This window comes from Spirosoma montaniterrae (assembly GCF_001988955.1).
GTDB classification, from domain to species: Bacteria; Bacteroidota; Bacteroidia; order Cytophagales; family Spirosomataceae; genus Spirosoma; species Spirosoma montaniterrae.
Genome location: NZ_CP014263.1, coordinates 3,299,692 through 3,415,034 on the forward strand (window position 1 = coordinate 3,299,692; position 115,343 = coordinate 3,415,034).

The following is a 115,343-nucleotide window of genomic DNA, read 5'->3' on the forward strand; positions in this document are numbered from 1 at the left end:
TGGGGGCAGAGATGCCCGGCATGAACGGTATCGACATTGTTCGGCACATCGAAGACCATCATATGCCGATAAAGTGCATTATTTACGCCAAAAGCAGACGCCCCGACTACTTAGCCGAAGCGTTAAAATTAAACGTGAAAGGCTACCTGTTCGTTAATTCGGGCTTTGCTGAGCTATTTTATTGTGTGCAGGAAGTGCTCGATGATCGTTCGTACATAACACCACTGGCACATCAGGTCGTTGACGAATTAATTGCCAAACTTCCGCCCAAGCCCACCGATACTACCGATTTGTCGCGGTTAACAACTCGTGAGCGGGAGATTCTTTGCCTGATCGCGCAGTGTTTTACGAATAACCAGATTGCAGATCGTATATGCCGGAGCGTTGCTACAGTAAACAACCACCGGCACAACATTATGAAGAAGCTAAACTTGCAGGGTCATCATCAGCTTTTGCCCTATGCCCTATCAGTTTATCAGGCACTGAGTTGATAAACACGACCCGGCTTAGTTGGCAGCCAGTCCGCGCAGATTATGAAAAGCCCGCTCCAGCAGCCGCATATCGTCGGTAATAATTTCGGCAGAGCCAGTCATTTCGGGTTTAAACCGTAGCGTTTTAGCATAACTGCTCACTAAACCATTCGGCAGGCTTACCTGTAATCGGTAAGTGCGCGGTGTGGTAGTAGGCGCAATTTTCATGACGCGCCCGCGTAAAACACCGTATTCCCGATACGGAAAGTCATTTAATTTGATCACTACCCACTGCCCAACGCGCACTTTCCCGGCTCCCTGAGCCGGAACTGTCACGAAGCCAACATAAGGTTGTCGACTGGCCGGTAACACGGCAAACAACGTGTCGGCTATGCGAACAGGCTGGTTTTTAACGAGCTGACTTAAATAAATCAATTTGCCATCGGTAGGGGCTGTCAACACGTAAGTATACTGCCAGACCTGAAGTGCGTTCTCGATGTCGCGGACGTGCAGTTCGATGTTATCGCGGTGTGAGCGCGTTTTTTGTAGCAGTTGATAGCTCATTTCTGACAATTGTCGGCGTTTGTCGGCCAGAATCAGCCGATTTTCAACAATCACCTTCCGGAAGGTTTCACGCTCTTTCTTCTTTTGCAGGAAGTTATTTTCCATGTCAAGAAACTCCAGCCGCGAATGCACTTTCTGACGGTAGAGCGATGCGTTTGTCTGGTACTTTTGCTCGGCGTTGCCGTACTCCTGTTCGGTAAGAACCAACTGTCGTTCGTTTAAGTCGATAAGTTGTTGATAATCTGTAATCTGCTGCTGCAACATGGCCGCCTGCTGACCGTGATAGGAATCCGTCAGCAACCGTTTGTGTTCGCGATAACTTTTTACAATGTGATTATAATCATCCTGAGCGTCGCCGAGGGCAATACCTTCGGGCAGCAAGGGTAACGTATAAGTCGGATCGGCAAGTAAACGTCGGGCGTCGGTAATAAACCGGTGTAGTTTGGGTATATTTTCGAGTCGGGTGGTGTTGTCGATTTCGGCCAGCAGCGTACCGCGTTTTACAAATGTGTTGTCGTCTACCAAAAGCGACGTTAGCCGTCCGTTAGCTCTGGCTAATAACTTTAGCGGAGGTTGTTCGGTAGTAATGAGCGCGTTACCCGGAATAACGTCGGGATATCGAATAAACCATGCCCCGGCCAGCAATAACAGCAATGCCCCAAACAGCACAGTTGTACCCCACCGCACAATCGACGCGGGCGGTTGCGACAATACTTCGCTTACCGCTTCCGATTGCCCGGCTGCGTCGTACAAGACCGGAGGTGCTTCCACAGGGGGACGAGCCTGGGCTTTCTTTCGGGAACGCGTTGAAACCGTTGTCATAACAAAGCCATCAATTACCTAATTCGAGTTGGTTCTTCACTAAGTTGAAATAGCCTGCCCGGCGGGCGGTGAGTTCGGCATGAGTGCCCACTTCAGCAATGCTGCCCTTCTCCATTACAATGATCTGATCGGCGTGTTTAACCGTGCTGAGCCGGTGCGCGACCACAATGACGGTTCGCCCCCGGAAAAACTCACTTAGGTTTTTCTGGATAATCCGCTCATTATTAGCATCGAGCGCATTGGTAGCTTCGTCCAGAAAGATGTACTGCGGGTCTTTATAAACAGCCCGCGCAATCAGAATCCGTTGCTTTTGGCCCTGACTCAGGCCGTTTCCTTCGGCACCTATTTTGGTACGCAAACCCAGCGGCAGCGTATCAATAAAGTCCTGTAAATTAGCAATCTGTAACGCGCGACCTACTTTGCTCAGGTCGGGGTGTTCATCGCCAACAGCAATGTTGCGCAGAATGGTGTCCGAGAAAATAAACCCATCCTGCATAACCACGCCACACTGACCGCGCCATAGCCGGTGGCTAACCTGACTTAGCCGTAGACCGGTATTGCCAACCGGTTGCGCATCGAGCGTATGCAGAGCCGACCGCCGACGCGGACGATTCACGTAATTCATCTGTTCGCCAACCAGAATATCGCCCGCAGCCGGATCATACGCTTTGAGCAACAGTTTGAGCAGGGTAGTTTTTCCACTGCCGCTCGACCCTACAATGGCCGTTACTTTTCCTGGCGGTATCAGCGCGTTAATGTGCTCAAGCACTGGCATTCCGCCCGTACCAGGGTAGCTATACGATAAGTCGCGGATCGTAATGCCTCGTCCGGCGGGCAGCGTCGTTGCCAGCGGTTTATCGGCAGGTTCTTCATCGGACAGTTCATGAATTTCGTTGAGCCGCTCTAAGCTAATCTGTGCTTCCTGCCACGACTTAATAAACTGAATCAGTTGCTCGATGGGACTGTTAAGTTGCCCAATAATGTATTGCACCGACAACATGCCACCCAACGTCAGGTTGCCTTCAATGACGGCCTGAGCTGCCAGAAACGTGATGAATATATTTTTACCTTCGTTGATGAAAAAAGCACCTGCCTGTTGATACTGACTCAAGGCCAGCGTTTTCATTTGCACCCGAAACTGCTTTACCTGAAGCTGCTCCCATTCCCAGCGTTTTGGCTTTTCGCAGTTGTGAAGCTTAATCTCCTGCATTCCCTGAATTAGCTGTACCAACGCCCCCTGACTCCGGGCCGACACGTCGAACATACGGTAATCAATCTTGCGTAGCCGCTTCATAAACAGCTTTACCCAAACCGCATACAACCCACTCCCAATTAAAAAAACAAAGAATATCGACGAATTATACACCGCCAGCAGAATACCAAATACGACCAGATTCAGCATTGAAAACAGCGTAGACAGGGTTTGGCCGGTCAGGAAATTTTCGATACGCTGATGGTCGCCAACGCGCTGCATAATGTCGCCCATCATTTTAACGTCGAAATACGACATGGGCAGTTTCATCAGCTTGATAAAAAAGTCGGACAACAGTTGCAGGTTGATCCGCGTGCTGACGTGGAGCAGAATCCAGCTTCGGATAAATTCGACCGTAGTTCGCCCGGCAAACAGAGCGAGTTGAGCAATCAGCACTAAATGTACGAAACCGATATTCTGCGTATTGATACCAACATCGACAATAGATTGAGTAAGGAACGGTAAAATAAGCTGCAACCCACTTCCTACCAGCATACCCAGCACCAACTGCACCAGCAGTTTACGATATCGCCATAGGTATCCGTATAACCGATTGAAGCCAACGGTTCCGCCTTTAGACTCGTCTTCGTCGTCGTCATGCAGAGCGGGTGTTGGCTCAATGAGCAGCGCAATCCCGGTTGATTTATCGGTGCGGTCGGTGCCAATCCAGCCATCGAGGAATTCCTCTTCCGTTAGTTTTAGCAATTCGCGGGCGGGGTCGGCCACGTAAACATAGCGAGTACCATCCGGCCAGTTAAACCGATTTTTCTCGGCCCGGTACACTACAACAAAGTGGTTGTGTTCCCAGTGTATAACACAGGGTAGCGTTGCTTTGTAAAATAGCTGGTCGAACGTAATCTTCACCGCCATAGTTCGAAAGCCAAGTGCTTCGGCGGTGTCGCTGATACCCAGAAGCGACACGCCTTCGCGGTTCATACCAACCTTCTCTCGCAATGATTGCAGGCTATACTGCCGACCGTAGTGCCGCGCAATCATACGCAGGCACGTTGGGCCGCAGTCCATTTGATCGTATTGCTGATAAAAGGGGAAAGCCATGAGTGTAGGCGTTTAGTCGGCTAAGGCATGCGTTGCTTCCTGTCGGCTGATGACATGCCGCAGATGCACCAGCAAATCATTGATGGTAAACAAATCGGGCAACAATCGTCCATTGATGAATACGGAGGGCGTGTATTCTACTTTCACGGCATCGCACCATACCATATGCTGATGATGAACGGTTGTGGCATCAATAGCCGGGTTGGCCGGGTAGCGGGCTTGCAGACGGGCGAAATCTTTGTGCGTGTACCAATCGTGAAGAGCCTCGGGCAGAATCGCCTGACCACTCAAACCAATCAAATGGCGGGCTACATAGTTTGTTTCCGACGATTCGTCGCGACTGTTACCGGCAAACCGCTCAATAACGCGCACGTCTTCAGGGTAAACGGCGAGTATCTTCTCTACAACGTTATGCGCATCGGCGCAGGGGCCACAAAACGGATTACTAACCACCGTAAGTGTGATGGGTGCGTCTCGATTGCCGGCAATCAGTTCGGCAGGCAATTCGTCAATGGCTACAACGGGCTGATTTTCTAATAAATTAACAAACAGTAATTCATTACGCTTGAAGCGGGCCAGCGCACTTTCGACCTGCCGAACTACCGGCGCATTCGTCAACAGGGGTTTTAAAAACACCCAGATCGCGCCAACCAGCGCAAAAGCAGCTATAATAGGCAGAATACTTTCTGCTGTCAGTTGGGTGGTCATAAATCCGCCAGTGGCCCCTATATGAAGGCCAAACGTAATCCAGAGCGTGGCCTGAACAATAAGGCAGAGTGTACACCACTTGCGCAAGACAAACGCCTGATAGCCAACCGAAAAAATCGTATATGGCAACGCGGCAGCCGTCAACCACAGCAAGGCATGTTGTGCTGCGAGGCCACCCCAGGCCAGTGCCAGTACGCTGCTGCCAAAATATACCAGACCAATATCGGCCATGCCAATCCAACCAAATAGTTTGCCCGCCGGTGAATTAACCACCTGATGACAGTCTGTTTTGGGTGAAAGGCCACAGAGTTTTTTCAAATACGTAAATGCCCCCTGATTGGCCTCTTCCGACCACAAGGCCACACACACCAACAGGCCCGCCATATTGGCAATCAGTAATGCCAGCCACGACCACGAAGGTGCCTGAAGCACTACCGCCAGCCCTAACACAGTCAGGCTCGCCAGTAAAAAAGGTTTACGATACGACGCTCTCACTTCAGCCTGTCGTTTGGCGGCATACTGGTATTCGCCCGAAGCTTCGTTTGCTTCGGTCAGCAAACCGATACCCTGCCATTGCTTTCTGAATACGGTTAGCGGCTCCTGCACTACCCCCCTGACCGGATGAAAATAGGATATCGTATCGTGCTGTACGCGTTCAACTACCACGTAATCAGTGTCGTCGCCCGTTCCTGTATGTGCCAGAAAAGGATAGCTCACCTCCATCAGATGATGATCCGACAACCGAACGGCCATTGTCTCAACGCCCCATTCACTCAGGGCATCGGTCAGGCTCGACAGGCTGGGAAGCGTAGGATGCGTTTCGAGCGTCCGGCGAATAGTTTGGCGCGTCACCGGTACGCGCAACCCCTGCAACAGGCGTTCGACCGTTGCGTAGAGCTGCAATTGAGTAGTTTCCATGTTGATGAAGAAGTAGAACGTGCGGCTTACGCATGTCGGCACACCCCGAATACATGTCCCGTGAGCGGGTAATTGTTGGCAGCTACACAACCGACCTGACACACGCTTTGAGAGACGTATCGGGCATTGTTGAGTGAGCATTTCCAATGGCGGGCGGTCATATCGCCCCCCCGAACCGTTGCCTGCTGTTCAACGGTCAATAGCTCCAGACTGCCTATGGCAAGCCCGGCAAATTTTTGCGCTTTCATACGACGATGGAGATTGAACCAGTTTCTCCCCACTATAAGCAGCGTAGGGAGAAACCGATCTGGTTAGCAGTACGTGCAGCGGGGCAATCCACCTGTGCAGTAAGTCTGATTTCCAACCTGATTACAGAGGCATGAGCATCCTCCGCCCCCCGGCGGTGGCCCTGGCGTACCACCGCCGGGCCGATACCCACCTTTCACATCGCTGATTTGCTCTTTCGACAGAAGCGCGTCGGCCAATTGCGTTAATTTCTTTTTCATTGATAAAGAAGTTTGTTGATGAAGAAGTTATGTACACACGTCAACAGACACGTATTCACCACTACGAAGAAAAAGTAGGCACTTCCTGATTTGTCAGATGTTGGCCAGCCAACATCCGACAAACCAAGCAACTGTCAGGCTTTAGTGAATGGTACACCACGAGCAAGGTGGTAGTCCGCCGGAGCATGATACCATGTTACCAACGCGCATACAACCGCACGAACATCCACCACCGGTGCCACCGCCGTAGCCCCAGTTTCCGCCTTTCACTGCCTTTGCCTCTTCCCGCGAGAGAAGTGCATCGGCCAATTGGGCCAACTTTTTCTTCATTGTTTTAGAAAAGTGTTTGTGATGAAATGTAATAATATACTCAGCATCAGGTCATTCGTCCGTCTGCTTTGTATATACCAAAGGTAGAGAGTATCTAAAAAGGCTACAATGAGCGTGGTCGTTCAATTTTAGGATGGATGCATAGTAGGTATCTACTACTTTTCTGAGTGGCTCTACCCAGTTCCTCAAAAACTACCGCAACGCCAGCGGATAAATACGCTGATCGCCCGACCAGATGAGTCGCTCTTATTCCCGGCCAAAGCGAGGGTACGCGAACGTTAACTAAATGACCCCAGGCCATCGACATTAGACCCGGTTTTCAGTGTCAGTTTACGCACATTACCGAGCGTTTTGATTCTCGGCGATTGGTACTGCTTTTTACGAGGTATTGGCTGTATGGTACTAACTGGCTTTTTGGCTTCCATTGTGGGCATTGGACAAACTGATTTGTGAACAATTGTATTTAAAAACCTCAGCGCATTCCCGGCTGCTATCGAATTACCACTTTAAGAGTAACTACCTGATTGGCAACTTTCGAGCCAAGCAAATAAATACCCGGCGATAACCTTGACTGAGGAATGATTACGCTGTTGGTTATCGACTCTGGACGAATCTCACATGGAATAGTAACGCCTGTGGTTGTTTTTAGGGTTAAGGTTTGCGGATCGACATTCCGACAGGCTACCCGAATAGCCTCGCCCTCAGCAACGGGATTTCCAAGCAAGACTACAGAAGGCGCAGCTTCATCAAACCGAACAGCGATGATGGCGGAAGTAGTAGCCAATGTGGTTCCACCTTTGTCCATCTGCCTTAACCGATAATAATTTACTCCCCTTGATGGCGCATTATCGAGAAAGGTATACGCTTTTAGCTGATCGGAGTTGTAGGCGGCATCTACGCGGCCAATCGATACAAATTCTTTGGCATCCTGACTACGCTGCACCTCAAAGAAGTCGCTGTTGCGCTCCCAGGCCGTTTGCCAGCGTAACGCAACCGCACTACCAACCGCTTTACCGTCAAACAAGGCAAATGCAACCGGTAAAGATTGACTCCACGACAGGTCTTCAATGGTTATTGTTTGTGGACCGGGATTGGCAATGGTTTGCGCCGATACGTTGCAATATTGAATCGTGATTTCGGTGACGACCCCCGTGAATGAAACAACATTGCCGGGATCAGCCGATGCACCCGGCGCGTCGCCCGTTCCGGTAATTACATTGCCGGAAATAGACGAGTAGTTCCCCGCCGTTCCAGATGCGCTGATAGCGGGCGTTACGGTAGCTGCACCATTTTTGGCTGCTACTGTAACCTGATCTACAAAGTTATAAAGTGATCCGCTCGCCTGTCCTCTGTCAATATTGAGCAGCCGGAACGTTAACCCCTGTACGCCAGTACCAAAGCTTATGGTTGTCGTCAGGCAGTTGCTATTAGTGGTGAAATTGGAGCCTACCTGTAACCCACGGGCAAACGCCTGGGGCGAATTCGCCTGCAACTCCGACGTTGCTCCGCTAATGGCTACTGTGACACTTCGGGCGGGCGTTCCTATGCTTGTGTATGTCTTGGTCAAGGCTCCGGTTGTCCAGCCGCCTTGTGTCGACTGAAAGTCAAGGTCCGGTTGGCTCTGTACGCTAAAACTCAGGAGCATCAGCCAGCCAATAAGCAGGTGTTTCATAAAAGTGGGATAATGAACAGAATGGCTTCATTTACTTATTTGTTAGCAAAGGTATTAGAAGCATTAGTAGTATTATATTATTTTTCTATTTCTTTTTTAAGAAGTAAAATATTAAAATATATTTATATGTATCCTTGTCAATTTTATTTGCAGAGCATATCATCGCTACAAGAACAATTAACCACTCACTAAAAGCTATGTAGCAGCAGCCGTGGCAATGCCGTATCTTACGTACCTATCCCGTTAGTCACCCTTAACCTTTCCCAACTATGCCCGGTCAACCCCTGCCTCCTCGCATTGATCGTCAGGCAGTTGTACTAATTCATGGTATTGGCGAACAACGGCCTATGGACACGCTCCGCGAGTTTGCGCAATCTGTTGTGCCAGCCATTCCAAACAGCAGCACCCCGCTATTCTACAGTAAGCCCGACCAGTTGTCCGATAATTTTGAACTTCGGAGGCTGACCACCAACGAACAGCAGGCTTCGTTCAAAACCGACTATTACGAATTTTATTGGGCCAATTTGATGGAAGGCACCAAAGTAGCCGATGTCTGGAGTTGGATTCGCAGTCTGTTTATTCGCAGGCCGGGCCGCATTCCAAAACGGCTCCGGTGGCTTTATTACGCATTCTGGGGTACGCTCGCGGCTCTGTTCGCGCTTGTTGGCCTAACGTTAAGTTGGGTCGTTGCCGCCTGGAACGGTTTGGCCGACACGGGTTGGGTGCGCATCGTGGCGGGCTTTGTTGCCAGCGGTTTACTGGCGTATGTCAATAACCTGCTGACAGAATACCTCGGCGATGCGGTGCGGTACATGACACCCCGCCCACCAAACATAAACCAACGGCAAAAAATCAGGCAGGCCGGAATGCAACTGCTCCGTCGGCTGCACGAAACGGATGCCACTGGTACTAATCGCTACGACCGAATCGTGGTTGTAGGCCATAGTTTAGGCTCTGTTATTGCCTACGACCTGCTGAATCTGTTTTGGTGCGAACGCTCCGGCAAGTTGCCCCTTCTGCCCGTCGATGCGCTGAACACCGCCGAACAAAAAGCTATCGACCTCAGTGAGAAGCGTATCAGTCAGGAGCAGTATCGACAGGCGCAGTTCGATTTGTGGGCAGCGCAGGCAACTCTGCCCGGTTCGTGGCGCATCTCTGATCTGATTACGGTGGGCAGTCCGCTTGCCTTCGCCGATCTGTATCTGGCCGATGGCGTCTGGTCGTTGAAAAACAAAGCCGATCAGCGCGAATTTCCAACCTGCCCGCCAGTTATGGAAAAAAATAAGGATGGCGATGCGTTCTTTTCGTTTCCAACCAAACGCACCGATGCCCCCCGAACGCTGCATCATGCGGCTCTATTTGCCTTAACCCGCTGGACTAACCTGTACTTTTCCAGCGATTTTATTGGTGGACCGATTGAAGGCTTCGGGCCGGGCGTTGAGAACCATTCGCTGAAACCCCAAAGCACTAAGCTTCCCTTCAACTCGCATGTCACGTACTGGAAAATCAGCGAACCAGAAAGTTTGTCGCTGCTGCGAAAACGGCTCGAATTGCGGTTTCCCAAAAAGCACGAATAAACGACTCATACCGAACAGGCTGTCTTTCCCTCCGCCCAATCATGAATACACCGCCGAACACCCTTCCCGAAAACACCCCGGATAACCCACTGGCGCATTATCGCCGACTGCTCAAAGCCCGCGAACACCGGAAGGTTGATACGGAATCGCTCGAAAGTCTGGAGTCGACCGAACCTGATCTCTCCGACACAGCCATTCACGACCGGCTCAGCCAAACTGCTGTCGACTGGCAACAGATTGTGCGCCAGCACCTTGGCGATGCGTCTGAACTCCACCAGATTGCTCAAAAAATCGTTACGGATGCCGACGAGGCCCTGCGTGTGGTACGCGACGACGATCAGGAGGCTCTCCGCCGAAAACCCGACATCCTGCAAACGCTCGAAGCCATTGTTCGTACCGACGGCTCGCGGCCTACCTTTATGGTTCGCAATGGCCGCGTCGATAAATCGACCAGCCCACTCGGCGACTGGTCTGACTCGCTCGATGCCAGTGCCGATTTGCTTCAGGATGCCATTGCCTGCGTGGGCCGCATCAACGACCCGCAGGCTACGCAGGGTTTTCAGGGAACCGGCTTCTTAGTGGCCAACAACCTGATCGTAACCAACCGGCACGTGCTGCAAGTCATTGCCCGCAAACAGGCCGACCGAAGCTGGCAACTGCGGCCCGGCGTCAACATCGACTTCGGCCACGAATTTCGGGCACGCGATTCGGTCAACCGGCGGACATTCCGGCGGGTGGTCTTCGCCGGAGCGCAGTTCATTGACGGAGCCGCCATCGACCATAACAAATTAGATTTAGTGTTGATAGAACTGGAGCCAGCCGCGCCCGGCCAACTGCCGCGCCGAACGTTGGCGGTTGACGTCAGCACCGACTGGCCCCAGCCCGAACTCGGCGTGTACACCATTGGCTACCCGGCCACCCCACCCAACGCCCTCGCCACGGCCAGTTTGCTGGAACAACTGTTTCAGTCGACGTTTGGCTGCAAGCGGCTGGCACCGGGGCGGCTGATGACCTCGGAGTTTACGGCTCCTGCCCTGGCGGCCCACGATGCCACCACGCTGGGAGGCAACTCCGGCTCGGCAATCGTGGTGATTGGGCGCGAGTTGTCGGCGGCAGGGCTGCACTACGGCGGTCGGTCGAGAGAACCGCGTGAGAACTGGTCGCACGTGCTGGGGCGGGTGCTCGATGAGAGCGAAGGGCCAATGATTCCGGCAGGCCAGACACCCCGCACACTGCGCGAACGCCTGACCGATTTTGGCGTTGAATTTCGCGACCGGGCCACCAGCCCAGCCGTGTAGTATGTTGGTTTCCTCTAACTCTGCTCTGTTATGCCACCCATTGCTGTAATTCTGGCGGCTCTGCGTACACCCCGAACGGCCTTTGCTGAGCTGTTTCAGCAGGCGCAGGTTAGCTTCCCCGCTGCCAATCGGGTTTCGTTTGAGGTTGTTGCCGCTTCGCCCGACGATTCGACAGCTTTTACCAACGCGCTCGAATTTGCCAAAAGCAACGGCTTTCTGTCTGATCTGGTAGACGAGTTGATAGATGGACGCCTGGCCGATGGGAGTTTGGCGGAGGCCGTAACCCAGGCCCGTAATGACCCCGGCGGCACTGAGCTTCAGGCCATTGTCAATGAAGTGCGCGGATTTATCCAGCCCGATATTCTGTTTCGGGGTCTGTTCGATGGAATGCGCTGGACGGGTAAAATTCAGATTGATGGCAACACCAAAGGAACGGGCGTATTGATTGGCCCGCATCTGATATTAACGGCCTGGCACGTAGTCCGGCCTTTGTTCAGGCGTCATCAGCCAAACGGCCCCTGGCAACCTCAGCCAGATGCTGCCAGCCGATTACAGGTTGAGTTCGATGACTATCTGCGCTTTACGCGATTCAGCCGGGCACCGCAAAACGTAACGCCCACTCGTGTTCCGGCGCATAAAGACTGGTGCTTCACCTTCAGCAGTTGTACCGACGATGAACTGGACGATGGCTTTCCCGAAGACCGTAATCAACTCGACAACTTTCTGGACTATGCCATTCTGAAACTGAAGGGCGTTCCGGGCAAAGAACGTCGCTATGCCAGCCTTGATGCCAATGCTGTAGTACCCAGCAACGACGATACCTGTTTACTGTTTCAGTACCCAGCCGCTCAATCGCTCCGGCTCGACGTTGGCCCGGTTGGTAGCCTGCAACCTCCCCTACAGGCACGGTTTCTGCACCATGTCAACTCGCTGCCGTCATCGTCGGGCGGACCCTGTTTCGACCGGAGTTTCCTGCTGTTTGGGCTGCATCAGGGCCGGTATTCTGTTCAAAACGGGCAGAAACAAACCAATCGGGGTATTCCACTGCTGAAAATCCTTCGGCACATCAACGAAAACAATACCAACGGCCTGCCCCAGCCCGACCCTGCCGACGATCCGCTCTGGGAAATCGATCAGGCCAGCCAACGCGTTCCGGTGCTTAACTGCGATGCCTTTCAATCGATTGCCTGGCAATTGGCGGTTATTGGTGGCCCCAAAATTCTGGTCATAAAAGGGCCGGGGGGCATCCGGGGAATTGGCAAAACGTTTCGGGCAAATCTGGTGCTGGCTATGCTGCCCAACGGCGGACACCTGAAAATCGTACTTCATGCCGAAGCCATCGCCAAAATGAACGTCGAACAAGTGGTAGCTGTCATCTGCACGTCGGCGGGCGCACCCCTACCCGACCTGTCTAAACCCACCGACGCCCACTCGACCCAAACCGTATGGCTCCGCGATAAGGTTGTTCCGGCGGTTATGGCGGCACTGAATCAGGTGCGCGATGGCAAATTGGTCTGGTTATGCCTGCTGGAGCTAAACACGTTTAAAATAGAAGTCGACCAAACCTCCGAGTTTCTGTTTATGCTCTACGAACAAACGCTGGCCTTCGACTGGCTCCGGGTAGTGCTGGATGGTATGCGGGGCGATTTACCCGACTCGCTCCGGCTGCTGGTGAAAGACTATTCAGTGCCCGTTGACTTGCCATCCGACGAACCAATCAAAGCATATCTCCGGCGATTGGCGGCTAACACTCCTCAAGGCGATTTACAAGACATTGATGCGGTAGCTTTTGTGCTTTACGACAATTATGAGATGAAAAAAGCCGACGAGCTGGAAAAAGCGATGCCCTTTCTGGCAAGCATGACGAAGCGTCTGACAGAAAAAATCAGAGGCCAACGGGTATAAACGGTTGGCAAAACTGCCCATTGACATGAAAGAATTAGATAAACTGGCGAGTTGGTTATCTGATCAGATAAAACAGCAGGAAAATGAATCAGCAACGTCTATGATGTTGTCGATTGAGCCTGATTCTCAGGTCTCCAACCTGCTGTGGCAGGCCGAGGTGCAGGCCGCGCTATCGGGGCGATTTGCGCCGGAGGGGCTGCTGATGTCGTTTACCAGTACCATCGAACGTCAGCAAACGCTCAGCCAGTTGGTCGATAACTGCATTGTGGAAACCGTTGACGGACGTGTACAATGGCTGCTCACGCAGAACCGGCGTCTCGCTGTATTACAGCGTCTGAAAAACTCCGGCCAATTAGAATCGTCGCTCGGCCAACCGCTGCCGCCAACCGATAAATTCGGCCACATGCTCCGCAAACTGCTTCGGCAGGGGCAGGCGTTGTCGCTCGACAATTGCTCATCAGACGACCTGATGGCAATCAGTGCTGCTACTGAAGCGATAGCCCCACTGGGCCTATCCTTACCAGACACTCACGAGTTGCGCCGACAGTTGAATAAAAACACCCTACTGTCGAACTACGACTCACTCCTGACCAACCTGTTTGTTGGCCGACAGGCCGAATTGAGTGCGCTGGCTATTTTCGTAAAAGAGGGCAGTTCGCTGAGTCGGTATCTGTTCTGGGATGGCATGATTCTGACCGGTTCGGGCGGGGCGGGCAAATCGACTCTGCTGGCGAAGTTTGCCCAAACGGTTGTCAGTGAGCAGAATGCCACCATCGTGCTACTCGATTTCGACCGGCCCGGCATTGACCCCGCCGACCTGAACTGGCTTGAAATCGACATTACCCGGCAGGTTGGCATACAGTACCCCGAACTCTACGAACAGCTTCGGCAGGCGCGGGCCGCAACACGCCAGCAGCGAACCCAATCCGTAGCCTACGGCGTACCCGATGAGTCGCCTGAGTCGATGATTAAGGCCCGAAGTTTCCGCTCGATTATTGACGAGACAGGCACGCTGCTGCGGGAAATCGGTGCCGACCAGCGGCCCTTTTTGCTGATACTCGATACGTATGAAGAAGTGGTTCAGCGCGACATGACCGGCTCTGTGTTTGAGTGGCTGGCCGAACTGGGCGACGCGCTGCGATTGCCGGCACTGCGGGTTATCTTTTCGGGGCGGCTGTTCGACACGCAGTTGGAGAGTATCATGCAGCGAGGGATCATTAGTCAGTTGCGGGTCGATGAGTTGGACAAACAACAGGCCGAACACCTGCTTCGGCAGTTGGGCGTTACCGATTCGATGGCGAAACGGCTAACCCGGTCGGGCCTGTTTCCGCTCCGGCCTCTCGAACTCCGGTTGCTGGCAAAAGTAGCAACGCGTGAATCAGACACGTCGATCAACGAACTCGAGCAGGAACTGCGCCGGGGTGGCCCAGCCTCACAGGATATGTTTGCGGGCCTTGTGTATCAGCGGGTTCTCCAGCGTATCAAAGACCCGGCCATCAGCGCACTGGCGTATCCGGGGCTGGTGCTGCGCTACGTTACCGCCGATCTGATTCGGCAGGTGCTGGTTCCGGCCCTCAACCTGCCCGAACTGACCATCAGCGCGGCTGCTGCCACACTCGATAAATTAGCCGCCTACGAATGGTTGGTCGAACGGCGGATTACGGGAAATGTGCAGGCCGTCTGGCACCGACGCGACCTGCGCCGGTCGATGCTGCGGCTCATGATGACCAACGAAGAAGCCAGAGCCAGATGCGTGAGCGAGGAAGCCGTTCGGGTGCTTGGCAAAGGCACCGAAGAGCAACGCTGCGAAGCCATTTATCATCAGCTTTTGTGGATGAACAGCCCGGAAATGGGTAATCAGTTCGATCTGGCCGATCTGAAACGAGCGCATCAGTATATTGGCAACGACATCGGCGATTTGCCCAAACCGGCTGCGGTATTGCTTCGGTTTGCGGCTCAGGGGCGCGTGCAGGCAACCGAGGTGAGCAACCTGCCAAGCGTGTATCTGGCGAAAGCCTACTACCGCACCGGGCGCAGGCTGATGCGCAGCCGCGAGTTTGGCAAAGCCCTCGAACTGCTCCGGCGGGGCCAACAGGAGGGCATTGCCTTCTCCAGCGCACCCCAAACCGACCGCTGGGAAATTGAAACGCTCTTTGCCACTGCCTGCTGGGATGAACTGCTGACGGTGCTCCGGCAAATGCCTGCTCCATCGGCCAATAGTTCATTGCCCGACTTTGTGCAGTGGCTCTATCCAATGGCCCTTATTTCGCCTGATAGCGAGCCTGCCCAATCAGTTGTGAAGCAGTTGAGCCAGGCAACGAAGGCCGATAAACTACCCCTCGGCAAACTCATCGACCCCGATGTTAACAAACTGCTGACAAGTTTATCGACGGGTTTGGTGCGCTGGCACGCAGTCACGTCGCTGAGTGCTGCCAATCGGCGCGCGCTGGCTTCCATCGTCAGAACGGCTCGTAAGCAGGCGTTCAAATCGGCCCGTTTGCAGCGAAAACTTACGCTCCTGAGTTTTCTAAGCCAGCAATCCATCATCAAAACGTTTAGTCTGGCCCCGTCTACGCTCCGGCTAAATCTGAACTGGATGAACGATTTGCTCCAGACAGCCCGAGCGGCCAGTCTGAAGCCTGAAGCACTGGCCGTGGTCGAAGAAGCCCGCGACGTACTGAGTACACTTCCAACCGGACGCCAGCGGACAGTCAGGGGCGTGTTGCGCACGATGGATGCCCTCTATAAAGACCGCCCACAGTGGGAACAGGTGCAGTTTCCGTTTTCGCATTTCCCCTCACTCGAATCGCTGATTCACCTGTTTCGGGGGCCAGACTCCGAATTCCGCGACCCGGCGCGGTTTGCCTTGCTCGATGCCTACACTACCCCCGCCGACCACCGGCAGCTTGCGACGCTGATTAGCACCACAACAGGCATGGACCTGGACGACCTCACTCCCGATGCGTTTGCCAACGCCCTGACCGCCGACGCCGAACACGCGCTGGAAAGCTACATTGAACTCGTAGATCGCACCTGGCAGTTGGGCAACCTGCTCGAACAGGCCCACGCCGAACGCCCCGACGCAGCCAAACTGCGTTCTGTACTGGACGCGTACCGGCGTTGGAACAACGCCGTGACCGCCTTAATCGCTTCGCATTTTCAGTCTATCCAGTCAATCTAAACCCTTTCACACGTATGATTACCACCGAATTCACGAAAGCAGACTTAACCAGAACGGCCACCCTCGAAGGCATGTTTCGCCTGAACAGCACCGCCAACGGGCTAACAGGCGACGGTCTGGAAGCTCCCGGCAGCGAACCAACCACGCCTGCCGAACAATTTGAGGGTCGTAATGGCTACGATGCCTCGTTTTTGCCCGGCTGGGAAATCGACCTGCCCTTAGCCACCGGAGCAGCCGCACAGGACATGCGCCAACTGCGCGACGGCAGCGGCAGTGTTGAGCTGACCTACCAGAACTTCTCCGTTGTGATGTCGGCATCGCGCCGGTTGTCTATGATTACGGCGGTCAACATCAACGGGCAGGAATCGCGCCGGATGAGCCGCATCGACAAGTGGAGTTTCGATGGGCGGTTGGACAAGACCGATCAGTGGGGCGACGAACTTTACTTCCGCAACGACCTCGACCGGGGCCACATGGTTCGGCGCGAAGACCCTATCTGGGGTACGTTTGAGGAAGCCCGCACGGCCAACGTCGATACGTTTCATTTCACCAATAGCTGCCCACAGATGGCAGGCGTCAACCAGCGGACATGGCTGGGGTTGGAAGATCACATCCTGAAACACGCCCGCGCCGATGGCATGCTGGTAACGGTGTTTACAGGGCCGTTTTTCAGCGACCACGACCTGCCCTACCGGGGCGCATTAGTGCCGCTGGCATTCTGGAAAGTAGTTGCCATTGTTACGGAAGATGGCCGCCCGTCGGCCACGGCCTACAAAGTCAGTCAGGCGCGGGAACTGGAAGAACTGGAGTTTGTATTTGCTGGCTACAAAACGTTCCAGATTAGCATTCAGCAAGTGATGGATGCTACTAATCTCGATTTCAGCGCGTTATTACCCTTCGATGGCTTTACGGCCCACGAACGGGCCACGGGCGAACCGCTCGTTGAATTGATTGACCGACTCGAAAATATCCGGATTTAACTGTGTAGCGGGGGCGGCTCAGAACCCACCGCCCCCGCTATGTGTTGTGTCTGTGCGAACGGCGGCAACCGTTAACTGCCTGCTGTTGACTGTTCACTGATCAATGCTTTACCCCAAGACATTAGACTATAAATTAGGGTTCGATACCATTCGGGAGCGGCTGAAAGACGCCTGCATCAGTCCGCTGGGGCAGGATTATGTCGACAAAATCCGCTTCACCGACAACCTGCAACTCATTGACAAACTGCTCCGCCAAACCGACGAGTTTCGGCAAATTGTGCAGTTTGAACCCGACTTTCCGAGCAGCAACTACATCGATGTGCGGCCCCACCTCAGCCGCGCCCGCGTAGAAGGGTTGGCCCTGACCGAAGCCGAATTCTTCGACCTTAAATTAGCCCTGCGCACCGTTCAGGGATGTTTGGCGTTTCTGAGCAAACGCGAACAAGACAACGGCTTCCCGTTTCTGCGCGAACTGGCTGGCCCGGTGGCCGTCAACAAAGCCCTGACCGACGCCCTCGAACGCGTAATCGACGACCGGGGTCTGGTGCGCGACTCGGCCTCGCCCGAACTCGCCAGCATTCGTCGGCGAATCATTGCCGAACAGGCCAACCTGCGAAAACGACTCGACAGCATTCTGCGGCAGGCCCGGCAAAACGGCTGGATTCCCGACGACCTTAGTCTGACCGTGCGTGGGGGGCGACTTGTGATTCCAATTGCCGCCGAACACAAACGCAAAATCAAGGGCTTCGTACACGATGAGTCGCAGACGGGGCAGACGGTATTTCTGGAACCCGCCGAAGTATTCGATGCCAACAACGAAATCCGCGAACTCGAATACGAAGAACGGCGCGAAATCTATCGAATTCTGATGGCTCTGACCGATCAGATTCGCCCGCACCTCGAAGACCTTCGCAGAGCCGTTAATTTCCTGGCACAGATCGACTTTATCCGGGCCAAAGCCAAATTAGCCATACAGTTGGACGCAAGTTTGCCCAAACTCATTGACCGACCGTTTGTGAACTGGACCAACGCCCGGCATCCGCTGTTGCATCTGTCCTTTCAGAAACAGGGCAAGAGTGTGGTGCCGCTGAGCGTTCGGCTCGATGAAAAAGCACGCATTCTGATTATCTCCGGCCCCAACGCAGGCGGTAAGTCGGTGGCTCTGAAAACCATCGGATTAGTGCAGTATATGCTGCAATGCGGCCTGCTGGTGCCAATGGCCGACTTTTCGGAGATGGGCGTGTTTGAGAATCTGTTTATCGACATCGGTGATGAGCAATCGCTTGAGAACGACCTGAGTACATACTCATCGCACCTCACGGCCATGAAACAGTTTGTAATCGGAGCCAACAAACGAACGCTGTTTCTGATCGATGAATTTGGCACCGGCACCGAACCGGGTCTCGGCGGAGCCATTGCCGAATCGATTCTGGAAGACCTCAACAAATCGGGCGCGTATGGCGTCATCAACACCCACTACACCAACCTGAAAGTCTTTGCCGACAAAACGCCGGGCCTGATCAATGGGGCCATGCGCTTCGACGGCGAACACCTCGAACCGCTGTATCAGTTGGAGATTGGACGCCCCGGCTCGTCGTTTGCGTTCGAGATTGCCCAGAAAATCGGTTTGCCGAAAGGCATCATCGAGCGGGCCAAAGATAAACTCGGTAATCAGCAGGTGAGCTTCGAGAAGTTACTGAAAGAGTTAGACATCGAGAAGCGCGTTTTTTCGGAGAAGAACCTCGAAATCAGCATTAATCAGCGCAAAGCAGCACAACAATTGGCCGAATACACGGCCCTGAAAACGCGGTTGGATAACGAGCAGAGGCAGTTGCTCAACGACGCTAAACAGAAGGCCAAAGCACTGGTGCAGGAAGCTAATCAGCGCATCGAAAACACGATTCGCGAGATCAAGGAAAATAAAGCCGAGCGCGACACCACAAAGCAGGTTCGGCAGGAACTGGAGCGGTTTGAACAGAAAGAACTAAAACCCGATATTATCATTGTCGACACGCCCAAAACCGACGACGACGAGTTCGAAAGCGATAACGGCGTTATCTCGGTAGGCAGTTACGTCAGAATTCAGGGGCAAAACGCCATTGGTGAGGTGATGGCCCTGCGCGGCAAAGACGCCGAAGTACGCATCGGCGATCTGAAATCGAACATAAAACTGAACCGGCTCGAAAAGGTTAGTAAGAAGACCTTTAAGCAGGCTACCGAAACTCGCGACGACCGCCCCCGCAGTCGGGGGGTAGACATGAACGAGAAGATGCAGAATTTCAGCTTCAACCTCGACATTCGGGGCAAGCGGGGCGAAGAAGCCCTCGGCGAAGTAGACCGTTTCTTCGACGACGCCCTCATGCTCGGCTACCCTGAGTTACGCATTGTGCATGGCAAAGGCGACGGTATTCTCAGGACGCTGGTGCGCAATCACCTGCGTGGCTACAAGCAGGTAGCTCGTATGGAAGACGAACACGCCGACCGGGGTGGAGCGGGGGTGACGATTGTAAAAATGAAATAAAGAGTTTTAAACGCAGAGTTTGAAGAGTCTTTCGCAGAGAACACGGAGAAACTCAGCGAACTCTGCGAAAAACTCTACAACCTCTGCGTTTGAGCATGAATGCAGTTATTTTTAATATGATGTGATTCAGGATTTTACGGAGATGACCATTTCGCGGGCTGGTCGGTTGGTTAAGGAATTTTAACGAATTTCGATACGGTAAATACTGTAGTTTTGTTCATTCGTTTCAAACAGCCGGGGGCTGTCTGGGTCTGTTACACGTATGCGACATCTTCTAATCATAGCACTCTTTCTCAGCACAATAGCCTTACCCAGCCGGGTACGGGCGCAGGGGAAGTATGTAATTGGCAGTGTAATTGACCAGACTACCGGTAAGGGCGTCGACAAAGCAACCGTAATTAACCAGCGAACGCGGCAACGTGCCCGTACCAATGCCAGCGGTAAGTTTTTCCTAACGGTACAGCAGGGCGATTCGCTCATTTTAAGCAGCCAGCTTTATAACCGCGTTGGCATAGTATATGACGGCTCTGAAAACCCGCAACTGATTGCGAAGGCACTGCCGCCCCTGCCCTACCGCGTGATTGATCTGGCCGAAGTGACCGTGACGGGCAAACGCTATGAAGAAGTGAAGCGCGAGATTCAGCAGATTCTCGATGAGCCGGTAGCGTCGAAAAAAGTAACGGGCGAACAGGCATTTGACCGCGTGGCCGACGGAGCAGGCATCACGCTCCTCTACGAGATGTTCGGCAAACGGCCCAAATCTGACCGCAAGGCGTATTACATCATGCAGCAGGATCGGCGGCACGCGCTGGCCCTGGAGCGATTCCGGCTACTGACCGAGCAGGCTACTGACTTAAAAGCCGACGAAATCTATCGCTTTTTCGATTACTGCGGTTTAGACGACGATTTTTTGCTCAAAGCCGAAGACTACGACCTTATCAACACTATTCAGCAGCTTCGCAACCGGTATCGCTACGGTTTCAACCGCCCCACCGGCATCCAGCCCGATCCCGAGCAGGGAAAACAATAACCATCTGTTCAGCAGCATGTTGCTTATTTTTTCGGCAACGGCTTCGTCCGAACAACCGTCATGTACTATTCATTTTCTGGCATCACCCACGCGCATTATCCCGCCCCATGTCACTTTGGCGGTGATACACCGTGGCCGCGTAGAGCAAGCCGCCCAGCCCACAACGTTGGCTTTGTTAGTAACGAACAAAAAAGCGGTGCCTGCATCGCTGGCACCGCTTTCCGATAATCCTCATTCGATCTATTCGCTGACTCGCTTCTGCTACTCTTTCCGTAGCTGGCGAGCCGTTTGTTCTCTTGCTCGTAAGCCCTATTTAACCTTACGGATCTGTACAGGCAAACAAACAGGTGGTGGGCATCCGCATACGGTTGGCGGTACTACCACAACCACGTCGCGAACACAGCCCGTAACCGGATCGATCAGGCGAACCGTGTACATTTGCGCCTGACTGGGTGCTGGCAGTGTGCTTATCAGGATTCCGTTAGCCGGTACGCCCATTGCTGGAGCTAAAGCATTGGCAGCCGTGAAACCGTCACCTGGGCTGATCTGATACTGATAAGCCGTTAGCGACTGACTGACCACGTCGGTCAACACGATTCTGGCATTAGCCTGAGGTACTGTGTTAACACAGGTGGCTGCCACAGTCATTGCCGAAAAGGGTCGCACCTCATTTTCTTCAAGGATAAACGGACAGCAGGACCCGTCTGCACATTGCCCATCGGCCTGCCCAATGCTCACGCTATACGAACCAGGCTGATTGACAGCCAGCGTATGGCTGGTTGCATTGGTAATAAGCACGCCATCTTTATACCATTGATAACTGCTGCGACCGGCTTCAACCATAAGCCCATACAAGTAATCCGTTCCTTTGCAGACCTGATGAGGTACTGTAGTACAAACGCGCACTTCCTTTCCACCCAGCGTGGCTGCGTTGTAGCGAACCCCAGCCTGATGAACAGTAGCTGTTAAGACTAAAGTAGCCGACGAGTTAGCCGGGAGTGTCGGAATTGTCCAAATACCCACTGTTGGCGAACCAGAACTCACAGAACCCGGTACAAAAGAACCTGTAGACGGCGAGTTGCTGACGTAGGTTAACCCTTCGTCCATCCGGTCGTTGACGATGACATTAGCCGCCGGAACACTCGCCGTATTACTAACGACCACCGTATAACTGATCAGATCACCTACTTTAGCCAATGATTTGTTCACCATCTTGGCAATAGAAAGCGAAGGCTGGGCACACGAGACCGGCGCGGTATAGTTGGCCGTAGCTGGATTGCCACAACCGGGTAGCATGGCCGTGATGGTACGGTTGGCTCCGTCTGAGGTTAACCCGTTAAAGACGGCTGTGTATCTAAACACACTCAATCCAGCAGCTACGTTGGTGGTCAACGATTGAACACCATTGCTGACCGTGAGTACCCCAGCGGTCGTGTTGTTGAGCGTGACTACTGCCGTTACCGAATAGGTGTTGGTGGCTTCGGCACAAGGCCCAACCGTGACCATCGGCGGATTGACCGCACAGATGGGGGCGCAGGAGACTGGCGCGGTGTAGTTGGCCGAGGCTGGATTACCGCAACCGGGCAGCGTAGCCGTGATAGTGCGGTTGGCTCCGTCCGAAGTCAGTCCGTTGAAGACAGCCGTGTAGGTGAACATACCGATTCCAGCAGCTACGTTGGTAGTCAGCGACTGGGGGCCGTTGCTAACCGTGAGTACCCCGGCACTGGTGTTGTTGAGCGTTACCACCGCCGTCACCGAGTAGGTGTTGGTCGCTTCAGCGCAGGGACCAACCGTAATCACGGGTGTGCTAACCGAGCAGATAGGGGCTATCGTACACGAGACCGGCGCGGTATAGTTGGCCGAGGCTGGATTGCCGCAACCGGGCAGCGTAGCCGTGATGGTGCGGTTGGCTCCGTCCGAAGTCAGCCCGTTGAAGACAGCCGTGTAAGTGAACGTACCCAGCCCGGCAGCTACGTTGGTCGTCAGCGATTGAACACCGTTGCTGACGGTGAGTACACCAGCGGTCGTGTTGTTGAGCGTGACTACGGCTGTTACCGAATAGGTATTGGTCGCTTCAGCGCAAGGCCCAACCGTAATCACGGGTGGATTCACCGCACACACTGCATTGACTGTAATCAGTGCCACATCCTCATCGTCTTCGTCTGTGTTCGCGTTACCATCGCCGGGTGTGCCTGTACCATTACCATCAATAGCGTTGTCAGAGTCCGTATTTTCCTTGCCACCTGCATCATTAGTCGGGTTAGTATCGGGCGTTGAATCCTTATCGGATCCACCAGTCGAGCTACTAATTTCGGCTTTATTTACAATGCTGCCTGCGAAGTCGCTGTTCACTGTAAAAATGATATTACGCGTGGTTGAGCCGCTCGCACTCAGGCTGGCGATAGGTGTATTAAGCGTTGCGGTATTGCCGCTGGCAGTCCAGTTTGGATCATTCAGCGTAAGACCCGCCGGAATGTAATCAGTAATCTGAACGTTGGATGCCGTTACATTACCCTGGTTAAATACAGTTATCGTAAACGTAACACTGCTACCGGGCGTCACCGAGGCAGCCTGTCCATTAGCCAGCGTCTTACGCAGAGCCAGATCGAACTGCTGTGGCGAGAAACCAAAATCGTAACTATGGTTCGTGGCACCGGGTCCGCCCGTTGTCAGATAAATACCAGGCTGACCATTGATCAGGAATGCATCGTTATTAGCCAGCGTCGTTCCAGAATTAGGACTACCTATGGTTTCTCCAGGAGTTGGCGAAACGACCGAGAGACTCAGGCCCGAAGCTGCGGCACTAGCACCCAACGAAGTCACTTTTACGCAGTAGTTTGTATTATACGCCAAGGGTAAACCGTACCGGGCGTTAAGCGTCGATGTGCCGGTAGCCGACGAAAAATAGTAGGTTCCGTTCGCGTCTGTGGTAGCCGAAGCGATAACATTGCCTGTGCAGTTTTCCTGTATAGTAACAGTAGCACCCGCTAATGGAGGTTCGCCAGCATCCTGTATGCCGTTGCCGTTGGTATCTCGCCAAACGCGGTTACCGATCTCAACGGGTGCTTCAACCGCCGTTAACTCAAGGTCACCCAATCCATTAGCTTTGCCAAATGTTCCGATATCACCGTCCCTATAGAGTTCAAAGGGGTCTGATCTAACGCTATTTATGATCGAGTATTTAGCAGTACCACCCGTCCAGACTTCAAGAGGGTCCATAACGGTTGACATTACCCGACCATCGCCCTTAAGTACGGCCAAAGCTCCCATTGTAACCTCATTATGCGCCCAGAACCAATCACCCATAAAGAATTCACCTCCGCCGGGTCCCTGATTATTACCGACGCCACTATACCCTGGATAGAATAAGGGGCCTGCATAGACTACACCGTTAGACGACCGAATATGGCCGTTATTTTCAATCTCAAACCTATTTGTAGCGCAGTTAAACCCAGCGATTTGCATATCCCCCCAGTACTATGGTCAATCAGATCGCCATGGGTGTCCAGAAGTTTATAATTATTATGCCCCATCTGGTTGCCTGAGCGATCTGTGAATCCCAGGATCATATCCCCTCGGTCAGAAAACTCAATGTCTGACAGAATGGGTTGTGGATGCATTAAGTTAAATCTATAATTCCAGCCGCTGATTGTGTTGATCCAGGGAAACCACTGCCTATCCAGATCGTCGATAACTCCTCCTTTTTGGAAATTGAGTGGGTACTCCAACGTGGGCGTAGGATTAAACGTAGCTGCTCCAGTGGGATCGGTCAGCTCAAAAACGTAAGCATTCATGTCACTGGCTCCATTGACAATATTCTTACCATTGTTTTCGCCTGTGCAAAGTGCCCCTACATACAGTTTGCCTCTATGGTACTTCAACGCCCAGGGTCGCAAAAATCCGTTGTTGCAATTAATTGCAGGCAGGTCATACGATTCTACAGCAATCACAGCCTGTGGATTGCGGACATCGTCTAATTCCATCCTGATAAGTTTGCGGGAGTACAAATTCGTGACAAACAGAAACTTACCATCATCACTTATGTCAATATCGCCCAGACCAACTTTACCAGCCTGATCAAAAACAGCCGGGTCATAGTTGGGTACATAGCCACCCGAAGCGGGCAGGCCACGTTGTACGTTGGTTCCGACTACCCCTGCCCCGGCAGGTAGCCCGGAAACAGGATCAACACTACCCAAGTAAGTTACGCCTACAGCATAGCCTGCCTCTATTACTAAAGAGTAACTTGAACCTTTACCATAAGCGGGCGCACTGGCATCGGCACGTGTGCGGTAGCCACTCACATCCAGATCAAAAAAAGGTTGTGCCGTAAACGCATTAGGATCAATCATGTAAATGCCCCCAGTGCCGAGTTGCCCCAGTCCCACGTGTCGTTTCAAAAAAGCCGACGAAAAAATCTTTTGGGCCTGTTTGCTGTAAGCCAGCCCCCATACAGCACCGATGACTGTACCACCCATTTTCTTAGTGGGTGCCAGTGTTATACCCGAGTACGAATAAGGATAGCTAACAAACCAGTCCTGCGTACCGGCAAAACCTCCACCCAATGGGTCTCCATTCACATAGCAGGGTACAAAAACGTTGGTGTTGTCAGGCCCCCTATTATAATCATTGGGGTCGTGTACGGCAAAATTGACATTGGTGCTGTTTCCATTGACAAACTGCACCGACGAACCATAATTGGCTCCACCCAAAGCCGAAAAGTCCAACCCTTCACGTACGCATTCGTTGCCGGAGTTTAGTGAGGGTAACACAAACTCCACTCGAACAGGGCCAGTGCCGCAACCCGACAAGGTATAGTTGGCAGTAGCTGTATTAGTTGTTACGGTTGTTGAGATAGCTGAACCACACAGCGTTCCTGCCGAATTATAGGCGTTTATAGTAACGCCGGGCAAAACAGGCTCAGTCTCATTACGGGTTCCGTTTCCATTCAGATCTCGGTAAACAGCCCCTGAAATCTGGGCGTACCCCTGAGCAGCCATTCCTAACAGGAAAGCAACCAGCAATAGTAGCTGGTTTATGCTCCACGATGGCAACATTTGAGCCTTGCCCACGTTTCGGCTCTGGCGCAAACTGGTTACCCTAAAAGTAGATACAATGATTTCCATGAATTACGTGTGTAAAATGTGGAGTGTTAATTCGATTGGGGTAGTGGAACCTGCGCCGTGCTCCCCAACTGCACGGCAGGTATTCAAGGGTGGCGAAGACTGGCACAGCAACCCAAAGGCGGCTCTCTTTGCACAAGTAACAGACTTGAGCCAGTGCGTTCGTAAAAGCTGTCTCATCGGTTTTGATGGTTTGATTAATTAATTCCGCTGTTTTGCCCTTGTCAGGCCGATACATACCAACGGATCAGTATTTTTTTTCAGCAAGTATCAATTAGAATACCAACTTACTTTAGAGCCAGTAAAAGGATTTTTTTAAGGAAGAAATAGCAAGCTTTTGGGAAGAATTTTTGATGAACGGGAATATTACTGGAGGAATAGGAAATTAGCCAATGAGCTTAATTCTGCACAATTTTATTTATTTAGTAAGTGGTATGGTTTTGGTTTGATGGGTTGTGATTTATATGCTTTTATATTTGTACCGCCACTATTTTTCTTCATATGGTGCCAGACTTTTTACACCGCGTCCGTCTGTTTGTCTCCACACGGAAGTACTTGAATCAGACATGGTCCTTCCAAATGCTGTTGCGATGGGCTACAATGTCCAGCGTATACTCTCTACTATGCAATGGCCTGTTTATGACCATACTGCACGTTGTCGATGCAAACCCAAACGGTTTGTTAAAAGACGTGTTGTTGTTGATTGCTAAAATGTTGATAGCCTTCGTTTCAGTTATTATCGTCGGTATTCTCTTCTTCGGACTTTGGGAAAATATACGGGGTAAAACATCCGGAATTTCCCCCTTTCTATCCAGAGAAGTACAGTTTTTTCAGCTTTTTTTTCTGGTTATTTTGTGTACCGTATTATGTACACTGACATTCGCTACCAGTTGGTATTTCAACCTATCACCAAGTTGGAGGGCCGTTGCCAGCACTTTTGTGAGCTTCATTGTACCAGCCATCGCTTATTATAAATATAGTCAAGCCTCCATCAGGCAATTGGCAAATCGGGTTCAGGCACTTGAGAACACTACCGTTATTTCTAACGAAGCACCTTTAGAAAACCCGATCAGAATACAGTTTAAGACGCCCGCTCCTGCCCTGCCCTGCCACCTGGTTTTTCTGGAAAATGAACGCGAGATGCTTCGGCTACTGCCCAATGATCTCTATGCGGTTCAGTCGCAGGGAAATTATGTTTTTATGTTCTGGCACGAGAAAGGCGACAAATTGGAGAAGACGTTGCTCCGTGCGCCCATCGGCCAGGTTGACGATATACTCAGGCCCTATACCCGCTTTATGCGTACTCACCGAAGCTATATCGTCAATCTTGAGAAGATTCGTAAGGTAGAAGGTAATGCACGAGGATTGGTTGTACGGGTATCTCTGCTGGAAGAACCCGTGCTTGTTGCCCGCAGCCGGATCGAAGCGTTTCGGGAAGCTATCCACGACCAGCCTGAGCCTACTCATCCGGTTGCTGCTTAATATGCACGGCTTCGACGGGGGTGCCTACTCGCAGTACCCCGCCCCGTATCACCCGTGCGGTCATGCCGCCGTGGCCGCGCATGGCGTTGTAGCCGCCCGGCCCGAGCGTTTTCTCCATTTTTGAACAGGGATGGCATTGGCCCGTAATTTCCAGCACTACGGCTTCCGGCCCGTCGCCAAGTTGAATTTGCTGGTCTTTCAATGCCAGGAGATTGATACCCGACACCACAATATTCCGGCGTAGTAAAGCCGGGTCGAGGGCGTCGCGACCGGTCAGGGCGGCCACAACGGGCAGATGTTCGGCCTGAATCAGCGTTACGTGTCGGTTGCCACTCTGCCCGCTGTAATGGTCGCCAATAAGGCCCTTTTCCTCAGAAACAGCTACGGCTTCGACAACCGTAACCGGCTCGTCGCGCTTCGGGCGAACGCCAATCCACTCGACCCGACCGGAGCGGGGGAAAGCGCAGAATAAATCTTTCAGAGTCATCAGGACCATCAGAACCAGGATTAGCCCTGATTCACCAGATTAAAACAGGATTGGGCGTGGTGCGTTCCAAATAAATCCTGTTTAATCTAATAAATCATGGCTAATCCTGGTTCTGATACCCTGCGTACTCATTCCGTACCGTGCCATCATCAAATAAATCGACCACGGCGTAACCGGCGGCTGTGTGGTGATACTTGCCAAACCACCAGGCTCCACTCACAGCTCCATTGCAGTAGTACGATACGCCGTTGTAATCGACCCGGTCGGTAAGGTGAATATGGCCGCTCAGGGCCGCTTTTACATTTGGATGACGGTGGAACAGACTCGTTAGCCGAACGGTATCGCTGTGCATCCAGCGGGCCGGAACGTTCCAGTTTTCACCCTCGAAGCGTTTCCCGTCGAAAAATACGCAGGCCGCTAAAATCGGTACGTGCGAGATAATCAGTACCGGCGTTTCGGCAGACGTGGCGGTCAAATCGGTTTCGAGCCAATGGTATTGTTCTTCATCGAGATGGGCCGTGTACCAGCTTCCGTCAGCTTTGGGCTGAACACTGTCGAGTACGATGATATGCCAGCCATTTTTGTCGAGACTGTAATAGCGTTTGGCTATCGCCAACTCATTCATGGCCCACTGCCGACCGTCGCAGAAGGCAGCTTTGGTTTCTTCGCGACACCAAATGTCGTGATTGCCAATGCAACTCAGCATGGGCAGCGCATTTTCGGAACGCAGCACGTCCTGAAACAGCCGCCACTGTCGGCGTACACTATCCTGCCCGCGCCCGTGAGCTTCCATAACGGCATCGCCCCCGTTGATAATCAGGTCGGGTTTGTCGGGCAGGTTCTGTACATGGTGCAGGCATTTCTCAAAACCTTTAGCGGCTCCGATAATTGGCTGCATGTGTACGTCGGTGAGGTGGGCAATCCGCAACGCCCGGCGGGGCGAAGTAGCGGGGGCTGGGCAGGCCGAAATCAGGTGGGGAGATGAGAGAGCTGCAAAGCCCGCTCCTACGCGTTTAACAACGTCGCGACGATTCATTGTCCGTCTGTTGGTTTGCCAAAGGTAGAAACCAGCTATGACGTGGGTGTTATGTGGGTATTATGAATGTGTTATCAGTATTTCCGCAACAACCGCAGCATCATCTCATCTAACTGCATTCCCTTATACAGCTTATACTTTACATCGGCGCGGTCGCTGTTGAGGATGCCAAACGAACCCCGGAAGTTCCAGAGCGACCAGCCCCAGCCTGTCTCTTTCCAGAGTTTAAGCTGATCTTCCATCCAGCGCAGGGCCACACTGTGCGGGGTTTTGTTGAAACAGCCCCACTCGCCTACGTGAACGCCCACGCCAGTAGCCTCTAACTTTTGCCAGGGCTGAATGGCGATTTTCCGAAGCGTTTCGGCGTTCCAGGTGGCGTTCATCCACTGGGCAGGCCAGGTAGGTTCAGGCGCATCTTTCAACATCGGCACCCACGATGCCCCGTAATGACTCACGTTCATTGGCAGATAGCCGCGCGTACTCTGTCCCAGTTGCAGGTCGGCCAGTTTAAACACCGGCTGGTTGCCATATTGCAGCCCGTCGGCAATAATCAGTCGGCCAGAGTCGACTGCGCGAATGCCATCTACCAACGCCCGAACCACGCGAATGTAGCTGGCTTCGTCGGTGTTGGGTTCATTGATAAGATCGAAGCTGACTTCACGATTGGGACGACCTTTGTAGCGTTCGGCAAGGTGACGCCAGTGGAAAACGGCGGCTTCGAGTGCCCGCTCATCGGCCCAGAGATTGAGCGGCTCGGCGGGCGGATTCACGCAGTAGCCCGGAATTCGGTGCAGGTTCAGGTTTACGTGCAGCCCGTATTGCTTACCCCAGTCAACAGCCTGATCAACCTCTTTCAACACGTTCTCGTTGAGTTCGGTCCAGTGTGCCGGGTCGGGGGTGGCCCAGCATTGGTACGACATCGGCAGCCGAACAAAGTTGAAGCCCCAGTTGGCAATCATCTCAAAATCACGCTCCTGATACGCGCCCGCCGGAACCGGACCGCTCGTGCCTGCCACAAACTTTTCGAGCAGGTTAAAACCCCGCCAGCGTGGCAGTTTTCGGGGCGTTGGCTCCGGCAAAACCGTCGGCATTGCAAAACTGATTCGACTAAGGCTGGCCGCAACCAGAGATGTTTGAAGAAAGATTCGGCGTTGCATAATGTCTATAAACCGCAAAGACGTTAAGCTCTACGCTAAGAACGCTGCGTTTTTTTTGCGCCTTTTGCGTCTTTGCGGTTAAAAGCTATCTGCCAAAGTTCAGCGTGGTGCCAACGCGGTAGCCGATGCCCTGATACTGCCCATTCTGGAATTGCCCGATTACTTCGAGCCTGAAAAAAGGTAGCACCTGCGGAATCAGACCGTTGAGACCGTAGCCCACTTCGGTATAATTTGTTAACGATGGTGTAGCCAGATAGTTTACAAACAGATTCTCGCGCAGGTCGAGCAGGCGTAGTACGGTGATTTGGGTCAGCGCAAATTTGCGAAACTCGCCCAGCACGTGCGCTTCGGCAAATCGCTTGGCCGTGCTGAACTGGTAATACGGCAACATACGGAACGTTGTGACCGGGTCGCCCTGCTGAAACCAGAATTCGTTACCCGCAAAATGCTTGAAATCAGGAAAAAACAGTTGGTCATTCGTGATGAACGTACCAGCATTCAGGGCGTAGCTCAACCGGCTCCGAATGCCCGTTTCAAGCGACTGCCGAATACCTGCCTGTACAAAACCATAGTTCACCGTTCGGACCGGGAATGGTGACCCGGCAAGCTGTCGGGCCGAACCGGTGCGGTAATTGAGCGTGACTACCGGTGCTTCATCGTCGGGAATGAGCGTTCGGATGCCATTGCGGATGCGATACCGAATGCGCCCCAGATTGAACCGGGCCGTCAGGTCAAGCGTGAGCGCATTGTGCGTGGGCATGTTCACGGCGCGGGCAGGCGGAACCACAGCTTCGTCGTTAACGGGCAGTTCGACATTGAGCGGGTAATTAGGCGTAAATGTCCGATTGGTCCAGTTGATCCAGGGTCTTATGTTTTCCTTGAAATTCGCTACCTCGCTGCGCTGGGCAATTTCAACGCTGCCCAGCAAGGTTAATCGGTCGCCTAACGTCCGCACGTCGCCCTGGAGTCGGGCAAAATTTTTGGCGTAAAGCTTCATAAAATTCTGCTCGAACAGCAGGGTTGTAAAGCTGTTGAGTAGCGGGCTGATTGGGTTGTTGGGGTTGAACTGCACAAAATACCGCCCGCCCGATGCTTCCAGATTGCCTTTGGTAAACCGAATGCCTGCCTGCCCGTAGCCTACAATTTCGTTACGGCCAAACTGATAACGGCCTACCGCACCAACATACCAGCGCGGCCCGGCCTGAAAAATGCGCGGAGCCTTCAGTGAATCGGTTTTACTGGCCCGGCGATTTAGCCGCAAACTGGCCTCAATGGCATACCCTTCGACGGTGTTGTAGTCAACTTTCGACAGCGGACTGGTCCAGACTAACTGGGTACGCGGGGCCAGTTTGAACGATTCGCCCGATAGCAGAAAGTCTGAAACCGAGAACTTATCTTTCTTCTTACCCTTCACACTGTCGGCTTTTATTTTCACTTCGCGCACAATCCGCAGGCTGTCATTTTTAGCGTAGCTGATGCTTTCGGCGGTCGTCAGCGGCACGGCCCGGATCGAATCCCAGAAAGCCGCCGAGCGTTTTCCGGCCAATGAATCAACCGCCGATGAATCGTTACGTACTACCTGCACGTCGTCGCCCCGGCGTTTGCGTTCTTTAAACTCCTGCTTCTCGTATTCTTTAATGAGTTGTTTGAAATTTTTTGTCGTCAGTTCCTTCTGTTTTTTCACGGTCTGCTCAAACGACTGTCCCTGAATGGCGCGTTTGCTCAACACCGGGGCCGACTTTTCTTTCTTTTCATCGATTACCGGCACATCTTCCACAAAAGCCGGGTTAGGAACCAATCGGCTATACGTCTGACTAATAACGCCCTGTGCAATAAAATCGGCCCCGAAGAAATCGCCCTTCACGTCGAAACGCAGGTTCAGCGGCATCCAGATACCCTTAACCGGCGACAGTGTGCCGCGTACATTGGTGGTCGTTGTGGCTCCACCGCTGTTGCGAAACTCCAGTTGAAAGCTGTGTAATGCCCAGGTATTCTCGATGATGTAAACAACCCCGCGAAATACGCCCTCGCCCCACGAACGCGGCATAACCCGAATTTTGCTGATTTCAATCCGCTGCCCATCAGGACCCGGCTCGCTGAAAGTGCCTTCGTACTCAAATTTATAATAGGCAAACGCGCTCGGCGACAGGGGCGACACGTTACCACCGACCTTGGGCGAGTAAAACGAACTGATAAAAAACGTACTCGGAATCACCTGATCGAACTGCGAGTTGCGGGCGGCAATAGTACGCCGGTTATAGCTGTTTGGTTGCCGGAACGAAATTTCAGCAACGCTCTCATACAGAATCGGGCGACCCACTTTAAAATTGGCTTCGCGCTCGGCTTCCGCCAATTGTTTTTTAAATAGATTGGCAACGGCAGGCAGTTTCTGCACGGTGAACGATGCCTTACCGTAGCTGCGGGCTGTGTACTGCTGCACCTGCAATTGATGAAAGCGACTTTTGGCAATGGCCCGGCGCATAATGGTGTAGGCCGGATCTTCGTTGCCAACCTTCGCCTGCACCTCAGCCAGCCGGAAAGCCTGCTCCTCCAGCACCACGTCGAGCGTCTGAAAACCGCTGCCTACCTCAACTGATTTTTGCAGCGTTTGAAAACCAAGGTATTGAAACACAATGGTGTATTGGCCCGATGGCAGCGCAATTTCATACCGACCTTCATCGTTCGAGATGGTTCCCTGCGAGGTGCCTTTTACAATAATGGCCGCATAAGGCATGGCATCGCCTTTGCTATTTTTAACGGTACCGCGCAGGCCGGTCTGGGCTAATCCCAATGTTGTAAGTAGCGTGAAAAATACAGTGAGCTTGAAGCGCATACGACAGGTTTGTACAGAAGATGCTCAAAGTAACGAAACAGTTGCCTGAAAAAAACAATCAGGAAGGATAGTAATACTATCAAACAAAATAGACCTTACCTTTGTATTGCTTGTATAACTATCAAAAATACGTTGACTAATGAAAACGTTGCGCGTGTGGCTATTGTTGGCCGTATTGTTTTTGCCTCTTGTATTGTCTGCACAAAACAATCCAGATTCAGTTATTGGCGTCTGGAAAAATGGAGAGGGAACTGGCATGGTTCAAATCTATAAAAAAGGCGATAAATATTTCGGCAAAATTGTGTGGTTGAAAGTGCCGAACAACCCCGACGGTACTCCCCGTACCGATGTAAATAACCCCGACGAAAAGTTGCGCAGCCGCCCGCTGAAGGGTCTGGAAAACCTGCGCGATTTTGTAGCGAAAGGCGACAACAAATGGGAAGAGGGGAAAATTTATGAACCCAAATCAGGCAACGACTACTCCTGCGAAATGAAGCTCGTGGACGAAAATACGCTCGAAGTACGCGGCTTCATCGGTGTATCGCTGTTTGGCCGTACCGATGTCTGGAAACGGCAGGTAAAAAAGGCGTAATTCATGAAAGCCCTACCAATTCTTCTCCTCGCACTGCTGGCAACCGGCTCTTCTCTGGCCCAAACGGCTCCGGTGCCTGCCGCCGTGCCACAATCAACGACTTCGCCCGCAGAAGCCGCCCCCGCTGCCGAGGAACTAAATTTTGATGAGTTTGGCGATGCCGACGATAAAAAAGTCAAGCTATTTGCCACGCAGAAAGTGCTGTACCTCAGTCCTACCAAACTGATTTCGGTGGGCTACGAAGCGCAAACGGGCTTTGACTTAACATCGAATGGTAATCATATGTCAACGAGCCTTCCGATAGGCCCGACAGACGTAACCCAGCCCGTCAATCGCTTTGGCGGCTTGCGGCTGGGTGTGAACACGCCGGTTATTTCACGTTCCAATTTCATTCTGAATCTTGGTTTTACCTACTGGAATACGGGCGTCAGCATTGCTAACCCCGAGCAATCGCGGCTGTTTGGCGCACTCAATCAGGGCCTGCGCTCAACGGGCGTGAACGCGACCGTGTTCAAGCCGCTTGATATTAAGCACTTCCTGCTACTTCAGGCCAACGCCGATTTGAACGGTACGTACCGTAATTTTTCGGAACTCGACAGCCGGGGCATGACCTACAGCGGCACGGCTATCTACGGCTGGAAACCAAACGACAACCTGATGTGGGGTTTAGGCGTTACGCGCACCTACCGCGCCGGTCAGGTGCTACATATTCCGGTGCTGTTCTACAACCGCACCTTCAACCCGCGCTGGGGCGTTGAGGCCATTCTGCCCGCCCGCGCCAACCTCCGGCGCAACTTCGGCACCAACAGCCTGCTGATGCTGGGCTATGAAATTGAGGGCAACGCCTACTACCTCGGCAGCCCGACCGGCACCGACCTCTACCTGCGCCGGGGCGAACTGAAGCCGCGTATCACCTACGAACGAAAAATTGCCGGGTTTATCTGGCTGTCGGCTCAGGCCGGTATTCGCTACAACTGGCGGTTCGATGCGTTTCGCACACAGAACCCAACTGCCAACGAAACTGTCGTATTCGCCAACTCGATGCCAACAGTGCCGTATGTCAACGTAAGCCTGAATCTGGTAAGCCCCTGACAGACTGCTGGTTATATGATCTGCCGAGTTAGTAAATTAAGAATGGGCAGCGAGTTGTTACGCAACTGAAGTGTTTCAACTACCCGTTTCCACCGCTCGAATCGAGGTATGTCGGGATGACCGGCGGCCTCCTCTTTCGGAAATAACAAATCCGTAAGCCGGATGCTGTTTAGCCGGTCCAGGCGTGGCTGCGTATTGACAAGGGCCAGTAACTCATTTATTTTCATGAGTTTAGCCGGGTCACGCAGCGAATCAGGTCGGCAGTATAGACAGTATGTCGATTTCTCGTTGACCAACTGAGCCAGGTTCACGTAACGGTAGTTAATGACAGACCGCTCCTGCTCGGTAAAGCTGTCGTCGTCGAGCAGGTCGTGATAAATTCGGTTCAGAATTGGCTCAAACGCTACCAGAATAAGCAGGCCATCGTCCTTTTGAATTACTTCTCGGGCCGTTCTCAGAAAGCTGGTGTATTTGTCGCCGGTTAATGGTAACTGGCTCGTCTGCTGAATTTTATCAGCCACATTGACCACGTCAGGGTAAGCCAGATACTGTTCGAGATGCCGCTCGATGGTGGCATTTTTCAGATAATACAGACGCACGGGCCGCCCCGATCTGATAAAAGTGTTAAGTTGCTCGATCTGGTCGATGATGCCGAAAAGGCCAGGTTTATCGGCAGATGAAACATAGGACGTTACGCCTTTACCAATCACGTATAAATGCGTACCATACCCACTCACCAACCGCGATACTTGAATAGGCGGCTCGGCAAAGTCATCGAACGGCATTTTCTGAAACGAACTCCGCAGCATACAGAAACCGTCGACGGCATGGCTCAAATACAGTTTTTGCAGGTCCTCGGCAATGTATATGGTATCGAAGCGAACGAGCGACTGTTTTAGCGTTTCCAAACTATCGTCATCATCATACGTCAGGTAGTTAGGTTCGCCATTTTCTTTACCGGAGAAGGCAAACCGAACACCTGCAGGCCAGCGCGAACGGCCCGTTTCGTTCGTCAGGTCGAGCGCACTAATCAATAAGGCCGACCAGCCTGTGAAGCCGCTAATCAAGTTCAGGGTTCCTTCTTCGGTTACGGGTATGTCATAATTCTGAACAAACCGCCACAGTTCGTGAACAGTGGCATCGGGTTTATCGAGAACAACCTGGGCAATCCGAAGAAGGTCGTCCTCGTTTGGCTTTTTATTTCCTTTCAGAATCTTATTCAGTGTAACAGCATCTATAGGTTTGTTAGGTAAGACACTGAATTTTTCTGACTTACGCACAAAATCAATCTGTTTTTTTCCTGTCAGAAAATATTTAAGAAATTTCGCTATATTCAATTCAGAGTCTCCGAGCATGGCATTCACTGTTTATATAGCAGTAAGCTACTACTTATTTTAACAATATGCAAGATTCAAACCAAAAATTGCTCTATTTTATCATTTGCCAAAAAATATTCCGAAATTTCTCATTTTTACCGTATTTTTTCACCCAATAACTTGCTTATTACGAAATTTCTTCAATATATTCGTGTGTCTTTAACACAAATAGGCCATGCGGAAACCATACTACTTCGAACAGGTGAAAAGCCGACGACAGATCGCAGATTTTCGTTATGGCTATCACTGGAATGCCGGACGAAAAACGCCAATTTCGACGGAGTACACAAAACAAGCACTCACTATTAGCTGTTATCGGGGTTCCGAAATGGTCGGGGGGTTTTGCATGAATGTCGTTGAGTGGCAACCTTTACGCCACGCCATGCCTTTCACCCCAGAACAGTGGGAGGGATTACAAGTAGAAAAAGACATCTCAGAGAAAGATATTCTGGAAATCGGCGGACTATGGACCGAGAAGGGGTTATCTGGCTTCCGGAAGCTGGTTTTGTACGCACAGATGATTATTATCGCCCACGAACAGGCGCGGCTTCAGAACAAAAAATACATCATGTGCGGAACCCACGTGAAGGCATTGCGCCCTTTCATGCACCGCGTCATGCGAAAAATTGTCTACGATGGATACTGTAAACTGGGCGACCGGGATGAGTGGGTTACGCTGTTTGCCGCCCGAACAGAGGGTCTCTTTCTGTGGGCAAGCGTACAGATTTTGCAACGATTTGTATTTGGCTGGTTGCGGAAGTTACTGGGTCGCTCCAGTGATTCATCGCACCATAAAAATCTGACTAAGCTCACCCCAACAGCCCGTTTCTCCGTAAGAAAAATGCCACGTCGCGGGCGGTCTGAACGGGCAACTCGTCGGTGAAATGGCGTCGCGTTTTCTCAATAATGCTCTTATTGTATGCCTGAATCGTGGCCGGTTTGGTTTGCATGATGTCGGCAATGGCACTGGCCGACAGCACCGTATCGGGGTGATCGACGTATAGTTTCAGAATTTGCTGTTCGCGGGGCGAGTACGGATTTTTGCTGATCGGCAGTTGCGCAAACACCTGACTTACCATGCGTTTGAACGACTCTTTTACGGCTTCGTCGAGACCATGAAAGCGGGGGTTCAGAGCCTCGCCTTCATAAGGCTTAAGCAATGTAAATTCAGATAAATACTTTATTATCAATCCTTTATTGCTAAGTTGCCAGGCACTGATGGTACGCTTGCAGAGGTAAACCGTACCGTTTTTGTGGCGTAACGGCACCTGCGAAATGTATTTTGGTTTCATGAAGCGCACAATACCCAGCCGAGCCGACAGCCGGTATGCCTGTTTGCCCAGAATGAACATCAGTTCCGATAGAGCCTTGTTCGGAATCATATTCAGATAATCCCGAAATGTCAGACCGATGTCAGGGTATCCCATCTCAGCCCAGCCATGAGCATGTTCTAAGCTTACTTCCTGTAAATTGACGATGAAGAAAAACTGTTCTTCACGACACCCGTCGATAAGCCGTTGTAATTCATCATCCTGCTGCTTCGTTGATACAGTCAACTCAGTGGCATCTAAAGGCGGGATGACCTCACTCACAAACTGTTTAATTTGGTGATACGTACTGGCAGATACCGATGTAGCCATGAAAATGTGGGATAGATAAAAAATACCCTATGGTAGGGTAAACCAATTGCGCCAGATTGATGAAGTTTGCAATAAGAAGGTAAGTCAACGGTCGTTCTTGGACCGGGACAATCAAAATTAAGCTCATAATCAATAAGTTGCCGAATGGTTTCATCTGTTCCTGATATGAACAGAGTTAAATTTATTTTTCGGCGACCTTAGTATTTTTTTGTCAGTTTTGGTGCGATTTACACTTCTATCCACACCTATTTTTTCGTTACTTATGTCACTTCCTCTACGTCTGCTTCTGCTCGACGATCATCCTGTTACGTTGTCTGGCCTGGCCGTTGAAATGGCCGCAGATCCTGCCTTACTGGTGATTTACAAATGCCGGTCGGTCGATGAGGCTCTACGCGCACTGCGGTCGACGCCGGTCGATGTGGTGCTGTCGGACCTGTATCTATCCAACGATACGACAGGGCTTGACCTGCTGGCGCGCATGCGCGAAGGTGGCCTGACGGCACCCGTCATTATTCTGAGCAGCGACGATAACCCGGCTGTGGTGCGGCAGGCACTGGCGTTGGGCATATCGGCCTATCTGACCAAACATAGCGAAGGCAGTGCCATTCGGCAGGCCGTTCGGTGGGTAGCACAGCCGCAAAACCAGGATCAGGTGTATTTGTGGCCGTCGTCGCTTCGGCGGTCGGTGTTTGCTGAGCCGCAACCTACCCATACCCCACCAGCCGTTCTGACCAAGCTGACCCGACGCGAAATCGACGTGTTACGACTATTTGGGCAGGGGGCCGAACCGAAAGAAATTACGGGTGCATTTGAGCCGCCACTGGCCCTTCCGACGGTGTACAGTCATTTGCAAAACATTCGCAGAAAACTCGACCTGTCGAACGAAGTTGAATTGCGGAGTTTTGGGCTGCGTTATTTATCGGGCGATTCTGAAACGGGCAGAGTCACTTCGGTACGCAGACCACCGTCGGGCAGGTTAGTGACCAATAGCGTACCACTCAACTGATCGATGCGCCGACGGATGGTAACGAAATTTCGATGGTCAGTCAATTGCTCGACCGAAAGACCTACCCCATCGTCGCGCACGGTAAGTGTTACAGTACTGGGGTTTGTGAACCGGATGTGCAGAGTTGCCTGCCGCGCCTGTGCATGCCGCAGCATGTTGTTTACCAGTTCAAACGCAATGTAATACAACCCCACCTGCACCGGCATGATGAGTTGAGCTGCCTGCGGTGCCACATACAGGCCAAACTGAGTGCTACCATACTCGTTTACGTCGGCAATGAACTGGTGCAGAGCCGGATGCAGCCCCCCGCGCTGTTGTAGCTCGTCTGACATTAAACTATTCGCAACCAATCGAACCTTATTTTGTGCATCGGTCAGCGACGACCGCACGTCGGTCAGATCATGGTGGGCAATAGTGCGCTGGCGCACAATGCGTTCGAGTTTCAAGTTCAGGCCAAACAATACTCCGCTGAGGTTATCGTGCAGATCGGTGGCGAGGTTTCGGTGTTCATCGATACGGCCCTGCCATTCGGCCTGCTGTTGGGCCAGTTGAACCTGTAGTTTTTCTTCGCGCATCTGCTCTATAAGATTCCGTTTATCAGCTTCCAAAGTCATACTTTTCTGGCGTTTCTGCCAATGAAATGCGCCTATTCCAACCGTAATTAACAGCAACAGCCCCCCCAGATACATGCCCCATGTCAGGCTGATAAGCTGGCTATATTCGGCAAAGAATGTCATCGGCAGTGGTATGCACCCCGCCTTCGCAAACCCGATGAACCAAAATAGTGGAAGCAGATACCGCATAGGAAGGCATGTAGAAAACGGGGTAAACCTACCGATACAGCCTACCAGAAGCTATCATAAATTCTATGAGAAACTCGTAAAAATTATGATGGTATGGCCCGGTTTCAGACAGGATTTTTGTGAGGGAAAAAGCTCCACCTACCTCCTATCAATCCGGTCTCCTTCTGTCATGACACATCCTATACGCTCACTTTTGCTGGCCCTACTGCTCAGTAGCCTGGCTTTTGCTGAAATAGCTGCCCAGAAAACGCCCCAGATCACGCTGGAGCAAGTAGCCGAAAAATGTAAAGACCTGCCCCGCGACAAGCGCGTGATTGTGAAAGTGGCCCGCTTCAGCGTATCGACCCGGTCGGCACAGGCCAATGCTACCTTCGGCGATGAGTTAGCCACAATGCTCACCTCGGCCCTACAGCAAACCAATTGCTTTCGGGTGATGGAAATGAACCGCAATGTAAGCGATGCTACCAGCGAGATGGCTTTTGCACAGGACGGCTTCACCGATGGCTCTGGTCCTGACGCGGGCAAAATGCTTGGTGCCCAACTCATTGTAACGGGTGAAGTGACTGATTTTTCCGAAGGTCAAACCTCTACTTCGTTTGCGGGCGTCAGCGTGGGCGGTAATAAATCGACAGTGGGCTTTACGCTGAAAATGATCAACCCCCAAACGGGCGAGGTGCTCTTTAGCCGCGACATAAACATGAAAGGTAGTTCGTCGGGTTTTACGGGCCTGAGTATACTCGGTGTGAAAACGGCAGGCACCACCCAGAATCGGGCCGTACAGGATGCCACCCAGAAAGCCATTATCAGAGCCGTGGAGATAATGGCCGAAGCGAAAGATAAAATAGACATGCCGGAGCCGATGAAGCAGAAAGAAGTAAAACGCTACACGGCCCAGAACTGTCAGATGCTGCGCAATGGCTCACCCAAAGTAATAATCCTGATCAGCGAAGCTACTACTGCTGGTACGGCACGCGACAACACTACTACCGACCTCGCCCGACGCGAACGTGAACTCGAACTAAAAGAACGAGAAGCCAACGTTGGGCTTACCCGCGATATTGTGCAGGGAATTTTTGGTCGCCGTCGGGGCGAGCCTACCAAGCCTGAAGAAACCGCCAGCCGCCAAACGGCAGCATCGGCGGTGTTCAAACCGGTGGTGATCGAGCAGTCGGCTACGGAAACTGAACTGACCCGGCGGTTTGTAGAAGCTGGCTTTCGCGTCGTTGACCCGAAAGTTTACGGTAAGATGCGCCAAATTGCCGATTCGTCGGGCGATTTAGGCGCGATGGCGGCTCTCGGCCTGAAAATGGGGGCGCAGCTTATCATTACGGGCCAGACTATTTCGGAGCGTACCAACGGGCAAGGCGGCATGACAGCCAGCCGCGCCCGGCTCGAAACCCGCGTTATTGCTACAGAAGACGGCTCCATTCTGGCAACCAACGCCGTGAGCGGGGGTGGCATCGACGTTTCGGAAGCCATTGCCAACAAAGTAGCCATTCGGAATGCTGCCGAAAACATGGCCCAGTACCTGATGGATCGGCTCTGCGTAATGAACATTCAGTTCGCTAACGTAGCACCCGGCCCCGGTGCCCGCACTGCCGCACCCGCCCGCGTAACCACCTCAGCGGCTCCGGCTACCAGCGGCAACAGCACCGAAATTGCCGTAACCAACGCCACCTTCCCCAAATTGAATGCGCTGGCAGCGGCCCTGACCAGGAACCCCAAAGTAAAGGGCGTGAAAAAAACCTTCAGTGGCAACACGGGTACGGTGTCAGTCGAGCATACTGGCAATACCGACGAACTGATCGACCTGCTCAACAAGAATCCAGCCATTAAGTTCGATGTCACGGGCTTAGAAGACGGTAAAGCCAGCATCACGCTCAATTAGTGATTCACGTTTCAATCTATCCACAACCAAATTCTGTTCAAGCGCATGGAAAAAGCACTTTTATTACTGGTAGTCAGTATCGGCATCTCATTATCAGCACAAGCCCAACTGCGCTACGGCCTGACCGCCGGTCTGCAATCGGCCAAAATGCGCTTCTCCGGGAGTGGACTTTCCATCAGTACACAGGGGCAGGTGGGAGTTCACCTCGGTGCCGTAGCCGAATTTAGCCTTAGCGAAAAATTTGTACTGCGCCCACAGTTTGGCCTGAGTCTGAAAGGTGGTCGGCTGCTTGACGATGGCGACGTTCTGCGGACAAACCTGACTTATCTCGAACTGCCCGTACATCTGGCATACAAGCATGAACTGGCCTCGGGCAACAAATTGGTGGGCGGCATCGGCCCCTACTTCGGCTTCCTGCTCGGCGGCAACTCCGACGGTGAGCGGATTGTGACAGGCGAAGACCTGAAAGGATTCGACGCGGGTCTGAGTCTGATGGGTGGCTACGAAATAACGGATAAAAACCTGACTGTCAACCTATTTCTCAATCCGGGCATGGCAAACCTCGTGCCGGGTCTCAACAGTTCGGATGTAAAAGCTACCAACAGCACCTTCGGCCTGTCGGTCTCGTATTTTCTGGGCGGGCAGTAAGAAGAGTATAGAGTTACCTAATCAAATCTGAAAACTATGCAAAACAAACTGAACCTTCCGCTTATCGCCCTCTGCCTGCTGATGCTGGCTGCGCTAAGCTCGTGTAAGAAAGACGAAGTGCCGGGGCTGTCGGCCAAAATTCAGAAGATCGTGCCGCAGGCTGCCCTCGATGATATGAAAAGCAAGGGTTTGCTGATTAACGAGGGCAACACACCCCCCAGTATTGAAGGCATTTTTGAAGCCGACCCCTATACGCTGCTGTCTCCCTACGGCCCGGAAGATGGCTGGTCTAAGGGCAAGGTAATTGAAAAGTACCGCTATCGGTTCAGCGGGCAGCAGGGCGACGAAGTGAAACTGGAGGAGAAGCAGATTAACGGTAATAACACGGGCTCAGGAATTGCTTCGTTTCTGGCTGGTTCGGGCAACAAGTTTACGCTGTTCGGCGAGGTGGTTGGCAGTTCGTCGGGCATTGCAACGAAAACGCTGACCGTAATTTCGGGCGAAATAACGTCGACCGGCATCAAAGACTTCCAGTACGCTTTTGTACTGACCAACAAAACCGGCGACGATGATGACGACGTGCTCATGCCCGTCAACAAGTCGCGCGTCTGGATTGACGGCAATCAGATAGCAACGAAGGTCGGCAGTTTTCGCATTCCCGCCACCGACGCGCCCGTCGCGAGTACCAATGTGCGTTCGTTGTTGAGCGCGCGGTAAAACGTTTGTATCTACCGGTCGGCCTACGTTACGTGGGCTGACCAGTGGCCGCTTGTATGCCCTTGCGATTGGAAGTTTAACGTTTACAAGACACGTGAAACACGTTTAAAATAGCTATGCGGTTTATCTATGTAGTACTTGGTGCATTAATTGCCCTGTTTCCGATGGCTTCTTATATACTCATCGCAGTCGAGGTCGTCATGGTTTATCAAATCGCGAAATCTTACGACGCAGTTCACATAGGCGATCTGGTCTGGTTCTGCTCGAAAATGGTGGTTCTTAGCGTGGTATTGAAATTCCTGGCGACATGGCTACATATTATTCCATTGGTTGGACAAGTAGCTAATTCGCTCGTAGCCGCTGCATTTATCTACTTCGTTTACGACGTTGCCGACTCACACTACGCGTCAATCTCCCGCCGATAGTTCTCTCTAAATGTTCGACAGATGAGCATTTCTCCAAAGAATAATAGCATCGCGATTAAACTGGTATAAGCATCATGAACCCACTAACTAAAACAGTAGGATTAAGCTTAATTCGCGTGCTTACTCTACTAATTTTCAGCGGTTGTAACCCCACTTCGTCAAGTTCAAGCCAAACTGACATTGCAGGATTTTGGACTGAAAAGTCAAAAGCGAATCAAAATGTAATTCCGTATGGTGATAGAACCAAGTTTTTGATGATCACCAGAATCTCAGACATTTCCTACAATGTCGTTTTTTCTATTGACAAAGACGAGCAGTTTGATGCCGTTTTCACACTTACAGGCGATAAGCTTATTGGCACTAAAAAGACGCTATTCTCTGATATAGAGCAGACTTTGTACTTAAGTAACAACAATGAGCTTTATTTCGAGAATGAGAAAACTTTTTTTGCACGAATAGGAAAACCGAGTACGTCTCATTCGGGCGAAAAGCCTGTTTTACAAGGCACTCTACAAGACTTTTTATGGAACGCCTTTAAAGGTGCGCGAGTCGGTTTTGTGGGCGTGATACTCTACGTGGCTTATTTGTTTATAAGATCCTTAGTATCAAAAAAATAAGTTAGGCTTACGTTCTCATTTTTTCCATACAGATTCCCATGAAAAAGACATTTTTTACTTCCTTGTTTGTGGCGCTTATTGGTCCCGTCGTTCTTGCTCAGTCTCTTCAACTTACCTATAAGTATTCCTACTACGATGTCTATCAGATTCAAAAGCGGTTTCAGGAACACCCATCCTGCCTTACGACCGCTACCGAAACAGGAGGTTCACCTGGGTATACAAAGACTGTTGAAGAATGGGGTGAGCCATCTGTTGATCATAGTCCGTCGGGGGTGCCATATTTAATACCGAATAAAGTCAGACGGCAAGTAGAAGTTCCGTTCACCGAATATTCTTATCGGGTTTATAAAAATACCTGCTCAAATGCTGTCAGATTAAAAGCCATACGCAAACTTCGCCTTACTACGGGTCAAGTATTTTATGAAGATGCTTCATACAGATTAGAACCCGGAGAAAGTTTAAAAAGAGACATGCAATTTGTTGACAATTACGATCCACAAAATGCGGAAATCGGCTCAACGGTTGCCTACAAAAATGCGCTTGGCATAAACCCTGATGCCTATAACACGTATCTCAATTCGGTTGTAAACAGTAACAGAGGCACACTGATCATTACGCCCACGACCCTGAGAACGAGAATCTCGCTAAACCCCGGCGACAGGCTGATTATCAGGGCCGAAGGGTCAATAAAGCTGGGAGCGTTCGCCGGTTATGGCGGGCCTGACGGCATAGATGGATTTGCTGCCTATAGCCTTGCGTCCAACATAAGACATGGTTCGTTAATCTATGTCATCGGCAATGCTGACTGGCAGTTCGCAGGCAGCAGCAAAACCATCACGGCTTCTAAATCGGGGTCATTGCTGATGACCGTGAACGATAAACAAGTGGATGATGATGAGGGCCAGTTTATTGTCAATTATGAAATTATACGCTCCACTGACGGGGCAACCACGTCACCAACGCCAGCACCGTCAGTTGCTGCGTCGCCGGTTAGAGCCACTCCAGTCATTGAACAAAACACAAATCAACCCTACAACGCTCCCCCTTCAAGGCCAGCCAACAGTGCCAGAAATGTTGATAGAAGTCAGCTTCTCTATTCAGGAGCAGCCAATCGTTTTGTAAATGAACGGGCAATAGGCGGTAAACTCTACTTATATCCCGACCGATTAGAGTTTAGGTCCTATCTTTTTAAAACACTCATTGATGAGCAAACGATCTTACTTGATCAAATTGAACAGGTCGAATTTTATAATCCAATGGATATTTTCCAAAACGGTCTGATAGTTAAAACCACAGATGGCAAAAGACAGAAATTTGTGGTGTATGGCCGGGACCGCTGGAGAGAGGAAATCTACAAGCTAAAGTAATTTCTCGTTGTTCAGTTCGAGCGTTATGGGTCCGGCTGAGTAATTCAGGTTAGCCAGACAATTGGCTACCTACGCAGGTTTCAGCCATCGTTCGTATCTTGCCCGAAACTGCACTTCGGTATGCTGATACGTTTCCAAACCTTCCTCTTTCTGCTGCTTTCGCTGGCTTCGTTTGCCCAGCCCGCCCCTACCGCCATTCTGCCCGAACGCGACCGCGCCCGCATCGTCGACGAAATCCTGGAAGACCGATTTACTAACCTGCTGCCGCAACTGATGCGCCGGGAAGGGTTAGATATGTGGGTGATTATCAGCCGCGAATATAACGAAGACCCGGTACTGAAGACCATGCTGCCCAGTACGTGGCTCTCAGCACGTCGGCGCACGATTATGGTGTTTTTCGACAATGGAAAGGAACGGTCCGCCGATGCGGTAGAAAAGCTCGCTATTGCGCGGTACGACGTGGGTAATCTGCTCAAAGGCGCGTGGGACATCGACGTGCGACCCAACCAGTGGGAAGCTCTCGCTAAAATCATCGAAGACCGGAAACCGAAGAAAATCGGGCTGAATTTCTCGACCGAATACGCCCATGCCGACGGGCTTACGGCCACCGAACAGCGCGAGTTTCTGGAAAAACTGCCCGAAACGTACCGCAAACGGATTGTATCGGCCCAGAATGCAGCCGTAGGCTGGCTCGAAACCCGGACGGAAAAAGAAATGGCGATTTACCCGATGATCTGCCGACTCTCACACCAGATTATTCAGGAAGGATTTTCGGAAGCCGTAATTCAGCCGGGCGTGACCACCACCGACGACGTAGTTTGGTGGTTTCGGCAACGCATTACCTCGTTGGGTTTAGATACGTGGTTCCACCCGACCGTTGACGTGCAACGCGCCGACGGCCAGAATTTTGAACACCTGCGGACGTTCTCCAAACGACCTGACAAACAGGTGATTATGCCCGGCGATCTAATCCATGTCGATTTCGGCATTACCTACCTGCGCCTGAACACCGACCAGCAGCAACACGCGTACATCCTGCGCCCCGGCGAAACCGACGTACCAGAGAGTATCAAAGCCGCTTTCCGGCAGGGCAATCGCTTGCAGGATATTCTGACTGAGCAGTTTAAAGCTGGCCGCACGGGCAATCAGATGCTGCTGGCGGCATTAGACCAAGCCCAGAAAGAAGGCATCAAAGGCACCATTTATTCGCATCCCATCGGCGTTCACGGCCATGCCGCCGGGCCTACCATCGGGCTGTGGGATCAGCAGAAGGGCGTTCCCGGCTCCGGCGATTACCCGCTGCTGGCAAACACGGCCTACTCGATTGAACTGAACGCGGCTGTCGAACTGCCCGAATGGAAAAAAACCATCCGCATCATGCTCGAAGAAGACGGCTTTTTCGACGGCCAAACGTTCCGCTACATCGACGGGCGGCAAACCGAGATTTATACGATTCCGAGGAAGTTGGGGTATGTGCGGTAGAAGTTATTACACAGAGATGCACAGAGTGAAAAGAGACAAACAGAGGAGACTTCTAAAATGAATCTCTGCGTATCTCCTTTCACTCTGTGCATCTCTGTGTAACAACAACCTCTGTGGCCAAAAAAATCATCTCAACACCTCTCCGTGCGTTTGGCGCATAAGTCCGCGCAAGGCGGGCCGGAACGCACCGAAGGCCCACACGGCGGCTTCGGTCAGGCGTTCGTTACCGAACAAACGCTGCACCGTGCGGCCTACCCATAACCGCCGGGCAAACCGCGCCGACCACGCGTGCTGATAACGACTTTCGAGTTCGACCCGGCTGAGGTTGCCGCGCAAATAGCGGTCCGACAATTGGCTGGCGAGCTTCGCGCCGTGAATTGCCATTGCCATGCCGTTGCCGCAGAGGGGCGTAATCAAGCCTGCCGAGTCGCCTGCCATTAAGATGTGGTTCTCAACGGCCCGCTTCGGCGCAAACGAAATTTCGTTGATGACTTCGGGCTTGTCGTACAGAAACGTGGCGTTATCGAAGACCTGCTTCAGGTGCGGATTGCGGTGCAGCACGGCCTGTTCCATGTCGGGAATATTACCGAACTGCCGTAAGTTAGCGCGGGTGGTGAGGTAACAGACGCAGTATTTGCCATCCTCAATGGCCGACATGCCACAGTAGCCATCCCGAAAATTATGCAGGGCGATAACATCGTCAGGAAAGTTCATCAATACGTGATATTTCACACCGACGTAGGGCGAAGATGCCCGAATGAACGCCCGGTCGAGCGACTTATCGAGCCGCGACCGCTTCCCAAATGCGCCAATCACCAGCCTGCTTTCGAGCGTTTCGCCCGTGTTTAGTGTGATGTGATGGCGAAAATCCGGCTTGTGCTGCAACCCCGTCTGCGTGGTCACGTCTTCTACGGCTTTCCCTAACATAAACCGTACACCAGCCGCTTCGCAAAGCTTATACAGCTCATAATCAAGCTTATATCGACTGATACCAAACCCACCCAGATCAAGCTGGCTTTCGAGCAACTGGCCCGATGGCGACGAGATTTGTATGCGGTTTATGTTGGCGGCTCCAAACCCGGCAAGGTCAACACCGAGCGATTCCAGGTAAGGCCGGACTTCGTTGGAGACGTATTCGCCACAAACTTTGTGAAACGGGTAGGTCTTTCGCTCCACGAGTACGACGCCGTGGCCCGCCCGTGCCAGTTCGAGCGCACTGACCAAACCCGCCAGCCCACCGCCAAGTATCACAACATCCTGCATAGTCTCTTAACCTACAACTTTGGCAATCTGTTAAACTTTACCAATGTTTGTAGCCAAGACGCTTTTTCTTCATGACTACACTGGCCGACCTGCAAGCCGACTGGCAGCAACACCACACAACGTACACCGACGCTTACCAATCGGGCCGCGCTTCATTCATACCGAATCTACTGCCCCAAACTGCCGTTCGGTTATCAGTTTATCAAACGCTCGACCTGTTGCATAAGCGGCTCGGCACCGACTTATTGCGCCGGGCACTCGACCCCGCCGAAACCATCGACAGCCCCGTGCGACACCACACCGATGGAACGTGGCTGAAAACCAGCAACATGGTCGGCATCAACGTGCGTACCATCGGGTCGTTCTGGAAAGTAATTGCTTACACGCTCACACTGCCCGCCCACCACGATAGCATTCACCTGCTGCCCATCTGGGAACCGGGCGTAGTAGGCAGTTTGTATGGCATGGTAAGCTGGCAGCTTAACCCCGAATTTTTCGATGTCGAACTGGCGCAATACGTACCGGCCCTGAACACGGTTGAAAAGCAATTGAAAGCCGTAACCAATCTGCTCCACGCAACGGGCCGCACGGTAGGCATGGACGTGATTCCGCACACCGACCGTTTTTCGGAAATGGTACTCACCAGCCCGTCGCTATTCGAGTGGGTACATCGCGAGAAAACCACTATCGTCGATCATACCACCACAGTGTATCGCTATGTCGAAGAAGCGGTGTGGCAGTTTCTGAAATACCACGGTGCCGCCGACGGAACGCCCATTACGTTCGGTAAAGACGTCTTTTTTTCGTTCGATAATCCAATTCTGACCGATGAGCAACGCGCCCGGATGCTGTTCGGGCAACCGCACGATTATGGCGGGCGGTTGCGTCGGCGGCTGGCCCTGATGCGGCATTTGCTGGCGCAGGGCTTCGAGACGTTACCCATGACGATGGCACCGCCCTACCGGGGGCTGCATATCGACGCCAACGATTTTGTTTACGACGATTTCGGCCAGATATGGTATCAATATGCCTTCGATAAGCCGCAAAAAATGTCGCGGGTGTTTGGCCCGCTGGCCCGGTATCGGTTCTACGAGTCGAAAGACAATAATCAAAACTGGGAACTCGACTTCGACCGGCCCGTTTACACCGCCTGGCAATACATTTGTCAGAAAGTACACGAATGTCAGCGCACGTATAATTTCGACTTTATGCGGGGCGACATGGCCCACGTGCAGATGCGTCCCGAAGGCGTACCCAACATGGTGGGGCATTATTACGACCCGCTGAAGGCCATCAAACGATACATTCGCGGCAACGGTGTTCCTCATTTCGCGTTTTTCGCCGAAACGTTCCTGGCCCCGCCCGACACAATGGGCTACGGCAACGAACTCGACCATCTCGACGCCATCGACGCCGATTCGACGCTGGGCGATTTACAGTCGCTCGTGGTTGGGTCGGCGGAGTTTCGGCGGCAGTTCGCGTTGTATGACGAGTACCTGCGGACGCGCCGGTTTGCGCCCAACTTCACCGTCATGACCGCCGACAAAGACGACCCGCGCTTTGATGAATTTTACCGTACCGGCAATATTTTTCGCTATTTTACGGCTCTCTTCCTGACCGATTGGCCGAGCTATACCGGACTGGGTTTCGAGGTTAGGAACCTGCATCCCGAACGCGGTCCCAACGAAGAATATACCAAGCTCTACGTATTCCAGATTGAAGATGACCGCCAGCCCGACAAAGTAACGCACGGCCCGTTTGTGTGGGGTCAGAACGCCGAACAGTTTGCCACCATCGGGCGCATCCGGGCCTTCGCCGAACGCATCTGGAACGACATCGAAGGGCAGGAAACGCACTGGCTCGTTGGCCCCGCCGATAACAAAGCCTATGTTGCCTGGACACATGCAGAGGACGCCGAATATGTGTTTGCCGCCAGCATGACCGGCAAATTACCTACCGACATACCCGGCACCGAAGATAGCACGTTGGTTTTTGAGGAAAGCGGTTGCCGCGTTTGGCGAACCGGCTTGCCGGAATGACCGTTATGGTGTATATTATGCAAAACCGTGCAAATCTGCTCCGATGACGACGTCTGTTCGGCCAGCCCGGTATTAAATGATTTCAGCATTTCGGTGAATGAGTTGTTAGGGCAAATATGAATCACAGTCAAACGGTTAGACGCTTCCACGACGGTCTGAATTTTGCTTCCAAACTGACCCCGAAGCGCGTCGCGAATGCGCTGAAGGTGCTGTCGAGTTATTACTATTCGCGGCAAATGGGCAAGCCGCTGCACCGGGGTCTGCCGATGTCGATTTCGTTTGAGCCGACCACGAGTTGCAACCTGCGCTGCCCCGAATGCCCCAGCGGGCTACGGTCGTTTACGCGCCCCACCGGAATGCTGGGCGAAGACCTCTACAAACGCACCATCGATGAACTGCACGAAACGCTGTTATACCTGATTTTTTACTTTCAGGGCGAACCCTACCTGCACCCGCAGTTTTTAGACCTCGTGCGCTACGCCACCGAGCGCAACATTTACACTGCCACCAGCACCAACGCCCATTACCTGACCGATGCCAACGCCCGCAAAACCGTTGAATCAGGCTTAGACCGGCTTATTATCAGCATCGACGGCACCACGCAGGAAACCTATCAGCAATACCGCGTGGGCGGCAAACTTGAAAAAGTGCTGGAGGGGACCCGGAATATTCTGCGCTGGAAAAAAGAATTGAAGTCGCGCACACCCCACGTCGTATTCCAGTTTTTGGTGGTGAAGCCCAACGAACACCAGATTGCGGAAGTACGTCAGTTGGCCCGTGAGTTGGGCGTCGATGAAGTAGCCCTGAAAACAGCCCAGATTTACGACTATGAACACGGCTCCGACCTTATCCCAACGCTCGACCACTACAGCCGGTACGCCCCGCAGCCCGACGGCACCTACCGGATCAAAAACGGTTTCGGCGACCACTGCTGGAAAATGTGGCACTCGTGCGTCATTACGTGGGATGGGCTGGTAGTGCCCTGCTGCTTCGACAAAGACGCGCATCACCGGCTCGGCGACCTGCAAACCGAATCATTTGCCAAGTTATGGCACGGTTCGGCTTATGAAGAATTTCGCGGCACGCTGCTGCGGTCGCGTTCCGAAATCGAGATGTGTCGCAACTGCACCGAAGGTACTAAAGTATGGGCATAGACTGGCCCGAAACCGGCTGTAATTTCTAACGATTTTCTAATGTAACATTTTGCTAAACAGCGCGTTATACGGTCAACGTGAGACACAAACGAACGTTTGGCTCAGACTCACGGACAGATCATCCAAACCGTTACGATCATGTTGGCACCCGTTATTGAAAAAGAGCAGATAAATCAGTACCATTTTCCACATAACGAAGTACTGACCAGCGAAGAAAGCCGCGCTCAACGGCTGGCAATGCTGTATAAAGCCCAGACTCTTGGTAATCTTGAAAAACATAAAGTGAGCATAGCTTTTGAAACACTGGAAGGCGTTCGGGCGGTAAACACCACCGTTTGGGCCGTACTGGACGACTATGTACTGTTGAAATGCGGCACCGTTGTTCCAATTCACGCCATTCGGGAGGTAGAAGTCTGAAACCTACGGCAGTTCCTCGTCGGCAAACGTCAGGTACTGCCACCAGTCGAAATCCGTGACATCGTGTACACCCGTGCGAACGTGAAAACGCACTGCTTTGCCAACCGATTGATTCACGGGCGGCACGTCGGTTACGCCTAAGCCCGCTTTATTGTAAAGTGCGTACACCGGCCCGGCTTCCAGCGCGGCCAGAAACTGCCCGCGTGTGTCGGCCCAGCGGTCGTCTTCGGCGGCTGCTACATAGAGCGGACGCGGGGCAATGAGGCTTAGTAGAATGTGCTGATCGACGGGCAGGGCCGATACCTGCTCGTTGTAGGCTTTGTATCGATTGCAAAACCAGTGCGGAAACGCCGTATTGATACGAGCCACGGTTTCGCCGTAGTTGCGCCGGGATAAAGCCGCCCCGCCCTCGCCCGATTCGTTGGCAATAACAGCGGCAAAGCGTGTATCCTGCGCTGCCGCCCACAACGCTGCTTTGCCAATGCGCGAATGCCCAAAGGCAATAACCCGTTGGGCATTTACCAGTGGTTCGGTCTCTAAGTAATCGAGCATACGGCTCATGCACCACGCCCACGCGCCTATGGCCCCCAGTTGTCGGTGCGGCTTGAATCACCTAATACAGAGCGGATTCCGGTTTTCCAGCCTTGTGGATGGTCGGGTTCGATGTCGCCGTAGTAGGCCGTAGCAACGGCGTAACCCCGCGCCAGCAGCGTGTCGATAGGCCAACGGCGGGTCTGCATCCCGCGTGCTTTTTCGGTAGCTTTATTATTGACCGATACTTCGCCAATGGCATTGCTCATCCAGCGCGTCGAGAGCGGAATGTCCGGTTCGTTGCTGATGCAGTGGTTGCCGCAGAAATTTAGCCCCAGAAATACCGGAGCGGCCTTTTTTGCGGTCTTCGGCACATAGAGCAGCAGGTCGATGGGCGGCAACTGGGGGTAGTCGGCAAAGTAAATCGACACCTGTTTACGGATAGCCCGCCCACCGCGAGCGTTTGCATCGATGGCTCCGGGCTGAAACCGCAGCCGAACGCGTTGGTTGGGCGTTTTGCCATAAACGTGTTCAGCAAACAGGTTGAGCCAGTCGGCCCGGCGTTGCTGCCAGGCTTTGGCGGTTGTGATTTGTTGCCCCTTTTTATCGGTCAATGGGTTGGGCAGCGTGTAGCTGCCAACCTTAGTCTCGTCGTAGTTCGGAACGAAGTTGGACTGGGCCATTGCGCAGGATACGGTCAGGGAGAAGAAAATCGGTAAATATCTCATAATCAGGTATTTTTTAACGCAACCCATCCAGTACGCCCTCATGAGCCGGTTTCTTCTGATAGACTTTATCGAACGGCAGCGGAAAATCAGTGCATTTGCAGAATTTCGGAATCCAGCTATCACCATCGCCCACGTTCCAGGTGGTAATACCGTGTTGCTGGCTTTTGGGTACACGTGTTCGATAAGCCCGCACGATGGCCGTAAATTTGGCTTTTTGCTGTTGCCAGTGCAGGTCGGTCGGGCTGAAGTTGGCTTCGCCTTTCGGGTTGATACGCACGTCGAGTTCGGAGATATGGACCAGCAGGCCCGTGGTCGCAGCCTGCCGAATGGCGTTTTCAATTTGCGCGTCGGGGTGATTGATGTGCGTATGCATTTGCAAACCAACGCCGTCGATGGGTATGCCCCGCCGACGGAAATCGGCCACCATTGTCAGCATTGCCTGTAGTTTTCGGGAGCTGTATTCCTGCCCGTAGTCGTTGTAAAATAGCTTTACCGTTGGGTCGGCCTGCCGGGCGTACTGAAAACAGCGGGCAATATAGTCGGGGCCAAGATGCCGTGACCAGATGGTAGGGCGCTGCGTTCCATCGTCTAAGAAAGCCTCGTTCACCACGTCCCAGGCGGCAATGCGGCCTTTGTAGTGTTGCACAACGGTGGTGATATGATCGCGGACAAGCGTTTCCCAGGCCAGCGAATCGCCCGAAAAATTTTTGACCCAGTCAGGCACAGCTTCGTGCCAGAGCAGCGCGTGTCCGTGCATTCGCTTGCCAGTCTGACTGGCGAAATTCACCAGCACGTCGCCCGGCGACCAGTCGTAGCGGCTGGCCTCGGGGTGTACGTGGTGCATTTTCAGATGATTCTCCGATGTAATGCTACTGAATTCGCGCTCAACGGTTTGCCGATAAGCGGCATCGTTGGTCAGGCGTACCGGACTGAGCGCGGCCCCAAATGGAAACGGGGTCACCGATTGAAACGTGGGTCCGGGTGGTTGGGCCTGGTTGTCGCGGCAGTTCATAAGACCGATTGCCAGCAATCCAATAACAATACGTAGTTTCATACCAGTAGAAGGTTATCAACGAAAGCGTTGTAGTTGCTTTTTTTAACTGATATTCCCCAGTCTGATACAGCGACTGGGGTCAGGTTGAGGGGTAGATATTGTGGCTATCGTTCTTAGTGACAAACAAGCGTCAACTTTTCTGAGTCTTCCTCTTTCCGACTTCTTCAACCCCATCGCTCATGCAAACGAAACCAGCCGCACCACCTGCCCCTTCTGTGCTGGGCACTATGACCAACTATCGCTGGCGAATTCTGAGCCTGCTTTTTTTTGCCACTACCATCAACTACGTTGACCGGAGCGTTCTCTCCTACGTAGTCAACAACGACGACTTTAAACGGCAAATGCTTGATCTGGCACCGGGTACGCTGCTCAACGCCGATCATGAGAAAGCCTTTAACGTGCTGTATGGCAACGTACAGTCGCTGTTTAAACTGGCTTATGGGCTGGGTTTTGTGCTGATGGGCTGGCTCATCGACCGGCTCGGTACGCGGCTGGGATACGCCATTTCCATCACGCTCTGGTCGTTGTCGGCCATTGCCCACGGGTTTGTGGGCAGTGTGCGCGGACTTGCGGTAGTGCGTGTCGGGCTGGGTATCGGCGAAGCGGGTAACTTCCCGTCGGCCATCAAGACCGTAGCCGAATGGTTTCCAGTAAAAGAGCGGTCACTGGCTACGGGCCTGTTCAACTCCGGGGCCAATCTGGGCATTATTCTGACCGCTTTTTCAGTACCGTATCTACTCGAACGATACGGCTGGCAAACCACGTTTTTGGTCAGTAGCTGCTTAGGCGTTGTTTTGTTGATACTCTGGCTCTTATTCTACCGTCGGCCCGAAGAACATCGCAGCGTGTCGGAGGTTGAACTGGCGCATATTCACAGCGACAACGAGACGGTCAGCACCGAAAAGCTTGGCTGGGGGAAAGTGATTCCGTACCGGCAGGCGTGGGCTTTTGCCGCTGGTAAATTCATGACCGACTGCGTGTGGTGGTTCTATCTGACGTGGCTCCCCAAGTTTTTCAACGAAAATGCATCATTCAAGCTCGACCTGAAAACCATTGGTCCGGCATTCTTGGTCATCTATTTGGTTTCCGACGCCGGTAGTATTCTGTTCGGCTATGTGTCTACGTCGTTTATCAAGCGCGGATGGTCGCCCAATGCAGCCCGCAAAACCACTATGCTGCTTTGTGCGCTTTGCGTGGTGCCGATTTACTTTGCGTCGGTCACGGGGAGTTTGGTCGTTGCGGTTGCGCTGATTGCCATAGCCGCAGCCGCGCATCAGGGCTGGTCGGCCAATTTGTACACCATTGTTACCGACATGTTTCCGAAGCGGGCGGTGGCGTCGGTAATTGGGTTTGGCGGCATGTTTGGGGCACTGGGCGGTGCATTGCTCGATAAAAATTCGGGCTGGCTTATCAACAACTTCGGCTATGGCTCGCTGTTTCTGATTGCGTCGGTTGCCTATCTGTCGGCATTGGCCGTTATTCACCTGCTGGTGCCGAAACTCGCACCGATTCCTGAGAAATAAAAACACCCCACCCCAACCCCTCCCCGTTAGGGAGGGGCATCTAAAGAAGCTTACGCGAGTAAGCCCCTCCCTAACGGGGAGGGGTTGGGGTGGGGTAACAACACGATGACCACAACTGACCAACTTCTTCAAGCCGGTATCGTTCCGGTTTTTTCCCATGCAGACGCCGATATAAGCGTTCAGGTCGTTCGGGCAAGCTACGCGGGCGGTATCCGGGTGTTTGAATACACCAACCGAAACGCGTCGGCACTCGACAATTTTAAGCGATTAGTGGCCGCAAAAGCCGACCATTTTCCCGATATGCTGCTGGGTATTGGCACTATCTGGCAACCCGAACACGCCCGGCAGTTCATCGAAGCCGGGGCCGCGTTTGTGGTAGCTCCGGGCCTGAATCCGGCAGTGGGCGACGTTTGCCGGACGCAGAACGTGCCGTGGCTACCGGGCTGCATGACCGTGTCGGAGGTTTTTCAGGCGATGCAGGCCGGGGCCGATTTTGTCAAAATTTTTCCGGGCGAGGTAGTTGGTCCAGCCTTCGTGCGGTCGGTAAAGAGCGTACTGCCCACGGCGCGGCTGATGGTGACGGGGGGCGTTGAACCAACCGAAGCAAGCCTGTCGGCCTGGTTTGGCGCGGGCGTAACGGCGGTCGGCATGGGATCGCAACTATTTCAGAAACAGGCTATTGCCGAGCAGAATTGGAAAGCTATCGAGCAAATGGTTTCACGAACGCTGACAATTCTGGAGCAGATTCGGTAATACTTAAAATGCCACCGACTTTAGCCGTAAGCCCAGGTTTTCGGGCATTCCAAACACGAGATTCATATTTTGCACAGCCTGCCCCGACGCCCCTTTTGTCAGGTTATCGATGATGCTCGTGATAAGCAGTTGCCCGTTGTGTAGTTCCAGATGCAACAGGCATTTATTCGTGTTCACTACCTGTTTCAGATCAATCGGCGTGTCGCTCAGGTGCGTAAACGGATGTTCGGCGTAGTAGCTGCTATACAGGGTTTTAGCTTCATCGAGCGTACCGCCATAGGGGGTGTAGACATTTGCCATGATGCCGCGCGTGAAGTCGCCCCGGTACGGAACGAAGTTGATGGCTCCCGTAAAGTCGGGGCCGCCGTGGATTCGGTCGAGTTGGGTCAGACTTTGACGGATTTCGGCGAGGTGCTGATGCGTGAAGGCTTTGTATATCGAGACGTTGTTATTACGCCACGTAAAGCCGGTTGTTGGCACCAACGCCTGCCCTGCTCCGGTACTGCCCGTAATCGCGCTTACATGCACATCGTGGTTGAGCAGACCAGCTTTTGCCAGCGGCAATAGAGCCAATTGAATAGCCGTAGCGAAACAGCCGGGATTTGCTACGCGGGTAGCCTCGGCAATACGGTCGCGGTTCAGTTCGGGCAGACCATACACAAAATCGTCGCTTTCGTCGCGAAAGTCAGCACTGAGGTCAATTACCGTCACGTCGTCCGAAATTTCGTGTTCGGTCATGAATGTTTTCGACGCGCCGTGTCCCGAACAGAGAAAAATAACGTCTAAATCCAGTTCTTCGTCTTCGTCTGCGGGGCCGCTGAACGTCAGATCGGTATCGCCCAGCAGGTCGGTGTGGGTGGTCCAGACGGGTTTGCCGGCCTGACTATTGCTTTGCACAAAGGCGATATTGACGAACGGGTGATTGATGAGAATGCGCAGTAGTTCGCCCCCCGTGTACCCGGCTCCGCCGATGATGCCTACCTGTATTTTATCGTTCATTGTTTTAAAACTAATTTCTGTATCCACTCAAACGCACGGTCGAGCGTGGTGGCATCAAATGTGGTTACGTATTCAGATTGAAAATCGGGCCGGTGAATAGTTAGTTCCCGGCTGGCAGTATGGTTGTGGAGCACGAGCGTAGGCCGGGCCGAAATCGGAAAAAACTGTAACCCCATACCGTTGTAAAAAAAGGCCACCGTAGGGCAGAAAATCGAACATAGATGCACTGGCAGCGAATCGAGCGTAACGGCATACTGCGACGCCCCGGCCAACACCGCCATCTCCTGAATAGTCAGCTTGCCCACCGCCGACACAATCCGACTGGCATCAACGGCGTGATTGCGCCGAAGTGTTTCGTAAATCGTGGCTGTGAAATTGGTTTGGCCGCTCAACACCAGCGTTGCGGTATCATCGGGCAAAACGCGCCGGGCCACATCGAGCCAAAACTCCGTTGGCAGCATTTTTTCGGTGCCGCCCGCTTCGGGGCAGAGTAACACCACCGGTCCGGCTGGTTGCGGCTGACCGAGTTTCTGCCAGATTTGCCCGGCGGTCAGGCCCGGCGTCTCGAAATACGGTTGAATGGTTTCAATGCTGGCCGAAATGCCGAGCGGTTTCCATAATTCATCGAGCAGCGTGAAATGGTGAAACTCGCCGTTGGGCAGAAAAAACTCATCATCCAGCAAGCCACCCCAGCCCCGCGCCCCGAAGCCAATGGCCCGGCGCACCCGGATGAACGGCAATACGAAATGCAGTGGTGAATTAGCAAATCGAATATCGACCGAATAATCATAGGTCTCGGTTTTCAAAGCTGCCACCGCCGACCGAAACGTTTGCCGAAAGCTTTGCCACTTCTTCAGGTTCGACCAGTTTCGGCGGTTTGTGTTGGGGTGGTTCAGGTGCAACACGCGCCGGATGTACGGATTCGACTGCCAGATGGGGTCACACCAATCGCCCGACAGCACGTCGATGACGGCATCGGGGTAGCGTTGGCGCACGACCGGAAAAATATACGACAGAATAAGGGCGTCGCCCAAATGCCCCGACGTCATAAACAGAATTTTCGGGCGCACGGCGTCGGGCGGACCAAAATTCCGGCGTTTGTAGCGGCCCCGTGCGTAGCGATCCACAAACCAGTCCATCAGGGCCAATGGGTAGGCTACGCTGCGGGGGGCGCAATAATCTCGTCCGTAAACAATCACTGGTTGCTAATTTTCTCGTAGATCATAACCTGATTCGACGCTACTTTCGAGAAGCCGCGCACGTCGTCGCCGGTCCAGGCGTTGTTCATCTCGCCGTATGAACCAAACGTAGCCGACATCAGATCATATTCCGACTCGATACCCAGCACCGTAAACCGATGCGGAGCTAATTGCACATGCACCTTGCCCGACACATGACCTTGTGTATCGGCCAGAAACGTTTCGATGTTGCGCATCACGGGGTCCATAAACTGCCCCTCGTGGAGCATGGTGCCGTACCAGTTGGCGAGTTGTTCTTTCCAGTACAGTTGCCACTTGGTCAGTACGTGTTTTTCGAGGGTGTGGTGGGCTTTGATGAGGATGAGCGGGGCCGGAGCCTCGAACCCAACGCGGCCTTTGATACCGATAATGGTGTCGCCCACGTGAATGTCGCGCCCAATGCCAAACGGTCCGGCCAGTTCGGTCAGCCGCCGAATGGCATCAACCGGGTTAGCAAACATCTCTGTATCAATGCCTTTGATTTCGCCGTGTATGAACGTGAGCGTGATGGTTTCCGGCTCTACTTTCGATACCTGCGTGGGCCAGGCCGATTCGGGCAGGTACTGGTCTGAGGTCAGCGTTTCTTTGCCACCCACCGACGTGCCCCACAAACCCTTGTTGATGGAATAGGCTGCTTTGTGCCACTCCTGCTCCACACCCTTGTTTTTAAGGTATTCGATTTCGGCCTCACGCGAAAGCCGCAAATCGCGGATGGGCGTAATGATTTCGGCTTCAGGAGCAATGATCCGAAACGCCATATCGAAGCGTACCTGATCGTTGCCCGCGCCGGTGCTGCCGTGAGCAATGGCTGTTGCACCAATCTGCCGGGCATATTCGGCGGCTGCAATGGCCTGAAAAATGCGTTCGGCACTCACGCAGAGCGGATACGTGTTGTTTTTCAGCACGTTACCAAACACCAGAAACTTCAGGCATTGCTGATAGTAATCGTCGGTTTTAGAAATCGTCGCGTGCGATTTCACACCCAGCGAGTAGGCCCGTTCTTCAATGGCCTGAAGTTCGGCATCCGAAAAACCGCCCGTATCGACCAGCACCGAGTGGACTTCCATCTGCCGATCTTCCGATAAATATTTAACGCAGAACGAGGTATCAAGGCCCCCGCTAAAGGCAAGTACTACTTTTTGTTGAGACATCGGGAACAGGGAACAGTGAGCAGCCAACAACCAACAGCAGTGGCTCAGTTGACGCGTTCAGGATCAATTTGCGGGGGCAAATATCGGGCTTGTTCGCGTAACTTGCGCAGTAAGTTTAAGGATGACTTATTTTTGCCAAGACCATGAACACAAATAAACCAGACCCAGCCATTTCTGATAAAAGGCTTTATGTGGATGAGTTTAGAGAGAAGTTACTGTCCTCATTCGTTATCGTACAAAAACAAAAGGAAGGGAAGATAATAGCGCAAGCTTTGGCAAAAGCGGCTAAATAATAGTCAGATGCATACAGAATAAAAAAAGACAGTTGTTGATTAACAGTGAGGTATCGCGCATGCAAATACGGTCTTGTACATACAGCTTGAATATCATTTATCCAAAATATAGCTCGGAGTCATAAAAAAGCTGTTATACTTAATGCATTAGTTAGTATTATTGTGTGATAGTAACTCATTATTGTTTAGAGTTAAACTTGTGTCCACTATATAGGTCTCAAACAAACTGAAACATGACTAACGCCGAAGTCAGAAATAGAATCTCTAATGCACCTGCCAGTAATTGGTTCCAAGAAATATCTGAAACATTTGACTTTCATTACGTCAATTTCCATCTCGAATTAAAGGGAGTTTCGGCAATTTACGAATATGTAAATCAACAACTATCTGGTTGGGAGAAACTTGGAGATCTACCGGATGAATTGAAAAGTAACACCGAATATTTTAACACTATTAGAAATCAGATCATTTACTTTGTCACCAATTATACTGAAGGCGAGCATAATTTAGCGTATTATTGGCAAAGTCATGTTCAAAGGTATATTAATGGTTCCGGCTACGCCTTACCCTACGACATCCCAGAAGTAGATTTCTTAATAAAGGTTTATAAGAGTACCCCTTCATATTTTAAAGGAGCTTATGGGGCAATTGTGCAAAACAGTGTTAATCATAGTAATAAAGATTCTTTATATGGAGTGCTTCTCGCATATGAGTTTGCTCTAAAAGATCATACGGAAATAACTCAGAGAAGAAAAGCGGAAAGGGAATCAATCTCAAAAATCAGAAATGATTTTCAACAGTATCTTTCTGAATCTGAAGCCCAGCTTGTGCAGCATCTAAAGAATGCTGACAAAAACTATAATGAGTACGTAATACGAATTGACGAACTGAAATCAGAGAAAGAAACATTGTTCACAGATTGGTTTGAAAAAACAAAGACAGAGGAATGGCATAACTGGTTTGAGGGTACAAAAAATGAAAAGTGGCATAACTGGTTTCTCTCATCGACAGAAAAAGTCTCTGATTTAGAGAACACTTATAAGCAAAAGCTCAAACTTGAAGAGCCTGCAAAATATTGGAGTCAAAGGGCAGATAACCTAAAAACTCAAGGGTGGTGGTTTCTTGGTATAATGGTGGTTCTTGTTTTTGGAACTTGCTGGTCTTTAGGTCAAATTCTTTGGTCAACTCCTGAACAGATATATAGCAGTTGGTTTGGTGACGATAAAAGTGCAGCTATACGATGGTCAATCATATACGTTACCCTAATATCGTTTATAGCTTTTTGCATCAGGGCTTTAACTAAAGTTATGTTCAGTTCCTTCCATTTAGCACGTGATTGTGAAGAACGGTACACTTTGACCTACTTTTATTTATCTCTTTTGAAGGATTCTCAAGTAGATGAGAAGGACAGACAATTGATTATGCAGTCCTTATTTAGCAGAGCTGAAACCGGTTTACTTAAAGACGACTCGTCGCCAACTATGCCTAATGATATGATTAGTAAAGTCATGTCTAAGTAGCAACGTAAATCCATGCTAACCGCGACACATCCCAAATTGCCCATGCGGGACAAGGCCGCAACTAAAGATTTTTACCTGACTAAGCTGGGCTTCACCGTGTTTGGCAACACCGACCATGCCAACTACCTGATGGTAGAGAAAGACGGCCTGCAACTTCATTTCTTCGCCCACCCCGACCTCGACCCAGCCGAAAACTACGGGCAGGTCTACATTCGCACCAATGACATCGACGCGTTGTATGCATCCTTGCCGGGCGGTCAAACTATTGTTCACCCCAATGACCCCTTGCAGCTAAAGCCCTGGGGACAGAAAGAGTTTTCGGTACTCGACCCCGACAATAATCTCCTGACGTTTGGGCAAAGTTTTTAAAAACAGCCAACTCTTCACAGCAATACCAATAAACTACTCGGCAACACCTTTACCTCGGCGCGACCATCGGGCAGCGTCAGGGGTTCGCCGTCGGCGTGGATTAGTAGCGGACCGTTACTTTCGACTGTGGCTCTCGTAATCGTTTGCCCGCGCCAGTACGCCGACCGGTTCAGGGTCTTATTGAACAATCGCCACATTAGCAAACCGCTCATTTGCGCCGGAAACGGGCGAATTTCGCACTGATCGAGCCGCCCGTCGGCAATGTTGGCCGTAGGGGCCATCCAGGCGTTATTACCAAACTGCCCAGCGTTGGCAAACGTCAGTGAGAATAGGGTTCTCTCCTGATCATCAATCACATAGCTGCCTGGCTGGTAGTTCCAGAATGCGCCAAAAGCTGTGCGGATGTAGGTAGGCAAACCGCGCACGGGTTGCCGGGCAAACAAATGCGCTACGTAGGCTTCAAAACCCAGCCCGGCAGTACAGAAAAACGGATGCCCGCTCACCTCGCCACTGTCGATCACTACCGGTCGGCCCACCAATGCGTGTTCAACGGCTTGTGTAGGATTGAGCGGAATGCCAAGATGCCGGGCCAGCCCGTTGCCCGACCCAACGGGTACTATACCGAGGGCAGTGGGTGCCCGGCGCAAGGCCCGCGCCGTTTCATTAATGGTGCCATCGCCCCCAATAGCCAGTATGCGGCTTACACTTTGGGCCACAGCCGCCGTTGCCAGTTCGGTAGCATGGCCGGGGTGTTCGGTAAACACCGCGTCGGCATCAAAATCGAGCGACTCGGCCCGGCGCAGAAACGCATCGCGCAGGGCCGTCTTCTGCGCCAGTGAAGTAGTACCCGACAGCGGATTGATGATCGCCAGGACAGTGGATCGTTTCGCCATTCAGGAGAAGAAGATGAAGAGCAGTAAAATGAAAACAATGATAAAAACGTAATACCAGCCGTCGGAGAAAATATACGGCTTGTACTCGTTATAAAATTTACGGATTTTGCTCATATCAGGTATCAGTCAACAGCCAACAGTTTTTGTCAGTATACAGCCAGCAACCAGCAATAGACAACACTGTTGGCTGTTGGTTGATCACTGATACCTGTTAAATAGCCTGTCCGCCGTTTACGGCCAGTACGTGGCCGTTCACAAATGAGGCTTCGTCAGACGCCAAATACAAATAGGCATAAGCGATGTCTTCGGGTTTGCCGATACGCCGGACAGGCACAGTGGCAACTGCCGCGTTCCGAACGGCTTCGGGCATAGCGTCGGTCATGGCGGTCTGGATGAAGCCCGGCGCAACGGCATTGGCCGTAATGCCTTTCGGACCGAGTTCTTTAGCCCACGACCGCACCATACCGATAATACCCGCTTTGGCAGCCGCATAGTTGGTTTGCCCAAACGCGCCGTGTACGCCGTTGATCGACGAGGTGCAGATGATGCGGCCATACTGCTGCTCTACCATGTAGGGGGCAATCACCTTCGTGCAATTGAACACGCCCGACAGGTTCACGTCGATAACCTGCTGCCATTCATCGAACGACATTTTCAGCAACGTTTTGTCGCGGGTGATACCGGCGTTGTTAATCAGAACGTCGATGCGGCCATAGCGGTCGAACACCTCGCGGGCGGCTGCTTCGATGGCGGGTACATCGGTTGTGCTGACATGCATGAAGTCGCAGCGGTAGCCTGCATCGCGCAGGGTTTGGGCCGTGGCTTCACCTTCGGGCAGTACGTCCCAGATAACAACTGTGGCTCCTTCGCGGCAAAATACGTCGGCGGCACCCTGCCCGATGCCACGGGCTGCGCCGGTTATAATAGCAACTTTGTCCTGTAGTCTCATAATTATCAGTTATCAATCCCGGCGGGGAACCGCAACAGCCAGCAGCCAACAGTTTCGGCAGCGGCAACTGTTGGCTGCTGGTTGTTAGCTGTTTACTGTCACGACTGCTTTCCCCACAACCCGGCGTTCCATAAGATCGCGGAGAGCGGTGGGAGCTTCAGCTAATGAATAAGTTTTATAGATGTGTTGTTTCAGTTGGCCCGACAAAATCCGGGCCAGAATCTGCTGAAAATTCTGCATACTTATCTTCGGCTCACGCTGCGCAAAGGCTCCCCAGAACACACCCACAATCGACGCGCCTTTCAGCAGGGCCAGATTGAGCGGAATACTCGGAATGTCGCCAGCCGCAAAACCAATCACCAGATACCGCCCCCGCCAGGCCAGCGACCGGATAGCCGGTTCGGCATAGCGGTCGCCAACGGGGTCATACACCACGTCGACGCCGTTGCCAGCGGTTAACTCCTTGATGCGGTCGCGGAGGTTTTCGGTGGTATAATTAATGGTTTCGGCGGCTCCAAGCTGTCGGCAAATGGCTAATTTCTCATCGGTAGAGGCTGCGGCAATGACGCGGCTCCCCATCAACGTACCGAGTTGCACAGCCGCCAGCCCAACGCCCCCGGCAGCACCCAGCACCAGCAGGGTTTCGCCGGGTTGCAGATTGGCGCGGTCTTTCAGCGCATGGTACGAGGTGCCGTAGGTGTACATAGTCGAAGCCGCCGTTACGTAGTCCATCCCGTCAGGCATGGGCAGCGTAGTGGCCGCACTCGTGACCACCTCTTCCGCAAAACCGCCGTGGCCCGTCAGCGAGAAAACCCGCTGACCAACAGCCAGGTGAGAAACGCCTTCACCTACCTGCGTTACCACGCCCGACACTTCGCCACCGGGCGAAAACGGAAACGGTGGCTTAAACTGATAGCGGCCTTCAATCATCAGCGTGTCAGGGAAATTAACGCCACAGGCTTCGACCTGGATCACAACTTGCCCTGTAGTAGCCTCGGGCGATGGCACGTCGGCTAATACAAGTTGTTCAGGTGGGCCGTATTGTTGACAAAGTATAGCTTTCATGTAGTGGTTTCGTTATACTGCAAACCTAACGGTATTCACTTAGTTTTACCAAAAAACCAATTTACTATGAAACAGCTCGTCCTTCTTACCTTACTTTCTCTCGTTACGTTTCCCGTATTCAGCCAGTCGGGTGGCACACCGTCGTCGGCTTCAGCAGCAGCCAACCGGCGGGCTATCCTGCAAATTCTCAAACGCCAGACCGAAGACTGGAACGATGGGCACATCGACAAGTTTATGGTTGGCTACTGGCAATCAGATTCGCTGACCTTTGTGGGTAAGGCCGGGATTACCTACGGCTACCGCGCCACCCTCGACAACTACATAAAACGCTATCCGAACCGGGCATCGATGGGGTCGCTTAAATTTGATATTCTCCAGCTCGACTTTCCGGCCCCAAACGTGGCCTACGTGATCGGGCGTTTTCATCTTACCCGCCCCGAAGTAGGCGATGCCAGCGGCCATTTTACGCTGCTATGGCGCAAAATCAAAAACCGCTGGGTCATTGTCAGCGACCATAGTAGTTGACAGCTAAAAGTTAAAAATGAACAGTGAAAAGTGCGGTTTGCTGGTCGCGCACATTTTTCATTGTTCATTTTTAACTTTTAACTACCAACTGCGTCGGTTCTTTCTTCGATAGGCGTTCCCGCAGTTCGGTAACGGGGCGTTCAAAGAACTTGAACAGCAGTGTTGACAGCACCAGTACCAATGCCCAGAACACGCCAACTTTCAGCCAGCCTACCTCCCATGATGTAGTGGGAACACGTTCCAGAAACGTCAGCATGATCGGCGTCAGGTTGAGCAGGTACATGGAATATGAAATCAGGCTGATGTGCGTAATAGCCCGCGCAATACCAAATCGCGCCCAAAGGCCGGATGCACTTCGCCAGCCGTCCATGAATGGCATCAACAGCGTCATACTCAGACCGATGACGAGGAAATAAAACGTTCGTTTGTAGAACACATAGGCCGGATAAATGCCGATGTCAACGTAAAAAGCCAGCACCACAATGGAGGCTGTAAACGCGGCTAAGCCTGTCAGCACCAGCCCGATAATCAACAGCCGACGGCGTAGTTTCTCGTTAGTCCACTGCGCCGGGAAATAATGTTTGGCATAAGCCGCCAGCACGCCGTAGGCAATGGCATCTAAGCGCATGAGCACGATTCCGCGAAAGCCGAGTTCGCTGGCCGAAATAGGATACTGCAATGCCACCGTAAACCGCAGCAGATTGGTACCGATAATGATAAACAGAATAGCCGACAAGATGATCCGCTGACGGGGCCAGTGGGCGGGCAGCAGCGTTTGCATAGCCCACAGCAACAGTGGCAGCGTGATGTACGACCACTCTTCAATGGCTAAACTCCAGGTTTCGGGAAAGAAATCGGGAATGGTACGGGCAAAATTCTGGACGAAAAAGAAATAGTGTATGAGCGTACCTTTTTCGGGCAGCGTATGGTGCAGGCCACTACGCCACGCCCGCAGCAAGGCCAGTACAATCAGACCGACCAGCACGAGGTAATAAGCGGGCAGCGTTCGGAACCACCGGCGCGTCCAGAAATTCAGCAGCAGCGAGCGGTCGAAGCGGCCCTGCTTTTCATACGAGCGAATCAGGATACCGCCAATCAGAAAGCCACTCAGTACAAAAAACAACTCGACACCATCGGGCAGCAGATTGTGCCAGAACGGAGCCGTGTAATACTCTTTCAGCGCAATCGTGGCGTGTGCATCTACCACGATCAAAATCGCGAGTGCCCGCATCACATCTAACCCGAACACGCGTTTCTGTTGCGACGCTCCGAGCGAAAATAAAGTCTTCAGCATAATCAGGTACAAAAGTGACGAGCGAAAAGTGAAAAGTGAAAAATGATTTATCGTACTTCACAGAAATTTGTTGATGTGTTCACCATTTTTCACGTTTCATTGGTCACTTTTCACTGATTATGGACTTCGCTCTCGACGCCGTTCACCGGTACGCCTTCCGGTTTTCGCAAGCCGATGTTATAGATTTTGCCCGCGTTACGGGCGACAATAACCCGCTGCATCTCGACGCAGAATACGCAGCCACTACGCCTTTCAAACGACCCATCATCCACGGAATGCTTGGTGCCAGCGTATTCACCAAAGTCCTCGGCACCGAATTTCCCGGTTATGGGTCAGTGTATCTGGGGCAGACGCTGGAGTTTCTGCGGCCCATGTTTGTCGATACTGATTACGAAGCCACGTTCACCGTAAAGAGCGTCAACCCCGACAAACACACTGCCGACATTCTGGGCGAAATCCGCGACGTTCAAACCAACAAAATTACTACGCGTGGCATGGCAACGCTGATGCACAGGGAGAAAATTTAGGAAAACTATTGTCTGCCCTGATTCACCGTGTACAGCAACCGGAGCCTGAGTTTGTCGGTCGCGTGGCGTTGGTCGCCGATTGTAACGCGCCGAATTCGGTTCGTTAAACTCAGTTGCTCAACGGGTTCCATGAGTAGCAAGGCTCGTGCGGGAGCCTGTCGAAGCAGGGCGTTGTTGACATAACCCGTCAGGTCGAAGGCATACTGATCGCGCTGTTCGAGGTCATTGTAATACCAGCCGTAGGTAGCCAGCACTGCCGACGAACCACTGGCTCCCCCCGGCACCGATGCCAGCAATTCCTGTCGGTTGTTGGTTTCGTAGAGGGTGAGCCGAATGGGCGGCAGCGCGTTATCGTTCCGTAACACACCAACGGGCTGTACAACCAGTTCGGCCCGGTTCAGAGCCACGTAGCGGTCAGGTTTGGAAAACTGACTCAGTGCCGGAATGTCGAGCCGGGTACGCAGCCCGGCCCCCGCCGAAATAAAACTAACGTTCCCGGTCTGGCGGCTGCTGATGGCGTCGGTACGGCTACGCAGCGATTGCAGGGCCGACCCGCTCAGGTTGCTGGTGAGTTGCGTAAACCGATGATACTCCATCGGAAAACGTAATTCATACCTGGTTTGGTTGAGGTCGTTGCCGTGGTAATACAGCCGCAGCCCCGACGTAGCCCGGAGTAAGTTAAATCCCAGAAAAGCATTGCCCGCCGACTGACCAAGCAAGGCAAATCCTTTCCAGTAATCGACCATGCTACTTTGGTCATTGATCTGCTTATTTACCAGCCGGTTATAAAAATCGCGGGATAGGGCATCGGGTAGCCGGAGCCGTGCCTGCCGTTTGCCGCGTACCAATTGCGGACGAAATGCCTGTTGAACCAACGGTGCGGCCTGATACGGTAATGACGACACGTTGTCGTAGGTTTTCCCGTCTTCAAACGTAGTTTCAAGCGAATGTACGGCCATTGAGAACAACGATAGCGTATCGCCGTGCGTGAAGGTATAACCCAGTTCCAGCACCAGCGAGTCGAAGCGAATACCCGTTTGTTCAGGCAACGTGTGCGCCGAATTATAATCGACCGACGTAAACGCCTTTGCCGATACAGTACCCGTTTGTGCGTCCTGCCAGCGGCCAATCAGCACCGTGCTGTCGGTTGAGGTGGTGAAGGTGTCGGGCACCATCACCGTCGACGCGTATACCGACAGCGTGTCGAGGTATTCGACAGCTAATTCATCGGGTTTCACTACGGCCAGACCGAGGTCTGTATCACCCGACTGGCAGGCAACCAGCAGCCATAGCCCCGCCAGCAAGGCCATATAGCTGGTTCGTTCGGGCCAGAATCTATTCACCATGTGTTTAACGGCTAATCAGTTACTATTCCCAACGCCTGCAATTCAGACTGGGTTAAGGTGGGTGGAAACTGCCCTTCCCGAAGTTTCTCTGCAACACATTCGCCCACGCGCCGGGCCTGTGCTTCGCTGCCAAACGCAGCCCCGCCCGACTGCCCCGGCACAACAGGCTGATGAATTACTATCTGCCGGCTTCGCTGCACGTTGTAGCCCCAGCCCGCGTTGGTGCGAAACACCGTCACGGCCAGTTCGTCGGTCTGTTGCTGGTGATATCCGTAGGCGATCAGTAAACCACCTGCCAATAGCCAGATAACCCACTGCCACCGCCCAACGGCCCGTTGGCGTATTGGGTTAGTTTTCATCATCCTGTTCGTTAGCTGGATCAAACTCCCACAAATCATCGAAACGGCTTGAACCACTGCCGCCAGTGGTGATATAGCCTTTACCCGCAATACCAAAGCCGCAGGCATATTGCCGGTTAGCCCCTTCAAAATTGCCTAACCCTTCCCAGGTGTCGGTGGCGGGGTTGTACTCCCAGGTGGCCATATTGGCTACGTCGCCAAGTACCACGTAGCCGCGCTGCCCCACGCTGAAGCCTACACCGTAGCTACGGGAAATGGCGTGGTCGTCGTCGAAATCTTCTTTTTCAATCCATAAATCCGTAGCGGGGTCGTAGGCCCACCAGTCGTTTTCGGCCAGCCCATTGTTGTTGCCCGTACCCACATAAGCGATGTTGTCGATCACGAACGACACGGCTCCGATGCGCTTGCTGCCGCCGTAACTGGCTATCTTCTGCCACTGTTTCTGCGCCGGATCATAGGCCCAGAAATCTTTGACGAAATTACCGTCGTAGCCCGTGCCTACGTAACCTTTCGCAGCGGTGGCAAAAGCAACGGCATTTCGCCGGGCCGTACCCCCAAAATCGGCAATTCGCGTCCAGCGGTTGGTGGTTGGGTCAAACTCCCAGAAATCGCGCAGGCGGTCGCCGTTTTCGTTCAGGCCCGTGCCGATATACCCTTTCGTGCCAACCGAAAAGCCAACGGCAGCATTGCGGCCCACACCCCCGTAATCGGCCAGTTGCGTCCAGGTATTGCGGTTGGGGTCATAGGCCCAGAAATCGCGCAGCCGTTCATTGTCGGAGTTAGAACCAGTGCCTACATACGCAATACTGCCAATCACAAAGCTGCTGGCGGCATTGCGGGCCACACCCTCAAAGTCGGATCGGCGTCGCCAGTCGCCCCGCACCGATGAGTCGGAATCGTCGGAACAGCTAACGCCTGCCCAGCATACAGCCAGCCAGAGAAGTCCGCACAGGCTTGTGGTATACCTCCGCATCGGAGTTTGTACTGGTGAAGTAAAGAAACGGCGAATGCGCCGGGTAATCGGATGAGTTATGGAATACATGAGCAGAAAATAAACTTGGAAATTTATTGCACTGGCACCAGGCGGTAGGTATTGGTAATCTGGATGACATTGCCGTTGGTGTCGGTTTCGTCGGACATGAACGAGAAGTCGAGATTTTTATCGGTGAGCGTCAGCACCGTTAGCGGATCGCCATCGAGCAGCAGGCTGGTGTCATTATCAGTCAGTTGCCAAACGCCCATGTAGGTGCTGCTGCTGCCGTCGATGAAGCTGTACGAGCCATCGGCCCGGAATGCAAACCGATAGGCCGACAAATCGCTGTCGTTATCGCTGCGGCCTTTTTCGTAGAAGAGGTATGAAGTACGCCCGTAGGCCGACGTAGCCGACTGCACTTCCCAGGTGCGGACCAATAGCTCGGCTTTGGTGAGCGGTTGCGGGTCGTCGTCGGACTGGGAGCAGGCCATCAGGCCAAAAATCAGCACGAAAGCTGACAAAACCGACGCTGTAGATCGGTATAAAAAGAGGTTCATGACAGCACGAGAGAAAGGTGAAACATACCCTTCTACAACGTCTGAATGCCATAGCTTTAGCCGACGACCGGGCCAAATTGCGACGAAGTACCCTGATGTATCGAGCAAATCGAGCCTGACTGCGACCAATACCCGCAACCGTCTACTCGCTGATGGTACGTGGGTTCAGGTTCAGCAGTTCATACAACCCCGGTGCATATTGCTCACCCAGCGGAATGCTAACCCCCGCCAGCGTAATCTTATGCCTGCGAATTACCTCCACATGGTTGATACTGACGATGTATGACCGATGAATGCGGACGAATCGGGGCCGGGACAGCAGTTCTTCCATCGCCTTGAGTGTCATCCGGGAGAGTACCGGGCGGCTATGCTGCGTCGTATAAATCTTAACATAATCTTTCAGCCCTTCTACGTATAAGACCGAGCCAACCTGAATCCGTACCAGCGAATAATCAGAATTGACAAAGAAGAAGTCATCGGCAGCCGGGGCCATTTGTTCGGTAGGCTGAATAAACCGCTGGGCTTTTTGTGCGGCCTGTAGAAATCGGCTGAAGTCAACGGGCTTTAACAGATAATCGAGTACGCTAAGGTTGAAGCCTTCAAGTGCGTATTGTTCGTAGGCCGTAATAAGAATCACGGGCGGACGGTTGATTAGCCCCTGAAGCAGTTGCGTACCCGTCAGGCCGGGCATTTGAATGTCCAGAAACAACAGGTCGATGGATTCGCGTTCGAGTACGGCCAAAGCCTCCAGCGGATCGTCGCAGGTGGCGGCTAACGTTAAAAAAGGCACTTTACCGATGTTATCGGCCAGTAACGCCAGAGCCAGTGGCTCATCATCGACGGCTAAGCAGCGAATAGGTTTCAACGCAGTAGTAACGTTAACTGCACATCGTACCAGCCTTCAGCCTGTTCGATACGCAAATCGTGTTTATCAGGATAAAGCAGATTCAATCGGCGCGTTACATTGCGCAGCCCAATACCCGACGGAGGTGCAGCGGGCTTGTCGGACAGGCGGTTACGCACGTGCAGGTACAGCGACGTTCCTACTGACCGCAGCCCAATCTGTACTACCGGGTTGGCAATGCCCCCTACGCCATGCTTGAATGCATTTTCAACGAACGGAATCAACAGCATTGGTTCAATGAGCAGGGTCTGGTCGGGTACGTCGACGGTAAAATCTATTTGCACTTTGGTGCCTGATCGAAGCCGTTCGAGTCTTATAAAATTATGCATATAGTCGATTTCCTGTTCAACACGTACTGTTACATTGTCTGACTCATAGAGCATGTATCGCAGCAGTCCAGCCAGTTGAATCGTAACGGGTTCCACATCCTTCGGGCGCAGCCGGGCCAGCGATACGATGCTGTTGAGTACGTTGAACAGAAAATGCGGGCTAATCTGCGAGCGTAAGAATGATAGTTCGGCGCGGAGTTGTTCGTTTTCCAGCTCCTTCTGCCGCTGCTGCCGCTGGTGATAATCGCTCAGCACTTTGTAGGTCGTGCTAATCGATAAAATCAGTACCGACGGCACGATGGATATAAACACCATCCGAAACGTAACGAATCGCATTCCCATTGTAGTAGCCTGAATGCCAAAAAATAAGGCCATTACCAGGAATACGCACCCAACAACAGCCAGCATGTATGGCTTTAGGCCCCGCTGTTCGAGTATGCGCGGAATGAGCCATAAGGTATTGATATAGAACAGGCCAACAATGATCCCATTAAACAGAATGGGCTTCCACGGACTTATGGCACCGGGCGGGGGCCAAAACGGCTTCGAGGGTGGCTCAATCGGATTTACCAGCAAAGGCAGCAAAATAAACATTGCCCAGCCGGATACAGCCAGAAAGATACGCCAGGGAAATCGGAGTGCGACAGCGGTCATTATCGACAAAATACGGCTTAACGATGCGATTTCGTATACCCGATGACTATTGTGCGACCAGATACCTCAAAAATGCGACGAACACCCGTTTTTCAGCGACTCACCTTTCCCTACCGTTTCATAAAAAAACCCCGCTCGGTCAAGTGCCGGGCGGGGTGTTGTTGGCCGAATTGACCAAAGAAAAATGCTTAGGCATCTTTGTTCTTGGCGTCCTGAACTTCGGCACGAATGGCTTGCGCCAACGTCTTTAACTCCTGCATCCCCTTCCGAACGCGTGTGCCGGCAGCCTGGTTGTTCTTGTCGTAGAACTTCTCGAAATCACCTTCCAGAGACATAACCAGATTCTTTACTTCATCGAAGCGTGCCATAGTAAACGTATGGGTTTATGTGTGAAAAAAGGCCCAAATTCCGCTAAAAACGCGGTTTTCTGCGGAAATTTAGCGATTCTGACATACAGCGCAATAGCTAAGCCAAAAAAATAGCCGAAAAATGCAACTTTTTTCACTAAAACCTTATTCCGTGGTCGCTTCTGCCGACATTTCGAGCGTTTTCCCGGTAGGAATCGGCCCATTTTGTCGGTAAACGCCCTTTTCTATGTTATCACCCATTTTGGAGAACGCATCGAGCGTATAAGCCACGTCGTCGAGCGAATGAGCCGCCGTTGGAATGATGCGTAACATAATGGTCCCCTTCGGTACAACGGGGTAAACTACAATAGAACAAAACACGCCCATGTTCTCGCGCAGGTCCATCGTTAGCGCGGCTACCTCCGCCACGCCCCCTTCAATATGATGCAGGAAAACCGGCGTCACCGGCGACTGCGTGTCGCCAATATCGAAACCCCGTTCGCGCAACCCGTTTTGCAGTGCCCGCACGTTTTCCCAGAGTTTCTCGCGCAGTTCGGGCTGGCTCTGAATCATCTCTAACCGCTTCATACAACCCACCACATAAGGCATTGGCAGGGCTTTGGCATATGTCTGCGAACGCATGTTGTATTTTAGGTACATGATAATGTCGTGGTCTGCTGCCACAAACCCACCAATAGCGGCCATCGACTTGGCGAAGGTCGAGAAATACAGGTCGATACCGTCCTGACAGCCGAGCATCTCGCCAACGCCCGCGCCAGTGGCACCCATCGTACCGAAGCCGTGCGCGTCATCGACTAACAGCCGAAATTCGTATTTCTCTTTCAGCGCAACTACCTGATCGAGACTACCGACTTTACCCGACATGCCAAAAACGCCTTCGGTAATTACCAGCACACTGCCATTTTTCTCGGCGGCTTTTTTAGTGGCCCGCTGAAGATTCTTCTCCAGACTTGCCATATCGTTGTGGTTAAATTTGTAGTATTCGCCCATTTTGGCCTTGTGCAGCCTGATACCATCGATCAGGCAGGCATGGCTTTCGGCGTCGTACACGATCACGTCGCGGTGGTCAACTACGGCTTCAATCACCGACATTACGCCCTGATAACCATAGTTGAGCAGAAACGCATCTTCTTTACCGACAAACTGCGCCAACTGCTGTTCAAACTGCTCGTGGAGGTCGGAGTTGCCCGACATCATCCGCGCACCCATCGGATAGGCCAGCCCCCACCGGGCGGCAGCATCGGCGTCGGCTTTGCGAACGTCGGGGTGGTTGGCAAGGCCAAGGTAGTTGTTCAGGCTCCAGTTCAGCACTTCCTTACCCCGGAATCGCATACGCGGGCCGAGGTCGCCTTCAAGCTTCGGGAAGGCAAAATAATGGTGACCGTTAAACGCCCGTGCCGGCGAACCGATGGGACCTAAGTTGTTGCGCAGTTTCTCAAATAAATCCACTTTTCGCTATAGTTTAAAGGGCTAAACCCTTGTTTTTTACAACATAAGTACAAAAGTACGGTTAAGTTTCGGATGTGCCAATTTCGACAACGAAATCTAATTGCGTATTCGTTTTGTGATACTACCTTTGCCAAACAGACAGGAGTTTGGAAAAGTTTTTTTGACAGGATTTACCGGATTAAACAGGATTTTTCTTCAAAACTTACAAGCCTGTTTTTTTAAATCCTGTTTAATCCGGTAAATCCTGTCAAAAGAAAAACCTGTCAGCCAGCTAAAATGCCAACCATCAGCAAACTCCTCGTTGCCAACCGGGGCGAAATTGCCCTGCGCGTAATGCGCACCGCCCGCGAAATGGGCATCAAAACCGTGGCTATCTACTCCGAAGCTGACCGCAATGCCCTGCACGTGCGCTACGCCGATGAAGCAGTATGTGTTGGCCCGGCCCCGTCTGCCGAGTCGTACCTGCGGGCCGACGTGATTATCGATGTTTGTCAACAGCTCGGTGTCGATGCCATTCATCCCGGCTACGGGTTTTTGTCGGAGAATGCCAATTTTGCCCGGATGGTGCGCGAAGCCGGCTTGATTTTCGTTGGTCCCTCGCCCGAAGCCATCGAGATCATGGGCAGCAAATTAGCCGCTAAAGCTGCTGTTGCGGGCTATGACATCCCGATGGTTCCTGGCACGCCCAGTGCTATTACAGACCGGGCCGAAGCCAAACGGATCTCTGCCGAAATTGGCTACCCGGTGCTGATTAAAGCCAGCGCGGGTGGAGGGGGCAAAGGCATGCGGATTGTTGAGCGCGACGAAGAATTTGACGAGCAGATGGACCGTGCCGTGAGCGAAGCCATCTCGGCCTTCGGCGACGGATCGGTGTTTATCGAGAAGTACGTCACGTCGCCCCGGCACGTCGAAATTCAGGTGCTGGGCGATCAGCACGGTAATATTATTCACCTCTTCGAGCGCGAATGCTCGGTGCAGCGACGCCACCAGAAAGTGGTCGAAGAAGCACCATCGGCTATTCTGACGCCTGAAATTCGTGACGCAATGGGACGGGCCGCCGTTGATGTGGCGCGGGCCTGTGGCTACTACGGCGCGGGTACCGTTGAGTTCATCGTGAACGATAAATTAGATTTCTACTTTCTGGAAATGAATACCCGGCTCCAGGTCGAACATCCGGTAACGGAACAGATTACGGGCGTCGATTTAGTGAAGCAGATGCTTTATATCGCCGAAGGCAAACCATTGACTATCAAACAGGAAGACCTGAAAATTAAAGGCCATGCCGTAGAGGTTCGGGTGTATGCCGAAGACCCGGCCAATAACTTCCTGCCCGACGTAGGTACGCTCGATACCTACGTGCGTCCGCAGGGCAACGGCGTTCGGGTCGATGATGGGTTCGAGCAGGGCATGACCATCCCGATTTATTATGACCCAATGATTGCCAAGCTGATTACCTACGGCGACAGCCGCGAAGAAGCGATTCAGAAAATGATTCGGGCCATTGACGAGTATCAGATCACAGGAGTAAAAACCACGCTTCCGTTCTGCCGATTCGTGATGGAGCACGAGGCTTTCCGTTCCGGTCAGTTCGATACGGGTTTTGTTGGCAGGTATTTTACGGCAGACGTACTGTCTCCAACGCCCGACCCCGCCGAAGCAGAGTTGGCCGCTGTATTGAGTGCGTATCTGCTCAATAAACATAAACCCGGAGTAAGCCGCCCGAACGGTGCTGGCGCAACTCTATCCGGCTCTAAAAGCAACTGGAAAGAACGGCGGCTATCCTAAGCATGCTTACTGACTGATAGCCATACTCCGCTGCCGAACGGCTTCATACAGCAATACGCCCGTAGCCACCGACACATTAAGCGACCCAACGGCTCCGAGCAGCGGAATTTTTACGTGCGTATCGGCCATACGCAACAATTCGGGTGAGATACCGTCTTCTTCCGACCCCATAATTACGGCCATCGGGCCGGTCAGGTCGGTGGTGCGCTCGTAAAGGTCGCGGTTCGATTTTTCGGTGCAGGCTACCACCATAATGCCCGAATCCTGTAAGTATTTGATGGTTTCGGTCAGGTCGGGTTCGCGGCAGACGGAGATGTGGTTGAGTGCCCCCGACGACGTTTTCATGGCGTCGGAGTTGATAGCAGCCGCCCCCCGGCCCGGAATCACGATGCATTGTACCCCGGCGCATTCGGCAGTACGGGCAATGGCTCCGAAGTTCCGCACGTCGGTGATGCGGTCGAGCAGCAGAAAAAATGGCGTTTCCCCCCGTTCATGCACATCGGCAATAACGTTGGAAAGTTTTACGTACTGCACCTGTGCTATCAGGCATACCACTCCCTGATGATTCTTGCGCGTTAGCCGGTCGAGCCGTTCGACAGGAACACGCTGAATGGTAACGCGCTTCTGAAATGCCAGATTTTGAATGTCAGGATTGCTTAACCCCTTTTCCATGTACAGCTTATCGATCTGCTGTTCGGAGCGGAGCGTTTCAATGACGGATTGAATCCCAAACACCATTTCGTCGGGGTTGGGTTGTGGGTGGGCGGGGCGATATGACTTGTTGTGATAACTCATAGAAAAATAATTAACCGCAAAGGCGCAAAGATTACGCAAAGGTCGCTAAAGTTTTCTTTGTTGCCTTTGTGTAATCTTTGCGCCTTCGCGCCGGGCCAACGCTTCGGTTAAAAAACTATTCCCGAATGGCCCCCGTTCGCCAGGCTTCCACGATGGGATACCAGATGGGCTGGTACTCGATATAACGAACCAATTCATAGTGGTCATCTACAAACTGATTTGCTTTTTTGGTGAACGTGAAATTCACTTCCGACACGTTGGCCCGGCGATTATACACCCACACTTCACGTTCGCGGTTGCGCTGTACGCGGTCGGGAGCACCCAGCACGATATAAATCATGCCTTTGTCAGTTTTCCAGCCTTCTTTGTAGGTCGTGAAGAGTCGGTTAGCCTCCTCAACACGGTCGAAATACGCTTTGAGCGTTCGCCGGGCTACTTCTTCATTGCCCGACATCAGGCTGAGCCAATACCGGTCGAAGGCTTTTTTCGTATCCTGCGCCTGACTCAATTCGCTGATTTCGCTGCTCGTACTCATGTACAAAACAGGTTTAATCAGTTTTTCGGGCCGCGTTAGCTTCGGAAACCGTTTGTCGGCCACTACCAGACCAATGCCCACTGCGTCGGTGGTATCTTCTGTGAAATAATATAAACCTTCTTTGGGCAACACAAACGGCTGATTGGTCGTGATGGTCAGGGTTGAATCAACCGTGAGCGATTTTGAGGCCGGGCGGGGCGAAGTGTTCATGGGCGATGACGCTGCATCGAAATCGTGCCGATAACGCACGCCATACAGCGTCTTTTGAACACCGTTGGCATCGCCAATCATCACCGAGTCGCCCACGTTGACGTAGTTACGCAATTGTGGTTGTCGGCCATTTCTGTCGAACAAGGCGAAGCGGTCGCTCAGTTTGGGCGCGGTAAAGCGCAGCGTCAGATCGTTGCGGGCTTTTGTACCTGAATTGGTTTCGGTGAACTCGGTCAGCAGAATAGCGTTGGCGACATCTTTGGGCCGTTTCACATCGAACGAAAGTGTCAGATAGGTTATACCCGACCCGCCAGTTTGCTCACGACTTACGTTCTGAGCCGAAAGCGGTACGTTGCCATACCCCAGCCGGTCGCGGTTGTTGTAGTCGGGATACATGACGTAGGCCACCAGAAAGTGCTCGATCAAGTCGCTGGGGTTTTTCACGGTCTCGCCCGATGGCGTTTTGGCCGTCAGGTTCATGTACACCCGCACGGTGCTGCTGTCGATGGTCAGAAATCTGGCTTTAATAGACGTAATGGCCCATTCGCCCCCCAGCGGATTGGCAGCTCCTGTATTGGCCGGGCCAGCATCGCCCGGACGAATCGGCACTACGGTTTCGGGCCGACGCGCCTGCTGCGGGTCTGATGAGAGCGGGGCCGACCGCTGGGTAGTATTCGGCTCGTTGCGCTGGGCACGAGTACGGGCGTCGTACTCAGCCGTAGCCCGGTCATATTGTGAAAGCCGTCTTTTATCCGCTGATTTCGGCTGATTAGGTTTACTCGATGAGCAGGCCGACAGCAGGGCAAGGGTCAGTAAAACAAGCAGAGTACGCATTCGTCAATACGCGATGGTTTGTTGTTCAATAGATTAATAACGAAAAACCACGCCCGTTTGGGTTGAACGGGCAGCAGATTTTTCTTTCCCTCGGCAAAAGCGTATTTTTGCGATCCGACTGGCAAGCAAATGTACAAAACCACCGAAATAACCTCCGCCGAAATCGCGTCTGATAATCCCGTTCATCAGCGGCTGCTGTTTCCGTATGTCGAAGCGGCCCGGATGGTTAGCGGCAACGTGCTTGAAATTGGCTGCGGCTGGGGCCGGGGGCTGGAACTCCTCACCAAAGCCGCCGACCACTACACGGGCGTCGACAAAAATAAAGACCTGATTGCGGCCCTCAGTGCCGAATACCGCAACGCTACCTTTATTGCGGCCAACATTCCGCCCCTTGCCAACCTGCCCAGCAATACCTTCGATTACATCGTAACGTTTCAGGTAATCGAACACATCGAGAACGACGACCTGTTCGTAAAAGAAGCGCACCGGGTGCTGAAGCCGGGCGGCAAACTGCTACTGACAACGGTTAACAAAGCGTTCTCGCTGACGCGTAACCCCTGGCACGTGCGCGAATACTACGCCGATGGGCTGCGTTCGCTGATGGCGAACTACTTTCCGGCAGTAGAAACGCGCGGTATTCATGGCAACGACAAGGTAATGACCTATTATCAACAGAACCGGGAGTCGGTGAAAAAGCTGACCCGCTTCGACGTGTTCAACCTGCAATACCGCCTGCCCCGCCGACTGCTGCAAGTACCCTACGATCTGATGAATCGGCTGAACCGCAACCGGCTGCTACAAGCCGACGGCCTTGCCGCCGAAATCAATTACACCGATTACCTCGTGAGCAACGACCCGGCGGGAAGTCTGGATTTTTTCTACGTTGCCACGAAGTAGACCACAAGAGAATACGATTTCCCCACAAACCTTGCCCGGTTGCCCACACGTTGTTGGTGGCGCAGCCGGGCAAGGTTTGTTTTGTAGCGGTCATAACTATCAGTTAATCTGTATGAAACGCTATCTATTTGTTCTTCTGCTGACGGTCACGGTCGCTCACGGTCAGGTCGATTCTACGTTTACCGATTCATTACCGGCCAGACAGACATTCCGATTTGGCGTGAGCACCGAACTGGGGACTGCCCTGACGTTCACTAACTTACCAGAATTTCGTTCGTTTCTGCGATCAAACCAAATTACTCCGCCCCCCATTTATGGTAATAGCTTTGTTTTCAATTTTGGTGTCCGAATCAACAGGGTTAAAGTGCTCGCTCAGCATAATTTATTACTGATTAACATAGGAGCCTCTTCTCCCAACGGCTGGGTAGTACGTTCACAGGGAGCGAGTTACACAGGGCTGTCTGTTGGCTTCGATCTACTAAACAATCGCAATCGTCGGCTATATGTAGGCGGTGGTTTAGGTGGTTTCAACACTGACTTTAACCTATACCGACGTGCTACCCAGCCTGTTTCATTTGGGTCGGTGTTGCAAACTGTTCCGGCGGGCAGCGTCCCGTCGCTACGGCTAATCGGTGCGGGTTGCGTTGACGTCTATCTTGAATACGGGCAGCGCGAGAAGCGTAATCGAAGCGTGGAAAGTGTGATACGGTTAGGCTATCGACGGGGTACAACCAGACGAAGTTGGGAGTCAGACGCTTACACGTTTACGAACCCGATTACCGAACGGGTAAGTCAGGTCTATCTTCAGGCAACAATTGCTTTTTCTGTAAATTCGAATCGGTTTCTGCAAATTTATACCCGACGCCCAACGCCATGAGAACGCTGTTTATCTGGTGGTTTCTGGGTATGACAAGCCTCGATCACATACCTTTATCTCAAACCGAACCCGCCACGCTTATCATTTACCGGCAACGCGAGTTTGGCAGCCGCTCCTATACAATCTACGTCAACGGAAAACGCCTGTCGTGGCTTTCGGCCAACCGCTATTTACAGGCCGAAGTACCGGCAGGCCGGGTCAGTATTGAGTCGAAGCGTAACTACTTTACTGAAAATAAAACGATTGCTTTTCCGGTTGAGCCGGGCCGAACGTATTACGTAAAAGCGGTGGAAGACGTTGATTTTCTGACACAATCGCTGCTGCTGGCGCGGGTCCGCGATGAACAGGCCAAACCGGAGTTAAAGAAAATCAAACCGATGGAACCCGACACCGAGACAAACCCTAATAATGAGTAATTTGCCGCACCCCACCCCAACCCCTCCCCAGAAGGGAGGGGCTTCCACGGGAAGCTTACGAGCATAAGCCCCTCCCTTCTGGGGAGGGGTTGGGGTGGGGTCAATAAAACCTATGAGAACCCTTTGGCCCAAACTCCTCCTCGCCCTCGTACTCGTTACGCTGCTGACGTATTGGGGCCATCGGCTAACCGAAGACCTCGAACAGCCGCTCGGCGAAATGCTGCCCGATCTGGGCGGGCTGGCGCGGTATCTGCTGGGCGTTGGCGTGCTGCTGGTTTTACTGGGGGCAGTGGCCCATGCCAACTACGGGCTGGCGTTTCGGCGGTGGATGCTCCGGCCCAACACCGCGCCCTATTACTGGATTTGGGTGTGCATACTGGCATGGCTCATCTTTGAAGGGTTACAGATTCGCACCGAAGCCGCGCCGGAGTTTGTCGATGAAAATCTGCTTGTGATGGGCGTGGTCGTTACGTTCATCATCGGGTATGGCTACGTAGCCGATTACCTCCGCACCCGGCGCGACCAGCTTCGGCTCGAAAAACAAACTACCGAAGCCGAGCTAACGGCACTGCGGGCGCAGATAAATCCGCATTTTCTGTTCAATGTCCTGAACACGATTTACAGCGAGGCTCAACGTGCCAAAAACAGCTACGTGGCCGACCTGATCGGGCAACTGGCCGGGCTGATGCGCTACACGCTTCAGGAGGCTAACCGTCCGCAAACGCCCGTCATGACCGAGTTGGCATTCATCGAAAAATACGTAACCCTGCAACGTGCCCGACTGCCCCAGACCGAAACCGTTCGGGTCAGCCTGCACATCGACTCCGACGACCAACCCGCCTACATGGCTCCACTCCTGCTGATTCCGTTCGTGGAAAATGCGTTTCAATACGGCATTAGTCTCGATCAGCCATCGTATATTGACATTGACATTGGGTTTGAGAATCGGCAACTAATCATGCACGTCGTCAACAGCCGACCGACCGGCTCGGCCCACCGCCACGGGGCCGGAACGGGCATTCGCAATACTCGCCAACGGCTCGAGCGTGCTTACCCCGCCCGGCATGAATTACGCCTTGACGACAAACCGACCGAGTTTGCCGTTTTTTTACGCATCGACTTATAACAGCCTATTCAGCAGCCCATTATGCTACACGCCATTGCCATTGACGACGAACCTGCCGCCCTCGACGTGTTGAGTCGCTACGCCGAAAAAGTGCCGTTTTTGCGACTCGGTCCCACATTCACCAGCACGACCGACGCGCTGGCCTATCTGCACCAAAACCGCGTCGATCTGCTGTTTCTCGACATTCAGATGCCCGACCTGCCGGGTACCGAGTTTGCGCGATTGGTGGCCCCGCTCCAGATTCCTGTCGTGTTTACCACCGCCTATGCCGATTACGCGCTGGAAGGCTTCACGCTTCAGGCTCTCGACTACCTGCTGAAGCCCATTGAATTTGGGCGGTTTCTGCAAGCCTGCAACCGGGCCTACGCGCAGTTGGCTAACCGGGCGGGGCAACCGTCGAGTATTTTTGTGAAAGATGGCTACGACTGGGTGCGGGTCGATCTGGGCGAGGTGTTGTACATGCAGTCGGATACGAACCTGCTCTTTATTCACGAAAAGACCCGGCAGGTTTGCACCCGTATGACGGTTTCCGACATGCTGGCGACGCTGCCCGCCGATCAGTTCGTGCGCGTTCACAAGTCGTACATTGTAGCATTACGGGCGATCCGTAAAATTGAGCGGCATCAGCTTACCGTTGGCAACGTCACTATTCCGCTGGCAGGCAGCTACCGCGACATGCTCGAACAGCGGCTGCGGTTATGAGATAGACCGTAACGCGGGTGGAAACCCGCATTGGGTGATGGAAAAGCGGGTTTCCACCCGCGTTACAATTTTCGCTATCTTGGCCCAAAAGAGCGGGCGTTTGTCCGCGTTACCTCTATGACCTTTACCCGACGTTCGTTTTTACAACAGACCGCTGCTACTGTGGCTGGTGTTGCCCTTTTCCCTTCCGCTCTCCAGGCCGCAGCAACCGTTACCCGGCCCGGCCTACAACTCTACTCCCTGCGCGACGACATGGAGAAGGATGCCCGCGCCACGCTGGCGCAGGTAGCGGCAATGGGCTACAAAGAAATCGAAAGCTACCCCGGCAGCAAGGGCTTTTTGTGGGGTATGACGCCCGCTGAGTTTAAGACTTATATGAAAGAACTGGGCCTGACGCCCGTCAGTACGCATACGGGCGTTGAAAAAAACATGCCTGAGTTGATGCAGCAAGCCGCCGAAGCCGGGTTCAAAAACTTCGTGGTGTCGTGGATTGGCAAGGAAAAGCGCGAAAACCTCGACGGCTTCCGCAAAATCGCCGACGAGTTTAACGGCTTTGGTGAGATGGCGAAAAAGAACGGCTTGCTATTCGGCTACCACAACCACGACTACCCCTTCATTGACCTGGAAGGTCAGGTACCGTTCGACATTCTGCTGACCCGCACCGACCCCAAACTGGTAAGCTACGAACTCGACGTGTTTTGGGTGGTAGAACCGGGCAAAGACCCCATTACGTATTTCCAGAAATACCCCGGTCGGTTCTCGATGGCCCATATCAAAGACCGCGACCCGCAAAACGCCAAATACTCGACCATTATCGGGCAGGGCGATTTGCCGCTAAACAAGATGATGACAGCCGCCCAGAAAGCGGGCGTGAAACACTACTTCGTGGAAGTAGAAGAGTACGGCAAACTGACCCCCACCGAGAGCGTCCGCCAGTCGATTGAGGGAATGAAGAAATTGGTGTTTTAACGATTGGAGCGCATCCAGCTTTTGTTAGGGCAGAGGCTGGGTGTGCTTTTTATTTTAGTGTAGCGTTTTATTCGGGTTGCCAGCAGCTTTGGCTATATTTTCCAATATTGTAAATATTATACAGTAAACGTATACAACATATCTACAGTAAAATAGGTTATACAAATACTTATTCTACCGTAAATAAAAATAAACTATTTAAGATGACTACTAAGCTTTATCCCATTTTGACTCTTTGTTTAGTCACCTTACTAACGGCATGTAATCCGAAAGTAGATAGCCCTATTCAACAGGTTATAACACCGACATCGCCAGTAACATCTGTAACATCCGTTGCAGCCCCTAATTTATCTGATCCGCTGATTCCCGACTCAATAAATGCTTACAGACCCAAGTTTGGTAATGCTACAACTATACGTCAGTTCCCTTTCGGCTTAGCCAATCAACCAACTACAGGGCTGCGACTGGTCAGAATGCTTTATAATGATAAGACTGTACGTAGCTATCGATACGATGAACAACGCCGTTTAGCTCAACGAACAGATTACTACACGAATGGTATTCATATAGTTAGGCAATTTACATATAGATACGGAGTAAATGGGATTCTTTCTATCGACTCCCAGCTAAATAAGGAAGCCCCGGTTGTAGAGGGCTATCCGCAACGGAGTGATCTGATTCCAAGTGCTACTGTTGCGTTCACTACCACAAATGACTCGTTGTCTCGGATTGAGAAGAGTACGCAAACCGAATTTGCTGTTCATAAAATAGAGCTTGGCAATACCCGGGCCAGGTTGGGATTCAACCAGCATGGCGTATTGGTTTGGGAAGAAATAATTGATGAGAAAGGCAAGATAAGTCAATACGCTTTATATCGGCCTGACGAGATGGGCAATATAGGATTCAGTCGTACTGGGTCTTTGTCTAATCAATGGGAGACCTTCAAGTTTACCTATGACAACAAGCCTAATCCCTTTAAAACAACTGGGGATGCTCTACCAGGAAACTTTAGCAGTCTACATGGAATTAGTGTTGCGACTAACCTTAATAACGCTCTAACTCAATTGTATATCAACTCACAAGGTGGTCGCATTGAGTGGCATTACGTCTATGAATATCGCCCGGACGGATACCCACGTCGTATGCTATCTTACCGTGATAAGGAGCTTGACGGGACCATAGAATTCGTTTATAACCAATAGCCAAAGCAGATACTTCTTTGTCTTTTCTGGCCTGCATAAATTTATTCTGCTTCCGACAAAGAAATCAACTCAAACATTGAACAGCTTTTTAGCCAAAAATCTCACTCAGTTGGAGTTCAATACCTGTAGCAGCGTCCGTTAGCGTGTCGGTTTCGGAGTAGAAACGGTATTTGCCGAACGACGAGTAGACCGAAATGGCCTGGAAACTGGGCATCACTAACCAACACGATTGAACGCCCGCATTGAAATATCGCTCGAACTTAGCGAGAATCTCATCGTGCGCCTGAGAAGGCGAAATGATCTCAATTACCGTCAGCGGCATCTGTGTCATGCTCGTAACGTCGTGCAGAAAGTCGATCTTGAGCTTTGGGTAAATGGCAATGTCGGGAACCGTATCAGGGCGTTCCGGCATACTTAGATTCAGTTCCGATAAAATGGTGTGGGTCTTACGGTAACGATAATCTAAACTGACGAGCAGGTTTTTCTGCACGTAAGCATGGTTTAAGGTGGGCGTAGGTTTTCCGCGCTCACGCTCGTAATCAGACAGGGCCTCAATGACAGCTTCCATAGCATAAACTATTTCCCCAAAGATAGTAAAAGTCCTGCTACGTTACGCGCCCTCTACTGTCACAACAATCGACTTGGAGGTGGGGGTGTGGCTTTTTTCGGCGACGGAGTCGATGGGAATCAGCACGTTGGTTTCGGGGAAATAAGCCGCACAGCAGCCGTGTGGAATGTCGTAAGGCACTACGATGAACTGGCGGGCGGTGCGGGTTTTGCCGTCGTACTGGCTGTGAATGTTCACCACTTGTTTGTCGCGGAGGTTTAGCCGGGTTATGTCGTCGGGGTTCATGAGCAGCACGCGCCGTTCGTTGTAAATGCCCCGGTAGCGGTCGTCGTTGCCGTACACGGTGGTGTTGAACTGGTCGTGGCTGCGAATGGTCATCAGCAGCAGTTCGCCGGGTTTTAGCGTTCGGGTTGTCAGGGGGTTAACGGTGAAATGGGCTTTCCCGTCTTTAGTCGTGAACCGGCGTTCGCGGGGGCCGTTGGGCAGGTAGAAACCGCCCGGCTTGCGGATGCGTTCGTTGTAGTTGTCAAAGCCCGGCACCACCTGCTCAATCAGGTCGCGGATGCGGTCGTAATCAGCGATAAGGTCGCGCCAGTTGTAGGGCCGAAGCTCCAACCCTGCCCGCTCGGCCAATTCGGCGATAATCGCGACTTCGCTTTTCATCTGCCCCGGCACCGGCTCCACAATACCGTGCGACTGTGCCACCACGCCTGTCGTGCTTTCGCACGAAACGAACTGTTCGCCGGTAGCCTGCCGGTCGATGTCGGTGCGGCCCAGGCAAGGCAGAATCAGAGCCGTTTCGCCCGTGATAAGGTGACTCCGATTGAGTTTGGTCGAGACGTGAACGGTCAGTTTGCACCGGCGCAGGGCATCGGCGGTGTAGTCGGTATCGGAAACGGCCATTGCGAAGTTGCCGCCCAATCCGAAGAAAACCGTTGCTCGGCCTTCGTACATGGCCCGCACCGAGGCCACCGTGTCGTAGCCAGGTTCGCGGAGCGGTTTGAAGCCGAAGACACGTTCGAGAGCATCTAAAAACTCAGGCTTCGGCTTTTCGTAAATGCCCATTGTGCGGTCGCCCTGCACGTTGCTGTGGCCGCGAATGGGCGACGCGCCACCGCCCTCGATGCCGATGCTGCCCTTTAGCAACAGCAGGTTGATAATCTCGTTGATGGTGTGAACGGCATTTTTGTGCTGCGTCAGGCCCATTGCCCAGCAGATAATCAGCTTCGGCGTGTGCTTGAACAGGGCAACCGCTTCCCGAATCTGCGCTACCGTCAAACCGCACTGAGCCGCCAGGCCGTCCAGATCGTGGGCGGCAAGGCTTTGCACATAAGCTTCGTAGTCAGCCGTGTATTCCCGAATGAAGTTTCGGTCAATCACCTTGCCCGGTGTTTTGGCCTCTTCTTCGAGCAGTATTTTCCCCATTGCTTTCAGCAGCGCGAGGTCGGTATTGATCGGAATTTGCAGGAAAATGTCGGTCAGTTTTTCGCTACCGAGCAGCATATCGCGGGGGCTTTGCGGGTATTTGAACGCCAGCAAACCCGTTTCGCGCAGCGGGTTTACGGCGATGATTTTGGCTCCGTTGCGCTTGGCCTGCTCTAAGGGCGTCAGCATCCGGGGCGCGTTGGTGCCGGGATTCTGACCCATAATCATGATGACGTCGGCCTTTTCATAATCATCATATTTGACCGATGCCTTGCCTAACCCAATCGTTTCGCCGAGGGCCACGCTCGTTGATTCGTGACACATGTTCGAGCAGTCGGGCATGTTGTTGGTGCCGTACATTCTGACGAACAACTGGTACAGAAAAGCCGCTTCGTTGCTGGTACGGCCCGACGTGTAAAAGATGGCTTCGTCGGGCGAATCGAGCGCACGAAGCTGATCGGCAATGAGTTGAAACGCATCGTCCCAGCCAATGGGTTCGTAATGTGTAGCACCCCCACGCAGCACCATTGGGTGGGTAAGCCGCCCCTGCTGCCCCAGCCAGAGGTCGGTTTTCTGAAGCAGGTCGACTACGGAATACCGTTGAAACAGCACCGGCGAGGCCGTGTGTTTGTCCATGACCTCATCGGCCACGGCCTTCGCGCCACTCTCGCAGTACTCGGCCACACCCGACCGCTCGCCGTCGGGGTCGGGCCAGGCGCAGGAGGGGCAGTCGTAGCCATCTTTCTGGTTTAGCTTAACGAGTGCTTTCCAGCCGCGACCGATGCCAGTGCCGTTCAGTACGTGTTCAAACGATTTGACGACGGCAGTCAGGCCAGCCGCTTCGGTTTTGGGTTGGCCGGTTTTTAGCTTGCCGGTAAGCTCTTCGGGCGGTGTATTGGTCATGGTCAGGTTGCCACTAAGCCCAGCTCAACAGAATGCTGCCGAGCGTCGGCACTGTGGGCGAAATAAAAACAAGGTACGTTTTTTGCTTCAATCCGGCTCAACGTGGCGCGGGTTTCGGGCTGATTTTTGCCGTGAACCTGCCGGATATACACGCAGCGAACCTGATTTGGAAAATGCTCTACTATCGATGCATAGATAGTCGGGTCTTCCTGCGTATCGTCGCCAAGCAAAATAAACTGCTGGTCGGGGTACGTTTCGAGAATGCGTACAATCCGGTCAAATTTGGTGCGGTGTTTATTTTGGCCGGTTTTCAGCAGTTGCCCAATCTGTTTAAGCTGACTCAGCAGGTAAACGCCCACAGGCAGGCCGTTCTTTTCCGAAAAGTCCAGAATGTAATCATACAGATTCCACTCGCTGCTCGACACGTAGAAAAACGCATTGCTACGGTCGGCTCCGCTGTGGGCTTCGGCCAATAGCTGATAATGAGCGACTACGCCCTCAAATGGCTCCCGGCTGTGTGCGTTCTGAGTCAGCAGTACGTTCAGTCGCTTCAGGATAGTAGCCGAATGCGAAATCAGGAACGTATCGTCGATGTCGGAAATGCAGGCCAGCCGCGTTGGGTGCGGCACCAATATTTGTCCCTCCCCTTCGGCCAGTACGGTTTCGGGCGTAATCGTCTGCGCCATCAGTTCGACCCGCACCGGATGCCAGCCAGGCAATAAAGACCGATTGAGCGGCAAACTGACCCGGAAAAATCCGTCAGGGTCGGCGCGGGTGTCAATAGTTTGCTCACCAAACCGTACCCGAATCGTGGCTTCGGGGTAAGGCTTTACCAGAAATAATCGGATCAGACTGAACAGGTTAACAAAGAAATCATTCCGGTATTTCTTGCGCGGAAAGGCTGAACGCCGGAACACCGTCCCCTGAATGGTTAGCTGGTTGGTATTACCAAAACCGCGATATACTTTCACGGTAGGCCGGTCGGTAAGCCGCAGCCATGTTAAGAAATAGTGGCGTAGCGTACCTTTCAGGCTTGTTGTTTGTTTATCAGATGGCGCAGTACGAACAGCTTCCATAGCGTTGAGTCGGTATCCGTCGATAATAACCACCAAAACGGCAAGAAGTTGACTTATTTATTTGCCATTAACCCCGTTTCGGGTGGGCGCGACAAATCGGACTGGGAAGAGGCCATTCGGGCGTATTTCGCCGACCTGCCCCATACGGCACATTTGTTTCATCTGAACGGACAGACCGACGATGAACTGATTCGGCAGCAAATTGCCCAACACCAGCCCGACCGGGTGGTGGCCGTTGGGGGCGATGGCACCCTGAAAAGCGTAGCGACGCAACTGCTTGGCACGGGTATGCCACTGGGCCTGTTGCCTGCCGGATCGGCCAACGGTATGGCCCGCGAACTGGGCATCCCGCCCGACGCAGCCGGGAGTCTCGACGTGCTGGTGAACGGAACGCCCAAAGCCATCGACGTGATTTCGGTCAACGATGATATTTGTCTGCATTTGAGTGATATTGGACTGAATGCCCGCGTGGTAATGCACTACCAGCAGAACAACTGGCGCGGCATGTTCGGCTACGTGCGGGCGGTGCTAAAGGCGTTACGAAAACGGCGGCTGCTTCAGGTGGAAATTAATCTGGGCGACGTATGTGTACAGCGGGCCGCGCTGATGGTAGTGCTGGCAAACGCCCGTATGTATGGCACGGGGGCAGTTATCAACCCCGACGGCGATTTATCGGACGGTCAGTTTGAAGTGGTTGTTTTTCGGCGGTTGTCGGTCTGGGAGATTATCAAACTATTCTGGCGGTATAAGCCGTTCAACGCGAAACACATCGAAATCTTCCCGGCTACGTCGATTACGGTCAGCACACGCCGAAAAGCGTATTTTCAGGTCGATGGTGAGTATCGGGGGCGGGTCGGCGAAGTTAATGCCCGTGTGCTGCCGGGGGCGTTGCAGGTGCTGATGCCTGCGTTATGAGCCGGTCGGGTTCGGTGTAGATATTGAACCGGTCGTCGCGCACGAAACCGACCAGCGTCATGCGGGCTTCGCGGGCCATCTGCACCGCCAGACTCGACGGAGCACCCACAGCCGCCAGCAGCGGCACACCCGCCCGCCAGCTTTTCTGCACGAGTTCGACGCCGATGCGCCCGCTCAGGAAAATGCCGCAGTCCGACAGCGGCAACCAGCCTTTCCAGAAAGCCGCGCCAATGAGCTTATCGAGCGCGTTGTGCCGCCCGATGTCCTCGCGCACGAGTCGTATTGTACCGTCGGCGTCGAAAAGCGCGGCTGCATGAATACCGCCCGTGTGGGCAAAAGCCGTTTGTAGTTGCCGAACGCGGTCGGGCAAATTGTGAACAATAGCTGAATCAACCGAAAAATCAGCCATTAGCGGGCCGTTAGTATGCGCCATTGCCGCTTCGATGGTAGTCTTGCCGCATAGCCCGCAACTGGCCGAGCTAACCGTGATGCGTTCAAGCCGTTGCCAATCGACTGCCAGACCGGGCCGGAGTTCTACACGAATTACGTTGCCCTCTTTTTCAGCGTCCTGCACACAATGGCGGCACGAAAGCACGTCGGCGGGCTGTTGAATGATGTTTTCAGCGTATAAAAATCCCGTTGCCAATTCAGCATCCACGCCGGGCGTCCGCATGGTTACGACCAGACTGCGTTGTTGCCGGTCCTGGGCGGGGCCATAGCCAAGCCGGATTTCGAGCGGTTCTTCAACGGCCAGCAGATCAGGCGTTTCGGTGGTCACGTTTTGAACAACGCGTCGGACAACAGTGGGCGCAACAAAGGGCATATTCTTCTGTCGAGGTCATTCAAATTATCATTCTACGAGCCAGATGCGGTCGGCGTCGGCTCCCTGCTCAGTCCATTCGACCAATACCCGCTGCGATTCGAGCGTGTTGACGCGCTTGCCGGTGTAGTCGGGCCTGATGGGCAGATCGCGGTTATACCGCCGGTCAATCAGCACCAGCAGTTCAACTTTGCGCGGTCGTCCGAAGGCGGTCATAGCATCGAGTGCAGCCCGAACCATGCGACCCGTTGCCAGCACGTCGTCGATCAGCACTACACGTTTATTGTCAACTACAAATGGCACGTGCGTAGCATTAGGGCGCAGGGGCGTATCGCGTCGGCGAAAATCGTCGCGGTAAAACGTTGCATCCAGATACCCCAACGGCACCTCACGACCCAGCGAGCGGCTAAGTTCGCGGGCCATCCGCTCGGCAAAATAAATACCACGCGGCTGCATACCAAGCAGTACCGTGTCGGCAAAATCCTGGTGGTTTTCAATTAACTGTTGCGCCAGTCGGCTAATCACGATCTCGAGCAACGGACTGGAGAGAATCAGGCGTTGGTGGTTCATGGAGTAAAAATAGCGGTTCATTGTGGGCCATTGGTCATTAGCCATTTGTTTTTGCTTGTATAATTTTGCGAGCCAATTATAAATGGCAACTACTCGATGACTAAATTTCTTATCGTCGGCCTGGGCAACATTGGGCCAGAATATGCAATGACCCGGCATAACGCTGGCTTTATGGTTCTCGACCGGATGGCCGCTCAATATGGTTTTGGGTTTAGCATGACCCGGCTGGCCTATACCGCCAAGTGGCAACACAAAGGCAAACAACTGTTTTTTGTGAAACCCACTACCTACATGAACCTTAGCGGACGAGCGGTAGCGTATTATTTAAAACAGGAAAACATTCCGGTCGAAAACCTGCTGGTCATTACCGACGATAAAGATTTGCCGTTTGGCAAGCTGCGGTTGAAGCCCAAAGGGTCGGCAGGCGGGCACAACGGTTTGCGGAACATCGATGAAGTACTGACCACGCAGGAATACGCCCGGCTTCGGGTTGGTATCGGCAGCAATTTTTCGAAAGGCCGACAGGTCGATTTTGTGTTGGGGGAGTTTCCAGACGATGAAGTAAGCCAACTTCCTGAGTATTTGGACCGGGCTGGCGATGCTGTACTCAGCTTTTGTACTATGGGCATACAGCAAACTATGAATAATTACAATCAATGATATAAATTTTTGAAGAATTTTTCAAAACAAAACAACCATATTAAAATAATACAACAACCCAACTACGACAAATAATATTCCGAAAGAAAGACTTTTTCAATCATAAAAAGAGAATAAATTTACAATTACAGGACTTTATTCGGAATAAAATTTTACCAAGGACACAATTGCATTTTGGATTATCCAAACTTCTACAGACATTTGTGCGTTCATTAACTGAAACCAAAATAGAACAATACAATGAAATCGCGTGTTATCTTTGCATCGTTGATCCTCGGAGTAGGATTGATGATTTCCAAGGCAGACGCGGCTACCACCACCAACACTGATGATAGCCCGGCAGCCAACAAGCCGGCAAGTGTGATGCTTGTCAATGATTCGCTGATGCAGTTCGCTGCGTATGTCGGTCAGAACAATGTCAAGTTTGCGCAGACTACCAACTGGCAGAATTTTATGAGCGTGTTGTCACTTTATAACCAAAGCCCGGCGGCTGTACTGAACATCAGCCCTGCCAGCCGTGTCAGGTTTAACGAAGCTCTCGCTCAGGTGAACATACAACTGGCTAACGCAAATAATACGGAAGCCACCCGTTGGCTGAATCAGGCTGACTACACGGCCCGGATGATTAATTTCCTCTGGAACGTAAATCAGCCAGTAAACGAAGCTCCTGACGTTCAGTGATTTGAAATAAACGCTGAAATCGACAGGTTTTCGGAACAAGAAAGAGTAAAAGTTAGTTTTTCATGTAGAAAAGGTTAAGGGTTTAGGAATAGTCAGTATAAGGTTCTCTGCACGATCAGGGAACCTTATCTTTTTTATGGCAACCCCAAGAGATTTTTTACACCCCTTTGAGGTTGCCTTAGCCCTCCCCTACTTCAATTGATATACCTTTAATTCGTCGGTGAATTTGCTCATATCAATTTCCAGATCTTTCACCGTTCCCGTAGCAATGTCATACACCCAGCCATGAATGCGCGGGTATTCGCCTTTAGCCCGTGCGTGTTGCACAAATGAAAATTTCATAATATTCAGGCACTGCTCCTGTACGTTAAGCTCAACCAGCCGGCGGAAGCGGGCATTTTCATCAGGCAAGGCATTCAACTCATCCCGATGAAGCCGGTATACATCGTCAATATTGCGGAGCCAGATGTTTAGTTTACCAAGGTCTTTGTTATCTAAAGCAGCCCGAACGCCCCCGCAACCGTAGTGCCCGCACACAATGATATGCTTCACGTGCAAATACTCGACGGCATACTGCGTTACAGATATCGAACTGATATCGTTGTTAGGAATCAGGTTGGCAACGTTGCGATACACAAACACCTCGCCCGGACTAACACCCATAAAATTTTCAGGCTGAACCCGGCTGTCGGAACAGCCAATGTACAGAAACTCAGGTTCCTGGCCTAAAGCCATCTGCGAAAAGTAAGTTGGGTCTTGGGCCAGTTGGCTGGCGACCCATTCGCGGTTGTTCTCAAAAACTTTTTCGTAAAGCGACATAGGGGTGAACGTTGTTTTTCTAATTTAACCTGAAAAGTGAAAAGAGTGTTGAGATTGCAAGATAATCAGTCCACTAACAAAAAAGCCATTCCTCAAGTCGGGAATGGCTTTTCGCATTTTCTTAACCTAAACTAAGTCCACTGATGGTTGAGTGATCAAGTTATTGAATGATTGAATTGTTGAATGATTGAATGGAGTGGTCGGGTAACGGACCCATTCAATCACTCTATCATTCTATCATTCAATCATTCAATTATTTCCCCCCGCCCGGCTTTGCTCGCTCGATGTGGCGCTTTGGCGTTGGCGGGCTGCTTTTACGTCTTGATTACCGAAACGATAGGTGAATGTGAGGTTGAACCGGCGGCTCTCCCAACGCGACAGCACGAAGAAGTTGATATCCTGCACCTGCGCCCGCCCCCGGAAGTAGTTGAGCCAGAACGGGTCGCTAATGTTCAGCTTAATATTGCCTTTGCCGTCCATCACTTTCTTTTGCACACCGAGTGCGAAACCGCCCATCGCCTGCGCCTGATAGAATCCATACAACGCGGGCGAATTGTACCAACCCGACAGTTCGGCAGTCAGCGTTTTACTGATGGTAAAGTTGTTCGAGGTGTAGAGATTGTACGTAAACTGCTTGATCTCAAACGGTGTGCCCGAATACACGGCCTGATAGTACTGATAGTGCCCGGCTACATTGTTCTGCATCCGCCACCATTTGGCTACTACAACCGGGAAGCTCACGTTCAGGTTGAGGTTATCCAAATGACCGAGATTTTCGGCAATCACGTAGGTGATATTTTGCTCAGGTATTTGCCGGGGCGTTTCGCGGTTGATAAAGTCGGTAGTGCGGCTAAAACCCAGCGTAGTTGTGATGGCCCCCTTGTAAACGTGCGTCAACTCAACCGCATTGGTATACTGCGGGCGCAGAAACGGGTTGCCCTGCTGATAGGTGAACGGGTCTAAGTAAAACACAAACGGATTCAGGTTCTGGTAGTCGGGCCGGTCGATTCGACGGCTGAACGAGAAGTTCAGGACATTTGTCGAATCCAACTGTCGCGACAGAAAAAGCGTTGGAAACAGATTCAGGTAGTTCCGCTCCACGCGTTGACTGAGTGTGAGCGAGTTACCCACCGAGTGCGTATGTTCGGCCCGCAGCCCGGCCTGTACTTTCAGCTTTTTGCCCAGTGTGCCAGCGTAGTTTACATAAGCTGCGTTGATGTTTTCGTCGTACAGGAAGTGGTTTGAGCGGCTGGCATCGAACAGCCATTCGCGGGCTTCCTGCCGTAGCGTATCGAAAATAGTGTTGTTATCGGCTTTCACTAAACTGGTTTTCAACCCGGCCTCAAACTTGGCTCCGTTTTTCAGGGGATGCACATAATCTGTTTTGAATGCCATAATGTTGATAACAGAAGGCATTTGGTTGCGTATATCCTGCCGGGGGCGCGTCGGTACGTTTTCGGCATTCAGATACACGGTGCCGAGGTTCGATTGGTTGGTGCCGCTGTAGCGAACATAGTCGGCATCGACAGTCAGTTCGCGCCCTTTTCCGTCAAATTCATATTTGTAGTTGATGTTGCCGGTATAATTGGTCAGCGGATTTTTGAAATAGGTTTCGGTAGTAGCTTTGCTGGTAAGCTGTTGATTTTCATTAAAAATCAGCGTGTTATTCAACCCCGGCGACTCCCAGACATTCACAAAACCGTTGAACAGTACGCCAATGGTACTTTTCGAGTTAATGAAATAATCCAGGCCGGTTTTGTACGAATGCCCTACAAACTGATTAGGCCGAAACGAGCGTTGTTCAAAGAACGTATTACGCCCCTCAAACGGAATTACCCGGTTGATTTCATTGTACTGCGCGCTCTGCCGATTTACGTAGCTGTAATTACCAAACACGTTTACCTTACTGTCGCGGTGATTCAGGTTGAGCGATGTATTAAACTTGGGCAGGTCGTCGCGCTGACCGTTCAGGTTGTTGAACCAGCCGTAGCCAGTGCCGACAATAAATGAGCCGTTGGTGCCAAAGTTTTTGTTCTTTTTCATCTTAATATTGATGATCCCCGAATTACCAGCCGCATCGTATTTTGAGCCGGGATTGGTAATAATCTCAATCGACGCAATATTGTCGGACGGTGTATTTTTGAGCAGATTCGACACTTCCTGCTGCGAAAGGTAGGTTTGCTTGCCATCGATGTAGACAATTACGCCCGATTTTCCTTTTAGCTGAATCTGATCGTTTTGCCGGTCGATGGTCACGCCGGGTGCTTTTTCCAGTACTTCGAGAGCCGTATTGCCACTGGCAACAATGCTGTTTTCTACGTTTACCACGGTGCGGTCAACCTGCTGCTCGATAAATGGTTTCTGGCCTGTTACCTTCACTTCGGTCAGGTTTTTCGATTCTTCGGCCATTGCCAGGGCGGGTAATTCAAAAGCGGGCTGTGCTTCGTTAATCGCGAACGGTACACTATACGTTTTGCGATAACCGATCTGTTGCGCTACCACCCGGTAGTTGCCCGCGCCTACATTCTCAAAGGCATATTTCCCGTCTGTGTCGCTGATGGCTCCTTTCACCAGCGTTGAGTCCTGTGCTTTTAGCAGCATCATGGTCGTAAACTCAAGGGGCTTACCGCTGGTTGTTGCTACCTGCCCGCTCACTGTGCCTCGCTTCAGGACTTGCCCAAATGCCGTTGTCAGAGCGGCTATGAAGAAGATTGAACAGAGAAAAGTCGTTTTCATGGGGTGATACTCGGATGAGTGATGTTTGTTCAGCACTTAGTACATGGCAAAGGTAGGTAGCTTGCATCACAAAGTACTGTTTCTTACACAGGCGGTTTTTTCGCCGGGATGAGTGGATTTGAAACCGGAAGTCTGACCCGTCTGAATCGTCTGAACCAGGACGCTGGCCCGGCAGGATTAGCCTGGATTTACGGGATTAAACAGGATTGATTAGGCTCAGACAGCTAAAAGATGAAGATTCGTTTCAGATGTTGCATCCTGTACTGTGATTCGTCGGATTATTTTGACCGACTATGATCAGCTCGCCTTCGGCGATGAATCAATAAAATCATAGTCGGTCAAAATAATCCGACGAATCACAGTGCAGATTACAGCTTCACGCCTACGGCCCAGACACTGGCGTTGGGACCTTCGCCGGAGCGGAAGGGGCTGTTTGGTTCGTAGCGAACGAAGAGTTTACCTTCGCCCCGGAAGCCGAGTTCGGTGGTCAGGCCCCAGCGAATAGGATTGAGGTTAAACGCGCCGTGCGTCCGAACAGTCGAGCCGCCGACGGGTTTCACCGACGTATAACTGTCGAGCCGCATACCGGCGTAGGCTCCCGCATTCAGCGTAAAACGCGATCTGAACTTTATGTTCAGCATCAGCGGCAAATTCAGTTGCGTGGTTACAACCTTCGATTTGCGTAGTTCATTAGGAGCGGCTTCAACGATAAGCTGATTGTTTTGCTCGATTAGCCGGTTATTTCCTTCAAACATGAAGTTGTTCCAGGCCACTTCAGGGCCGGTAATCAGGCGAAACTTTGTCGAGCCGCTGGTGCCGAGTGGAATACGTTTGTGCCATGCCAGAGCCACAAAGCGCGAACCGATGGGCCGGAAATCGTAGCCAGTGGGCATTCCTGCGCCAAAGGCGTTAATGCCGAGATAGATACTGAAATCGTTAACGACACGGTCGAAGGAACGAGCGGGTTTCCGAACGGTCGTTACGGTTGAGTCGGTTTGGGTGGTGATTGTAACCGTGGTCTGGGCAAAGGCAGTGGCCGAAGCAGCAATGAAAGCCGAAGTCAGGAGGTGTTTTACGGTATTCATGACGATTGTGTGCGTATAGCGTTTTGAAAAAGTTGTCTGATTATCAACCCCTTCAGAACTGTTTGCGCGGGCCCTTGCGATTCGTTCCTTGTGTTGTTTGACGGGTAGATGTAAAACGGGCCGGGAGAGGTTGCACGGTCGCCGAAACTTTTTCGTTTTTCTGTTACACGCCCGCTAATTGCGTGATTTCGGGCTTTTTAATAAGTAGATACCACTAAAAGCAGCGCAGAATCTTTACCTTTGCGGCTTCAATCATCCGCGTTGGCCGATGCCGCTGATTGCCCCGTCGTCTTACGAACCGCCCGCCCACCTTTGGAATGGGCACCTGCAAACCATTATTCCTTCGTTGTTTCGTAAGGTTACAATTCCCTACGTCCGCGAGCGCATCAGCACACCCGATGATGACTTTCTGGATGTAGACTGGGCTTTTTCAGTTAAGAGTGAAAAGTTAAGAGTGAACAGTGAAGGGTTATTGGAATCAAACTTTTCACTCTTAACTTTTCACTCTTCATTAATCATTCTCTCTCACGGTCTCGAAGGCAGTTCGGCCAGCCCCTATTTGGTAGGCATGGCGAGATACATGAGCAGTCAGGGATTCGATTGTTTGGCGTGGCATTACCGCTCGTGCAGTGGCGAGATGAATCGGCAACAGCGGTTTTATCACATCGGCGAAACCGGCGATCTACATTTCATCATCAATTACGCGCTTACCAAAGGATATCAAACAATATACCTGATTGGCTTTAGCGCGGGTGGCAGCATGACGCTCAAGTATTTGGGCGAACAGGGCGCGGCCCTGCATCCGGCTATCAAACGCGCTGTCACGTTCTCGGTGCCGCTCGACCTGATGGGGTCGGCCCGGCGGCTCGAACAGTGGGATAGTTTGGTGTATAACTACCGATTCAACCGAACGCTAAAGCGCAAAATCGCGGAGAAGGCAGCCATCATGCCCGGCGTTTTCGACACAGCCAAGTTGCGACAGGCCCGGTCGGTGCGCGAGTTTGACAACCTGTTTACAGCCCCGCAAAACGGCTTTCGCGACGTAACAGACTATTACACAAAGAGCAGTTCGCTGCAATATTTACCGAAGATTGTCATACCAACGCTGATTGTCAGCGCGAAAAACGACCCATTTCTGTCGCCCGAATGTTTCCCCGAAGCGGTAGGGCAGGAACTCACCAACGTGTGGATGGAGTTTCCGAAAGCAGGAGGTCACTGCGGATTTCCACCCCGCACGGGCGGCATCAACGGCGATGGTACAAGCTTTCGGCCGTTCTGGTCAGAAGAGCGAGCTTTGGCATTTTTGATTGAAAACCAATAGGTATATGCAACTGAATCGGCCTATTATACAACAATTTTTGACGACGCAGCCCGTAAGAAGAGCCTATCTTTTTGGCTCGCAGGCCCGTAACGAGTCAACGTCTGAAAGCGACGTTGACATTCTGGTTGAGCTTGATGACACCGCCGACTTATTTCAGTTCGCCAATATGCAGTTGCAGTTGTCTAAACTCTTGCAGATGCCGGTTGATTTAGTTTCGGCAAACGGCGTTTCGCCCTACATACGGCCATTTATTGAGCAAGACAAAATACTGATTTATGAAAAACAAGATCAGTGAATTGGCACGACTCAATCATATGCACGAAGCGTTGGGTCACATTATGCAGTTTACCAACGGGCTTACGTATGAAGAATACAGCCAGGACTTCAAGCTCCGGCTGGCATTACTAAAGCTGTTGGAAATTGTGGGAGAAGCCGCACGCTTTATTGGTGACGATACCCGGCTTAAGTTTAGCGACATTGAATGGGAAACGTTGTACGTAGTTCGAAACATTCTTGTACACGAGTACTTCGGCGTCGATTACGCCATAATCTGGCGTGCCATCCAAGAGAAGGTGCCGACGCTGCATGAAAAACCATCGGTTATCATTCAACAAACTGATAATCAGGGGTACAGCGTAGATTAGACATAGTCAACTATGAAATAGTCTGACGAACCATCACAACCCATCTCCCACCGCTAAAATTGACAATTGCTGACTTATTAATGAATGAATTTCCGGCTGACCCGGACGCACAACCTGACTGAACTATGCTCACCAATACACCCCCAACTACCCCCGCCGAACCGGCACGCCGGAGCGACGGCCCTGCCGAACAGACGTACTATATTATCGACTTCGACAGTACGTTTACCAAAGTAGAAGCGTTAGACGTGCTGGGTGAAATCTCGCTGGCTGGTCGGCCCGAACGCGACAACGTGCTGGCCCAGATCAAAGCCATTACAGACCGGGGCATGGCGGGTGAAATCTCGCTGGCCCAGTCGTTGTCGATGCGGCTCGAACTGCTCAGTGCCCACCGCGACCATCTGCCTGCGCTCGTCGAAGTATTATCGGATAAAGTGTCGGATTCGTTTCAGCGCAACCGGGCGTTTCTGACCGAAAACGCCAACAATATTTATATCGTATCGAGCGGGTTTCGCGAGTTCATCGTACCCATCGTAACGGCCCTGGGCGTGCGTGAAGACCATGTGTTTGCCAACACGTTTACATTCGATGACAAGGGAAATATTACTGGCTGCGATCCGGAAAACCCACTCTCGAAAGACCGGGGCAAAGTGCAACTCATGCGCGACCTCAACCTCGACGGCGACGTGTACGTAATTGGCGACGGCTACACCGACTATGAAATCCGCGAGTCGGGTTTGGCGAACAAGTTTTATGCCTTTACTGAGAATGTGATGCGCCCCAGCGTAGTTGAAAAAGCCGACCACATTGCGCCCTCACTCGATGATTTTTTGTTCGATAACAAATTGAGCCGCAGCCAGTCGTACCCCAAAAGCCGGATCAAAGTGCTGCTGCTGGAGAACGTTCATCCGGTGGCAGTACAACTCTTTGAACAGGAAGGGTTTAACGTTGAAATCCGCAAGGGTGCGCTCGATGAAGACGAGTTGATCGAAGCCATCCGCGACGTGTCGATTCTGGGTATTCGCTCAAAAACAAACGTTACGCGCCGGGTACTCGAACACGCCAACAAGCTCATGACAGTGGGCGCGTTTTGCATCGGCACCAACCAAATCGAACTCGATGCCTGCACCGAACGCGGCATCGCCGTATTCAATGCGCCCTACAGCAACACCCGCTCGGTAGTTGAACTGGCGATTGGCGAGATTATCATGCTCATCCGGGGCATTGTGCCGAAAAGCAATGCCATGCACCTCGGCACCTGGGATAAATCGGCCAAGAACAGCTACGAAGTGCGCGGTAAAAAGCTCGGCTTAGTCGGCTACGGTAATATCGGTACGCAGCTATCGGTCGTGGCCGAAGCTCTTGGCATGGAAGTGTATTTCTACGACGTTGTAGACAAACTCGCGCTCGGTAATGCCCGCAAATGCAAATCGCTGGATGAACTGCTGGCTATTGCCGACATCATCAGCCTGCACACCGACGGACGTGCCGACAATAAAAATCTGATCAGCTATCGTGAGTTTGGGCTGATGAAAAACGGGGTTATTTTTCTGAACCTTTCGCGCGGCCACGTTGTCGATATTCCGGCGTTGGTCGATGCCGTGGAGCGCGGCAAGGTAATTGGCGCGGGCATCGACGTGTTTCCGCATGAACCAAAGACCAACAACGAAGAGTTTATGAGTGCGCTGCGCCGATTGCCCAATGTAATTCTAACACCCCACATTGGCGGCAGCACCGAAGAAGCGCAGGCCAATATTGGCAGTTTCGTGCCGGGCAAGCTGCTCGAATACATGAACAACGGCAGCACCTACGGTAGCGTAAACTTCCCTGAACTGCAACTTCCGCTGCTGAAAGGCGCGCACCGGCTACTGCACATACACGCCAACGTACCGGGCATTCTGGCGAAGATGAACACCATTTTTGCCAACTACCACATCAATATTCAGGGGCAATACCTGAAAACCAACGAACACATCGGCTACGTAATTACCGATATTTCAAAAGAATATGCCGCCGAAGTGGTACATGAACTGCGGGCCATCGACAACACGATTAAGTTTAGATTGCTGTATTGATTGAATGGTTGAATGATTGAATGATTGAATGGGTCTGTTACCCTACTACTCCATTCAATCATTCAGCCATTCAACCATTCAATCATTCATCCATTCATCCAACATGAAAAACACCTACTTCACACCCGGCCCTGCCGAACTTTATCCGACAGTAGCGAAACACCTGCAAACGGCGATGGATGAGCAGATTGGCTCAATCTCGCATCGAAGTCAGCGGTTTCGGGATATTTATAAGTTTGCTGATGAACAATTGCGGACGTTGCTGAACATTCCGGCCACGCACGGTATCTTCTTCACTGGTTCAGCCTCGGAGGTGTGGGAGCGGCTGCTGCTCAACTGCGTCGAACACGAGAGTTTTCACCTTGTCAATGGTTCGTTTTCGCAGAAGTTTTATGATTATGCGCAGTCGTTGCGCAAGTTTGCCCATAAGCTGGAAAAGCCGTTTGGCGAAGGTTTCGACGCGGCAGAGATAGAGGTGCCGGAGTACGCTGAACTGATTTGCCTGACGCACAACGAAACGTCGTCGGGGGTGCAGATGCGGCCCGCTGAGATGCACAAGCTGAAGCGAAAGTACCCACAGAAGTTGTTTTGTGTGGATATGGTGTCGTCGGCTCCATACCCTGATTTGGATTACAGCCTGATTGATTCAGCTTATTTTTCGGTACAGAAAGCGTTTGGTTTACCCGCCGGACTGGGTATATGGATTGCCAATCAGGCGTGTCTGGAAAAGGCCGAACGGCTGCAACGCTATGATGCCACCACGATTGGCGCACACAATACGCTGCCAATGCTTTGGAAACACTACAAAACGTATGAAACGCCTGCTACACCCAATGTGCTGTTTATCTATCTGTTGGGCAAAGTAGTGGAAGATTACAATGCCATTGGTATTCAAACAGTTCGGCGGCATATCGACGAGAAGGCCCGTCTGTTATATAAGTTTCTGGAAACGTCGGATGAGTTTGCACCGTTCGTAAAAAATGAACGGCACCGGTCGCAAACGGTCGTGGTTGCCAATACGAAGAAACCATCGAACGAGGTGATTGCGGGAGCCAGACAGGCAGGTATGATCATTGGTAGCGGCTACGGCAAACTCAAGGATTCGCAGATTCGGATTGCCAATTTCCCCGCGGTATCGGTCGAGCAGGTAAGTGCGTTACTTGCCCAGTTAAGCAGGTAGCCGGGCAAACTTTCGGCGTCGTATATAGTTAATGGAGTAGGCAAATAATGCTACATTAACTCAACGACGATGAAAACTTTACTAACAACAACCGCGCTGCTGGCGGGTCTTTCGCTGGCAGCCTACGCGCAAAACAACGCCGACTCAACGGGGCGAAATAAGCCCTTGCTGAATAACGAAACCAAACAGGAAATTCGCGAGAAAGTTGAGCAGACCGAAGACAAAGTCAATGAAGAAGTTGATCGCTCAATCAGCTATCAGCAACGCAATCAGTTAAGCTGGTTTCAACCCAATAACCTGTTCGCTGGCGGTGGTCTGGGATTTGGTGTGGCCGACGGTCAGGTTTTTTCGGGAATTAATACACGGGCGGGCTACTTCTTCCAACCGGGTTTTGCGGCTGGAATTCGCTACGATAATGAAACGCTGATTGGCAATCAGTACCGCGCCCGTCAATTTGGTGTGTTCACGCGTTATTATCCCTTCCGCACCCGCATCAGCAGTTTCATAGGTGTCAGCCTGAACCGGGGTCGCGAATTTTCAAACGATGTTACAAACAGGAAACTGGACCGATTCACCAGCGTAGGTCTGGAGATTGGGGTTATGACCTGGGTGCTTCGCCGGTTAGGTGCCGAACTGTCGTATGAGGGCAACTATTACAACCGCATCAACCCAACCGCAAGTCAAAGCCGGGGCGGTCGGCTGAAGATAGGTGTAAATTATTTCTTCGGACAGGTTGGCGGAAAACGCTAATGCTTTCTCCGTAAAGCCCCACCTGATCGTTCCGTAAATGCTCGCAAATATGATTTTCAGGAGCGTTAAATTTTTTGTCAACATTCTGATTATCAAACTAATATTGGCTGATTAACGGGATTTATATAGGGTGATAATATGTTAGTAAGGTGTGGCTCTTCTGCCCACTTTTACTCCCGTTATGACAACCGAAACAGCCATTTTGCCAGCAGCAACGCCACTTGTTAAGTCGCCTAAACTGTGGATGCCCCGGCGCGTAGTGTTCACAGCCGATGCCCTCAACGAGTCGTTCGGGCAGGCTATGTATGAGCGCATTTCGGCGCAGGGTTTGCCCATCGAGATTGCGAAGAACAATCGCATTACGGGCCTGCGCGGAGCCGACGAGCGCGAAACGTATCGCATCGCCAAAAATACACTGGCGGTGGTGAACGCTCCGCCGAGTGCCTTCAAACTACAGCCTATTCCGCCCTCTGCCGACTGGCAGATGAATCTTGCCGAAGGGTGCCCGGCTCATTGCCAGTACTGCTATTTGGCAGGTAGCCTGGCTGGCCCTCCGGTGGTGCGGACGTATGCCAACCTGCCCAAAATGCTCGAACACACGGCGGCTTATGAAGGCACCTATCCGCCTAACCGTAGCTGGCAAAGTAGCGACGCCAACCGCCCCACCACATTTGAGGTGAGTTGCTATACCGACGTGTTGGGCATCGAACATCTGACGGGCAGTTTGGCCGAATGTATCCGCTATTACGGCACCCGCGAAATGGGACAACTGCGCTTCGTGACCAAATACGATCAGGTCGATAACTTGCTTGCGTTGCCGCACAACGGCCAAACCCGCGCCCGTGTCAGCCTGAACACCGACAGCATTGCCCGGCGGCTGGAAGGTGGCACGGCCTCAATAGAAGCGCGGTTGCAGGGTATTCGGAAACTGGCGTTACCTAAAGAGTTGGACGGTGGCGGCTACCCAATTGGCCTTGTCATCGCCCCGATTATGCCCATCCCTGACTGGCGTGAACATTACACGGCTCTACTTGACCGCATCGCCGAAGTCATTGATTTCCCGTGTGATATGAACGCCGAGTTCATCAGCCACCGCTTTACGCCCGGCTCGAAAGACGTGCTGTTGCAGTGGTATCCGAACACCGCACTCGATATGGACGAAACAACACGCGCCGAGAAGCGTAACAAGTTTGGCGGCACCAAATACGTGTATCGGCCCGACGAGATGCGCGACATGAAAGCGTGGTTCTACGCCGAATGGCAGCAGCGTTTTCCTAACGCGCCCGTGTTATACTGGACGTAGCGTGCCCTCACCCCCGGCCCCTCTCCCAGAACGGGAGAGGGGTGAACCATCCGGGAGCAGTGCTCCCCTCTCCCGTTCTGGGAGAGGGGCTGGGGGTGAGGGTAGTTACCACACCCGCGCCTGCTGCACTTCTGGCTTATACAACTTCTGACCCGGCTGTACGCCGAACGCCTGATAGAACGGGGCAAAGTTGGAAAGTGGCCCATTGACCCGGAACTTATCGGGCGAGTGCGGGTCAGTAGCTACACGAACCCGCAGTGATTCATCGCGGACTTTGGTGCGCCACACTTGTGCGAAGCCTAAGAAGAACCGCTGATCCGGGGTGAAGCCGTCGATTTTATCCGTGCTTTGGCCCTGTTTTGTCAGTTTAAACGCCTGATAGGCCAGCGTAATACCGCCCAGGTCGGCTAAGTTTTCGCCTAATGTCAGGCGTCCGTTCAGGCGCAAATTATCCAGTACAGTATAGCCATTGTATTGGTCAACAATGGCTTGCGTTTTAGTGGTAAAGCGTTCGGCATCCTGTTTGGTCCACCAGTCGCGGAGGTTTCCGTTGGCATCATATTGCCGGCCCTGATCGTCGAAAAGGTGCGTCATTTCATGTCCAATCACCATGCCAATACCGCCGTAGTTGATGGCATCGTCGGCGTCTTTGTCGAAGAATGGGAATTGCAGAATGCCCGCCGGAAATACAATTTCGTTGTTGGTCGGATTGGCGTATGCGTTCACAGTGGGCGGAGTCATGGCCCACTCCGAGCGGTCGACTGGCTGATTGATTTTAGCAAATTCTCGTTTGTAATCATGTATGCGAGCACGTTGGACGTTGCCAAAAAAATCGTCCCGCTTCACGATTATGTCTGAGTAATCTTTCCACTTGTCGGGGTAGCCAATTTTTTTAACGAATTTATCTAACTTCGCCAACGCTACTTTTTTAGTTTCGGGAGCCATCCAGTCGAGTTTCTGAATTCGTTCGCGGTACACGGTTTGCAGGTTGTTGACCAACGTCAGCATCCGCTCTTTGGCGTCGGGCGGAAAGTAGCGTTTCACCCACAACTGCCCCAACGCTTCGCCCAGACTCCGGTCAATTCGATTGGTGATGCGTTTCCAGCGGGCGGGTTGCTGCGGCTGACCGTAGAGTGTATTTTCGTAGAACACAAACGCAGCCCGTTCAAACGGTTGGCTCAGTTGGCTGGTGTTCTGATCGATGGTAGCAAAGGCCAGATAATCGTTGAGCGTTGTGATCGGCACTGTCGGCAATAGCTTATCCAACGCCTGATAATAAGCGGGTTGCCCAATCAGCACGGTGTCGATCTGTTTAAGGTTCATCGTATTCAGCAGCGTTCGCCAATCCAGATTTGGCATTTGCCGGGTCAGCTCAGAAACGGAAACTTTGTTGTAATTGGCTACTGGGTCGCGCAGGTCGGCGGGGGCTTTGTGCGATTGAGCCAGCTTTGTTTCAAACTCCAGAATGCCCTCGGCTTTGGTGCGGGCCGACGCCGAATCAACGCCCGTCAGCGTGAACAATCGGGTTATGTACGTCAGAAAAGCCGCCCGAATTTTCTTTGTCGCAGCGTCCTGTTTGGTATAATACTCTTTTTCGGGCAGCGTCAGCCCGGCCTGTTGAAAGTTGATGCGGTTGAGGCTGCTTTGCCGGTCGTCGGCCCCGATGTAGAAGCCGAATAATTTACCCCCCGGAGCCGCTTTATCAGCCGCCACGTAGTTCAATATGTCTTTATAAGTGGTCAGTGTTGCGATTTTGGCAAGGTCGGGTTTCAGCGGTTCGTAGCCGATTTTTTCAATCGTGACGGTGTCCATGCCACTGGCGTAGAAATCGCCTATCTGCTGTTCAATACTGCCCGTTTTGGCGTCGGCTTTAGCGGTTTCTTCCAGAATAGCTTTTGTCTTTAGCTGATTTTCTTCGTATAACTGATAAAACGACCCCCAGCCCGTTTGGTCGGCGGGGATAACCGTTTTTTTCAACCACGTACCATTAGCATACGAAAAAAAATCGTTGCCGGGGCTAACCGTGGTGTCCATACCTGACTTGTCGAAGAAACTGGTTCGGCGGGCTGATTCGTCGCCAGATTCCGTACCTTTCTGGCAGGCTGTCAGACATATAGTCGTGGCAAAAAGACAAATGAACAATTTAACATGTATCATAGAGTGTTCTGTTGTTCGTTTAGAATTCGATATTTTTACGCATAAAACGCTGAACCATGAAAAATGTACTGTTTATAGCCCTCTTGGTTGGGGCTTCATTTGGTGCCGTAGCGCAGGATAACGTAAGCTATCATGGCAAAAAGATCAATAGCAAAGGGGCCATTGCGGCTACCGAGCTACCGGCTAAAATGGGCGATAAAGACAAAATGCCCGCAAAAGTTGAAGGTACGGTAGAGGATGTTTGCAAGATGAAAGGCTGCTGGATGAAAGTAAAAACCGGCGACGGCCAAACCATGCGGGTAACGTTTAAAGACTACGGTTTCTTTGTCCCGAAAGATATTGTTGGCAAAACAGTTGTTGTGCAGGGCCTTGCCGAAACCACCACTACGCCCGTGTCGGAGTTGCGCCACTATGCCGAAGACGCTGGTAAATCGAAGGAAGAAATTGCCAAGATTACCGAACCCGAAAAAGCCCTTACGTTCGTAGCCGACGGGGTTATTGTGAAGCAATAAGATTTTGTCATTTGTAAGCCAGTTGTTTTTGTGCGTATCATTGCAAAAACACCCACCAACTATGTTTTTAGAAGAACGAGTAGAACAACTGGAACAATTGGCCGTTGACCAAGGCCGCCAACTTGAAAGCGTCGCGCGTGGCTTAGCCGACCTGACCGTCGATGTACGAGCCATCCGCCGGGACCAAAACGAAGGCTTCGCCCGGATCGATAGCGAACTGGCCGAAATCAGGCAGGATATTGCCGGAGTAAAAGCGGAAGTAGCCGAAGTCAGAGCCGATCTTGAATCGTTCAAGAAAGAGGTTCGCGAAGAGTTCACGCGGGTCAACACCCGTCTCGATGAAATGCAGGGTACAATCGGTCAGATGCAGGGTACGATTGTAGACATACAAGGTACAATCGGTCAAATGCAAAGTACAATCGGTCAAATGCAAAGTACGATTGATCAAATGCAGGGTACGCTCGGTCAGGTGCAAGACACACTGAAATTGATTGTAAAAGTGTTGACTGACCGCCCAAATTGATTAAACAGCCCAGTATTACAGAAAAAAGCCTTAGAGTCAATCCAACACTTTTTTCGTAGATTCAGGCCGCAACCAACCGTTGCGGCTTTTTTCGTACCCAACCAAATCATCAGCCATGAAACAACTGTACCTGCTGGCGGGGCTATCGCTGCTGGCTTCTCCCCTATTGGCTCAACGTACCCTTATCCACTGTGGTAATTTCTTCGATGGAATCGGCAATGCCGTTCAGTCGCAAATGACTGTGGTGGTCGAAGGCAATAAAATTACCGCCATTCAGAAAGGTTATACCTCACCCGCCGGGCAAGACCGCGTGGTTGATCTGAAAACCAAAACCGTGCTGCCCGGCCTGATCGATATGCACGTACATATCGAGAACGAAACCCGGCGCGGTGCCACCGCCGACCGCTTCACCCAGAACGTACCCGATGTAGCGTACCAAGCCGCCAAATACGCCAAAACCACGCTCATGGCCGGTTTTACAACCGTGCGCGACCTCGGCGGCAGTGGTATCAACGTGGCCCTGCGCAACGCCGTTAACCGGGGGCTGGTTGAAGGTCCACGTATCTTCACCGTCGGCAAGTCGATTGCTACGACTGGCGGCCACGCCGACCCGACCAACGGCTATCGGAGCGACCTGATGGGCGATCCCGGCCCTCTGGAAGGCGTTATCAACGGTCCTGAAGAAGGTCGAAAGGCTGTTCGACAACGGTACAAGGAAGGGTCTGACCTGATCAAAATTACGGCAACGGGGGGTGTTCTGAGCAATGCCAAAGATGGTCAGGGACCGCAGTTTACGGAGGAAGAACTGAAAGCGATTGTCGAAACAGCTAAAGATTATGGCTACCCCGTAGCGGCCCACGCGCACGGGGCTGAGGGCATGAAACGGGCTATTCGGGCGGGTGTTCAGACCATCGAACACGGCACCTACATGGACGACGAAGCCATTGAGCTGTTTAAAAAGAATGGCACTTACTATGTGCCCACCATCATTGCCGGAAAAACCGTTGCCGACTCAGCCCGTACCTTCGGCTACTACCCGGCTTTGGTAACGCCTAAAGCATTAGCCATCGGCCCCAAAATTCAGGCTACGTTTGGTAAAGCCTATAAAGCAGGTGTAAACATCGCTTTTGGCACTGACGCAGGGGTGTATATCCACGGCTACAATGCTAAAGAATTTGAGTACATGGTTGAAGCTGGTATGCCGCCATTGGCCGCCGTGAAATCGGCACTGATGACCAATGCCAAACTACTCAATATGGATACGCAGATCGGCTCTATCGAAACAGGCAAGTTAGCTGATATCATCGCCGTTGATGGGAATCCATTGCAGGACGTTAAAACGCTCCAATCCGTCCGCTTTGTCATGAAAGATGGCAAAATATACAAACAATGAACACCCAATAGTTCGTTGTAGCATACGCTGTTCACTGCCAGACAGCGGGAAATGGGCTACAAGGGCTATTCACGGCCAGCCAGGGGCGGTATGTTGATTGTGGTGCAGGCAAAATGTCGATGGTAGTTACAAGGTCGTCAAGTCGCTGCTCAAATTGCGTCAGAATGTGATGAAGCCTGTTCAGTACTAACTTTCCCTCCTCCTGATTAAGATAGGCCAGTTGAAAAACAGCCTGCATGTAAGCCGATTCGTCGGGTTTCGCGTCGTGCCAGAAAAGTTGGAATGGTACGGTGGCTGCCTGCTCATTTAATGGATAAACCTGATTGGAAAGCTCTGCAAACTGAACCGCCGGATCGTGCGGCACGTGTGTCAGCAACACATCGGTTAGTGGCTCGGTTGCCAAATCGCGGCCCAGTAACCGGGCGAACTGACCCACTGGAAAAGCACGATGGCCGTTGTCGGCCCGATGCTGATTGCGAATGAGCCGAATCATTTTTCGGAGCGAATGACCAGGATTGTAGGTGGCCTGAAACGGTAACGTCCGGTCGAAGCGTCCCAGCGTTTCGCGTTGAGTTTTTGTCTGACGCCCCGCCACCGTTCGTCCAAAGAGGCACGTGGCCTGGTGGGTTGTTCGGGCAAAACAGAGCGTGAGTGCCGCCAGCAATAAGGATTCGGTGGTCGATGCGGTCTCGGCGGCAACGCGAGCCAGCATGTGACTCAATTCGTCGCTCAAAGGCAGACTGACCACGCCCGAACCGGCATCTTTGGGCTCCTGCCGACGAAGCAGCGGGCGAGGCCGTTCAGACAGTTGTTTTTCCCAATAATACCGGTCTTCTGTATACGCCAGACTGGTTAGGTACAGCCGTGCCGGTGCAATTTCTTTCACGTAAGAATAAACCAGTTCCGTTTCCTGACGACCCGCCACCTGCCGTGTGTAGTCGTTGGCAACGTATCGCAGCAGGAGGTTAAAGCCGGTATGATCGAGCAGTAGGCTATGGCAACGAATAAACAGCCGATATTCATTGTTGGCAATGGTCAGCAACACAAATTCGGCACATTGCTGATCGGGAAGCGACCTGTTCATCTGCCGACGTATCCAGTTGTCGGCTTCCAGACGCGGGCAGACCGCAGGCTGCATGTCGAGCACAGACACAGGCAGGTGCGATAGGGCATCGTTGAGACTGGCAACTGGCCGAAAACAGCTCACGTCTAACTGGTAGCGAAATATATCATAGTAAGTAGGGAGGTTGACAATAATTTGTCGTAACAGGTCGATCTGAAGCGGCCCGGTAAGGGTTACGTAACCGGCCACTGCCGGTTGCATTTTCCCGATGGGTTGCGTCAATATTATTTCTTCCTGGGCCGGATGCCAGGCGAGTTGCGTATCAGTATAAGTAGTTGGCATAGCAAAAAAAGGAAGAATCAGGAATGAAAATTACAGCTATGTCAACTACCTTAGATTAGTTTGTCGGTCAATGGGTGGTAAAGGTTGGTAAACGTATACTTTTGGTAGGCAAACGACAATATATCCAGCTTCCCTTTCCTTCATGACGAACGACCGTATCAACATCCTGCTTATTGAAGATGAGGCCATTCTGGCAATGGACCTTGCCGACCAGTTAGAAACAGAAGGGTATTTTGTTGTGGGTGTTGCCAACAATGGCCGAAAGGCACTCGAATTATTTGCAGGTAATACCGTTGATCTGGTGTTGTGCGACATTACGATTAAAGGCGACTGGGACGGTATCGAAACCATTCGGCAATTGTCAACCATTCGGCAGGTGCCCGTTATTTACCTGACAGCCCTGGCCGACCGGGCCACCATTGGGCGGGCTAAAGAAACATTTCCGGCAGCCTACATCACCAAACCTTTCAACCTAATGCAGTTGCGGCTGGCTATCGAAATGGCTATCAACAATTTTTCAGGACGCGTTTCTATGCCGCAAATCCCCGATAAAACGGCAGCAAAAGACGGCCTGAGACCGGCACCTATCCTGAAAGTAGATAACGCCCTGTTTATCAAGCAGCAACAGCAATTTGTGAAAGTACCGCTTCAGGAAATACTGTTTCTGGAAGCCGACGACATTTATACGACCGTTGTTACACGAGCTAAAAAATACGTTGTGCGGCTCCCACTCAGTCATATGCTCGAACGGTTGCAGTATAATCGGCTGACCCGAACGCACCGCTCGTTTGTGGTTAATTTAGACCGGATTGAATCGTTCAGCGATCACGACGTGATGGTGGCCGGGCATTCGGTGCCGCTGGGCCGCAATTATAAAGAAGAATTTATGCGGCACTTCCCGGTCTGGTAGGCTTATAATTCCTGCGACAGGTTAAAGAAAAAACCAGGCTTACCCTGTGCATTGATTGTACCACTGAACCGGAATACCATGTTGTAGAACGTGACAAAATCGAGGCTAACGCCCGTTCCGGCCAATAAGCGGTTGGCTAACTGGCTCTGGTATTGCTCGGCCACCGTGCTGCTCACATAGCCCATATCGGCAAAAGCGGTCACATATCCCGCAATAGGCACTGTGTTAAATTGCCGGACAGGTAGCCAGTTCAATTGTTTGCGAACATCGAAAAGCTGGTAGCGCAGGCTGTTTCGCCAGATGCCAAATCGCTGACCATCAACAACGTACAGTTCATATCCGCGTATCATGTCGAGCGAACTGCCTAAACCCCGCAGAAAAAAATAGGGTTGCTCGACGGGCAGGGAGAACCGCCCGCGCAAACCCGATGCCGTATAAAACCGACCACCCAACGGCCAGAAACGGGTGACAGAACCCAGAAACTCGGCATAGCGAAAATTATCGCTCGGCAGCAGGCCACCCACCCCGGCAGAAGCGGTCAGTAAGGTTCCACGTAGTGGATACGCCACGTTATCGCGCTGATCGTACCGATAGGTGTAGCTCAGGCTCGTGAATGACAGGCGGGTACGGCCATTCAGAAAATAATTCGGATTGAGCCGGGCAATAGTGTCGTTGATGGTATTGCGCGTATGGCGGGCTTCGATAGTATGATAATGATACAGCCCCCGCCGGTAGGTCATCTGCAAAAATGCAAACATGCGCTCGCGCAGCAGTTCTTCCGAACGCACGTATACCCACTTATCGTTCAGCGTCTGATAAGGCAACTCTTTGTTGGTCTGATAATTAAAGTCGGCGCGAAGACCAATGCGCTGGGCCCGGTCAACGTAGGGCATGGCGTATGAAATTACCGTTCGCGACAGAAACCCACGCTCGATGGCTAACTGAAGCCGGTCATTGTTACCCGTTACGTTACGGTAGCTGAGCCGCCCGCCGTAGATAACCCGTCGGAGGTCTCGGCCCCGGTCATACCACCACTCGTTGAAATTTCGGTCGGCCAGATCAAAAACCGGGTATACAATGATGTACCAGCGTTCTTTCATCACTACCGTCAGATCAACCGTTGCCAGCCGGGTTGAATCGAGCGCGGGTATGTACTGCGTGACGATATCGACCGTAATAAACAGATTGGTATTATTGACGTTACGCTGATCCCAAGCCATTCGACCGGGCAGGTCGGCCAGCCGGACTGTATCGCCCGTATGTAGGGATAGTTCGCGCCGAACAATGCGGTCGCGCGTGCGGTAATTGCCTTTCAGCGTAATTTGCCCAATCAGTACCGACTGGCTCGAATCAAGCACGATAACAGAACGGTCCTGAGCGGCAGCGGGCCAGATGATCCCAAAAACGACCGCAAGCCACACGAAACCGATTACTCCACTTTTTGGAATCATGGCCAAAAATACGGCTTTCTCAAAAAAATAAGACAAGAATATCTGTGTATCCTGCAAACCACTACGTATAATTGTTGTCTGTTCGTTAAATGCTACAGAAGATACTCCAAACTTTACCTGCTACATGCAAACCGAAAAAATTCAGAAGCCAGCGGCCCTCGCGAAGCCCAACCTAACGTTCTGGCAAATCTGGAACATGAGTTTTGGCTTTTTCGGGATACAGTACAACTTCGGCCTCCAGCAATTTATTATGAGTCCGGTGTTTCGCTATCTCGGTGCCGATGAAAACAAGATACCCATTTTGTGGCTGGCCGGTCCAGTAACGGGTTTGCTGATACAGCCGCTGATTGGCGCAATCAGCGACCGAACGTGGTCGCCCCGCTGGGGTCGGCGGAAGCCATTTTTCCTTATCGGAGCCATTATTTCCAGCATTGCGCTGGTGCTGATGCCCAACTCCAAAGCACTCTGGATGGCTGCCGGGCTGATGTGGATGATGGACGCCGGGCTGAACGTAACGATGGAGCCGTTTCGGGCGTTTATCGGCGATAAGCTGAATGAGGGGCAACGAACCCTGGGGTTTGCTATTCAAAGTTTTTTTGTGGGTTTCGGGCAGATATTAGCCAGCCTGATGCCCTACCTGCTGCCAGTGCTGGGCATTGCCATGACGTTGTCTGAAACTGAAGGCGGCAATGCCATTCCGCAATATGTGCATTACCTGTTCTATATTGGCGCGTTTGCTATTGTGGCGGCTGTACTCTGGACGGTTTATACAACCAAAGAATACCCGCCCGCCGACATGGCCGAGTTCGAGCGCATGAAACGTGAACAGAAAGGCTTCGGTCATGCCATTGCCGAAATCAAAGACGCGCTCCTCGAAATGCCGACCACGATGCGACAGTTGTGGTGGGTAAAGTTTTTTACCTGGTATGGCCTGCCCCTGATGTGGCAGTACCTATCGCTGGCAATTGCCCGGCACGCTTTCAATGCACCAACACCCGACGCGCCCGGTTTTGAAGAGGGCAGTAAATGGGGCGGTTTGTGCTTTGCTTTCTTCAATGTGGGGTGCATTCTGGTATCCTTCCTGATTCCGATGCTGTCGCGACGGTTTAGCAAGCAGGCAGTTCACGCCCTGTTTTTGTCGGTGGCCGGCTTAGGCTTTATGTCGATGCTGTTTTCGAACGATAAAAATATTTTCGCCTTTGGCATGCTGCTCGTGGGCTTCGGCTGGGGGTCGATTCTGTCGATGCCGTATGTGATGCTGGCCGACTCGGTTCCGGCTTCGCGCATGGGGGTGTACATGGGTATTTTCAACGGTTTCATTGTGGTGCCGCAAATTATCAGCATGATCACGGTGCCGTTCCTATACAATAATGTTTTGGGTAGCGATCCCCGTAACGCGCTCATTCTCTGTGGCATTTGCCTATTCTTAGCGGCTGCATCGTGCTTCCTGGTGAAGTCGAATCCGAACAGTACCGGAGCTGCGTTTCCAGTCGGGGGCGGGGGGCATTAATTTTATTTCGTTACTTCGTGGGGTTGAAAGGTGTCTCAGCAGCGTTTCGTTCGTGCTGACCGGGCGCGTTTCAACCCCATAATGCGTTGGTAACGCGGCTGGAAAGCCGCATTCGCCAACGCATTAACGCAATCCTTACCACCGCATTACGCTTATACAGTAGATGGATAGTTCTGAACGCCCTTACGACCTGATTTCGGTAGGCGAGTTACTGGCCGACTTCATTAGCCACCACGTTTCATCGAGCTTGCTCGATGCCCAGGATTTTCGGCGGTATCAGGGCGGTAGTCCGGCCAATATGGCGGCTAACATGGCCCGGCTCGGAAACAAAGTCGCGCTGGTTGCCACAGTTGGCACTGATAACATAGGGCGATACCTGACCCGCCAAATCACCGAAACGGGCGTCGATACACAATACGTACACAGCCATCCGCTCGAACCCACCAGCATTGTCGTAGTGTCGCGCACGTCGGGTACGCCCGATTTTATTGCCTACCGTACCGCCGACCGACAAATCGAACCCGAACACCTGCCTGATTCGTTGCTGCAACAGGCCCGGATTTTTCATACTACCTGCTTCGCCCTGAGCCAGTCGCCCGCGCAGGGAACCATTGTCGATGGTGCCCGCCGAGCGCAGGCTCTTGGTTGTCAGGTCAGTATCGACGCCAATTATGCACCCAGTATCTGGCCCGACCGCGATCAGGCATGGCGCGTACTGACCGAGTATTTTTCGTATGGTGCGCTGGTCAAAGTCAGCGAAGACGACGTGGCGCGGCTGTATGGCAGCAAGCAGCCCCCCGAAAAAGCTATTCAGGATTTTCACCAGATGGGGGCATCATTGGTCTGTCTGACGCTCGGCCCCGATGGTAGTTTAGTGTCGTACAACAACGGTGCAAAACAGGCTCGCGTACCGGGCCGAAAAATAGACGTGGTCGACGTTACCGGTGCGGGGGATGCCTACTGGGCCGGTTTCCTGACCGCTTACATCGATGGTTACGCGCCCGCCAACTGCGCTCACGTTGGCGCGGCCCTCGCGAAAATGAAACTCACCCGGCAGGGACCACTACCACCCAAAATTGATCGCGAGGAGATTTATTAAAAAAGGTGTAGGGTGTAAAGGGATAGGGCGTAGGGTATAAAAGGTGTAGGGTTTTGCGTCAGCCCCTTACACCCTACACCTTTACACCTTTACACCCTATCCCTTTTATTTCAACTCGGCCAGTTTGTTCATATCAACGTCTTCGAGGGCGGCTTTGATTTTGTCTATGCCAACGCCCCGCCCTTTGGCCGTAACGATGTAGCGTTTATTGACCAATACGGCCACCTCGCCCGATTTGCTGCTGTTATCGTATTTCTCGAAAGCTTTGTTGCCACCGATGGTTGTCGTTTTTTCGTAGCCGTCGGCAGTTTCCTTATCGACCTCGATCATACTCCAGGCAGCCAAGCCCATCATCATGGCCGAGCCAGCTCCATCGACTAAGGCGATTTCGATGGTTTCGCTGTTGTCATCATTGCCATATTTGCCTGTCGCGGTTGAGACGCCGAAGCCCATTGCTTTGTTTTTCTCGCCGGTTGCTTCCTTGCGGGTTAGTCCGTCGGCGTCGGCGGGGAGCAATTCTTTCAACGCGCGGAAATCGACGGTTTCTACCGGTCCGTTTTTCTGCATTTCTTCAGCCTGATCGGCTATAGCTTTCATAGCGTCAACGGCCCCTGTTGCCGAAACCGACGCTTCTTCGGTTTTTTCTTCCTCTTTGTTGCCGCCACAGCCGGTCAGCAGTACGCCCATGAGCAGGGCTGTAGTCAGGTAGGAGTGCTTGT

At 52.2% G+C, this 115,343-nt stretch carries 103 protein-coding genes (2 of these 103 only partly in view); 54 read left to right on the plus strand and 49 right to left on the minus strand.

Translation table 11 applies throughout. From position 1 onward, the window contains the following. Window positions 1-491: the 3' portion of a response regulator gene (locus tag AWR27_RS14295; protein WP_077131791.1), read on the plus strand. Its footprint begins 175 nt before the window's first position; the window shows 491 of its 666 coding nt (coding positions 176-666); its start codon lies beyond the left edge, outside the window; the stop codon is at window positions 489-491. Window positions 492-506: 15 nt separating this feature from the next. On the opposite strand, the gene AWR27_RS14300 is transcribed toward AWR27_RS14295, so the two are convergent. The 7 genes from AWR27_RS14300 to AWR27_RS14315 form a co-directional block, all read right to left on the minus strand. Next, complete coding sequence (locus AWR27_RS14300) at window positions 507-1,805, minus strand: beta-barrel domain-containing protein (RefSeq protein ID WP_198045002.1); 1,299 nt, start codon at window positions 1,803-1,805, stop codon at window positions 507-509. Window positions 1,806-1,866: 61 nt separating this feature from the next. After that, complete coding sequence (locus AWR27_RS14305; protein ID WP_077131793.1) at window positions 1,867-4,164, minus strand: peptidase domain-containing ABC transporter; 2,298 nt, start codon at window positions 4,162-4,164, stop codon at window positions 1,867-1,869. A 12-nt stretch (window positions 4,165-4,176) separates the two neighbouring features. Next, complete coding sequence (locus tag AWR27_RS14310) at window positions 4,177-5,790, minus strand: vitamin K epoxide reductase family protein (RefSeq protein ID WP_198045003.1); 1,614 nt, start codon at window positions 5,788-5,790, stop codon at window positions 4,177-4,179. A 26-nt stretch (window positions 5,791-5,816) separates the two neighbouring features. Next, on the minus strand, window positions 5,817-6,038 hold the full coding sequence (locus AWR27_RS25530) for a hypothetical protein (RefSeq protein ID WP_198045004.1): 222 nt from the start codon (window positions 6,036-6,038) through the stop codon (window positions 5,817-5,819). A gap of 63 nt (window positions 6,039-6,101) precedes the next feature. Then, complete coding sequence (locus AWR27_RS25305) at window positions 6,102-6,296, minus strand: hypothetical protein (protein ID WP_157579215.1); 195 nt, start codon at window positions 6,294-6,296, stop codon at window positions 6,102-6,104. A 141-nt stretch (window positions 6,297-6,437) separates the two neighbouring features. Next, on the minus strand, window positions 6,438-6,626 hold the full coding sequence (locus AWR27_RS25310) for a hypothetical protein (protein WP_157579216.1): 189 nt from the start codon (window positions 6,624-6,626) through the stop codon (window positions 6,438-6,440). 490 nt (window positions 6,627-7,116) lie between these two features. Continuing rightward, complete coding sequence (locus AWR27_RS14315) at window positions 7,117-8,298, minus strand: hypothetical protein (RefSeq protein WP_077131795.1); 1,182 nt, start codon at window positions 8,296-8,298, stop codon at window positions 7,117-7,119. Window positions 8,299-8,567: 269 nt separating this feature from the next. Between AWR27_RS14315 and AWR27_RS14320 the strand changes: the two genes are divergently transcribed. The 7 genes from AWR27_RS14320 (at window position 8,568) to AWR27_RS14350 (ending at window position 20,790) form a co-directional block, all read left to right on the plus strand. After that, on the plus strand, window positions 8,568-9,875 hold the full coding sequence (locus AWR27_RS14320; RefSeq protein WP_077131796.1) for a hypothetical protein: 1,308 nt from the start codon (window positions 8,568-8,570) through the stop codon (window positions 9,873-9,875). Between the two features lie 41 nt (window positions 9,876-9,916). Continuing rightward, window positions 9,917-11,173, plus strand: coding sequence for a trypsin-like serine peptidase (locus AWR27_RS14325; protein ID WP_077131797.1), 1,257 nt, complete (start codon window positions 9,917-9,919; stop codon window positions 11,171-11,173). A gap of 30 nt (window positions 11,174-11,203) precedes the next feature. Then, window positions 11,204-13,078 (plus strand): trypsin-like serine peptidase, encoded by a 1,875-nt coding sequence (locus tag AWR27_RS14330; RefSeq protein WP_077131798.1) that lies wholly within the window; start codon window positions 11,204-11,206, stop codon window positions 13,076-13,078. A 25-nt stretch (window positions 13,079-13,103) separates the two neighbouring features. Further along, window positions 13,104-16,259, plus strand: a complete 3,156-nt coding sequence (locus AWR27_RS14335) for an ATP-binding protein (protein WP_157579217.1) — start codon at window positions 13,104-13,106, stop codon at window positions 16,257-16,259. Window positions 16,260-16,273: 14 nt separating this feature from the next. Beyond that, window positions 16,274-17,239 (plus strand): DNA/RNA non-specific endonuclease, encoded by a 966-nt coding sequence (locus tag AWR27_RS14340; RefSeq protein WP_083732853.1) that lies wholly within the window; start codon window positions 16,274-16,276, stop codon window positions 17,237-17,239. A gap of 103 nt (window positions 17,240-17,342) precedes the next feature. Continuing rightward, entirely contained in the window at window positions 17,343-19,760 is a 2,418-nt protein-coding gene (locus tag AWR27_RS14345) for an endonuclease MutS2 (RefSeq protein WP_077131800.1), read from the plus strand. 262 nt (window positions 19,761-20,022) lie between these two features. Beyond that, on the plus strand, window positions 20,023-20,790 hold the full coding sequence (locus AWR27_RS14350; RefSeq protein WP_077131801.1) for a hypothetical protein: 768 nt from the start codon (window positions 20,023-20,025) through the stop codon (window positions 20,788-20,790). Window positions 20,791-21,099: 309 nt separating this feature from the next. Here the strand turns inward: AWR27_RS14350 and AWR27_RS14355 are convergent, their stop codons facing one another. Both AWR27_RS14355 and AWR27_RS14360 read right to left on the minus strand, forming a co-directional pair. Continuing rightward, window positions 21,100-24,009, minus strand: coding sequence for an SdrD B-like domain-containing protein (locus tag AWR27_RS14355; RefSeq protein ID WP_198045005.1), 2,910 nt, complete (start codon window positions 24,007-24,009; stop codon window positions 21,100-21,102). A gap of 164 nt (window positions 24,010-24,173) precedes the next feature. Beyond that, window positions 24,174-25,916 carry a hypothetical protein gene (locus AWR27_RS14360; protein WP_157579218.1) on the minus strand — a complete coding sequence of 581 codons (1,743 nt, stop codon included), beginning with the start codon at window positions 25,914-25,916 and terminating at the stop codon, window positions 24,174-24,176. Window positions 25,917-26,552: 636 nt separating this feature from the next. On the opposite strand from AWR27_RS14360, the gene AWR27_RS14365 reads away from it, so the two are divergent. Next, entirely contained in the window at window positions 26,553-27,395 is an 843-nt protein-coding gene (locus AWR27_RS14365; protein WP_198045006.1) for a LytR/AlgR family response regulator transcription factor, read from the plus strand. On the opposite strand, the gene AWR27_RS14370 is transcribed toward AWR27_RS14365, so the two are convergent. From AWR27_RS14370 to AWR27_RS14385, 4 genes are all read right to left on the minus strand, one after another. Continuing rightward, window positions 27,373-27,885: an MOSC domain-containing protein gene (locus AWR27_RS14370; protein ID WP_157579325.1), complete on the minus strand. Its 513-nt coding sequence runs from the start codon at window positions 27,883-27,885 to the stop codon at window positions 27,373-27,375. The two genes, AWR27_RS14365 and AWR27_RS14370, sit on opposite strands and share 23 nt — an antisense overlap. A gap of 97 nt (window positions 27,886-27,982) precedes the next feature. Then, window positions 27,983-28,918, minus strand: coding sequence for a metallophosphoesterase family protein (locus AWR27_RS14375; protein ID WP_077131806.1), 936 nt, complete (start codon window positions 28,916-28,918; stop codon window positions 27,983-27,985). A 74-nt stretch (window positions 28,919-28,992) separates the two neighbouring features. Then, window positions 28,993-30,009: a glycoside hydrolase family 5 protein gene (locus tag AWR27_RS14380; protein ID WP_077133999.1), complete on the minus strand. Its 1,017-nt coding sequence runs from the start codon at window positions 30,007-30,009 to the stop codon at window positions 28,993-28,995. 151 nt (window positions 30,010-30,160) lie between these two features. After that, entirely contained in the window at window positions 30,161-32,908 is a 2,748-nt protein-coding gene (locus tag AWR27_RS14385; protein ID WP_077131807.1) for a DUF5686 and carboxypeptidase regulatory-like domain-containing protein, read from the minus strand. Window positions 32,909-33,047: 139 nt separating this feature from the next. Here AWR27_RS14385 and AWR27_RS14390 point away from each other — a divergent pair, with 139 nt between their 5' ends. Beyond that, window positions 33,048-33,500, plus strand: coding sequence for a DUF2147 domain-containing protein (locus AWR27_RS14390; RefSeq protein WP_077131808.1), 453 nt, complete (start codon window positions 33,048-33,050; stop codon window positions 33,498-33,500). A gap of 3 nt (window positions 33,501-33,503) precedes the next feature. Then, window positions 33,504-34,592, plus strand: a complete 1,089-nt coding sequence (locus tag AWR27_RS14395; RefSeq protein WP_232325836.1) for a DUF6268 family outer membrane beta-barrel protein — start codon at window positions 33,504-33,506, stop codon at window positions 34,590-34,592. Window positions 34,593-34,603: 11 nt separating this feature from the next. Here the strand turns inward: AWR27_RS14395 and AWR27_RS14400 are convergent, their stop codons facing one another. Then, complete coding sequence (locus AWR27_RS14400; RefSeq protein WP_157579219.1) at window positions 34,604-35,872, minus strand: hypothetical protein; 1,269 nt, start codon at window positions 35,870-35,872, stop codon at window positions 34,604-34,606. Between the two features lie 478 nt (window positions 35,873-36,350). Between AWR27_RS14400 and AWR27_RS25315 the strand changes: the two genes are divergently transcribed. Next, window positions 36,351-36,851: a hypothetical protein gene (locus AWR27_RS25315; RefSeq protein WP_157579220.1), complete on the plus strand. Its 501-nt coding sequence runs from the start codon at window positions 36,351-36,353 to the stop codon at window positions 36,849-36,851. Here AWR27_RS25315 and AWR27_RS14405 read toward each other — a convergent pair. Further along, complete coding sequence (locus AWR27_RS14405; protein ID WP_077131810.1) at window positions 36,778-37,608, minus strand: helix-turn-helix transcriptional regulator; 831 nt, start codon at window positions 37,606-37,608, stop codon at window positions 36,778-36,780. The genes AWR27_RS25315 and AWR27_RS14405 overlap by 74 nt on opposite strands. A gap of 262 nt (window positions 37,609-37,870) precedes the next feature. On the opposite strand from AWR27_RS14405, the gene AWR27_RS14410 reads away from it, so the two are divergent. After that, window positions 37,871-38,614, plus strand: coding sequence for a response regulator transcription factor (locus AWR27_RS14410; protein WP_077131811.1), 744 nt, complete (start codon window positions 37,871-37,873; stop codon window positions 38,612-38,614). Here AWR27_RS14410 and AWR27_RS25320 read toward each other — a convergent pair. Further along, window positions 38,521-39,417: a sensor histidine kinase gene (locus AWR27_RS25320; protein ID WP_157579221.1), complete on the minus strand. Its 897-nt coding sequence runs from the start codon at window positions 39,415-39,417 to the stop codon at window positions 38,521-38,523. The two genes, AWR27_RS14410 and AWR27_RS25320, sit on opposite strands and share 94 nt — an antisense overlap. A 169-nt stretch (window positions 39,418-39,586) precedes the next feature. Here AWR27_RS25320 and AWR27_RS14420 point away from each other — a divergent pair, with 169 nt between their 5' ends. From AWR27_RS14420 to AWR27_RS14450, 7 genes are all read left to right on the plus strand, one after another. Further along, window positions 39,587-41,305 (plus strand): CsgG/HfaB family protein, encoded by a 1,719-nt coding sequence (locus tag AWR27_RS14420; protein WP_198045007.1) that lies wholly within the window; start codon window positions 39,587-39,589, stop codon window positions 41,303-41,305. A 45-nt stretch (window positions 41,306-41,350) separates the two neighbouring features. Next, entirely contained in the window at window positions 41,351-41,953 is a 603-nt protein-coding gene (locus AWR27_RS14425; RefSeq protein ID WP_077131814.1) for a porin family protein, read from the plus strand. Between the two features lie 36 nt (window positions 41,954-41,989). Further along, the gene (locus AWR27_RS14430; protein WP_077131815.1) at window positions 41,990-42,670 is read left to right on the plus strand and encodes a hypothetical protein; all 681 of its coding nucleotides are present in this window, start codon (window positions 41,990-41,992) and stop codon (window positions 42,668-42,670) included. Between the two features lie 116 nt (window positions 42,671-42,786). After that, window positions 42,787-43,095 carry a hypothetical protein gene (locus tag AWR27_RS14435; RefSeq protein WP_077131816.1) on the plus strand — a complete coding sequence of 103 codons (309 nt, stop codon included), beginning with the start codon at window positions 42,787-42,789 and terminating at the stop codon, window positions 43,093-43,095. 74 nt (window positions 43,096-43,169) lie between these two features. Then, window positions 43,170-43,712, plus strand: a complete 543-nt coding sequence (locus AWR27_RS14440; protein ID WP_157579222.1) for a hypothetical protein — start codon at window positions 43,170-43,172, stop codon at window positions 43,710-43,712. A gap of 38 nt (window positions 43,713-43,750) precedes the next feature. Next, a complete protein-coding gene (locus tag AWR27_RS14445; protein ID WP_157579223.1) occupies window positions 43,751-45,079 on the plus strand; it encodes a PH domain-containing protein in 1,329 nt (442 codons plus the stop codon). Window positions 45,080-45,199: 120 nt separating this feature from the next. Continuing rightward, complete coding sequence (locus AWR27_RS14450) at window positions 45,200-46,561, plus strand: M24 family metallopeptidase (RefSeq protein ID WP_077131819.1); 1,362 nt, start codon at window positions 45,200-45,202, stop codon at window positions 46,559-46,561. A gap of 126 nt (window positions 46,562-46,687) precedes the next feature. Here AWR27_RS14450 and AWR27_RS14455 read toward each other — a convergent pair whose 3' ends face one another. Next, window positions 46,688-47,824, minus strand: coding sequence for an NAD(P)/FAD-dependent oxidoreductase (locus AWR27_RS14455; RefSeq protein ID WP_077131820.1), 1,137 nt, complete (start codon window positions 47,822-47,824; stop codon window positions 46,688-46,690). Window positions 47,825-47,895: 71 nt separating this feature from the next. Between AWR27_RS14455 and AWR27_RS14460 the strand changes: the two genes are divergently transcribed. The 3 genes from AWR27_RS14460 (at window position 47,896) to AWR27_RS14470 (ending at window position 51,434) form a co-directional block, all read left to right on the plus strand. Continuing rightward, the gene (locus AWR27_RS14460) at window positions 47,896-49,863 is read left to right on the plus strand and encodes an alpha-amylase family protein (protein ID WP_077131821.1); all 1,968 of its coding nucleotides are present in this window, start codon (window positions 47,896-47,898) and stop codon (window positions 49,861-49,863) included. 116 nt (window positions 49,864-49,979) lie between these two features. Continuing rightward, on the plus strand, window positions 49,980-51,017 hold the full coding sequence (locus AWR27_RS14465) for an SPASM domain-containing protein (RefSeq protein WP_077131822.1): 1,038 nt from the start codon (window positions 49,980-49,982) through the stop codon (window positions 51,015-51,017). 96 nt (window positions 51,018-51,113) lie between these two features. Next, entirely contained in the window at window positions 51,114-51,434 is a 321-nt protein-coding gene (locus AWR27_RS14470) for a hypothetical protein (RefSeq protein ID WP_232325837.1), read from the plus strand. 3 nt (window positions 51,435-51,437) lie between these two features. Here the strand turns inward: AWR27_RS14470 and AWR27_RS25795 are convergent, their stop codons facing one another. From AWR27_RS25795 to AWR27_RS14480, 3 genes are read right to left on the minus strand one after another with little or no spacing between them, the layout of a single operon-like run. Beyond that, window positions 51,438-51,986 carry an alpha/beta hydrolase family protein gene (locus AWR27_RS25795; protein WP_232325838.1) on the minus strand — a complete coding sequence of 183 codons (549 nt, stop codon included), beginning with the start codon at window positions 51,984-51,986 and terminating at the stop codon, window positions 51,438-51,440. Window positions 51,987-52,012: 26 nt separating this feature from the next. Beyond that, a complete protein-coding gene (locus AWR27_RS25800) occupies window positions 52,013-52,693 on the minus strand; it encodes a hypothetical protein (protein WP_232325839.1) in 681 nt (226 codons plus the stop codon). Between the two features lie 13 nt (window positions 52,694-52,706). Then, window positions 52,707-53,747, minus strand: a complete 1,041-nt coding sequence (locus tag AWR27_RS14480) for an endo-1,4-beta-xylanase (protein ID WP_077131824.1) — start codon at window positions 53,745-53,747, stop codon at window positions 52,707-52,709. Window positions 53,748-53,926: 179 nt separating this feature from the next. On the opposite strand from AWR27_RS14480, the gene AWR27_RS14485 reads away from it, so the two are divergent. Together AWR27_RS14485 and eda are read left to right on the plus strand one after the other, a co-directional pair. Further along, entirely contained in the window at window positions 53,927-55,270 is a 1,344-nt protein-coding gene (locus AWR27_RS14485; protein WP_083732859.1) for an MFS transporter, read from the plus strand. A gap of 105 nt (window positions 55,271-55,375) precedes the next feature. Continuing rightward, entirely contained in the window at window positions 55,376-56,023 is a 648-nt protein-coding gene (eda, locus tag AWR27_RS14490; RefSeq protein ID WP_077131825.1) for a bifunctional 4-hydroxy-2-oxoglutarate aldolase/2-dehydro-3-deoxy-phosphogluconate aldolase, read from the plus strand. Between the two features lie 3 nt (window positions 56,024-56,026). On the opposite strand, the gene argC is transcribed toward eda, so the two are convergent. The 3 genes from argC to AWR27_RS14505 are packed head-to-tail and all read right to left on the minus strand — an operon-like array spanning window position 56,027 to window position 59,411. Then, window positions 56,027-57,022 carry an N-acetyl-gamma-glutamyl-phosphate reductase gene (argC, locus tag AWR27_RS14495; protein ID WP_077131826.1) on the minus strand — a complete coding sequence of 332 codons (996 nt, stop codon included), beginning with the start codon at window positions 57,020-57,022 and terminating at the stop codon, window positions 56,027-56,029. Continuing rightward, window positions 57,019-58,221 carry a glycosyltransferase family 9 protein gene (locus tag AWR27_RS14500; protein ID WP_077131827.1) on the minus strand — a complete coding sequence of 401 codons (1,203 nt, stop codon included), beginning with the start codon at window positions 58,219-58,221 and terminating at the stop codon, window positions 57,019-57,021. The genes argC and AWR27_RS14500 overlap by 4 nt, the downstream gene beginning before the upstream one ends. After that, a complete protein-coding gene (locus tag AWR27_RS14505) occupies window positions 58,218-59,411 on the minus strand; it encodes an argininosuccinate synthase (protein ID WP_077131828.1) in 1,194 nt (397 codons plus the stop codon). Before AWR27_RS14505 ends, AWR27_RS14500 begins: the two co-directional genes overlap by 4 nt. 143 nt (window positions 59,412-59,554) lie before the next feature. Between AWR27_RS14505 and AWR27_RS25325 the strand changes: the two genes are divergently transcribed. From AWR27_RS25325 to AWR27_RS14515, 3 genes are all read left to right on the plus strand, one after another. Further along, a complete protein-coding gene (locus tag AWR27_RS25325; protein ID WP_157579224.1) occupies window positions 59,555-59,704 on the plus strand; it encodes a hypothetical protein in 150 nt (49 codons plus the stop codon). Window positions 59,705-59,937: 233 nt separating this feature from the next. Further along, window positions 59,938-61,224 (plus strand): DUF6161 domain-containing protein, encoded by a 1,287-nt coding sequence (locus AWR27_RS14510; RefSeq protein ID WP_077131829.1) that lies wholly within the window; start codon window positions 59,938-59,940, stop codon window positions 61,222-61,224. Between the two features lie 12 nt (window positions 61,225-61,236). Then, complete coding sequence (locus AWR27_RS14515) at window positions 61,237-61,593, plus strand: bleomycin resistance protein (RefSeq protein ID WP_077131830.1); 357 nt, start codon at window positions 61,237-61,239, stop codon at window positions 61,591-61,593. A gap of 14 nt (window positions 61,594-61,607) precedes the next feature. Here AWR27_RS14515 and AWR27_RS14520 read toward each other — a convergent pair whose 3' ends face one another. From AWR27_RS14520 to AWR27_RS14530, 3 genes are all read right to left on the minus strand, one after another. Continuing rightward, window positions 61,608-62,486 (minus strand): diacylglycerol/lipid kinase family protein, encoded by an 879-nt coding sequence (locus AWR27_RS14520; protein WP_077131831.1) that lies wholly within the window; start codon window positions 62,484-62,486, stop codon window positions 61,608-61,610. Between the two features lie 211 nt (window positions 62,487-62,697). After that, complete coding sequence (fabG, locus tag AWR27_RS14525; RefSeq protein ID WP_077131832.1) at window positions 62,698-63,435, minus strand: 3-oxoacyl-ACP reductase FabG; 738 nt, start codon at window positions 63,433-63,435, stop codon at window positions 62,698-62,700. 84 nt (window positions 63,436-63,519) lie between these two features. Further along, window positions 63,520-64,500 carry an NADPH:quinone oxidoreductase family protein gene (locus AWR27_RS14530; RefSeq protein ID WP_077131833.1) on the minus strand — a complete coding sequence of 327 codons (981 nt, stop codon included), beginning with the start codon at window positions 64,498-64,500 and terminating at the stop codon, window positions 63,520-63,522. A gap of 66 nt (window positions 64,501-64,566) precedes the next feature. Between AWR27_RS14530 and AWR27_RS14535 the strand changes: the two genes are divergently transcribed. Next, window positions 64,567-65,025, plus strand: a complete 459-nt coding sequence (locus AWR27_RS14535) for a YybH family protein (protein ID WP_077131834.1) — start codon at window positions 64,567-64,569, stop codon at window positions 65,023-65,025. A gap of 70 nt (window positions 65,026-65,095) precedes the next feature. Here AWR27_RS14535 and AWR27_RS14540 read toward each other — a convergent pair whose 3' ends face one another. Further along, on the minus strand, window positions 65,096-66,319 hold the full coding sequence (locus tag AWR27_RS14540; RefSeq protein ID WP_077134002.1) for an acyltransferase family protein: 1,224 nt from the start codon (window positions 66,317-66,319) through the stop codon (window positions 65,096-65,098). A gap of 119 nt (window positions 66,320-66,438) precedes the next feature. On the opposite strand from AWR27_RS14540, the gene AWR27_RS14545 reads away from it, so the two are divergent. After that, complete coding sequence (locus tag AWR27_RS14545; protein ID WP_083732860.1) at window positions 66,439-66,846, plus strand: MaoC family dehydratase; 408 nt, start codon at window positions 66,439-66,441, stop codon at window positions 66,844-66,846. 5 nt (window positions 66,847-66,851) lie between these two features. On the opposite strand, the gene AWR27_RS14550 is transcribed toward AWR27_RS14545, so the two are convergent. From AWR27_RS14550 to AWR27_RS14585, 8 genes are all read right to left on the minus strand, one after another. After that, window positions 66,852-68,192 carry a DUF4270 family protein gene (locus AWR27_RS14550; RefSeq protein WP_077131836.1) on the minus strand — a complete coding sequence of 447 codons (1,341 nt, stop codon included), beginning with the start codon at window positions 68,190-68,192 and terminating at the stop codon, window positions 66,852-66,854. An 11-nt stretch (window positions 68,193-68,203) separates the two neighbouring features. Further along, on the minus strand, window positions 68,204-68,554 hold the full coding sequence (locus AWR27_RS14555; RefSeq protein WP_198045008.1) for a DUF4907 domain-containing protein: 351 nt from the start codon (window positions 68,552-68,554) through the stop codon (window positions 68,204-68,206). Then, window positions 68,541-69,524 carry a Kelch repeat-containing protein gene (locus AWR27_RS14560; protein ID WP_083732862.1) on the minus strand — a complete coding sequence of 328 codons (984 nt, stop codon included), beginning with the start codon at window positions 69,522-69,524 and terminating at the stop codon, window positions 68,541-68,543. Before AWR27_RS14560 ends, AWR27_RS14555 begins: the two co-directional genes overlap by 14 nt. A gap of 92 nt (window positions 69,525-69,616) precedes the next feature. Then, complete coding sequence (locus AWR27_RS14565; protein WP_077131838.1) at window positions 69,617-70,081, minus strand: hypothetical protein; 465 nt, start codon at window positions 70,079-70,081, stop codon at window positions 69,617-69,619. 142 nt (window positions 70,082-70,223) lie between these two features. Next, window positions 70,224-70,946, minus strand: coding sequence for a LytR/AlgR family response regulator transcription factor (locus AWR27_RS14570; protein WP_083732863.1), 723 nt, complete (start codon window positions 70,944-70,946; stop codon window positions 70,224-70,226). Next, entirely contained in the window at window positions 70,943-71,968 is a 1,026-nt protein-coding gene (locus AWR27_RS14575; RefSeq protein WP_077131839.1) for a sensor histidine kinase, read from the minus strand. The genes AWR27_RS14570 and AWR27_RS14575 overlap by 4 nt, the downstream gene beginning before the upstream one ends. A 188-nt stretch (window positions 71,969-72,156) precedes the next feature. Continuing rightward, window positions 72,157-72,336: a histone H1 gene (locus tag AWR27_RS14580; RefSeq protein WP_077131840.1), complete on the minus strand. Its 180-nt coding sequence runs from the start codon at window positions 72,334-72,336 to the stop codon at window positions 72,157-72,159. Window positions 72,337-72,480: 144 nt separating this feature from the next. Beyond that, the gene (locus tag AWR27_RS14585) at window positions 72,481-73,785 is read right to left on the minus strand and encodes an aminotransferase class I/II-fold pyridoxal phosphate-dependent enzyme (RefSeq protein ID WP_077131841.1); all 1,305 of its coding nucleotides are present in this window, start codon (window positions 73,783-73,785) and stop codon (window positions 72,481-72,483) included. A 276-nt stretch (window positions 73,786-74,061) separates the two neighbouring features. Here AWR27_RS14585 and accC point away from each other — a divergent pair, with 276 nt between their 5' ends. Continuing rightward, complete coding sequence (gene accC, locus AWR27_RS14590; RefSeq protein ID WP_077131842.1) at window positions 74,062-75,570, plus strand: acetyl-CoA carboxylase biotin carboxylase subunit; 1,509 nt, start codon at window positions 74,062-74,064, stop codon at window positions 75,568-75,570. 6 nt (window positions 75,571-75,576) lie between these two features. Here the strand turns inward: accC and rlmB are convergent, their stop codons facing one another. Both rlmB and AWR27_RS14600 read right to left on the minus strand, forming a co-directional pair. After that, on the minus strand, window positions 75,577-76,365 hold the full coding sequence (gene rlmB, locus AWR27_RS14595) for a 23S rRNA (guanosine(2251)-2'-O)-methyltransferase RlmB (protein ID WP_077131843.1): 789 nt from the start codon (window positions 76,363-76,365) through the stop codon (window positions 75,577-75,579). A 115-nt stretch (window positions 76,366-76,480) separates the two neighbouring features. Next, window positions 76,481-77,944 carry a GWxTD domain-containing protein gene (locus tag AWR27_RS14600; RefSeq protein WP_077131844.1) on the minus strand — a complete coding sequence of 488 codons (1,464 nt, stop codon included), beginning with the start codon at window positions 77,942-77,944 and terminating at the stop codon, window positions 76,481-76,483. A 129-nt stretch (window positions 77,945-78,073) separates the two neighbouring features. Between AWR27_RS14600 and AWR27_RS14605 the strand changes: the two genes are divergently transcribed. From AWR27_RS14605 to AWR27_RS14635, 7 genes are all read left to right on the plus strand, one after another. Beyond that, window positions 78,074-78,841 carry a class I SAM-dependent methyltransferase gene (locus tag AWR27_RS14605; RefSeq protein WP_077131845.1) on the plus strand — a complete coding sequence of 256 codons (768 nt, stop codon included), beginning with the start codon at window positions 78,074-78,076 and terminating at the stop codon, window positions 78,839-78,841. 112 nt (window positions 78,842-78,953) lie between these two features. Further along, window positions 78,954-79,718, plus strand: a complete 765-nt coding sequence (locus tag AWR27_RS14610; protein ID WP_077131846.1) for a hypothetical protein — start codon at window positions 78,954-78,956, stop codon at window positions 79,716-79,718. After that, a complete protein-coding gene (locus AWR27_RS14615) occupies window positions 79,715-80,134 on the plus strand; it encodes a DUF2846 domain-containing protein (protein ID WP_077131847.1) in 420 nt (139 codons plus the stop codon). Before AWR27_RS14610 ends, AWR27_RS14615 begins: the two co-directional genes overlap by 4 nt. A 112-nt stretch (window positions 80,135-80,246) precedes the next feature. After that, window positions 80,247-81,260 carry a sensor histidine kinase gene (locus AWR27_RS14620; protein ID WP_077131848.1) on the plus strand — a complete coding sequence of 338 codons (1,014 nt, stop codon included), beginning with the start codon at window positions 80,247-80,249 and terminating at the stop codon, window positions 81,258-81,260. Between the two features lie 21 nt (window positions 81,261-81,281). Continuing rightward, entirely contained in the window at window positions 81,282-81,962 is a 681-nt protein-coding gene (locus AWR27_RS14625; RefSeq protein ID WP_077131849.1) for a LytR/AlgR family response regulator transcription factor, read from the plus strand. Window positions 81,963-82,079: 117 nt separating this feature from the next. Beyond that, a complete protein-coding gene (locus AWR27_RS14630; protein ID WP_077131850.1) occupies window positions 82,080-82,931 on the plus strand; it encodes a sugar phosphate isomerase/epimerase family protein in 852 nt (283 codons plus the stop codon). Between the two features lie 203 nt (window positions 82,932-83,134). Continuing rightward, on the plus strand, window positions 83,135-84,133 hold the full coding sequence (locus AWR27_RS14635; protein ID WP_157579226.1) for a hypothetical protein: 999 nt from the start codon (window positions 83,135-83,137) through the stop codon (window positions 84,131-84,133). An 88-nt stretch (window positions 84,134-84,221) separates the two neighbouring features. On the opposite strand, the gene AWR27_RS14640 is transcribed toward AWR27_RS14635, so the two are convergent. Genes AWR27_RS14640 through AWR27_RS14650 form a run of 3 tightly spaced genes read right to left on the minus strand, consistent with a single transcriptional unit; the run spans window position 84,222 to window position 88,105 of the window. Next, window positions 84,222-84,701: a Uma2 family endonuclease gene (locus AWR27_RS14640; RefSeq protein ID WP_077131852.1), complete on the minus strand. Its 480-nt coding sequence runs from the start codon at window positions 84,699-84,701 to the stop codon at window positions 84,222-84,224. Window positions 84,702-84,743: 42 nt separating this feature from the next. Beyond that, window positions 84,744-87,029, minus strand: a complete 2,286-nt coding sequence (locus AWR27_RS14645; protein ID WP_077131853.1) for an FdhF/YdeP family oxidoreductase — start codon at window positions 87,027-87,029, stop codon at window positions 84,744-84,746. 2 nt (window positions 87,030-87,031) lie between these two features. Beyond that, window positions 87,032-88,105, minus strand: a complete 1,074-nt coding sequence (locus tag AWR27_RS14650; RefSeq protein ID WP_077134005.1) for an App1 family protein — start codon at window positions 88,103-88,105, stop codon at window positions 87,032-87,034. A gap of 48 nt (window positions 88,106-88,153) precedes the next feature. Between AWR27_RS14650 and AWR27_RS14655 the strand changes: the two genes are divergently transcribed. Beyond that, a complete protein-coding gene (locus AWR27_RS14655) occupies window positions 88,154-89,020 on the plus strand; it encodes a diacylglycerol/lipid kinase family protein (protein ID WP_077131854.1) in 867 nt (288 codons plus the stop codon). Here AWR27_RS14655 and fdhD read toward each other — a convergent pair. Beyond that, window positions 88,968-89,843 carry a formate dehydrogenase accessory sulfurtransferase FdhD gene (gene fdhD / locus AWR27_RS14660; RefSeq protein ID WP_077131855.1) on the minus strand — a complete coding sequence of 292 codons (876 nt, stop codon included), beginning with the start codon at window positions 89,841-89,843 and terminating at the stop codon, window positions 88,968-88,970. The genes AWR27_RS14655 and fdhD overlap by 53 nt on opposite strands. Before the next feature lie 27 nt (window positions 89,844-89,870). After that, a complete protein-coding gene (pyrR, locus tag AWR27_RS14665; protein WP_077134006.1) occupies window positions 89,871-90,410 on the minus strand; it encodes a bifunctional pyr operon transcriptional regulator/uracil phosphoribosyltransferase PyrR in 540 nt (179 codons plus the stop codon). A 96-nt stretch (window positions 90,411-90,506) separates the two neighbouring features. On the opposite strand from pyrR, the gene pth reads away from it, so the two are divergent. Continuing rightward, window positions 90,507-91,070: an aminoacyl-tRNA hydrolase gene (gene pth, locus AWR27_RS14670; RefSeq protein WP_077131856.1), complete on the plus strand. Its 564-nt coding sequence runs from the start codon at window positions 90,507-90,509 to the stop codon at window positions 91,068-91,070. Window positions 91,071-91,358: 288 nt separating this feature from the next. Continuing rightward, on the plus strand, window positions 91,359-91,751 hold the full coding sequence (locus AWR27_RS14675) for a hypothetical protein (protein WP_232325840.1): 393 nt from the start codon (window positions 91,359-91,361) through the stop codon (window positions 91,749-91,751). 189 nt (window positions 91,752-91,940) lie between these two features. On the opposite strand, the gene AWR27_RS14680 is transcribed toward AWR27_RS14675, so the two are convergent. From AWR27_RS14680 to AWR27_RS14690, 3 genes are all read right to left on the minus strand, one after another. Then, window positions 91,941-92,570, minus strand: a complete 630-nt coding sequence (locus AWR27_RS14680) for a carbonic anhydrase (protein WP_077131858.1) — start codon at window positions 92,568-92,570, stop codon at window positions 91,941-91,943. Between the two features lie 249 nt (window positions 92,571-92,819). After that, on the minus strand, window positions 92,820-95,306 hold the full coding sequence (locus AWR27_RS14685; protein ID WP_077131859.1) for an outer membrane beta-barrel protein: 2,487 nt from the start codon (window positions 95,304-95,306) through the stop codon (window positions 92,820-92,822). 368 nt (window positions 95,307-95,674) lie between these two features. Further along, window positions 95,675-96,391, minus strand: coding sequence for an outer membrane beta-barrel protein (locus tag AWR27_RS14690; RefSeq protein ID WP_077131860.1), 717 nt, complete (start codon window positions 96,389-96,391; stop codon window positions 95,675-95,677). A gap of 268 nt (window positions 96,392-96,659) precedes the next feature. Between AWR27_RS14690 and AWR27_RS14695 the strand changes: the two genes are divergently transcribed. From AWR27_RS14695 to AWR27_RS14725, 7 genes are all read left to right on the plus strand, one after another. Continuing rightward, window positions 96,660-97,712 carry a YheT family hydrolase gene (locus tag AWR27_RS14695; protein WP_077131861.1) on the plus strand — a complete coding sequence of 351 codons (1,053 nt, stop codon included), beginning with the start codon at window positions 96,660-96,662 and terminating at the stop codon, window positions 97,710-97,712. Window positions 97,713-97,716: 4 nt separating this feature from the next. Then, complete coding sequence (locus AWR27_RS14700) at window positions 97,717-98,007, plus strand: nucleotidyltransferase family protein (protein WP_077131862.1); 291 nt, start codon at window positions 97,717-97,719, stop codon at window positions 98,005-98,007. Further along, window positions 97,988-98,356, plus strand: coding sequence for a HepT-like ribonuclease domain-containing protein (locus AWR27_RS14705; RefSeq protein WP_077131863.1), 369 nt, complete (start codon window positions 97,988-97,990; stop codon window positions 98,354-98,356). Before AWR27_RS14700 ends, AWR27_RS14705 begins: the two co-directional genes overlap by 20 nt. 125 nt (window positions 98,357-98,481) lie before the next feature. Beyond that, complete coding sequence (gene serA / locus AWR27_RS14710) at window positions 98,482-100,431, plus strand: phosphoglycerate dehydrogenase (protein WP_077131864.1); 1,950 nt, start codon at window positions 98,482-98,484, stop codon at window positions 100,429-100,431. A 103-nt stretch (window positions 100,432-100,534) separates the two neighbouring features. After that, window positions 100,535-101,611, plus strand: a complete 1,077-nt coding sequence (locus AWR27_RS14715) for an aminotransferase class V-fold PLP-dependent enzyme (protein ID WP_077131865.1) — start codon at window positions 100,535-100,537, stop codon at window positions 101,609-101,611. Window positions 101,612-101,680: 69 nt separating this feature from the next. Beyond that, window positions 101,681-102,361, plus strand: a complete 681-nt coding sequence (locus AWR27_RS14720) for a hypothetical protein (protein ID WP_077131866.1) — start codon at window positions 101,681-101,683, stop codon at window positions 102,359-102,361. A gap of 181 nt (window positions 102,362-102,542) precedes the next feature. Next, the gene (locus AWR27_RS14725) at window positions 102,543-103,664 is read left to right on the plus strand and encodes a spore photoproduct lyase family protein (protein ID WP_077131867.1); all 1,122 of its coding nucleotides are present in this window, start codon (window positions 102,543-102,545) and stop codon (window positions 103,662-103,664) included. 105 nt (window positions 103,665-103,769) lie between these two features. On the opposite strand, the gene AWR27_RS14730 is transcribed toward AWR27_RS14725, so the two are convergent. After that, window positions 103,770-105,821 carry a M13 family metallopeptidase gene (locus tag AWR27_RS14730; protein WP_077131868.1) on the minus strand — a complete coding sequence of 684 codons (2,052 nt, stop codon included), beginning with the start codon at window positions 105,819-105,821 and terminating at the stop codon, window positions 103,770-103,772. Window positions 105,822-105,877: 56 nt separating this feature from the next. Between AWR27_RS14730 and AWR27_RS14735 the strand changes: the two genes are divergently transcribed. The 3 genes from AWR27_RS14735 (at window position 105,878) to AWR27_RS14745 (ending at window position 108,249) form a co-directional block, all read left to right on the plus strand. Continuing rightward, window positions 105,878-106,333 (plus strand): DUF4920 domain-containing protein, encoded by a 456-nt coding sequence (locus AWR27_RS14735; protein WP_077131869.1) that lies wholly within the window; start codon window positions 105,878-105,880, stop codon window positions 106,331-106,333. 61 nt (window positions 106,334-106,394) lie between these two features. Continuing rightward, on the plus strand, window positions 106,395-106,856 hold the full coding sequence (locus AWR27_RS14740; protein WP_077131870.1) for a hypothetical protein: 462 nt from the start codon (window positions 106,395-106,397) through the stop codon (window positions 106,854-106,856). 115 nt (window positions 106,857-106,971) lie between these two features. Continuing rightward, entirely contained in the window at window positions 106,972-108,249 is a 1,278-nt protein-coding gene (locus tag AWR27_RS14745) for a metal-dependent hydrolase family protein (protein WP_077134007.1), read from the plus strand. Between the two features lie 31 nt (window positions 108,250-108,280). On the opposite strand, the gene AWR27_RS14750 is transcribed toward AWR27_RS14745, so the two are convergent. Next, window positions 108,281-109,654, minus strand: coding sequence for a condensation domain-containing protein (locus AWR27_RS14750; protein WP_083732864.1), 1,374 nt, complete (start codon window positions 109,652-109,654; stop codon window positions 108,281-108,283). A 142-nt stretch (window positions 109,655-109,796) separates the two neighbouring features. On the opposite strand from AWR27_RS14750, the gene AWR27_RS14755 reads away from it, so the two are divergent. Further along, on the plus strand, window positions 109,797-110,564 hold the full coding sequence (locus AWR27_RS14755) for a LytR/AlgR family response regulator transcription factor (protein WP_077131872.1): 768 nt from the start codon (window positions 109,797-109,799) through the stop codon (window positions 110,562-110,564). A gap of 2 nt (window positions 110,565-110,566) precedes the next feature. On the opposite strand, the gene AWR27_RS14760 is transcribed toward AWR27_RS14755, so the two are convergent. Continuing rightward, on the minus strand, window positions 110,567-112,015 hold the full coding sequence (locus AWR27_RS14760) for a BamA/TamA family outer membrane protein (RefSeq protein WP_077134008.1): 1,449 nt from the start codon (window positions 112,013-112,015) through the stop codon (window positions 110,567-110,569). Between the two features lie 124 nt (window positions 112,016-112,139). On the opposite strand from AWR27_RS14760, the gene AWR27_RS14765 reads away from it, so the two are divergent. Both AWR27_RS14765 and AWR27_RS14770 read left to right on the plus strand, forming a co-directional pair. Beyond that, window positions 112,140-113,525, plus strand: a complete 1,386-nt coding sequence (locus AWR27_RS14765) for an MFS transporter (protein WP_077131873.1) — start codon at window positions 112,140-112,142, stop codon at window positions 113,523-113,525. A 163-nt stretch (window positions 113,526-113,688) separates the two neighbouring features. Continuing rightward, a complete protein-coding gene (locus tag AWR27_RS14770) occupies window positions 113,689-114,624 on the plus strand; it encodes a carbohydrate kinase family protein (RefSeq protein WP_077131874.1) in 936 nt (311 codons plus the stop codon). A 105-nt stretch (window positions 114,625-114,729) separates the two neighbouring features. Here AWR27_RS14770 and AWR27_RS14775 read toward each other — a convergent pair whose 3' ends face one another. Next, window positions 114,730-115,343, minus strand: partial view of a transposase gene (locus AWR27_RS14775; RefSeq protein WP_077131875.1) — the 3' portion only. 7 nt of this gene lie beyond the right edge of the window; only the last 614 of its 621 coding nucleotides appear in the window; its start codon lies off the right edge, out of view; the stop codon is at window positions 114,730-114,732.

Coding starts and splice junctions, on each gene's coding strand:
- AWR27_RS14305 (WP_077131793.1), bottom strand. CDS start 4,164: ATGGCTTTCCCCTTTTATCAGCAATACGATCAAATGGACTGCGGCCCA.
- AWR27_RS14310 (WP_198045003.1), bottom strand. CDS start 5,790: ATGGAAACTACTCAATTGCAGCTCTACGCAACGGTCGAACGCCTGTTG.
- AWR27_RS25530 (WP_198045004.1), bottom strand. CDS start 6,038: ATGAAAGCGCAAAAATTTGCCGGGCTTGCCATAGGCAGTCTGGAGCTA.
- AWR27_RS25305 (WP_157579215.1), bottom strand. CDS start 6,296: ATGAAAAAGAAATTAACGCAATTGGCCGACGCGCTTCTGTCGAAAGAG.
- AWR27_RS25310 (WP_157579216.1), bottom strand. CDS start 6,626: ATGAAGAAAAAGTTGGCCCAATTGGCCGATGCACTTCTCTCGCGGGAA.
- AWR27_RS14315 (WP_077131795.1), bottom strand. CDS start 8,298: ATGAAACACCTGCTTATTGGCTGGCTGATGCTCCTGAGTTTTAGCGTA.
- AWR27_RS14320 (WP_077131796.1), top strand. CDS start 8,568: ATGCCCGGTCAACCCCTGCCTCCTCGCATTGATCGTCAGGCAGTTGTA.
- AWR27_RS14325 (WP_077131797.1), top strand. CDS start 9,917: ATGAATACACCGCCGAACACCCTTCCCGAAAACACCCCGGATAACCCA.
- AWR27_RS14330 (WP_077131798.1), top strand. CDS start 11,204: ATGCCACCCATTGCTGTAATTCTGGCGGCTCTGCGTACACCCCGAACG.
- AWR27_RS14335 (WP_157579217.1), top strand. CDS start 13,104: ATGAAAGAATTAGATAAACTGGCGAGTTGGTTATCTGATCAGATAAAA.
- AWR27_RS14340 (WP_083732853.1), top strand. CDS start 16,274: ATGATTACCACCGAATTCACGAAAGCAGACTTAACCAGAACGGCCACC.
- AWR27_RS14345 (WP_077131800.1), top strand. CDS start 17,343: ATGCTTTACCCCAAGACATTAGACTATAAATTAGGGTTCGATACCATT.
- AWR27_RS14350 (WP_077131801.1), top strand. CDS start 20,023: ATGCGACATCTTCTAATCATAGCACTCTTTCTCAGCACAATAGCCTTA.
- AWR27_RS14355 (WP_198045005.1), bottom strand. CDS start 24,009: ATGGACCCTCTTGAAGTCTGGACGGGTGGTACTGCTAAATACTCGATC.
- AWR27_RS14360 (WP_157579218.1), bottom strand. CDS start 25,916: ATGGAAATCATTGTATCTACTTTTAGGGTAACCAGTTTGCGCCAGAGC.
- AWR27_RS14365 (WP_198045006.1), top strand. CDS start 26,553: ATGACCATACTGCACGTTGTCGATGCAAACCCAAACGGTTTGTTAAAA.
- AWR27_RS14375 (WP_077131806.1), bottom strand. CDS start 28,918: ATGAATCGTCGCGACGTTGTTAAACGCGTAGGAGCGGGCTTTGCAGCT.
- AWR27_RS14380 (WP_077133999.1), bottom strand. CDS start 30,009: ATGCCGACGGTTTTGCCGGAGCCAACGCCCCGAAAACTGCCACGCTGG.
- AWR27_RS14385 (WP_077131807.1), bottom strand. CDS start 32,908: ATGCGCTTCAAGCTCACTGTATTTTTCACGCTACTTACAACATTGGGA.
- AWR27_RS14390 (WP_077131808.1), top strand. CDS start 33,048: ATGAAAACGTTGCGCGTGTGGCTATTGTTGGCCGTATTGTTTTTGCCT.
- AWR27_RS14395 (WP_232325836.1), top strand. CDS start 33,504: ATGAAAGCCCTACCAATTCTTCTCCTCGCACTGCTGGCAACCGGCTCT.
- AWR27_RS25315 (WP_157579220.1), top strand. CDS start 36,351: ATGCCTTTCACCCCAGAACAGTGGGAGGGATTACAAGTAGAAAAAGAC.
- AWR27_RS14405 (WP_077131810.1), bottom strand. CDS start 37,608: ATGGCTACATCGGTATCTGCCAGTACGTATCACCAAATTAAACAGTTT.
- AWR27_RS14410 (WP_077131811.1), top strand. CDS start 37,871: ATGTCACTTCCTCTACGTCTGCTTCTGCTCGACGATCATCCTGTTACG.
- AWR27_RS25320 (WP_157579221.1), bottom strand. CDS start 39,417: ATGCGGTATCTGCTTCCACTATTTTGGTTCATCGGGTTTGCGAAGGCG.
- AWR27_RS14420 (WP_198045007.1), top strand. CDS start 39,587: ATGACACATCCTATACGCTCACTTTTGCTGGCCCTACTGCTCAGTAGC.
- AWR27_RS14425 (WP_077131814.1), top strand. CDS start 41,351: ATGGAAAAAGCACTTTTATTACTGGTAGTCAGTATCGGCATCTCATTA.
- AWR27_RS14430 (WP_077131815.1), top strand. CDS start 41,990: ATGCAAAACAAACTGAACCTTCCGCTTATCGCCCTCTGCCTGCTGATG.
- AWR27_RS14435 (WP_077131816.1), top strand. CDS start 42,787: ATGCGGTTTATCTATGTAGTACTTGGTGCATTAATTGCCCTGTTTCCG.
- AWR27_RS14440 (WP_157579222.1), top strand. CDS start 43,170: ATGAACCCACTAACTAAAACAGTAGGATTAAGCTTAATTCGCGTGCTT.
- AWR27_RS14445 (WP_157579223.1), top strand. CDS start 43,751: ATGAAAAAGACATTTTTTACTTCCTTGTTTGTGGCGCTTATTGGTCCC.
- AWR27_RS14450 (WP_077131819.1), top strand. CDS start 45,200: ATGCTGATACGTTTCCAAACCTTCCTCTTTCTGCTGCTTTCGCTGGCT.
- AWR27_RS14455 (WP_077131820.1), bottom strand. CDS start 47,824: ATGCAGGATGTTGTGATACTTGGCGGTGGGCTGGCGGGTTTGGTCAGT.
- AWR27_RS14460 (WP_077131821.1), top strand. CDS start 47,896: ATGACTACACTGGCCGACCTGCAAGCCGACTGGCAGCAACACCACACA.
- AWR27_RS14465 (WP_077131822.1), top strand. CDS start 49,980: ATGAATCACAGTCAAACGGTTAGACGCTTCCACGACGGTCTGAATTTT.
- AWR27_RS25795 (WP_232325838.1), bottom strand. CDS start 51,986: ATGCTCGATTACTTAGAGACCGAACCACTGGTAAATGCCCAACGGGTT.
- AWR27_RS25800 (WP_232325839.1), bottom strand. CDS start 52,693: ATGAGATATTTACCGATTTTCTTCTCCCTGACCGTATCCTGCGCAATG.
- AWR27_RS14480 (WP_077131824.1), bottom strand. CDS start 53,747: ATGAAACTACGTATTGTTATTGGATTGCTGGCAATCGGTCTTATGAAC.
- AWR27_RS14485 (WP_083732859.1), top strand. CDS start 53,927: ATGCAAACGAAACCAGCCGCACCACCTGCCCCTTCTGTGCTGGGCACT.
- eda (WP_077131825.1), top strand. CDS start 55,376: ATGACCACAACTGACCAACTTCTTCAAGCCGGTATCGTTCCGGTTTTT.
- argC (WP_077131826.1), bottom strand. CDS start 57,022: ATGAACGATAAAATACAGGTAGGCATCATCGGCGGAGCCGGGTACACG.
- AWR27_RS14505 (WP_077131828.1), bottom strand. CDS start 59,411: ATGTCTCAACAAAAAGTAGTACTTGCCTTTAGCGGGGGCCTTGATACC.
- AWR27_RS25325 (WP_157579224.1), top strand. CDS start 59,555: ATGAACACAAATAAACCAGACCCAGCCATTTCTGATAAAAGGCTTTAT.
- AWR27_RS14510 (WP_077131829.1), top strand. CDS start 59,938: ATGACTAACGCCGAAGTCAGAAATAGAATCTCTAATGCACCTGCCAGT.
- AWR27_RS14515 (WP_077131830.1), top strand. CDS start 61,237: ATGCTAACCGCGACACATCCCAAATTGCCCATGCGGGACAAGGCCGCA.
- AWR27_RS14520 (WP_077131831.1), bottom strand. CDS start 62,486: ATGGCGAAACGATCCACTGTCCTGGCGATCATCAATCCGCTGTCGGGT.
- fabG (WP_077131832.1), bottom strand. CDS start 63,435: ATGAGACTACAGGACAAAGTTGCTATTATAACCGGCGCAGCCCGTGGC.
- AWR27_RS14530 (WP_077131833.1), bottom strand. CDS start 64,500: ATGAAAGCTATACTTTGTCAACAATACGGCCCACCTGAACAACTTGTA.
- AWR27_RS14535 (WP_077131834.1), top strand. CDS start 64,567: ATGAAACAGCTCGTCCTTCTTACCTTACTTTCTCTCGTTACGTTTCCC.
- AWR27_RS14540 (WP_077134002.1), bottom strand. CDS start 66,319: ATGCTGAAGACTTTATTTTCGCTCGGAGCGTCGCAACAGAAACGCGTG.
- AWR27_RS14545 (WP_083732860.1), top strand. CDS start 66,439: ATGGACTTCGCTCTCGACGCCGTTCACCGGTACGCCTTCCGGTTTTCG.
- AWR27_RS14550 (WP_077131836.1), bottom strand. CDS start 68,192: ATGGTGAATAGATTCTGGCCCGAACGAACCAGCTATATGGCCTTGCTG.
- AWR27_RS14555 (WP_198045008.1), bottom strand. CDS start 68,554: ATGATGAAAACTAACCCAATACGCCAACGGGCCGTTGGGCGGTGGCAG.
- AWR27_RS14560 (WP_083732862.1), bottom strand. CDS start 69,524: ATGCGGAGGTATACCACAAGCCTGTGCGGACTTCTCTGGCTGGCTGTA.
- AWR27_RS14565 (WP_077131838.1), bottom strand. CDS start 70,081: ATGAACCTCTTTTTATACCGATCTACAGCGTCGGTTTTGTCAGCTTTC.
- AWR27_RS14575 (WP_077131839.1), bottom strand. CDS start 71,968: ATGACCGCTGTCGCACTCCGATTTCCCTGGCGTATCTTTCTGGCTGTA.
- AWR27_RS14580 (WP_077131840.1), bottom strand. CDS start 72,336: ATGGCACGCTTCGATGAAGTAAAGAATCTGGTTATGTCTCTGGAAGGT.
- accC (WP_077131842.1), top strand. CDS start 74,062: ATGCCAACCATCAGCAAACTCCTCGTTGCCAACCGGGGCGAAATTGCC.
- rlmB (WP_077131843.1), bottom strand. CDS start 76,365: ATGAGTTATCACAACAAGTCATATCGCCCCGCCCACCCACAACCCAAC.
- AWR27_RS14600 (WP_077131844.1), bottom strand. CDS start 77,944: ATGCGTACTCTGCTTGTTTTACTGACCCTTGCCCTGCTGTCGGCCTGC.
- AWR27_RS14605 (WP_077131845.1), top strand. CDS start 78,074: ATGTACAAAACCACCGAAATAACCTCCGCCGAAATCGCGTCTGATAAT.
- AWR27_RS14610 (WP_077131846.1), top strand. CDS start 78,954: ATGAAACGCTATCTATTTGTTCTTCTGCTGACGGTCACGGTCGCTCAC.
- AWR27_RS14615 (WP_077131847.1), top strand. CDS start 79,715: ATGAGAACGCTGTTTATCTGGTGGTTTCTGGGTATGACAAGCCTCGAT.
- AWR27_RS14620 (WP_077131848.1), top strand. CDS start 80,247: ATGAGAACCCTTTGGCCCAAACTCCTCCTCGCCCTCGTACTCGTTACG.
- AWR27_RS14625 (WP_077131849.1), top strand. CDS start 81,282: ATGCTACACGCCATTGCCATTGACGACGAACCTGCCGCCCTCGACGTG.
- AWR27_RS14630 (WP_077131850.1), top strand. CDS start 82,080: ATGACCTTTACCCGACGTTCGTTTTTACAACAGACCGCTGCTACTGTG.
- AWR27_RS14635 (WP_157579226.1), top strand. CDS start 83,135: ATGACTACTAAGCTTTATCCCATTTTGACTCTTTGTTTAGTCACCTTA.
- AWR27_RS14640 (WP_077131852.1), bottom strand. CDS start 84,701: ATGGAAGCTGTCATTGAGGCCCTGTCTGATTACGAGCGTGAGCGCGGA.
- AWR27_RS14645 (WP_077131853.1), bottom strand. CDS start 87,029: ATGACCAATACACCGCCCGAAGAGCTTACCGGCAAGCTAAAAACCGGC.
- AWR27_RS14650 (WP_077134005.1), bottom strand. CDS start 88,105: ATGGAAGCTGTTCGTACTGCGCCATCTGATAAACAAACAACAAGCCTG.
- fdhD (WP_077131855.1), bottom strand. CDS start 89,843: ATGCCCTTTGTTGCGCCCACTGTTGTCCGACGCGTTGTTCAAAACGTG.
- pyrR (WP_077134006.1), bottom strand. CDS start 90,410: ATGAACCACCAACGCCTGATTCTCTCCAGTCCGTTGCTCGAGATCGTG.
- pth (WP_077131856.1), top strand. CDS start 90,507: ATGACTAAATTTCTTATCGTCGGCCTGGGCAACATTGGGCCAGAATAT.
- AWR27_RS14675 (WP_232325840.1), top strand. CDS start 91,359: ATGATTTCCAAGGCAGACGCGGCTACCACCACCAACACTGATGATAGC.
- AWR27_RS14680 (WP_077131858.1), bottom strand. CDS start 92,570: ATGTCGCTTTACGAAAAAGTTTTTGAGAACAACCGCGAATGGGTCGCC.
- AWR27_RS14685 (WP_077131859.1), bottom strand. CDS start 95,306: ATGAAAACGACTTTTCTCTGTTCAATCTTCTTCATAGCCGCTCTGACA.
- AWR27_RS14690 (WP_077131860.1), bottom strand. CDS start 96,391: ATGAATACCGTAAAACACCTCCTGACTTCGGCTTTCATTGCTGCTTCG.
- AWR27_RS14695 (WP_077131861.1), top strand. CDS start 96,660: ATGCCGCTGATTGCCCCGTCGTCTTACGAACCGCCCGCCCACCTTTGG.
- AWR27_RS14700 (WP_077131862.1), top strand. CDS start 97,717: ATGCAACTGAATCGGCCTATTATACAACAATTTTTGACGACGCAGCCC.
- AWR27_RS14705 (WP_077131863.1), top strand. CDS start 97,988: ATGAAAAACAAGATCAGTGAATTGGCACGACTCAATCATATGCACGAA.
- serA (WP_077131864.1), top strand. CDS start 98,482: ATGCTCACCAATACACCCCCAACTACCCCCGCCGAACCGGCACGCCGG.
- AWR27_RS14715 (WP_077131865.1), top strand. CDS start 100,535: ATGAAAAACACCTACTTCACACCCGGCCCTGCCGAACTTTATCCGACA.
- AWR27_RS14720 (WP_077131866.1), top strand. CDS start 101,681: ATGAAAACTTTACTAACAACAACCGCGCTGCTGGCGGGTCTTTCGCTG.
- AWR27_RS14725 (WP_077131867.1), top strand. CDS start 102,543: ATGACAACCGAAACAGCCATTTTGCCAGCAGCAACGCCACTTGTTAAG.
- AWR27_RS14730 (WP_077131868.1), bottom strand. CDS start 105,821: ATGATACATGTTAAATTGTTCATTTGTCTTTTTGCCACGACTATATGT.
- AWR27_RS14735 (WP_077131869.1), top strand. CDS start 105,878: ATGAAAAATGTACTGTTTATAGCCCTCTTGGTTGGGGCTTCATTTGGT.
- AWR27_RS14740 (WP_077131870.1), top strand. CDS start 106,395: ATGTTTTTAGAAGAACGAGTAGAACAACTGGAACAATTGGCCGTTGAC.
- AWR27_RS14745 (WP_077134007.1), top strand. CDS start 106,972: ATGAAACAACTGTACCTGCTGGCGGGGCTATCGCTGCTGGCTTCTCCC.
- AWR27_RS14750 (WP_083732864.1), bottom strand. CDS start 109,654: ATGCCAACTACTTATACTGATACGCAACTCGCCTGGCATCCGGCCCAG.
- AWR27_RS14755 (WP_077131872.1), top strand. CDS start 109,797: ATGACGAACGACCGTATCAACATCCTGCTTATTGAAGATGAGGCCATT.
- AWR27_RS14760 (WP_077134008.1), bottom strand. CDS start 112,015: ATGATTCCAAAAAGTGGAGTAATCGGTTTCGTGTGGCTTGCGGTCGTT.
- AWR27_RS14765 (WP_077131873.1), top strand. CDS start 112,140: ATGCAAACCGAAAAAATTCAGAAGCCAGCGGCCCTCGCGAAGCCCAAC.
- AWR27_RS14770 (WP_077131874.1), top strand. CDS start 113,689: ATGGATAGTTCTGAACGCCCTTACGACCTGATTTCGGTAGGCGAGTTA.